General features: G+C 51.9%; 121 protein-coding genes, 1 pseudogene and 1 CRISPR repeat array (2 of these 123 cut by a window edge). Of the genes and pseudogenes, 30 read left to right on the top strand and 92 right to left on the bottom strand.

The features are described 5' to 3' along the window. Positions 1 to 546, bottom strand: the 5' portion of a protein-coding gene (locus M2298_RS11410) for a response regulator transcription factor (protein ID WP_280648534.1). Its footprint begins 177 nt before the window's first position; only the first 546 of its 723 coding nucleotides appear in the window; its start codon is at positions 544 to 546; the stop codon falls past the left edge of the window. Between the two features lie 195 nt (positions 547 to 741). On the opposite strand from M2298_RS11410, the gene M2298_RS11415 reads away from it, so the two are divergent. Beyond that, complete coding sequence (locus M2298_RS11415) at positions 742 to 1740, top strand: M23 family metallopeptidase (RefSeq protein WP_280648535.1); 999 nt, start codon at positions 742 to 744, stop codon at positions 1738 to 1740. Between the two features lie 135 nt (positions 1741 to 1875). Continuing rightward, positions 1876 to 2583, top strand: a complete 708-nt coding sequence (locus M2298_RS11420) for an ArsR/SmtB family transcription factor (RefSeq protein ID WP_122964629.1) — start codon at positions 1876 to 1878, stop codon at positions 2581 to 2583. On the opposite strand, the gene M2298_RS11425 is transcribed toward M2298_RS11420, so the two are convergent. The 11 genes from M2298_RS11425 to M2298_RS11475 all read right to left on the bottom strand — a co-directional run bounded on the left by M2298_RS11425 (position 2580) and on the right by M2298_RS11475 (position 13921). Next, entirely contained in the window at positions 2580 to 3464 is an 885-nt protein-coding gene (locus M2298_RS11425) for a DMT family transporter (RefSeq protein WP_274874280.1), read from the bottom strand. The two genes, M2298_RS11420 and M2298_RS11425, sit on opposite strands and share 4 nt — an antisense overlap. Positions 3465 to 3555: 91 nt before the next feature. Then, the gene (locus M2298_RS11430; RefSeq protein WP_280648536.1) at positions 3556 to 4716 is read right to left on the bottom strand and encodes a GNAT family N-acetyltransferase; all 1161 of its coding nucleotides are present in this window, start codon (positions 4714 to 4716) and stop codon (positions 3556 to 3558) included. Continuing rightward, a complete protein-coding gene (locus M2298_RS11435) occupies positions 4694 to 6040 on the bottom strand; it encodes a F390 synthetase-related protein (protein ID WP_280648537.1) in 1347 nt (448 codons plus the stop codon). Before M2298_RS11435 ends, M2298_RS11430 begins: the two co-directional genes overlap by 23 nt. Continuing rightward, positions 6028 to 6888, bottom strand: a complete 861-nt coding sequence (locus M2298_RS11440) for an MBL fold metallo-hydrolase (protein WP_280648538.1) — start codon at positions 6886 to 6888, stop codon at positions 6028 to 6030. The genes M2298_RS11435 and M2298_RS11440 overlap by 13 nt, the downstream gene beginning before the upstream one ends. Beyond that, on the bottom strand, positions 6878 to 7879 hold the full coding sequence (locus tag M2298_RS11445) for an NAD-dependent epimerase/dehydratase family protein (RefSeq protein WP_280648539.1): 1002 nt from the start codon (positions 7877 to 7879) through the stop codon (positions 6878 to 6880). Before M2298_RS11445 ends, M2298_RS11440 begins: the two co-directional genes overlap by 11 nt. A 33-nt stretch (positions 7880 to 7912) precedes the next feature. Continuing rightward, positions 7913 to 9085 (bottom strand): ATP-grasp domain-containing protein, encoded by a 1173-nt coding sequence (locus M2298_RS11450; RefSeq protein ID WP_280648540.1) that lies wholly within the window; start codon positions 9083 to 9085, stop codon positions 7913 to 7915. Further along, positions 9075 to 10193, bottom strand: a complete 1119-nt coding sequence (locus M2298_RS11455; protein WP_254456896.1) for a beta-ketoacyl-ACP synthase III — start codon at positions 10191 to 10193, stop codon at positions 9075 to 9077. Before M2298_RS11455 ends, M2298_RS11450 begins: the two co-directional genes overlap by 11 nt. A gap of 30 nt (positions 10194 to 10223) precedes the next feature. Further along, positions 10224 to 10724 (bottom strand): hypothetical protein, encoded by a 501-nt coding sequence (locus M2298_RS11460; RefSeq protein ID WP_173597547.1) that lies wholly within the window; start codon positions 10722 to 10724, stop codon positions 10224 to 10226. A gap of 51 nt (positions 10725 to 10775) precedes the next feature. Continuing rightward, complete coding sequence (locus M2298_RS11465; RefSeq protein ID WP_122964622.1) at positions 10776 to 11477, bottom strand: response regulator transcription factor; 702 nt, start codon at positions 11475 to 11477, stop codon at positions 10776 to 10778. Further along, the gene (locus tag M2298_RS11470; protein ID WP_173597546.1) at positions 11455 to 12945 is read right to left on the bottom strand and encodes a sensor histidine kinase; all 1491 of its coding nucleotides are present in this window, start codon (positions 12943 to 12945) and stop codon (positions 11455 to 11457) included. The genes M2298_RS11465 and M2298_RS11470 overlap by 23 nt, the downstream gene beginning before the upstream one ends. Positions 12946 to 13018: 73 nt before the next feature. Beyond that, a complete protein-coding gene (locus M2298_RS11475) occupies positions 13019 to 13921 on the bottom strand; it encodes a hypothetical protein (protein ID WP_173597545.1) in 903 nt (300 codons plus the stop codon). Positions 13922 to 14137: 216 nt separating this feature from the next. Between M2298_RS11475 and M2298_RS11480 the strand changes: the two genes are divergently transcribed. Next, positions 14138 to 15016, top strand: a complete 879-nt coding sequence (locus M2298_RS11480; protein ID WP_122964619.1) for a proline iminopeptidase-family hydrolase — start codon at positions 14138 to 14140, stop codon at positions 15014 to 15016. A gap of 77 nt (positions 15017 to 15093) precedes the next feature. Here the strand turns inward: M2298_RS11480 and M2298_RS11485 are convergent. The 16 genes and pseudogenes from M2298_RS11485 to cuyA all read right to left on the bottom strand — a co-directional run. Beyond that, positions 15094 to 15363, bottom strand: a pseudogene (locus M2298_RS11485) (iron chelate uptake ABC transporter family permease subunit); the annotation flags it as partial. Then, positions 15249 to 15905 carry a hypothetical protein gene (locus M2298_RS11490; RefSeq protein ID WP_173597544.1) on the bottom strand — a complete coding sequence of 219 codons (657 nt, stop codon included), beginning with the start codon at positions 15903 to 15905 and terminating at the stop codon, positions 15249 to 15251. The pseudogene M2298_RS11485 and the gene M2298_RS11490, both read right to left, overlap by 115 nt. A gap of 526 nt (positions 15906 to 16431) precedes the next feature. Further along, positions 16432 to 16929: a hypothetical protein gene (locus M2298_RS11495; protein WP_122964617.1), complete on the bottom strand. Its 498-nt coding sequence runs from the start codon at positions 16927 to 16929 to the stop codon at positions 16432 to 16434. Positions 16930 to 17137: 208 nt separating this feature from the next. Then, complete coding sequence (locus M2298_RS11500; protein WP_280648541.1) at positions 17138 to 17551, bottom strand: hypothetical protein; 414 nt, start codon at positions 17549 to 17551, stop codon at positions 17138 to 17140. A 452-nt stretch (positions 17552 to 18003) separates the two neighbouring features. Beyond that, positions 18004 to 18408: a CRISPR direct-repeat array (repeat unit 37 nt; unit sequence GTTTCAGTCCCCTAACTTCTCGGGTCTCCAATGTAAC). A gap of 455 nt (positions 18409 to 18863) precedes the next feature. Then, entirely contained in the window at positions 18864 to 19049 is a 186-nt protein-coding gene (locus M2298_RS11505) for a hypothetical protein (protein WP_280648542.1), read from the bottom strand. A 125-nt stretch (positions 19050 to 19174) separates the two neighbouring features. After that, entirely contained in the window at positions 19175 to 21235 is a 2061-nt protein-coding gene (locus M2298_RS11510; RefSeq protein ID WP_280648543.1) for a penicillin-binding transpeptidase domain-containing protein, read from the bottom strand. A 168-nt stretch (positions 21236 to 21403) separates the two neighbouring features. Beyond that, positions 21404 to 22096 (bottom strand): FHA domain-containing protein, encoded by a 693-nt coding sequence (locus M2298_RS11515; RefSeq protein ID WP_122964613.1) that lies wholly within the window; start codon positions 22094 to 22096, stop codon positions 21404 to 21406. A 184-nt stretch (positions 22097 to 22280) separates the two neighbouring features. Then, a complete protein-coding gene (locus M2298_RS11520; protein WP_280648618.1) occupies positions 22281 to 23390 on the bottom strand; it encodes an amidase domain-containing protein in 1110 nt (369 codons plus the stop codon). Positions 23391 to 23439: 49 nt separating this feature from the next. Then, entirely contained in the window at positions 23440 to 23781 is a 342-nt protein-coding gene (locus M2298_RS11525; RefSeq protein ID WP_280648544.1) for a hypothetical protein, read from the bottom strand. 435 nt (positions 23782 to 24216) lie between these two features. After that, positions 24217 to 24546, bottom strand: coding sequence for a cupin domain-containing protein (locus tag M2298_RS11530; RefSeq protein ID WP_122964612.1), 330 nt, complete (start codon positions 24544 to 24546; stop codon positions 24217 to 24219). Positions 24547 to 24662: 116 nt separating this feature from the next. Beyond that, positions 24663 to 24962: a DUF2277 domain-containing protein gene (locus M2298_RS11535; protein WP_122964750.1), complete on the bottom strand. Its 300-nt coding sequence runs from the start codon at positions 24960 to 24962 to the stop codon at positions 24663 to 24665. A gap of 128 nt (positions 24963 to 25090) precedes the next feature. Beyond that, the gene (locus M2298_RS11540; RefSeq protein ID WP_173597540.1) at positions 25091 to 26077 is read right to left on the bottom strand and encodes an ABC transporter substrate-binding protein; all 987 of its coding nucleotides are present in this window, start codon (positions 26075 to 26077) and stop codon (positions 25091 to 25093) included. A gap of 154 nt (positions 26078 to 26231) precedes the next feature. Then, a complete protein-coding gene (locus M2298_RS11545; protein ID WP_173599254.1) occupies positions 26232 to 27221 on the bottom strand; it encodes a helix-turn-helix transcriptional regulator in 990 nt (329 codons plus the stop codon). A gap of 115 nt (positions 27222 to 27336) precedes the next feature. Beyond that, positions 27337 to 28230, bottom strand: coding sequence for an AEC family transporter (locus tag M2298_RS11550; protein ID WP_122964609.1), 894 nt, complete (start codon positions 28228 to 28230; stop codon positions 27337 to 27339). A gap of 112 nt (positions 28231 to 28342) precedes the next feature. Next, complete coding sequence (locus tag M2298_RS11555) at positions 28343 to 29308, bottom strand: carbohydrate kinase family protein (RefSeq protein ID WP_217022267.1); 966 nt, start codon at positions 29306 to 29308, stop codon at positions 28343 to 28345. Positions 29309 to 29359: 51 nt separating this feature from the next. Continuing rightward, complete coding sequence (gene cuyA, locus M2298_RS11560) at positions 29360 to 30367, bottom strand: D-cysteate sulfo-lyase (RefSeq protein ID WP_173599257.1); 1008 nt, start codon at positions 30365 to 30367, stop codon at positions 29360 to 29362. 171 nt (positions 30368 to 30538) lie between these two features. Between cuyA and M2298_RS28250 the strand changes: the two genes are divergently transcribed. From M2298_RS28250 to M2298_RS11575, 4 genes are all read left to right on the top strand, one after another. After that, positions 30539 to 30631 (top strand): DUF2569 family protein, encoded by a 93-nt coding sequence (locus M2298_RS28250; RefSeq protein WP_481752853.1) that lies wholly within the window; start codon positions 30539 to 30541, stop codon positions 30629 to 30631. Positions 30632 to 30666: 35 nt separating this feature from the next. Then, the gene (locus tag M2298_RS11565; protein WP_173597536.1) at positions 30667 to 30894 is read left to right on the top strand and encodes a hypothetical protein; all 228 of its coding nucleotides are present in this window, start codon (positions 30667 to 30669) and stop codon (positions 30892 to 30894) included. Between the two features lie 96 nt (positions 30895 to 30990). Then, on the top strand, positions 30991 to 31356 hold the full coding sequence (locus M2298_RS11570) for an HsmA family protein (RefSeq protein WP_122964604.1): 366 nt from the start codon (positions 30991 to 30993) through the stop codon (positions 31354 to 31356). Positions 31357 to 31539: 183 nt separating this feature from the next. Continuing rightward, positions 31540 to 33114 (top strand): sensor domain-containing diguanylate cyclase, encoded by a 1575-nt coding sequence (locus M2298_RS11575; RefSeq protein ID WP_217022265.1) that lies wholly within the window; start codon positions 31540 to 31542, stop codon positions 33112 to 33114. 107 nt (positions 33115 to 33221) lie between these two features. On the opposite strand, the gene M2298_RS11580 is transcribed toward M2298_RS11575, so the two are convergent. The 8 genes from M2298_RS11580 to M2298_RS11615 all read right to left on the bottom strand — a co-directional run bounded on the left by M2298_RS11580 (position 33222) and on the right by M2298_RS11615 (position 41898). Further along, positions 33222 to 34001, bottom strand: coding sequence for an IclR family transcriptional regulator (locus tag M2298_RS11580; protein ID WP_242774531.1), 780 nt, complete (start codon positions 33999 to 34001; stop codon positions 33222 to 33224). A gap of 38 nt (positions 34002 to 34039) precedes the next feature. Continuing rightward, positions 34040 to 35308 (bottom strand): M20 family metallopeptidase, encoded by a 1269-nt coding sequence (locus M2298_RS11585; RefSeq protein ID WP_280648545.1) that lies wholly within the window; start codon positions 35306 to 35308, stop codon positions 34040 to 34042. Then, positions 35305 to 36252, bottom strand: coding sequence for a DUF1177 domain-containing protein (locus M2298_RS11590; protein ID WP_122964599.1), 948 nt, complete (start codon positions 36250 to 36252; stop codon positions 35305 to 35307). Before M2298_RS11590 ends, M2298_RS11585 begins: the two co-directional genes overlap by 4 nt. A gap of 19 nt (positions 36253 to 36271) precedes the next feature. Beyond that, a complete protein-coding gene (locus tag M2298_RS11595; protein ID WP_122964598.1) occupies positions 36272 to 37252 on the bottom strand; it encodes an ABC transporter ATP-binding protein in 981 nt (326 codons plus the stop codon). After that, the gene (locus M2298_RS11600; protein ID WP_167470306.1) at positions 37249 to 38256 is read right to left on the bottom strand and encodes an ABC transporter ATP-binding protein; all 1008 of its coding nucleotides are present in this window, start codon (positions 38254 to 38256) and stop codon (positions 37249 to 37251) included. The genes M2298_RS11595 and M2298_RS11600 overlap by 4 nt, the downstream gene beginning before the upstream one ends. A 37-nt stretch (positions 38257 to 38293) precedes the next feature. After that, a complete protein-coding gene (locus tag M2298_RS11605) occupies positions 38294 to 39202 on the bottom strand; it encodes an ABC transporter permease (RefSeq protein WP_173597533.1) in 909 nt (302 codons plus the stop codon). A gap of 6 nt (positions 39203 to 39208) precedes the next feature. Continuing rightward, the gene (locus tag M2298_RS11610) at positions 39209 to 40168 is read right to left on the bottom strand and encodes an ABC transporter permease (RefSeq protein ID WP_122964595.1); all 960 of its coding nucleotides are present in this window, start codon (positions 40166 to 40168) and stop codon (positions 39209 to 39211) included. A 113-nt stretch (positions 40169 to 40281) separates the two neighbouring features. Then, positions 40282 to 41898, bottom strand: a complete 1617-nt coding sequence (locus M2298_RS11615) for an ABC transporter substrate-binding protein (RefSeq protein WP_173597532.1) — start codon at positions 41896 to 41898, stop codon at positions 40282 to 40284. Positions 41899 to 42097: 199 nt separating this feature from the next. Between M2298_RS11615 and M2298_RS11620 the strand changes: the two genes are divergently transcribed. Continuing rightward, complete coding sequence (locus M2298_RS11620; protein WP_217022261.1) at positions 42098 to 43051, top strand: aminopeptidase; 954 nt, start codon at positions 42098 to 42100, stop codon at positions 43049 to 43051. 151 nt (positions 43052 to 43202) lie between these two features. Here M2298_RS11620 and M2298_RS11625 read toward each other — a convergent pair whose 3' ends face one another. The 9 genes from M2298_RS11625 to M2298_RS11665 form a co-directional block, all read right to left on the bottom strand. Then, on the bottom strand, positions 43203 to 43802 hold the full coding sequence (locus tag M2298_RS11625; protein ID WP_122964592.1) for a hypothetical protein: 600 nt from the start codon (positions 43800 to 43802) through the stop codon (positions 43203 to 43205). Between the two features lie 153 nt (positions 43803 to 43955). Beyond that, entirely contained in the window at positions 43956 to 44210 is a 255-nt protein-coding gene (locus tag M2298_RS11630) for a DUF1450 domain-containing protein (protein WP_242774519.1), read from the bottom strand. Between the two features lie 229 nt (positions 44211 to 44439). Further along, the gene (locus M2298_RS11635) at positions 44440 to 45375 is read right to left on the bottom strand and encodes a cation diffusion facilitator family transporter (RefSeq protein ID WP_122964591.1); all 936 of its coding nucleotides are present in this window, start codon (positions 45373 to 45375) and stop codon (positions 44440 to 44442) included. Between the two features lie 230 nt (positions 45376 to 45605). Then, positions 45606 to 46517 (bottom strand): N-acetylmuramic acid 6-phosphate etherase, encoded by a 912-nt coding sequence (gene murQ, locus M2298_RS11640; protein WP_122964590.1) that lies wholly within the window; start codon positions 46515 to 46517, stop codon positions 45606 to 45608. Positions 46518 to 46581: 64 nt separating this feature from the next. Beyond that, positions 46582 to 48165, bottom strand: coding sequence for a glycoside hydrolase family 3 protein (locus M2298_RS11645; RefSeq protein ID WP_173597529.1), 1584 nt, complete (start codon positions 48163 to 48165; stop codon positions 46582 to 46584). A gap of 14 nt (positions 48166 to 48179) precedes the next feature. Then, positions 48180 to 49142, bottom strand: coding sequence for a GNAT family N-acetyltransferase (locus M2298_RS11650; protein ID WP_280648546.1), 963 nt, complete (start codon positions 49140 to 49142; stop codon positions 48180 to 48182). A 28-nt stretch (positions 49143 to 49170) separates the two neighbouring features. Further along, positions 49171 to 49998 carry a carbohydrate ABC transporter permease gene (locus tag M2298_RS11655; RefSeq protein WP_122964587.1) on the bottom strand — a complete coding sequence of 276 codons (828 nt, stop codon included), beginning with the start codon at positions 49996 to 49998 and terminating at the stop codon, positions 49171 to 49173. A gap of 35 nt (positions 49999 to 50033) precedes the next feature. Continuing rightward, on the bottom strand, positions 50034 to 50984 hold the full coding sequence (locus M2298_RS11660) for a carbohydrate ABC transporter permease (protein ID WP_122964586.1): 951 nt from the start codon (positions 50982 to 50984) through the stop codon (positions 50034 to 50036). 31 nt (positions 50985 to 51015) lie between these two features. Next, the gene (locus M2298_RS11665) at positions 51016 to 52344 is read right to left on the bottom strand and encodes an ABC transporter substrate-binding protein (RefSeq protein ID WP_122964585.1); all 1329 of its coding nucleotides are present in this window, start codon (positions 52342 to 52344) and stop codon (positions 51016 to 51018) included. A 395-nt stretch (positions 52345 to 52739) separates the two neighbouring features. On the opposite strand from M2298_RS11665, the gene M2298_RS11670 reads away from it, so the two are divergent. Continuing rightward, positions 52740 to 53339 (top strand): undecaprenyl-diphosphatase, encoded by a 600-nt coding sequence (locus tag M2298_RS11670; protein ID WP_122964584.1) that lies wholly within the window; start codon positions 52740 to 52742, stop codon positions 53337 to 53339. A gap of 71 nt (positions 53340 to 53410) precedes the next feature. On the opposite strand, the gene M2298_RS11675 is transcribed toward M2298_RS11670, so the two are convergent. Continuing rightward, a complete protein-coding gene (locus M2298_RS11675; RefSeq protein WP_122964583.1) occupies positions 53411 to 53917 on the bottom strand; it encodes a DUF1648 domain-containing protein in 507 nt (168 codons plus the stop codon). A gap of 130 nt (positions 53918 to 54047) precedes the next feature. Here M2298_RS11675 and M2298_RS11680 point away from each other — a divergent pair, with 130 nt between their 5' ends. Further along, on the top strand, positions 54048 to 55382 hold the full coding sequence (locus M2298_RS11680; RefSeq protein ID WP_280648547.1) for an MFS transporter: 1335 nt from the start codon (positions 54048 to 54050) through the stop codon (positions 55380 to 55382). 289 nt (positions 55383 to 55671) lie between these two features. Here M2298_RS11680 and M2298_RS11685 read toward each other — a convergent pair whose 3' ends face one another. Next, positions 55672 to 56133, bottom strand: coding sequence for an OsmC family protein (locus M2298_RS11685; protein WP_280648548.1), 462 nt, complete (start codon positions 56131 to 56133; stop codon positions 55672 to 55674). A 307-nt stretch (positions 56134 to 56440) separates the two neighbouring features. On the opposite strand from M2298_RS11685, the gene M2298_RS11690 reads away from it, so the two are divergent. Beyond that, positions 56441 to 57577, top strand: coding sequence for a TolB family protein (locus tag M2298_RS11690; protein ID WP_280648549.1), 1137 nt, complete (start codon positions 56441 to 56443; stop codon positions 57575 to 57577). Positions 57578 to 57598: 21 nt separating this feature from the next. Then, positions 57599 to 57742, top strand: a complete 144-nt coding sequence (locus M2298_RS11695) for a hypothetical protein (RefSeq protein WP_280648550.1) — start codon at positions 57599 to 57601, stop codon at positions 57740 to 57742. 196 nt (positions 57743 to 57938) lie between these two features. Here the strand turns inward: M2298_RS11695 and M2298_RS11700 are convergent, their stop codons facing one another. Then, complete coding sequence (locus tag M2298_RS11700) at positions 57939 to 58364, bottom strand: hypothetical protein (RefSeq protein WP_280648551.1); 426 nt, start codon at positions 58362 to 58364, stop codon at positions 57939 to 57941. A 281-nt stretch (positions 58365 to 58645) separates the two neighbouring features. On the opposite strand from M2298_RS11700, the gene M2298_RS11705 reads away from it, so the two are divergent. From M2298_RS11705 to M2298_RS11715, 3 genes are all read left to right on the top strand, one after another. Beyond that, complete coding sequence (locus M2298_RS11705) at positions 58646 to 58903, top strand: hypothetical protein (RefSeq protein WP_063227427.1); 258 nt, start codon at positions 58646 to 58648, stop codon at positions 58901 to 58903. Between the two features lie 187 nt (positions 58904 to 59090). Further along, entirely contained in the window at positions 59091 to 59474 is a 384-nt protein-coding gene (locus M2298_RS11710) for a MerR family transcriptional regulator (protein WP_280648552.1), read from the top strand. A gap of 42 nt (positions 59475 to 59516) precedes the next feature. Further along, on the top strand, positions 59517 to 60683 hold the full coding sequence (locus M2298_RS11715) for an MFS transporter (protein ID WP_280648553.1): 1167 nt from the start codon (positions 59517 to 59519) through the stop codon (positions 60681 to 60683). Positions 60684 to 60846: 163 nt separating this feature from the next. Here M2298_RS11715 and M2298_RS11720 read toward each other — a convergent pair whose 3' ends face one another. The 6 genes from M2298_RS11720 to M2298_RS11745 form a co-directional block, all read right to left on the bottom strand. Then, positions 60847 to 61017, bottom strand: a complete 171-nt coding sequence (locus M2298_RS11720) for a hypothetical protein (RefSeq protein ID WP_173600144.1) — start codon at positions 61015 to 61017, stop codon at positions 60847 to 60849. A 23-nt stretch (positions 61018 to 61040) separates the two neighbouring features. Further along, the gene (locus tag M2298_RS11725) at positions 61041 to 61736 is read right to left on the bottom strand and encodes an ABC transporter permease (protein WP_229049742.1); all 696 of its coding nucleotides are present in this window, start codon (positions 61734 to 61736) and stop codon (positions 61041 to 61043) included. Next, complete coding sequence (locus M2298_RS11730; protein ID WP_242774500.1) at positions 61729 to 62652, bottom strand: ATP-binding cassette domain-containing protein; 924 nt, start codon at positions 62650 to 62652, stop codon at positions 61729 to 61731. The genes M2298_RS11725 and M2298_RS11730 overlap by 8 nt, the downstream gene beginning before the upstream one ends. A gap of 83 nt (positions 62653 to 62735) precedes the next feature. Beyond that, entirely contained in the window at positions 62736 to 63677 is a 942-nt protein-coding gene (locus tag M2298_RS11735) for a sensor histidine kinase (RefSeq protein WP_122964564.1), read from the bottom strand. 1 nt (position 63678) lies between these two features. Then, complete coding sequence (locus M2298_RS11740; RefSeq protein ID WP_122964563.1) at positions 63679 to 64404, bottom strand: response regulator transcription factor; 726 nt, start codon at positions 64402 to 64404, stop codon at positions 63679 to 63681. A gap of 273 nt (positions 64405 to 64677) precedes the next feature. Further along, entirely contained in the window at positions 64678 to 64950 is a 273-nt protein-coding gene (locus M2298_RS11745; RefSeq protein WP_141254198.1) for a hypothetical protein, read from the bottom strand. 1585 nt (positions 64951 to 66535) lie between these two features. Between M2298_RS11745 and M2298_RS11750 the strand changes: the two genes are divergently transcribed. Continuing rightward, positions 66536 to 67000, top strand: a complete 465-nt coding sequence (locus M2298_RS11750) for a GNAT family N-acetyltransferase (protein WP_274874309.1) — start codon at positions 66536 to 66538, stop codon at positions 66998 to 67000. 480 nt (positions 67001 to 67480) lie between these two features. Here M2298_RS11750 and M2298_RS11755 read toward each other — a convergent pair whose 3' ends face one another. From M2298_RS11755 to M2298_RS11770, 4 genes are all read right to left on the bottom strand, one after another. Next, entirely contained in the window at positions 67481 to 68077 is a 597-nt protein-coding gene (locus tag M2298_RS11755) for a sulfite oxidase-like oxidoreductase (RefSeq protein ID WP_280648554.1), read from the bottom strand. 356 nt (positions 68078 to 68433) lie between these two features. Then, positions 68434 to 68865, bottom strand: coding sequence for a CoA-binding protein (locus M2298_RS11760; protein WP_173597515.1), 432 nt, complete (start codon positions 68863 to 68865; stop codon positions 68434 to 68436). 22 nt (positions 68866 to 68887) lie between these two features. Further along, the gene (locus M2298_RS11765) at positions 68888 to 70387 is read right to left on the bottom strand and encodes a leucyl aminopeptidase (protein WP_122964543.1); all 1500 of its coding nucleotides are present in this window, start codon (positions 70385 to 70387) and stop codon (positions 68888 to 68890) included. 53 nt (positions 70388 to 70440) lie between these two features. After that, on the bottom strand, positions 70441 to 70815 hold the full coding sequence (locus M2298_RS11770) for a DUF309 domain-containing protein (RefSeq protein WP_122964542.1): 375 nt from the start codon (positions 70813 to 70815) through the stop codon (positions 70441 to 70443). 214 nt (positions 70816 to 71029) lie between these two features. Here M2298_RS11770 and M2298_RS11775 point away from each other — a divergent pair, with 214 nt between their 5' ends. Both M2298_RS11775 and M2298_RS11780 read left to right on the top strand, forming a co-directional pair. After that, positions 71030 to 71506 (top strand): divergent PAP2 family protein, encoded by a 477-nt coding sequence (locus M2298_RS11775; protein WP_063227419.1) that lies wholly within the window; start codon positions 71030 to 71032, stop codon positions 71504 to 71506. A gap of 24 nt (positions 71507 to 71530) precedes the next feature. Continuing rightward, complete coding sequence (locus M2298_RS11780) at positions 71531 to 72298, top strand: cobalamin-binding protein (RefSeq protein WP_122964541.1); 768 nt, start codon at positions 71531 to 71533, stop codon at positions 72296 to 72298. A 75-nt stretch (positions 72299 to 72373) separates the two neighbouring features. Here the strand turns inward: M2298_RS11780 and M2298_RS11785 are convergent, their stop codons facing one another. From M2298_RS11785 to M2298_RS11810, 6 genes are all read right to left on the bottom strand, one after another. Continuing rightward, positions 72374 to 72991 carry a 3D domain-containing protein gene (locus tag M2298_RS11785; RefSeq protein ID WP_122964540.1) on the bottom strand — a complete coding sequence of 206 codons (618 nt, stop codon included), beginning with the start codon at positions 72989 to 72991 and terminating at the stop codon, positions 72374 to 72376. A gap of 158 nt (positions 72992 to 73149) precedes the next feature. Further along, complete coding sequence (locus tag M2298_RS11790; protein WP_063227416.1) at positions 73150 to 73410, bottom strand: YuiB family protein; 261 nt, start codon at positions 73408 to 73410, stop codon at positions 73150 to 73152. A gap of 196 nt (positions 73411 to 73606) precedes the next feature. Next, positions 73607 to 73768: a YuiA family protein gene (locus M2298_RS11795; protein ID WP_167470299.1), complete on the bottom strand. Its 162-nt coding sequence runs from the start codon at positions 73766 to 73768 to the stop codon at positions 73607 to 73609. 153 nt (positions 73769 to 73921) lie between these two features. Next, positions 73922 to 74404, bottom strand: a complete 483-nt coding sequence (locus tag M2298_RS11800) for an NUDIX domain-containing protein (protein WP_173597514.1) — start codon at positions 74402 to 74404, stop codon at positions 73922 to 73924. A 79-nt stretch (positions 74405 to 74483) separates the two neighbouring features. After that, positions 74484 to 74735 carry a hypothetical protein gene (locus M2298_RS11805; protein ID WP_122964538.1) on the bottom strand — a complete coding sequence of 84 codons (252 nt, stop codon included), beginning with the start codon at positions 74733 to 74735 and terminating at the stop codon, positions 74484 to 74486. Positions 74736 to 74738: 3 nt separating this feature from the next. After that, positions 74739 to 75929 carry an NAD(P)/FAD-dependent oxidoreductase gene (locus M2298_RS11810; RefSeq protein WP_122964537.1) on the bottom strand — a complete coding sequence of 397 codons (1191 nt, stop codon included), beginning with the start codon at positions 75927 to 75929 and terminating at the stop codon, positions 74739 to 74741. A 339-nt stretch (positions 75930 to 76268) separates the two neighbouring features. On the opposite strand from M2298_RS11810, the gene M2298_RS11815 reads away from it, so the two are divergent. The 4 genes from M2298_RS11815 to M2298_RS11830 all read left to right on the top strand — a co-directional run bounded on the left by M2298_RS11815 (position 76269) and on the right by M2298_RS11830 (position 79480). Next, on the top strand, positions 76269 to 77279 hold the full coding sequence (locus tag M2298_RS11815; RefSeq protein WP_122964535.1) for an NAD(P)/FAD-dependent oxidoreductase: 1011 nt from the start codon (positions 76269 to 76271) through the stop codon (positions 77277 to 77279). 161 nt (positions 77280 to 77440) lie between these two features. Continuing rightward, positions 77441 to 77701, top strand: coding sequence for a hypothetical protein (locus M2298_RS11820; RefSeq protein WP_167470298.1), 261 nt, complete (start codon positions 77441 to 77443; stop codon positions 77699 to 77701). A 173-nt stretch (positions 77702 to 77874) separates the two neighbouring features. Then, positions 77875 to 78834 carry an AAA family ATPase gene (locus M2298_RS11825; protein WP_122964534.1) on the top strand — a complete coding sequence of 320 codons (960 nt, stop codon included), beginning with the start codon at positions 77875 to 77877 and terminating at the stop codon, positions 78832 to 78834. Continuing rightward, on the top strand, positions 78824 to 79480 hold the full coding sequence (locus M2298_RS11830) for an RNA ligase family protein (protein WP_122964533.1): 657 nt from the start codon (positions 78824 to 78826) through the stop codon (positions 79478 to 79480). Before M2298_RS11825 ends, M2298_RS11830 begins: the two co-directional genes overlap by 11 nt. A gap of 145 nt (positions 79481 to 79625) precedes the next feature. Here M2298_RS11830 and M2298_RS11835 read toward each other — a convergent pair whose 3' ends face one another. The 4 genes from M2298_RS11835 to M2298_RS11850 form a co-directional block, all read right to left on the bottom strand. After that, positions 79626 to 80264, bottom strand: coding sequence for a hypothetical protein (locus tag M2298_RS11835; RefSeq protein WP_280648555.1), 639 nt, complete (start codon positions 80262 to 80264; stop codon positions 79626 to 79628). 168 nt (positions 80265 to 80432) lie between these two features. Then, complete coding sequence (locus M2298_RS11840) at positions 80433 to 80813, bottom strand: hypothetical protein (RefSeq protein WP_254223309.1); 381 nt, start codon at positions 80811 to 80813, stop codon at positions 80433 to 80435. Between the two features lie 136 nt (positions 80814 to 80949). After that, entirely contained in the window at positions 80950 to 81336 is a 387-nt protein-coding gene (locus M2298_RS11845; RefSeq protein WP_063227407.1) for a cupredoxin domain-containing protein, read from the bottom strand. Positions 81337 to 81454: 118 nt separating this feature from the next. Next, the gene (locus M2298_RS11850) at positions 81455 to 82783 is read right to left on the bottom strand and encodes a helix-turn-helix domain-containing protein (RefSeq protein ID WP_122964531.1); all 1329 of its coding nucleotides are present in this window, start codon (positions 82781 to 82783) and stop codon (positions 81455 to 81457) included. A gap of 230 nt (positions 82784 to 83013) precedes the next feature. Between M2298_RS11850 and M2298_RS11855 the strand changes: the two genes are divergently transcribed. From M2298_RS11855 to M2298_RS11865, 3 genes are all read left to right on the top strand, one after another. Beyond that, complete coding sequence (locus M2298_RS11855) at positions 83014 to 84255, top strand: MFS transporter (protein ID WP_173597510.1); 1242 nt, start codon at positions 83014 to 83016, stop codon at positions 84253 to 84255. A 65-nt stretch (positions 84256 to 84320) separates the two neighbouring features. Further along, positions 84321 to 85763 (top strand): M20 family metallopeptidase, encoded by a 1443-nt coding sequence (locus M2298_RS11860; RefSeq protein ID WP_280648556.1) that lies wholly within the window; start codon positions 84321 to 84323, stop codon positions 85761 to 85763. Between the two features lie 130 nt (positions 85764 to 85893). Further along, positions 85894 to 86469 carry a hypothetical protein gene (locus M2298_RS11865; protein ID WP_280648557.1) on the top strand — a complete coding sequence of 192 codons (576 nt, stop codon included), beginning with the start codon at positions 85894 to 85896 and terminating at the stop codon, positions 86467 to 86469. 29 nt (positions 86470 to 86498) lie between these two features. Here M2298_RS11865 and M2298_RS11870 read toward each other — a convergent pair whose 3' ends face one another. From M2298_RS11870 to M2298_RS11885, 4 genes are all read right to left on the bottom strand, one after another. After that, the gene (locus M2298_RS11870; protein ID WP_280648558.1) at positions 86499 to 87980 is read right to left on the bottom strand and encodes a DUF4153 domain-containing protein; all 1482 of its coding nucleotides are present in this window, start codon (positions 87978 to 87980) and stop codon (positions 86499 to 86501) included. A gap of 213 nt (positions 87981 to 88193) precedes the next feature. Beyond that, positions 88194 to 88646 carry a VOC family protein gene (locus tag M2298_RS11875; RefSeq protein ID WP_173597507.1) on the bottom strand — a complete coding sequence of 151 codons (453 nt, stop codon included), beginning with the start codon at positions 88644 to 88646 and terminating at the stop codon, positions 88194 to 88196. Positions 88647 to 88930: 284 nt separating this feature from the next. Beyond that, entirely contained in the window at positions 88931 to 89290 is a 360-nt protein-coding gene (gene erpA, locus M2298_RS11880) for an iron-sulfur cluster insertion protein ErpA (protein ID WP_063227403.1), read from the bottom strand. 145 nt (positions 89291 to 89435) lie between these two features. Continuing rightward, entirely contained in the window at positions 89436 to 89654 is a 219-nt protein-coding gene (locus tag M2298_RS11885; RefSeq protein WP_063227402.1) for an aspartyl-phosphate phosphatase Spo0E family protein, read from the bottom strand. Between the two features lie 323 nt (positions 89655 to 89977). Here M2298_RS11885 and mqnE point away from each other — a divergent pair, with 323 nt between their 5' ends. Next, positions 89978 to 91081 (top strand): aminofutalosine synthase MqnE, encoded by a 1104-nt coding sequence (mqnE, locus tag M2298_RS11890; protein ID WP_173596761.1) that lies wholly within the window; start codon positions 89978 to 89980, stop codon positions 91079 to 91081. Between the two features lie 112 nt (positions 91082 to 91193). On the opposite strand, the gene M2298_RS11895 is transcribed toward mqnE, so the two are convergent. Further along, entirely contained in the window at positions 91194 to 91457 is a 264-nt protein-coding gene (locus M2298_RS11895; RefSeq protein ID WP_173596760.1) for a DUF1450 domain-containing protein, read from the bottom strand. Between the two features lie 173 nt (positions 91458 to 91630). On the opposite strand from M2298_RS11895, the gene M2298_RS11900 reads away from it, so the two are divergent. Then, a complete protein-coding gene (locus M2298_RS11900) occupies positions 91631 to 92698 on the top strand; it encodes an NAD(P)/FAD-dependent oxidoreductase (protein WP_122964523.1) in 1068 nt (355 codons plus the stop codon). A gap of 195 nt (positions 92699 to 92893) precedes the next feature. Here M2298_RS11900 and M2298_RS11905 read toward each other — a convergent pair whose 3' ends face one another. Beyond that, complete coding sequence (locus M2298_RS11905) at positions 92894 to 93787, bottom strand: arylamine N-acetyltransferase family protein (RefSeq protein ID WP_274874321.1); 894 nt, start codon at positions 93785 to 93787, stop codon at positions 92894 to 92896. Between the two features lie 141 nt (positions 93788 to 93928). On the opposite strand from M2298_RS11905, the gene pdxR reads away from it, so the two are divergent. Next, positions 93929 to 95359, top strand: coding sequence for a MocR-like pyridoxine biosynthesis transcription factor PdxR (gene pdxR / locus M2298_RS11910; protein ID WP_280648559.1), 1431 nt, complete (start codon positions 93929 to 93931; stop codon positions 95357 to 95359). A gap of 35 nt (positions 95360 to 95394) precedes the next feature. Here pdxR and M2298_RS11915 read toward each other — a convergent pair whose 3' ends face one another. The 14 genes from M2298_RS11915 to cysK all read right to left on the bottom strand — a co-directional run bounded on the left by M2298_RS11915 (position 95395) and on the right by cysK (position 109880). Further along, on the bottom strand, positions 95395 to 96192 hold the full coding sequence (locus M2298_RS11915; protein ID WP_173599622.1) for a M55 family metallopeptidase: 798 nt from the start codon (positions 96190 to 96192) through the stop codon (positions 95395 to 95397). Continuing rightward, positions 96189 to 96926: a gamma-glutamyl-gamma-aminobutyrate hydrolase family protein gene (locus M2298_RS11920; protein ID WP_217022251.1), complete on the bottom strand. Its 738-nt coding sequence runs from the start codon at positions 96924 to 96926 to the stop codon at positions 96189 to 96191. The genes M2298_RS11915 and M2298_RS11920 overlap by 4 nt, the downstream gene beginning before the upstream one ends. Before the next feature lie 61 nt (positions 96927 to 96987). Next, positions 96988 to 98646 (bottom strand): peptide ABC transporter substrate-binding protein, encoded by a 1659-nt coding sequence (locus M2298_RS11925; RefSeq protein WP_173599624.1) that lies wholly within the window; start codon positions 98644 to 98646, stop codon positions 96988 to 96990. A 94-nt stretch (positions 98647 to 98740) separates the two neighbouring features. Further along, on the bottom strand, positions 98741 to 99724 hold the full coding sequence (locus tag M2298_RS11930; RefSeq protein ID WP_063227392.1) for an ABC transporter ATP-binding protein: 984 nt from the start codon (positions 99722 to 99724) through the stop codon (positions 98741 to 98743). Next, positions 99724 to 100722, bottom strand: a complete 999-nt coding sequence (locus M2298_RS11935; RefSeq protein WP_122964517.1) for an ABC transporter ATP-binding protein — start codon at positions 100720 to 100722, stop codon at positions 99724 to 99726. The genes M2298_RS11930 and M2298_RS11935 overlap by 1 nt, the downstream gene beginning before the upstream one ends. A gap of 14 nt (positions 100723 to 100736) precedes the next feature. Continuing rightward, on the bottom strand, positions 100737 to 101606 hold the full coding sequence (locus M2298_RS11940; protein ID WP_122964744.1) for an ABC transporter permease: 870 nt from the start codon (positions 101604 to 101606) through the stop codon (positions 100737 to 100739). 120 nt (positions 101607 to 101726) lie between these two features. Next, positions 101727 to 102653, bottom strand: a complete 927-nt coding sequence (locus tag M2298_RS11945) for an ABC transporter permease (protein ID WP_122964516.1) — start codon at positions 102651 to 102653, stop codon at positions 101727 to 101729. Between the two features lie 13 nt (positions 102654 to 102666). Next, the gene (locus M2298_RS11950) at positions 102667 to 103965 is read right to left on the bottom strand and encodes a hypothetical protein (protein ID WP_141254219.1); all 1299 of its coding nucleotides are present in this window, start codon (positions 103963 to 103965) and stop codon (positions 102667 to 102669) included. 420 nt (positions 103966 to 104385) lie between these two features. Beyond that, a complete protein-coding gene (locus M2298_RS11955) occupies positions 104386 to 104727 on the bottom strand; it encodes a hypothetical protein (protein ID WP_122964514.1) in 342 nt (113 codons plus the stop codon). Between the two features lie 254 nt (positions 104728 to 104981). Beyond that, entirely contained in the window at positions 104982 to 105875 is an 894-nt protein-coding gene (locus M2298_RS11960; protein ID WP_217022248.1) for a hypothetical protein, read from the bottom strand. A 200-nt stretch (positions 105876 to 106075) separates the two neighbouring features. Then, complete coding sequence (locus M2298_RS11965) at positions 106076 to 107290, bottom strand: hypothetical protein (protein ID WP_280648560.1); 1215 nt, start codon at positions 107288 to 107290, stop codon at positions 106076 to 106078. 141 nt (positions 107291 to 107431) lie between these two features. Further along, complete coding sequence (locus M2298_RS11970) at positions 107432 to 107767, bottom strand: YuzD family protein (protein WP_063227385.1); 336 nt, start codon at positions 107765 to 107767, stop codon at positions 107432 to 107434. A gap of 54 nt (positions 107768 to 107821) precedes the next feature. Then, positions 107822 to 108955: a bifunctional cystathionine gamma-lyase/homocysteine desulfhydrase gene (locus tag M2298_RS11975; protein WP_063227384.1), complete on the bottom strand. Its 1134-nt coding sequence runs from the start codon at positions 108953 to 108955 to the stop codon at positions 107822 to 107824. A 1-nt stretch (position 108956) separates the two neighbouring features. Beyond that, complete coding sequence (cysK, locus tag M2298_RS11980; RefSeq protein ID WP_063227383.1) at positions 108957 to 109880, bottom strand: cysteine synthase A; 924 nt, start codon at positions 109878 to 109880, stop codon at positions 108957 to 108959. Between the two features lie 193 nt (positions 109881 to 110073). Between cysK and M2298_RS11985 the strand changes: the two genes are divergently transcribed. After that, positions 110074 to 110295, top strand: a complete 222-nt coding sequence (locus M2298_RS11985; RefSeq protein ID WP_122964743.1) for a NifU family protein — start codon at positions 110074 to 110076, stop codon at positions 110293 to 110295. 52 nt (positions 110296 to 110347) lie between these two features. Here M2298_RS11985 and M2298_RS11990 read toward each other — a convergent pair whose 3' ends face one another. Genes M2298_RS11990 through M2298_RS12000 form a run of 3 tightly spaced genes read right to left on the bottom strand, consistent with a single transcriptional unit; the run spans position 110348 to position 113296 of the window. Then, complete coding sequence (locus M2298_RS11990) at positions 110348 to 111298, bottom strand: alpha/beta hydrolase (protein WP_280648561.1); 951 nt, start codon at positions 111296 to 111298, stop codon at positions 110348 to 110350. Beyond that, on the bottom strand, positions 111295 to 112254 hold the full coding sequence (locus M2298_RS11995) for a 2-hydroxyacid dehydrogenase (protein ID WP_173596754.1): 960 nt from the start codon (positions 112252 to 112254) through the stop codon (positions 111295 to 111297). The genes M2298_RS11990 and M2298_RS11995 overlap by 4 nt, the downstream gene beginning before the upstream one ends. Next, the gene (locus tag M2298_RS12000) at positions 112211 to 113296 is read right to left on the bottom strand and encodes a protein kinase family protein (RefSeq protein ID WP_173596753.1); all 1086 of its coding nucleotides are present in this window, start codon (positions 113294 to 113296) and stop codon (positions 112211 to 112213) included. The genes M2298_RS11995 and M2298_RS12000 overlap by 44 nt, the downstream gene beginning before the upstream one ends. A gap of 120 nt (positions 113297 to 113416) precedes the next feature. Here M2298_RS12000 and M2298_RS12005 point away from each other — a divergent pair, with 120 nt between their 5' ends. Continuing rightward, on the top strand, positions 113417 to 113938 hold the full coding sequence (locus tag M2298_RS12005; RefSeq protein WP_122964508.1) for a phosphatidylglycerophosphatase A family protein: 522 nt from the start codon (positions 113417 to 113419) through the stop codon (positions 113936 to 113938). Here the strand turns inward: M2298_RS12005 and M2298_RS12010 are convergent. Then, on the bottom strand, positions 113921 to 114311 hold the 3' portion of the coding sequence (locus M2298_RS12010; RefSeq protein WP_280648562.1) for a TIGR01457 family HAD-type hydrolase. It continues 389 nt past the right edge of the window; the window shows 391 of its 780 coding nt (coding positions 390–780); its start codon lies off the right edge, out of view — the gene reads right to left on this strand; it ends in the stop codon at positions 113921 to 113923. The genes M2298_RS12005 and M2298_RS12010 overlap by 18 nt on opposite strands.

Raw genomic sequence — 114311 nt, forward strand, 5'->3', positions numbered from 1 at the left:
GCTTTTGGCAAAAATGCGATTCGGATTTTTGCACAGAAACAACAGCAACTGAAACACGAGCGATGGGCACGCGATCAGCTTGCCTTCCACATACAGCTCTCCGGCGATTTCGTGCACCTGGAAGCGTCCGAAATCAAAAACGCCGTTGACCGCGCTGGCATCCACAGGCTGCAATTTGCGCGAACGGCGCAGCAACGCCCGAATGCGGGCGACAATTTCCATCGGATTAAACGGCTTCGTCACATAATCGTCTCCGCCCACGGCAAAGCCCGTCAGCTTGTCGAAGTCCGTATTTCTCGCACTCAAAAACAAGATCGGCGCTTCCGTCAGTCTGCGGATGAACGGACATGCGTCGATTCCGCTCATCTGCGGGAGCGTCACGTCAAGGACGATCAGGTCGTAGGCTTTTTTCTCGCAAGCAGCCAGTGCCTCTTCCGCTGTTTTGGCCTTGTCGATCGTTTCGAATCCTTCTTTGCGCAGCACCGTCTCCAGCAACTGGAGGATCGCCTGCTCGTCGTCCACAAGAAGAATAGCGGCATCCTTCACCTTGCATCTGCTCCTTTTTCTAGCTTCATCCCTCATTTTACCATGTCCCTTGCGCCCGCAGCTTTTCAAGCTACCTTAACGGAATCATAATTTTGCCTGTCCGATTTAAGTCGGGCGTAAGTTTCCGTTTCTTTGTGGATAAGAGTAGCTTTTTATAATGGAGGCAACCAAGACGCGAGAGGATGGAAACAGAACATGAAGAAAGTCTCACTGCTGTTAGGAGCGTACGCCATGCTGTTGGTCGGTTGCGGAACCGCTACGCAATACCTCGGGAAGCCGCCCACTCAAGCTGGAACAGCGCAGGGCGCGGCAGAACAAGCGGCGGCAAAGCCAATCAAAGCTGAACAGCTCGGGCAAGCTCTCCTTGCCGGAAAAGCCGCTGCCGTCTACGATCAGACCAGCGCCGATTTCAAGCAAAGCATCTCCAAAACCGATTTTGAAAACACGTTTCAACAGTTGAACGCGACGATAAAAGAATGGAAGCACCATTCGCAGCTTCGTTTGAACGGCGACAACTTTTACGACACCTGGCTGGATCAGGACGGGAAGTTCGCCCTTACCGCTGTTACGGACTCAAAAGGGACGATTACCACCCTGCTGGTCAAGCCGCTGGAAACTTTCCCGGCTACGGACAACACCTTGACGAAGCTTTCCTATCAGGCGCCGTTCAAGGGCGACTGGTACGTGTTCTGGGGCGGACAGGATGTGCTGTCGAACTACCATTACGCGATACCGAGCCAGCGCTATGCCTACGACATCATCAAAATCAAGGACGGCTACTCCTACTCGGGAGATGCCACGAAAAACGAAAGCTACTACGCCTTCGGGCAAGAAATTCTCGCGCCGCAGGACGGAACAGTCGTGCATGTCGTGAGCGATATTCCCGACAACGTTCCCGTCGGCATCATGAACGACAAGCAGCCTGCCGGAAACGTGGTCGTCATCGATCATGGAAACGGCGAGTTCAGCTATCTCGCCCACCTGAAGCAAGGCTCGGCAAAAGTGAAGGTCGGTGATCGGGTGAAAAAAGGCGATTTGCTCGGCTTGTGCGGCAACTCCGGCAATTCCAGCGAGCCGCATCTGCACTACCAGGTTTCCGACGGCAAAGATTTGTTCTTGAGCAAGTCGATCCGCGTGCGATGGGAGGGCGGGCTGAACCCGCGTCAGGGCGAAACCGTAAAAGCTGGCAACTAGCGCCCCCGAACGAAAGCACCTAATGAAAAAGTCCGCCCTTGGCCTTGTCCCGGCTCAAGTGACGGACTTTTTCTTGTCTTCACACATACATTTCGTTTATGATCGAATTATCAATGTGAAAGCAGGTGGATCGAGATGAGTACCAGTCCGAATATCGCCGAGCTTGCCTCCCTGATCGGCGAACCATCCCGTGTGATGATGCTGGTCAGCCTGCTCGGAGGAAAAGCGCTCCCTGCGAGCGAGCTGGCGCAAAGCGCCAAAGTGACGCCGCAAACAGCCAGCACGCATCTGGGAAAGCTCGTCGAAGGCGGACTTTTGACCAGCGAATCGCATGGCAGACATCGCTACTATCGGTTGGCGAGCCCCGAGGTGGCCCATGCGCTGGAGGCGCTTTTGACCATTTCTGCTCCCCAGCCCGTTCGCTCCTTGCGCGAGTCCGATCAGATGCGGGCGATCCGCTATGCGCGTACGTGCTACGATCACCTCGCCGGAGAAGTCGGCGTCGCCTTGACGCAAAAGCTGATCGCGCTCGGCATGATCGAGGCATCCGGACAAGATTTTGTCCTGAACGAAGCCGGAAAAAGCAAGCTGCGGTCACTCGGCGTCGAGGTCGAGAGCAGCCCGAAAAGCAGACGGCGGTTCGCCCGTCAATGCCTGGACTGGAGCGAGCGTCGCCACCATCTGGCTGGCAGCCTGGGGGCTTCGCTCACCAACCGCTTGTTTGAACTGGGCTGGATCGAACGAATCCCCGGCGGACGTGCCGTACGCGTCACACCAAAAGGCACGAGCGGGTTCATCGCGGAGTTCGGCCTTGACGTCACAGGCGAAAAAGAACGCGTCTAGGCGAGCTTTCCCGACTCTTCGCGCTGCTTCCGGGGCGCAAACGTCCAGTTGACGAGAAAAATTCCGGCAAAAATCAGGCAACCTCCGGCGTATACGTTCCACAACACAACCTCCCCGAGCAACAGCCAGCCGGACAGCACGCCAAAAAACGGGGCGAGAAACAAAAAAGCGCTGGTGCGTCCAGGATCACCGTGGCTGAGCAAGTAAAACCAGGTGGCAAACTGCACGATGGACGCCATGATCGCCAGCCAGAGCACGATGAAGATCGACTCCGGCGCAATGATCAGCTTGGGCGTCTCCAGCGTCACGCCCATGATCAGGAGCAAAATTCCGCCGCACAGCATCTGGTAGGCCGTCAGCACCCAGACATGAAACCGCACGCCCCAGCGCTTGACCAAAATCGTCGCGATCGACCAAGCGAGGGCCGAGCCGATTCCGAACAGCGTTCCCGTCTCCCATTGCAGATGCGAGCCAAGTGTCAAAAACACGCCGGCAAGGCCGATCAGCACCCCGAGCCACTGGGAAAAACGGTAGGCCACTCCCAGAAACAACGTTCCCCAGATGACGACCAGAAGCGGATTCATGAAGGTCAAAATCGACGATTCCCCGGCAGTAATCGTTCGCAAGCTCAAAAAAATACAGCCCATGACCGCCGCCGTCTGCAAAAATCCGATCAGGCCGATCTTCGCCCATTCCTTTCCCGAGCGGGGCAGCGGCTTTTTCCACACCCACAGAGCCATGAGCAGCCCGGCGAGTGTGAAGCGCAAACCGACAAGCAGCAGCGGCGAAAAGTAAGCCAAGCCGATTTTTCCCACCGCAAACGATGAACCCATGAGTGAAGTCGTGACTACGACCAATGTTCCGAACAAGAGCCGATTCATGTAATCCTTCCCCCTTCAAGCAAATGCTTCGCTGCTTTTCAGTGTATAGGGAAGAAGTTACGATCCGCGTCGAAGTGTGTATGAAAAGGCACTACAACTCGTATTTTTCCACCAATTTGATCCCGATTCGCTCAAGCAATACGGCAAGCGTCTGCCAAATCCACCGCCGATAAACAGGCAGGTGCTTGACGTACACAGCCGTGTATTCCGTCTCCCCGACGGCCCCCCTGTCTGCCTTGAACGCCCCGACTCCCGCGCTCTGGTGCAGCAAAAGGCTTCGCCGCTGTGCCTCCTGCACCAAAAGACTCGACAGCATCCGGTACAACCCCGTCTCTTTGGGCAGTCTGGTATCGTAGCCAAACAAAGGAGTCGTCATCACGCCGTTGCGGACGAAATAACCGAGTATGCCGTCCAGCCGCCCGTCCTTTTCCAGTCCGATCAGCGTGAGTGTCCGCTTGCGCATCGCAAGCCTGATAAAGTCCTCCGTAAACTGAGGGTTCAGCCGGGAGTATTTGTCCAGGTACAGAGCGTTGTACAGCTCGACGATCCGCCCTGCCTGCCCTGCTTCCAGCTCATCGTGCCAAAGCACCCGGTAGCCGGACTTCTCCAGCATTTTCCGATCGCGGGACAGCGTATTGCGCACCCGCCACGTCCCTTTGCCTGGCCATTCCGGGTGAAACAAGTACACGTAGCGGCTCGGGACCATCAGGCAGCCTGCATCCTTCAGCCCTTTGTACAGCTCGGGACTCAGCTTCTGGCAAACGGAGCGGAACGCGATGATGTGCCGCGGCAGCTTTTTCGCGCAAAAGTGTGTGATTTCCCGCGCTTCCTGCGCCGTCCAGTCGTGGTACAAATTCGTGGACAACAGCCAGTTGTTCACAATCGCGATCCGGTTGCAACGGCTTGCCTTCATCCATAAGCCAAGCGCGGCCAGCACAGGCGCGAGCAGCCTTTTCCACAGCATGGAATCGAGCATGTTCAGCTCTTCGCGGGCGTAAGTGACAAAATGGGTGTACGGTGAACAAACATACGAATTGGCGTACTCCTGCTCATTCACCGTCGCGGGCACGAGACGCCCTCCTGCGCGCAGTCCCAGCAGCTTTGTTTGCACGTTTTGGATGTGGCGCTCAGGAGAATCTGTCGCGAGTGTCGTCAAATAGTCGCGGGCGTAGTCGCCATCTGCAAGCTGCGTCCAGTCCAGCGCCAAAAGCTCGTCAGGCTCATACAGCCTAATCTCGTCCTTTTTGCTCATCGAAAGCAAACACCCTCTCTACGCGCCGCAATTTTTTAGCGCCCGAATGAGGCTGGTACGGCACAAAATGGATCGCGGGCACGACAGCGCCATAGGAGCGAATGACAGCCGCGAGACTTTGCCGCACCTCTTCCTGCACCTCTTGCTCGGAGTGCTGCCCGTTTACCAACAGCGCGACTTCCACCTGCTCTGCACCAAGCTGGCGAACCGTGTATTCCTCGATCTTCGCGGATGCCACCATCACAGCCCGCCGGATGAAATCCGGGAAGATGGAAATCCAGCGATCCTCGTTTTCATGCCCATGCCGGAACCAAAACAGATCGTCCGAGCGCCCTTCTATCGCTTCCAGTGCCATGAACACGGAGCCGCATGGACACGGCGTGCGCCGCTCCGTCAAAATGTCGTTCAGGCGGTAGCGGATAATCGGCTGCGTCTCGCGGGAAAAGTCGGTCAAAATCGGGAAAAACCGCTCCTTCTGCTCATCGAGATACTCTTTTTCCATCACGACGATATCTTCGTTTACGTGCAAAGTGCCGTGCTCGCATGTGACAGCCAAAAGCCCTTCCGTGCACTGGTACACTTGATGAACGAGCTGAGCGAAGCTGTCCTGGATGTACGCCTGATCGAGCGGGTCGAGCACTTCCGCGACCGAAATGACTTTGATCGGCGATACCCGCAGTGCTCCTTGCTGCTTGGCTGTTGCCAGCATGCGCAGCATCGATGCCGGGGCGACCAGCACAGTCGGCTGATAACGATTCAGCCGCTCGACGTGCTCTGCTAACGAATTTTGCAGATCAAAAAAAGCAAACTGAATGCGCCGCCTGTCTACGGCTGTGTACAAATTGCTGTTCGCCCGCAGGAAAAAGGCGATCCGTTGCTCAGACCAGAGCGGCCCGGGCAGCATTTTGGCCATAATCGTCCCGGCCCATTTGGCCTGCTCTTTTGGCCCGACGAGAAACAGCCCGCGATTGCCGGAGGTGCCGGACGACAAGCCGACCGTGACTCCTTTGAGCTGTGGCGTAAAATCGCGTGTGTTCTCCGCCTGCAGCGCCAGACGGAACGCCTCTTCTTTGGCGATGCGCCGCGTATTCAGCTCGTCAAAATGCTCCATCATCAGCTTTTTGTCAATCGGCGCGAGCTTTCTCCACTCTGCCTTGGACAAAGCGCCCATTCTTTTCAAGTAAAACGGCGAAACAGGCAGTATCCGGTTCAGCAGCGCCTTGACCTGGCGATCTTGCCATTTTTCCAGCTGTTCTCGCGTGGAAAAGCGCCGGGCGAGCCACTTCGTCCGCACATACTGCGCAAGCAGCGTCATGATCTCCATGAAAAATCCCCGCCCTCTTTCGTCGTCTCCCACACTTCGCTGCAATGCGTCGGCATGATCCGCAAGTCGTCTGCTCGATTGCGCGACAGGACATGCAGCTTGCGCAGCTCGTCGCGGTACGCCTTGCGGTCGGACATGATCAGCCTGGCAAGCGGATGCGGCAGCAAAAAGCGGCGGTACGCCTCGCTCGACCAAGCGGCATCCGCGCACAAAAACAGTTCTCCGTGATCGCGGTCACGCACAAACACGCCAAACTGGCCTTGTGCATGCCCGGGCAGATCGACCACCCAAGCGCTCTGGTCGCCAAACAGATCGTATCCTTTTGCATACGGCGCGTACCGCGCTGGCAGCTCAACCGGGGCCAGCCGATCCACAAATGTCACGCGTTCGGCAAAATCGGCAGGCATTAAATCAGGCAAGTACGCCTCGCGCACAGCAGCCAGCCCTGTCTTGTCCTTGATATGCAGATAGGCGCTCTCGTAGCAGTACAGACGCGCTTTGGGAAAATCGCGCAATCCGCCGATGTGATCCGCATGAAAATGGGAGAGCAAAATGCCTTTTACCTCATCTGCCGCGATCCCCCGCTGGTTGAGCTGGGCCAGCACGCTTTGCTCAGGCGCTGTCACGACAGGCGTCAAGCTGGCGTAAAGCGAGTACGGAAACGATTGGGTCGCCTGGAAAAACCGCGGCGAGTAGCCTGTATCAAACAGCCAAATGCCGTGCTGCGGGTGCTCGATCAGCCCGGCAAGCGCGTGAAAGCGAATCATTTTCACCCTGCCGCCTTTGCGCGAGAACAGTTCCAGCTGGCGGCAGTAGCCAGTGTCCAGCCACGTCAATTTAACGTCCATGTTCTGCCCTCCACCATGCCGTAAAAGTTTCAATCCCTTGCGCTATGCTCACGCGCGGCTCGTACCCAAGCTCCTGCCGCGCTTTCGTAATATCGAGCGTCTGCGACTTGGCGAGTACCCCGACGGAATAACGGGTCAGGATCGGCTCGCGGTAGCCGAGCACGGTGCGGGACAACAGCTCCAGCACCCAGGCCGCTCCGTACGCTTGCCAGTACGGCACCTCTTTCGCTCGCAGCGGCATGTCCAGTCGCCAGAACACATCCGTCAGTACGTCGATCAGCGTGACAGCCTCCCCGTTTGTAATGTTGTAGGCTCGGCCGAATGTGCTTGCAGGTGAATCCATGCACAGCACGAGCGCATCCACGACATTGTCCACGTAAGTCAAATCGATGAGCGCTTTTCCGCCCCCAATCAGCGGCACGTATTTTTGTTCGTTGGCGCGAATCAGTCTGGGCAAAATCGCATTGTCGCCCGGCCCGAACAAGGCGCGCGGGCGCAGCGTAATCGTCGGCAGCCCCTGCCGATGCGCCTTGTCCACTTCCAGTTCGGCCAAATGCTTCGTTTGCGCATACACGTTGGCAAAACGTTCTGGCAGCGGCGCATCTTCCCGGATGCCATACGCATCGGCAAACGCAAAGTAAATGCTCGGACTCGACACGTGCACCAGCCGCTCAATCCCGTGCTTGTCGCATCCAGCAATGACATGGACGGTTCCGCTCACGTTCGTCTCGTACATGTCGCGAAACCTTCCCCACGGCGAGGAAAACGCGGCAACGTGATAGACGATCTCCTGACTGCGGCATGCGTCTGCTACCGCCTCCCTGTCTCTAATATCTGTACGGACAAAACGGATGCCCTGCTCTCGCAGCTGCCGCCCGATGCCCTCATCCCGTCCCAGCGCAGTCACCTCGTGGCCTTGCTCATGCAGCCGCTGCACCAGCTTTTGTCCGAGAAAACCCGTTCCGCCTGTGACGAGCACACGTTTTTTCATGTGCCTTCTCCCATCCTTTCCAAAGAAACCCGCTCAGCGCGGCACTTCCCCGTTCCATTCGATATCGCTCGTACTGCATGCGAGCATGCTTGTTTTCGTGCTCACGCTTTGCCAGGCCAGATCGCCGAGCATGGCAAACTGGTCAAAAAACGGGCGCAGATCGTCCAAGCGAAAGAGCACATCCCGCGCGCCGGACAGGTCGCGCGCCCACCTTTTCCAACCCGACCAGCCCTTGACATTTGCCAGTCCGTAGCTCAGCATGGCAAGGCCAAGCATATAGGATCGTCCTGTCTCTGGCACGAGCACCTCTTTTCCGCCTGCAAAAAAGGCATCCGCCACCTGTTGCCCTGCAAACAGATGAATCCCGCTCGTCAGCCGCGGATTGCATTCGAGCACATACAGTTCGCCTGCCTCGCTCTCGATCAGGTCAAAAGCGATCTGCCCGTTGAACTTGTGCCTGCGGACAAACCGCGTGACAAAATCGTATACTCCGCCATGTCCGGCAGAGGCAAAATGAATCGTCGCCCCTTGCCCCGCCGTGTGCACCGTCTCATAGTCCGCATACAGCGCAAGCTCTCCTTCATGGGCGACCGCGTAGCTGCACAACTGGCGTCCTGCGATGAACTGCTGGACGAGCCACGGCTGAGCGGCAGACGGGACAGGAAGCCTGGACAACTCCACCCTGGACGGATCGCGGATGATCTGGACATGGGCGGCGAAGCGGGAGTAAACAGGTTTCAGCACGATCGGGCCACTCGCTTGGCGAATCGCTTCGTCCCGCTCGTGCGCAGATTCCACCCGAATCGTATGCGGAACTTTCGCCCCTGCTGCCTGTGCCCGTTCCTGAAACAGCCATTTGTCATGCAAAGCGCGCAGCACAGGAAGCGGCTCCACCAGCACGGCGCCATATGCCCGCAACCGCTCGCGGCCGTGCGCGACGTAAAAAATTTCCTCGCAAGTCGGAACGAGCAGGTCGACGCGCTCCTTTTGCATGATCTGGCACAGCTCGGCGATATAGGCATCCGTCTTCGTCCGGGGTGGCGGAACGCGATAGGAGCGGGCTACATAGCGCGAATGAGCGCACAGGTGCCGCCCCGCGCTTTCCGCTACAACGACGCGGTGTCCGCCCGCGTGAAACAGCCGGGCCAACTCCAGCGTGGCAGGTGCCCTCCCTCCTGTCAAAAGGACCGTCCGCTCAGTATTCAAGCACAATCCCTCCGAGCGACAACCCGGCGGAAGTACCGAGCAAAAGCAGGCAATCTCCCCTTTCTACCCGCTTCTGGCTGATCGCCTCGTGCAAAGCCATCGGGATCGAAGCGGCAATGACGTTGCCGTGGTCTGCCATGATGTCGACCATTTGCTGCTCCATAAAACCGAGCTTCGTTCTCATGATGCGCAGCGCCATCCCGCTCGCCTGGTGGGGAATGACGGCCTGCAGCTGCTTTTTGCTCACGGACGCTTTCGCGAGCAAGCTGTCCACAAAGCCGGTAATCAACTGCAAGGTCAAGCGAAAAATTTTGCGTCCGTCCATGTCAAAAGCGAAGTCATCCTCGTGTCCGTTCGCATAGTGGCGCGGGTGCACCATCGTTCCGCCGCCGCGAATTTCCGAATAGTGCGCCCCTTCGCTGTAGGTTTGCATCGCTGAGCTGACAATGCGGGACGACTCGCCTTCCGGTGTCTGCCCCACGACGACCGCTGCCGCGCCATCGCCAAACAGCACGCAGCTTTCTTTTTGCTTCCAGTTCAGTCCCATCGAAGCGATCTCCGTCGAGACGATCAGCACGCGCTTGTATACACCAGCAGCCATCGCGCAAGACATGACATCGAGCGCAGTCACGAAGCTCAGGCAAGTCGAATTGATGTCAAAGCAAGGAATCCCTGTGCGGGAAAGCCCCAGCTCTTCCTGGATCAAGGCCGCTGTGCACGGAATTTCTTGCTGCGCCGTTCCGCTCGCACAGACGATGCAGTCAAGCTCCTGCAACGAGACTCCTGCCGCTTCCGCCGCTCGTTTGGCGGCAATCGCCCCCATCTGCGCGGCTGTTTCCGTTGTAACATAATGGCGAATCCGAACCCCGGATTTTTTTTCGGTCCATCCTGTAGCCAGCCCGAGCTGTTCATCCAGCTCTGCCGCTGTCACGACTCGCGCGGGCAAGTATTTTCCCGTGCCCAGCAATTTTACTCTTCTCTCCATGGTCTGGTTCTCCCTCGATTGTCTGTCTCTCACACTGTATGCTGTCACTGACACCCATTTTACGCAAAAGAATGGCAGCTTGTGGAGGGCATACGCAAAAAAGACTACCTTTCGCCTACGCAAAAGATAGTCTACTGTTACAAAGACGTATGTTCAGCTTTTTCGTTTCCCCCACGGCTTGAACACCGACAAAAGAAACAACAGAATCAGCGAAAGCAGCTGCAAGACAATCCCGATCCAGAGCTTTTCGCTGTTGACGATAAAAGCGGGATTGCCCATCGCTTCCAACCCTTGCGCCCAGGCCAGGCTGACCGCTGGCAACGTCCAGACGTACATGGCGACGGGACCGAGCAGGATCGTGACGAGCGTCAGCACTTCTTTGGCGATGAGCCAGTAATAGCGAAACAGCCCCCAATGCGTCCAGACGGAAAGCAGCACGCCTGTGACGATCGTGCCGATGGTCGACGCGCGCACGCTTGTTTTCGCCAAGGTGTGCATCGCGGTGTAACAGGCGGCAAATATCCCGGCATCGTCCGTATTCGCCGCCACGATGCTCAAAACGAGAAACAGGACCGCTCCGCCCAGCATAATCGCTGAAAAGAGCAAATGCAGGAGCAGCAGCCACTTCTTCCCTTTCATGCCCAGCTTGTACATGCTTTCACCTCTTTTGAGCCTCTGTGAGCCGCCGCAGCTACATAGCTACACCTACAGTTGAAAACGGTACCCGACTCCCCAAACCGTTTCGATATACTGCGGCTTCGTCGGGTCGATCTCGATTTTTTCGCGCAGCTTGCTGATGTGCACGGTCACGGTAGCAATATCGCCAAGAGAATCCAGTCCCCAAATTTTCTCGAACAAATCGTTTTTGCTGAACACCCAGTTCGGATGCGTCGCCAAAAACAGCAGCAGCTCATATTCTTTCGACGTAAAGGCAACTTCTTGTCCACGGACGTACACCTTGCGGGCGAGCTTGTCGATCCGCAAGCCACGCATGCGAATTTCGTCCTGCGGCGCTCGCTGGCTCTGGGAACCATCGGAAACGAGGCGGTCGTAGCGGGCCAGGTGCGCTTTTACTCTCGCCACCAGTTCGCCCAGGCTGAACGGTTTGCTAATATGATCATCCGCGCCCAGCCCCAAGCCGCGGATCTTGTCGATGTCCTCTTTTTTGGCGGAGACGAGCAGGATCGGGATGTTTTTCGCTTCACGCACCTCGCGCAAAATGGCAAAGCCGTCTACCACAGGCAGCATCAAGTCGAGAATGATCAGATCGTATGGCTCTGTCAGCGCTTTTTGCAAGCCGACCTCTCCCGAATGGGCGACCTCGACTGTATAGCCGTTTGCTTCCAGGTAGTCTTTTTCCACCTCTGCGATTACCGTGTCGTCCTCAACGATCAATATGTGCTTCATCCGCTCCACCTTCCGTCCCTTTTTGCAGCGGCAAGGAAAAACAGATGTCCGTTCCGCTGCCGACCTCGCTGCGCGCCCAGACGCGTCCTCCGTGCCCTTCTACCAATTGCTTGACGATCGCAAGTCCCAGTCCGCTGCCGCCCGTTGTCGTGTTGCGCGCAGGGTCCGCCCGGTAAAAGCGGTCAAAAATGTGCGGCATCGCTTCCTCCGCAATACCCGCTCCATTGTCGGCAATCGTCACAATAACTTCGTCTGCTGTCCGCTCCACTCGCACGTCGATTTGTTTCAGTGGTTTGTCCATGTATTTCATGCTGTTGTCGATCATGTTCATCAGCACCCGATGCAGCTTTTCCCGATCTGCCATCACGGCAAGCGGGCCGCCCTCTGTCCCCGCGACGTTCAGCCGTACGTCAGACATACCAGGCTCCAGACGCAGCGCCTGCACCCAATCGGTCAGGTAGGCCCGAATATTGACCGGCTCCAGATGAAAAGGCAGACGGTTCAAGTCCAGCCGCGAGTACAAAAGCAGCTCGTCGATGAGCCGATCCATTTGCGCGGATTTGCTGGCGATCATCCGCATGTATTTCTCCCGTTTCGGCTGCGTATCGGCAATTCCGTCCAGCACAGCCTCCACGCACGCCTTGATTCCGGTAATCGGCGTCTTCAAATCGTGCGAGATGCTCGCAATCAGCTCTTTGCGGCTTTCCTCGTATTGTAGCTGCATGCGAATCGAGTCGTACAACCGGACGCGCATCTCCTCAAAAGCCTCGCCCAGCTCGCCCAGCTCATCTTTTCGCCCGAGTTGTACAGGCCGCTCCAGATGGCCCTCCTTGATCTCGTGAGCCGCCTGTTTGAGCGCGTACAGCGGACGGATGATGCTCTTGGACACCAAATACGTCAAAATCCCGTTCGTCAGCCCGATAATGACGAGGAAGCTGACGATCATGAGCGCAAAGAAAGAGATTCCCGACGAAAACAAGGAGCTGTCGTCAGCCAGAAAATAAAGAGTGCCCTGACTCTTGTCGGCGAAGGAAAACGCATACGTCCTGGCGACATGCCTGTCGCTTTCCCATGGCGGCCACTGGCGCGGGCGTTCTTCAACTGCAGCGGACTGCATGTATTTCGGCAAATCGGCCTGAGCCAGGGAAGAAGAAGCGAACAGCACCGCTCCCTCTTTCGCCAATATGAATGCTCCGCCAAACGGGCGTAGTTGCTCATCCGTTTCGGTCAGCAGCTCATTGTCCAGCAACCGCTCCGCATCGTGCTGCGCCAAAAAGACCACTCCTGCAAACAGCTCGTCTCGTCTGTCCATGTTTTGCCGAAACAGCGGTTTCCCTGGTGCTTTTTCGCGCGGGAATGACTCTCCCCAAAAAACCGCCACCAGAGTCGAGGCGACCAGTCCAAAACAGACCACCGGAACGACGATCATGGCGATATAAGACAACCAAAGCCTCGTTTTGATTGACATGGTTCCTCTCCTCCGATGCGCATAATTGCTGTCATTATACTACAGCGCCTGGCAAAAGACGCACGCCCCTGCCTTAGTGCCGCCAGCCGCCTTTTGCCCAGTGGCTGCGCATCTCTTCGCGAGTCACTTTCTCCACTTGTTTCCCCGTCAAATCCACGCGCTCGGGAGTGGTCGCTGCCAAATCCGACAAGCGGACGTCCACAGTCAGTTGCAACGTATGCACGACGCCGGAAGCGTCCGTCCCGACCAGCTCCACCTTGGCTGTTTGCTGCTCGATCTGGTTTTGCTCGTTGATCGTCGCGTTCAGCACGACTTGCTCCAGATGCACGTCTTCCTGCAAAGCGGGCAGCTCCAGCGCGAGTCCTTTTTCGGCTTCACCCGCCCTCGCTTCCTGGCTGCGTTCAACGATTTTCGCGTACATGATCGGGCCTAGCATTTTGGCGAACACAGGCATTTGCTCCTCGTCGAGCTTCAAGGATACTCGTTTCCCGCCATCCGGCAAGTTTTCCATCGTCGTCCATTTCTCCATGCTTCCGAACAATGTTTTGTGTACCTGCTCGATCATGGCGCTGCTCATAGCGTGCTGATCCTGCTCAGGCTGTTGTTGTTGCCAATCCATTGCCTCCATGACGCGATACAGATCGCGATCCCCTTTTTTAAAAACCATTTGAGTCGGCTCGCGAAATGCTTGAAAGCTTCCTTCGCCGTTCGCATCGACATACGTGCCATCCACGCTGCCCAGCTTCTGCTCATGATCGACTTTGGCCACCCCGTCGACTGCAAAAAGCTTCGTCTGGTTGTCTGTCAACTCCAGGTGAGCGTGCGCAGTCAAGCTCCCTGCTTCTTTCGTCTGCTTTAACGCCGATTTGTACGACTCCAGTGCGCCGTTGTCCGCTTGCGCCGAAACGCTCATCCCCCACGTCGCTCCCCCGCCGATTCCGACCGCCAATGCCACCGCCAGCCATGTTTTTCGCACCAGTCATCCCTCCAGTTTCATGTAGAAAGCAGCCTCACTTTCTCTACTAGCGATGATAAAGCGGAAGCCTAAACGCGTTCTAAACGAAATCTAAAAAAAGTGTAAAATCATGCGCTTGGCGCACGCACACAGCTACTCACGCAAAAATCTTCTAAAAATGGTATATTGGTAAAAAGAATTGGATCAACAAGAGTGACAAGTGGAGGATGAAAAACGATGAACAAGCAGGAAGGCTACATCGAAGTTCCTGGCGGAAAAGTATGGTACAACCGCGTCGGCACAGGCAATCACACTCCGCTGATCGTGTTGCACGGCGGGCCTGGCAACACGCACGACCCGCTCCAGTCTGCATTGCACGTGCTTGGCGACGAGCGTCCCGTTATTTTTTACGACCAGCTCGGCTCGGGCAACTCGGACAGACCGACCGACTCCTCGCTGTGGAAAACGGAGCGCTTTGTAGAAGAGCTGGCCTGCATTCGACAGGCGCTTGATTTGACCGAGGTTCATATTCTCGGCCATTCGTGGGGAACGATGCTGGCTGCGGCTTATTTGATTGACGCTAAGCCTGCGGGCGTTGCGAGCGTGATTTTCTCCAGTCCTTGCCTCCGTGCCCAGCTCTGGAAAGAAGACGCTGATCGGCTGATCGCCCAACTGCCGGAAGACGTCCAGCAGACGATTGCCCGGCACGAACAGCAAGGAACGACGGATTCCAAAGAGTATCAGGACGCGATGAAACAATACTACGCGCGCCACGTTTGCCGCATGGAGCCGTTGCCAGAAGTCATGACGCAAAGCCGTGCGAAAGCCAACAAAGACGTGTACATGACGATGTGGGGGCCGTCCGAGTTTTGCCCGACAGGCAATCTCAAGACGTTTGATTACACGCCGAAGCTGCATGAAATCGCGATTCCTGCCCTGTTTGTGTGCGGTCGCTACGACGAGGCGACCCCGGAAGCAACAAGCTACTACCAGTCGCTCGTGCCAAACGCCGGGCTGCATGTGTTGGAGCACAGCTCCCATCTCGGCTATTTGGAAGAAACAGACGAATACGTACAGACCGTCCGCGCGTTTTTGCGCCAAGCGGACAAGCGATAATCCCGGTTGACTCGATATGGAAAACACAAGAAGCCCCGTCTCGCAGCAGTGTGCAAGACAGGGCTTTTTGTGTTTGTTTACCAGCTTCTGCTTTTTTCTTTGCCGATCAAGTAAAGGAAGTACGGCGCACCGATTACAGCCGTCACGATGCCCACCGGAACCTCAAGCGGAGGTAACAGCCATCTGCCCAGTCCGTCCGCTGCAACCAGCAAAATGGCCCCGAGCAGGGCAGCTACAGGAAGTAGCCAAATGCGCTTGCCCCCGACCAGCCTGCCAGCCATGTGCGGAGCAAGCAAGCCGACAAACCCGATCGAACCGACAACCGCGACACAAGCTCCGGCCAGCGCTTTGCGCCACTTCCCGCAAGCGGCTGGCTGGCAGCTCCAGCAGCACCTTTGCCCGGTCGATCCGCAAACCGGTTATGTAGTCGGAAAAGCTCACACCTTTGAGCGTCTTGAACATGCGCGAATGCATCCAGACTTTTGTGCAGTTCCTCCATCAAATGCAAAACCTGCGAATGGCTGCGCACGTGAAACGACTTTTCCAGCGGGAAATCGGCTGTTCCCTGGAGAAAAGTCCGCTCCGTCCCGGACGATGCTGCCTCCGTCCAGAAAGCGAACTCGATCCAAAAGACCTCCAGCTGCTTGCCCGCTTGCGCGCAAATGGAGGTGTCCGTCCACGGCCTGAGAAAAACGACATCGCCCGCCTCCACAGCCTGCTCGATCGCATTGCTTGTCAGCGTACCTTTGTGACTTTTGACAAACCCGATGCGCTGGCAGGAAGAAGCCGGAAGCGAATGCGGCTCTTGGTGAGCACATGTGACAAGCGATACGCTCTGCACGGAAAAAATCATCTGTCGGAACTGTCGATAAACCTCGTCAGCATGCAACGTTGGCCCCTCCTCTCCTGTAGCCCTTTTAGCTATCCACTATTATAGCTCGTCTGCCGTGCCCCCGCGCATCAGGGAACGGGGATGGAAAACAAAGGAGGCCGTAAAAAGCGTAAAGGCTCTCTCGACGGGTCGAAGGGTTAAACTGATTGATTGTCTGCGATTTCCGGATTTTCGGTCGTACTTTTTATTTGCTGTATGGATGGTTTTTTAGGGGTGACATAGTTTGACCTGTTTGTTGCTGTTTCAGGGATGCTTCATGATTCAATGGTATGTCTGTCTTTTCTCTCTATGCAGCCGCACGGATTCTAGCATGAACTTGTCAGGTTAGCTTCTAAAGGCTGGGCTTTTTTTCAACAAAAATACACCCCTTAGGTTGCATCGGATCTACCAGGAGGTTTAATCCAATGTCTATTTTAGGAGGTGCACTTCATTGACCGATAGTTGGTCAGCGCTTTTGGTTTAGCCGCTTTTTTGTATTTATTTTGCAAAAGGACAAGACTGGTATTGCGGGTTTTAATTGCTCTTATTTTACCTCTTCGAAGTCTATGATTTTTCCCTCACTTTTTTCCGTGCTAATTTCATTCCAGCCCTCTTTATCTGTGCCTATATTTTTTGCGCCAACAGTTCGTTGAGTATCAGAGCCTTCATTATTCTTGCTATACTTATGCAAGATATTTGTACCATCCGCTTGTTTTTCCAAAATGTACATCTCATTGTTCTCTTCATCCATATAAATACTTGGCACTACATCACCGTTTGCTTGCTCAAGCATGATATTCATTACTATTTTAGCAATCCCCTTATACTCTTCACTTTTTAAAACCTCTTTGTGATCCAGCTTTTTCAAGTCGTCCAGATTAATGTCAAAGCTGCTTGCAATGTCATTGTCAACCTTTTCTTTAAACTCTGCAATTCTTTGTTTTACAATCACCATGTCATCTTGCTTGCTTGCATTTGCATAACCGATAACGGAAAACGCTAAAGCTAATGCAATTCCACTAAATAAAACCGATTTTTTCATGGTAATATCTCCTTTTCACTATATTAAGGCATCCAAATCGCATCATCGTATGAGTGATTTTCTTCTGTCAATTTATCTTCCTTTTTTGCATACTCTTCATGAAAGCTGCTTATTTCCCAATACCCTTTCTTCGTAGGATTAACTACTTTCCTTTCTCCTGTTTGTTTGACCTTATATGAATTATAATTGGTTGCTCTTTCTGTCTCACCTAGCTTCTTTGCATTGAAATAGATAGTAGACTGCACCGTAATTTTTGCACATCCCCGCTGGCGGCTACCTCCCATATCGCTTTTCCATATTCCTCCTGATTACTAATCTTTGCTTTCAAAGATTTAACATAGGAATCTTCTGTTGTTTTTGAGGAAACTTTCTTCCCGTTTCTAGTAATAATAGCAAAGGAAATGATTTGCTTAGTATCACTAGATTTTACTCTAGAGGAGATATCACGCGTAATACCATACGAAGATATTACATAATGTTTTTCTCCCCCTGCCGTAGACAGATTTCCACTGATTGACGCTTCTGATTGTGCTATCCCCATCGGAGTAGCTGCGAATGCAGTAGTGATTGTCGCCAGAACAACGCAAGAAGTAATAAAACTTGCTACAAGCTTTCTATTCAACAATACCCCTCGCTAAAAATATTTTGAAATTTTTTGCATATTAATCTTTAATTTTTCTATTTTCAACATTTTTTTCCATTTATGTTTAAGGCTTCATTAGTAAGACGATGTAGCTTGTATTTTGTTACAATCCCCACAAAAAAACTGCACACAACCGTCCATATTGAAAACGGTTTATGTGCAGCAAGTCTCTCGTGCAGCTTTTTTCGCGTCTTTTATAAGTTTTTCCATCTTTTCCATCAAATCTACTTTCTCTAGCATCTTTTGTTGTCGGAGCATCGCGAGCAGGCAAGGCCAGCTTAGTTACAGTCTTCTGTTTTTTCGGATTTGTAATATAACGAGATAACCAAATACGAACAAAAATGCAAGAGCCTTAGTTTCAATTCCGCTTGCTTTTCGGGTCTTCGATGTAACGTCGCGCCGCTGAATTTTGTCGGCGGGTGGAAGGCATGGTTTCAGTCCCCTAGCTTCTCGGGTCTCCAATGTAACGTAACTCCCCATTTGACCGTCAACAATCACCACGTAGTTTCAGTCCCCTAACTTCTCGGGTCTCCAATGTAACAAAAAGTCAGTCATACCAATGCTTAATCCTAATTTTAGTTTCAGTCCCCTAACTTCTCGGGTCTCCAATGTAACTGCTTGCGAAGCTCCTTGCACCGGAGGTGGAGCTACAGTTTCAGTCCCCTAACTTCTCGGGTCTCCAATGTAACGCGTAGTCAACGGACGGCGGCGCTTCCATGATGCCAGTTTCAGTCCCCTAACTTCTCGGGTCTCCAATGTAACTCAATCCTGAACAGTGCAATCAGTCATGTAGCTGACTGTTTCAGTCCCCTAACTTCTCGGGTCTCCAATGTAACCGACTTTGACTACCATGCTTAACCTCAATAACGCCAAGGCTTTCCCCATACTCACTGCCAACAAGAACCCGCTCTTTTTTCGAGGATTCACTTCTCGTCAAAAATCACGCCCTATCCTCGAAAATAGGCTGTACGTGTACGCATCTTGTTCATTTCTTTTTCCTCGCTACAGGGTAACCATTCGCCCTCATACTTATAATAAAACATTATCCCCCATCTCATCTATCCATTTCTTTACACGATCCAGCACCCAAACAACTTTTCATCCACAAACGCAAATATCTTTCAACCGCCACTTCCTTCATCCAACTCCCCAAACAAATCACTCTCCTTTAATACGGCAAGTCCGCTCCCGTACAAATCCCCCCTGCGTGAACAGACCACTTCATTTCATTCCATTCCGCTACAATCCCACAAAAAAACTGCACACAACCGTCCATACTGATGAAAACGGCTCATGTGCAGCAAGTCCCTCGCACAGTTGCACTCGCGTCCCCTACGAGTTTCTCCAGCTTTTCCACCAGCTCCACGCTTGCGGCTTTCTCCAACGCCTTTTGCTGTCGGAACACCGCGAGCGCGGCAAACAAAAACCCGCTTTCTGCACGGACGGCTCCGTGACGATTCCCCAAGCAGCCGTACATGCCGCCAATCTCATCTGCTTTTCACCCTCTACTCGCCTGCTCATTGCTCCCACCGCTCCTCTGTCCTTTTCTCTCTGCTTCTATCCTAGCGAAACTAGCGAAACGAAACGCTTGCTCTATGCTGCTTACGCCCCCACGCCCTGCAACAGCTTGGAAAAAATCCGCTTGATTCGCGCATCGAGCACATGGCTGCCGCCGCGGCCTCTGACGTCCTCGACCATCATCGTGACCAGCAGGCGCGGATCATCCACATTGAACACCGCGTACCAACCGTTTTCCTGTCCTTGCTCGCCCTTTTTTTGCTTTAATTCTGCGGTGCCGGTCTTGCCCGCCATGCGGATGCCCGGCACGCGCGCTCCCCGGCCTGTGCCGCGGGGGTCTTCCATCACCTGCACAAGATCGTCCCTGACGATGGCTGCCACTTGGGGCGGAATCGCTTCACGCTTCCAATACCGCTCTTTTTGCTCGCCCTGAAGCAGCGACGGGTACACGATGTTTCCCTCGTTGACAAAAGCGCTGTACACGAGCGCCAAGTGAAGCGGCGTCATTGTCACCTCGCCCTGCCCATAGCCCGAGTCTGCCAACTGGATCTCGTTTCTCATGCCGTTGTTGGCAAGCCGGGACGGATCGAGCGGATACGGGATCGGCACCGCCTCGTCAAAGCCAAGCTGCTTTCCCTGTGCCACGAACGGCTCCTCCCCGATGGACAGCGCCGCCTTGGCAAAATAAATATTGTCCGAGTAGACGAGTGCTTTTTTCAGGTCGACGGGCGCTCCGTAGTCACTCACCCGCGTCACTTCGTATGCGCCCCAGGAGGCGTCCTTTTGCCAATGCAGTCCTTTGACCGAAACAGTATCGGCTGGCGTAATCGCTCCGGTCGCAAGTCCCATTGCCGCGGTAAGCGGCTTGAAGGTAGACCCTGGCGCAAAGCCGCGGGCAAAGCGATTCAGCAAAGGCTTGCCCGGATCGTCATTGAGCTTTTTCCACTCTTCTGTCGACATGCCGAGCACAAATGCGTTTGGATCATACGATGGCGAGCTGACCAGCGCCAAAACTTCTCCCGTCGCGGGCGAAATCGCTGCGGCTGTCCCAGCATCCTGCTTGAACTCGCTGTAAATCGTTTGCTGGACAGTAGCATCGATCGTCAGGGCGAGTGGCTGCCCGTTTTTGGCGGGTTGCTCCGCCACGATTTTTTTCACCGTCCCGTCTGCACCGACAATCGCGATCCGGCCGCCTGATTCCCCGCGCAATTGCTGTTCAAAAAGCTGTTCCAGCCCCGCCTTGCCGACGATATCCGAGGTGCGGTAGCCCATGTCTTTGCGCTTTTCGTACTCCTCCTGGCTAATCGCACCCGTGTAGCCGACCAAATGAGCCGCCGCAGCCTGATACGGGTAGTACCTGACCTGCTTTTTCTGCAAAACGATGCTCGCGGTTTGTTGCAAAGTTTGCAAGCGTGCATCATCCTCCGGCAAAGTTGCGATGCGGACAAACGAGCCAGACTTCCCCGCATTGGCACTCACCACACTCATCAGGTTTGCCAGCGGTATTTGCAACAGCTTGCTGACTTGTGTCCTCCCGGCTGGAGGCGTTTTGCTCCATTCATCTGGACGAATCCCGACATCGACCACGATCCGGCTCGTAGCCAGCCTGCGTCCGGCCCGGTCCAATATTTCTCCCCGCTTCGGATACAGCGTGTTGGCGCGCACCTTATCCCCCTCCTGCATGCCGGGAAATAAAAAGGAAGGATTCCAATGGATGTACCAATCTTTTTTGTCGTTTTGCGTCTCTTTGATCAAGGTTGCTTTTCCTGTAAACGAAATCGGTTCGACGAATGTGTCCAGCTTGATCCGGTAATGGAAGTTGATTTTCCCATCCTCAGTCGGGACGACATCTCCGTTGTAAAGCGGCTCGACGAGGATCGGTTTGGCCTCGATCCCGCCGTAAATGTTCTCGTATCGCGAAACGAACTCGTCTTTTGTCACCTTTGCCTTTGTATCCAGTGAAAGCTGTTCGTACATATGTGCAAACTGCTGATTTTTCCAATTCGTCGTATAAGCGGTAAACGCCGCCTTCGCCATTTCCCCGTCCGTTTTCGGCCCTTCCTTCCAATAGTCCCAAAAAAGGAAGACAAATCCCGAAAGAATTACGAGAAAGACACTCCAAAACCATATCCAAGCCTTTTTCACCAGTTCCTCACCTTCCCTTTCCCACGATAAACCAGCCGGATTAGAGAATAAATGGAAGAAAACTGATGAAATCATCAGATCACACTCACAAACAAATGATAAGTGTCAGACAATTCAACAGGAAAAAGCGCATGGAAAAAAGGAAGACCACTGGCTCGTCTCCCTTGTTCAATCTTCCCACATATAGCCGAAGCGAGGAATCGTGGTGACCTTTTCCCCGTACTTGCCCAGCCGTTTGCGCAAACGGTACACGAGCGCATTGATTTCGGCGCGTCCCACATCCGGCACGCTATTGTCTGTGTAAATCATTCTTTCCGGCCAGATCGACACCATGATTTCCTCATAGCTGACTGCCTGATTGGCCCGTTGATACAAAAGCATCAGCAAATCCATATCTTTTCCTGTCAAATGAATCCTCGCACCATCCAGGCGAATCTCGCGCCGCTCCAGGTTGATGACCAACCCTGTCGTGGAAACAGTCGAAACCATCGATTGCACCAGCGGAAAAGAAAATTCCCTGGTCACGTCCAACTCACTGCCCTCCGCAAAAAAGACCAGCTCGACGACTCCTTTGGCAAGGCTGATCAGATCGCCGTGAAATAACGGCTGCGGCGCTTGGCGGACGCTCTGCCCGTTGACTTCTGTTCCATGCTTGCTGTCCAGATCGGAAATCGTATAGCGATTGCCGATCTTGCGGATCACGGCATGCCGTCTCGACACGTATGGGCTGGAAAAAGCGATGTCAGGCGCAAGTTGGCTCCCTCTCCGTCCAATGGTGTACTCATCCTGACGAAGAAACTGGCGTTTTTGCACAAGCTCCGGATCGCCTTTTTTGATCAGGACATAGACGCCGTCTTCCAACGTTCATCACCTCAAAAAAGAGTTGCAGCTATCCGTATTAATTACATACCAAAATACCGGAAAGTCAACCCTTTTTTCGCCTATAGTAAAAGCCGCAGGGCATGAATAGTATCAACCACTCGCAAACCCGTCTCTTAATCATAGGAGACGGGTTTTTCTATCCAGTTAAAACTAACTCAACCTCTTACTCATGGATATCAATTAATCTGTAATCACACTCATCGTACTTTGAAACAAAATAATCCCAAGCGACATTTTTTCTATTGGAAGAATGATAAGAGACAAGGGGAATATCGTATCGACCATTATTTGTGAGTTTAGTTACGATGGCAGTGTGGTTCCAGTCTCCATCGCTATCGATGTCGTATTGAACTACATCTCCTAGACTAAGCTCACTTGCGTAATCCAAATCTGACCCGAAGATCGTATACGAGTTTGTAGCTACTTCGTAGAAATCATCGACATTAATCCAACTGTTAGAGACGTCCCATCTATCACGATAATACCATTTTTTATAGTTACCTGATGTAGTACCTCTTTCGGGAATCCCACCATAATTCAGTGCTTGAGAAACAAAGTTTGTGCAATCGTTGTTCCAGGTGTAGTAATTAGGATTTGGATTTAAAGCATAATCCAAGGCATAATCAGCAGCTTCCGATCCATCGTAAGAATATGAAGCTAGGGCAGCACCTTCTGGAGCTTCAATCGATAGTTGTTTTTTTGTATTTTGTTTTTTCATTTTAGCCTTAAAATCTTTCCCCTTCTTGATTACACCCTCACTATTTAAATCCGTTTCAAGGGTGTCAGAAGACATTTTTACAATTTCAAAATCATTTGACGTTTCATTTGAGTCATTGACAAGGCTATTCTTATTCAATGATGCAGCAGGCTTATTAAGCACCACCTTCACATCATCTGCAAAACCAGACTCAATCGAGTTATTTACAACAAATTCTTGGATCAGGTAAATATGTACCTCATAGTTATCCTTGTTTTCAGTTATACCTTTCATATCATAAGACGTTTCGTAATTTGTTATTGTAAAATTTTGAACATCGTTAATATATCGAAAATAAATGGCTGTTTCTTCTATTTTATCAAACGGTAGACTGCTAAAATCTCCATTATTAATTGCTTCTTCTCTTTTTTTGAGGAAGTTATCAATCGCTTCTCGAAGTCCTGGTGTAATCTGTTTTTCGTTAACTTCTGCTTTTGCAGCGAAAGCTTGAGGTGGAGCAACACTGAATCCTAAACTTAAGGACAATGCGGCAAATACTGCAAATTTTGCTTTCATCACAAAAAACCACTCCTATTTTTCCATATATTTAAATTAATTAAATCGACTATTTATTTGTATAAGTAAATCTCTCTTTGATTACTTTCCATTCCAGATCTTCGTATACAAGAACATATTCATAGTGATTTACGCGATTTTTACCTTCACTTGTAATAACATTTTTATTCACATCGATATAATACTTACCTTCAGCAAATTGGACATTGGTATGATTTTCAGCACCTTCATCTGCCAGTTCATTTAATTGTTTGTTGTGCTTATTGATTAATTCTTTAACTGTAAGAAGCGCGCCCATATTTCCAGGTAAGTCTTTGATTTGAAAAAAAATCGTTAAAGCAATTGAAACGAGAGCAACAGCAATAATCCATTTCCTAGTTTTATTCAACATTCTTCATTCACCTCATTTTCAAGTCCTAATGTATGGGTTTGATCACATCCAAATACCATAATATAATACTTTTTCAATAAATTGGAAGTTGCGTACAGACACATATTTCTCAGTAAACATTCTTTTGTAAAATTTTTTTCTATAAAGAGTGAGGGCGGGCGACATTTTGTCTAGGATCGTTTGTTTCATTCAAAAAAAGAATAAAAACTAAAAATTATGAACATGAATGCCAAAAGGGCACCCTGTATAAAGACTACAGCGCACCATAAAGGCTCATATTTAAAAACCAGTTAATATTCGGACTAAAACTATTTTTGCTCCTACTTTCAATGACTACTCAACTCGTATAATCGTAGTTTTTTCGCCGCCGCTTGGTCCCGACAATGACAGCTATCTCGTTCACGCCATCTATCTTTCATGCTTGCTTGCAATCTATCACGAACAACGCTTGAGCGCCGCCAGCTGTTTCGGCTCGATCACCAACAGATGGCAAACTCCGTTGGGCACGAACCATTTGTACGCCGTTCCTTTTGGTATGACGAGCAATTCGCCAGCCTCGATCCAAATATTGCGCTCATGGGACATCAATAGCAATCTTCCGTTTACGACGAGAATCATTTCGTCCTTGTGGTCGTGCTGCTGCCAGGGATATTCTCCCGAAAGCTGCTCCAGCTTGATCGCCGAATCGTTCAGCTCCCCTACGACCGTTGAACGTAAAGACTGTTGTATCCACGAAAATTGTTCTGTCAGATTTATCTTCTCCATGATGGATCTCTCCCCTTTGTCCCCAAGATAATACAAAAGACGAGGAGGGAAAATAGAAACGATCTGATAGAGTTATGATAAACAAAATCACAAAACGATGATAAGCGGCAAAAAATTCAATCAACAGAGTCAGCCGATTGGGATTGGGGCGTGCCGAATCGTTTGGCATTTCTTGCGCGGGCGCGTTCGATTTCCGTCTCGCGGTTGCGCGGCTCGGCGTTTGTCACCAATGAATCGAGCAAAGTCTGGGCGACTGCTGTTACCTCTTTGACCGCCCGCTGAAACGCCTCTTCGTTTGCTTTGGAGGGCGTGTTGAAGCCCGAGAGCTTTCTCACAAACTGCAGCGCGGCTGCCTGAACCTCATCTTCGGTAGCGGGAGGGGAGAAATTGAACAAGGTTTTAATATTTCGGCACATGGCGATCTCCTTTGGCAGAATGTCTTTTTCGCTCATCATACAACATACACAGTGAAGTCGGTCAAGCGCCGCCTATGAAAAAAACGGACGCCTGAAAAGCATCCGTTTTTTGCTCGTGCCCGCTTTTGCTATTTTTGGTTCTTTTGCAAAATATCTGCCGCTACCTGCTCGATCATCGCCTTTTTCCCGAGGGCAAAAAACGCTTCGTTGTAGCTCTGTTTTGTAGTGACGCGGTACACCTTGCCGTTTTTCTTCGCCTTCATATTGTTCCAGATCGCGGTATCTTCCAGCACATTGTGCTCGGAATCGGCGAGCAGCACGATATGGTCGGGATTGAGCGTCGACAGTCCCTCCAGGTCCGTCTCCTTGCCTCCCCACGGATCTGGCTCCGGTATTCCCGCCGCTTTCGGCAGCTTCAAGTCGGAGAAAATCATGTCAGCCAGCCCGGTTTTCGCGTAGAGGCGAATCCCTTTTTGCGTCGCTTCGATCACTGCGAACGATTCCTCTTTGGTAGTTGCCACAATCTGATCGTGCAGCTGCTTCGCATGGTCATCGTACGCTTTCAGCCATTCGTCCATCTGCTGTTTTTTCCCGAGCGTATTCGCCACAAAGTCGAACCGCTCGCGAAACGCGTTGAAACCGTAAGGCACGCGCACGGTCGGGGCAATTTTGTTCAACTGCTCGTAAATTTTTTCCTGGGCCGGACCCACGAGAATCAGATCGGGATTGGTTGCGGCGATCGCCTCGACACTTACCTCATTTTGAAACCAGCCCGCCACGGTCACGTCTTTTCCCAGCTCTTTTTGCAAAATCGGCGTCAAATCCATCGGGCTTTCATACTGGCTGTTCGCGGTCAGCACGGGACGAATGCCAAGCGCCAACAGCTCCTCAGTCGATCCAGATACGTCCGCGATTCTTTGCGGATTGGCCGGGATGGTTACTTCGCCTGCTGCATCCTTGACTGTCCGCGTTTCTGCTGTTTGCGCAGCCGGCTTATCTGCTGGCGCTTGTCCGCCTTGTCCTCCTGCACTGTTGTCAGCAGCTTGGCTGCATCCCCCTACAAGTAACGCCAAACCGAGCAATCCCGCGATCCAGCCGTGCTTTCTTTTTGCCATACCTTCCGTCAGCCTCCATCATCTGTGATAATAATTCTCAACAACTACGCTTGATCGTACCTTTGCCAGCTGTTTGCAACTACCGGACGAGGGCGAAAACTACGGTTGGCGGGATAATAGAAAAAAGCGAGAGACATCGCTCCCGCTTTTTTCGCTACAAAATATACCTGCCCCGCTTCACATCGGACGGATTCATTCCGTACTGTTTGCGGAACGCTTCGGAAAAGTGACTGAAGTTGGAAAAGCCGACCGACAACGCTACCTGGCTGACATTCATCTCGCCCAAGCGCAGCAGTTCCAGCGCTTTTTCCAGGCGCTTTTCCCGCAAGTACGCGAAGACGCTCGTGCCAAACTCCTCTTTGAAGCCGATTTTCAGCTTGTATTCGTTCAACTGCGCCATGCGTGCCAGCTCGATCAAGGAAGGCGGCGCCTCCATATTCGCCAGCAAAATTTCTCTGGCGCTATGAATTTTTTCCCGATCGCTGCGGGACAAAAAGGGTCGGGTGACTTCCGCCTCTCGCTCAAACAGCAGCATGTCGAAGGCGTGCGCAGCGATTTCCAGCGTTTTGCCTTCCGCATGAAGCCGCCGCAATCTGGGCTGAGACGCAGGCGGCGCGATCAGCTGCTGGAGCCGCATCATCAAATCTGGCCGAAGCGGCATGCGGAACATGCGAAAAGGACGGTTGCCCAACAAGCTTTCAAACGTATACGGCGTCCCTTCGTCGATTTGCGCAAGCCATTCGTTGAACAGCTCGACGGAAATCCCGATCGCTACCGAACGAAACGGCGCTTGGGCCATATAGCAAAAGTCGGCTTGAAAATCCCGCATCAATTGCAGCGAGCAGCTGTCCGGAACGAGATCGTGCTGGGAACCGCCCGAAACCGCTACCTCCCCCGTTCCTTGCAAGCAAAAGCTCAGCTCCACCATGGCGGCTTCCGAGCGAAAACGCATGGCGTGATCATCCTGAAAACGATGGAAGGAATCGACAATCTCCAGTCCAGGACGAGGCATCATTCTGTTGATGTATCCGTTCCAACCGGACAAGTCATCCCCCGCCATCTCCGTCCCGATGTCATCAAGCCGAATGTTCGGCAGCGCGTCAATATAACTGTCGTAGATGGAATGAATGGATGTGGCATGCATGGCAATCTCCCGGTTTTGATTTTGTTGAAAACGATTCTTGTTCTCATCATATAGAAAAAAGCAATGCCTTGGCAACCTTTTCGGTGTAGCGCGATTGCCTCGGCAGTTGAATCGGCTAGTGCAGCAGATTCAGCAAGATCGTCAGCGTCCCTACACTGAACACGGTCGTGACCAGGACACTGCTGGAAACAAATTGCGGACGCATGTTGAACTGGATCGCGTAAATCGCTGTCGTCGCAGCAGACGGCATCGCTGCGAGTATGACCAGCACTTTTTGCAGCAAAGGGTCAATCGGGAAAAACAGACAGATCACGTAAGCGAGCACAGGCGAAGCGATCAGCCGAATGACACTGGCGGCACTCAGTCCTTGCCACTCCAAGGCTTTGGACGATACGTTGGCAAGCTGCATCCCGAGAATCAGCATGACGACCGGAATCGCTGCCTGCGCCACGAGATCAATCGCCTGATAGTAGCCAGCTGGAATCACGACATTGCCTTGTTGCAGCAAAATCGCCAGCACAACCGCGTAGTTGGAAGGCTGCTTGAAAATCGCCCGAATCGCCGTGCCCGCGCCACCCCCGCCCCGCGAAGCGAAGTAGACGCCGAATACCCCCATGATGATCGAATGAAAAACCATGATTTGGACCGCATACGTAAACCCGGCCTCCCCGTAAGCAAACAAAATGATCGGAGTCCCGTAGTTCCCGCTGTTCATGAAGGCGGTGGAAAGCATCAGGGCGCTCTCCTGCGATTTGTCGTAGCGAAACAGGCGAGCCGTAAGCTGGGTGAGCACGATCAGCGCTCCGAGCAGCAACAGCGAGATGACGACGATGTAAAACAATTGCAGATCAAGCTCGGTCTTGTAAAACGTGCGAAAGACAAGCGCCGTGGTCAACACGTAGATCGCCAGCGACGAAATCGGCTTCAAATCCATTCGGAACTTGCGCTGAAGAATGTAGCCCGACAAAAAGATCAGCAAGACAGGCAAGATCACTTCGAGAAAAATCATGGTTCATACCCACTTCTTCCATAGAAATGCGAAATTACGAATAGTATATCAAATCGCTCGCCAAAAAAGCCGATTCCCCGTTATTTTCTGACAGAGAATCGGCTGAACCGTGCTATATGCGATTTTCTGCCACAAAGCGCTCGACATCAGCCAGCGCTGGCAGCGCCGGAATCGCGCCCGTCCGCGTGGTGGTGAGCGCTCCTGCCGCATTGGCGAAGCGAACCATACGTGTCAGCGTGTCATTGTCCATGGAGCGAAGCGGCTGCTTGGCTTCCAGCACCTGATAAAGCAAGCCCCCCAAAAACGCGTCTCCTGCCCCGGTCGTATCGACAGCATCGACCGCGTAGCCTGGAACCATCCCCTGCTCTTTTTCCGTTCGGAAGTAACAGCCCGCTTTGCCGCGAGTGACGAAGATCGCCTGATTGCGGCAAGTTTCCATCAGCCATTCTGTCCCCTCCGCCAAGCCGCTTGCCGGAGCGAGCAGCTCCAGCTCCTCTTCCGACAGCTTGACGATGTCCGCTTGTCTGATCCCGTGCAGCGCCATTGCCTTCGCCTGTTCCATGTCCGGCCACAAGCTTTCGCGAATGTTTGGATCAAACGATACGAGCAGCTTGTGTCTTTTCGCTATATCTACAGCCTTCCAGGTTGCGCTGCGCGCTGGTTCATGGGTCAAAGACAAGGAGCCGAAATGAAACAGCCTTGCTTGCGCGATCATTTCCTCATCTATGTCCGCCTCGCGAAGCTGCGTATCTGCTCCGGGGTTGCGGGCAAACGAAAACGAGCGCTCGCCACTCGCGTCGATGTGTACAAAGGCGAGCGTGGTCAAGGCAGCATCCGTCAGGACAAGCCCGTCAGTCCCGATCTCCAGGTCCATCAGCGTCTGCTTCAGAAAGCGGCCGAACGCATCGTTTCCGACTGCGCCGAGAAAAGCTGTCTTTTTATGAAACCGCGACAAAGCCGCAAGCACATTTGCCACTGCTCCGCCCGGATTTTGTTCATACGCCATTTTCCCCGGTTCGGGATGGGGCATCGGCGTGAAATCAATCAAAAGCTCGCCGCAGGCAACAACATCAAGCATTTGTCTGTCTCCTTTTCGTCTCTCGTCTCGCAAGCAACTTCAAGTACACCGTCATCCCTGCTTGGGCAAAAACAGCTCGGACGCCGTGTAAAGCGCCGGAGCGCCACCCGTGTGCAGAAAAAGCACATGGTCATCCTGCGAAAAGCGCCCCTCGCGAATCAGCCCGATCAACCCCGCCATCGCTTTGCCCGTGTAAACCGGGTCGAGCAAAATTCCTTCTGTGCGGGCGACGAGCTGCACGGCTTCGACCATTTCCTCTGTCGGAATCGCATAGCCTGGCCCGACAAAGCGATCTTCGCACTGCACCACATCTGCCTGGATCGTCGCTTGCAGACCGACCTCGGCGGCGGTGCGCGCAAGCAGCTCCTGTACTTTCGCTTCCTGGGCGGCGCGGTCGCGGCTGACATTGACGCCAATCACTTTGGCAGACGATTGTCTCGCCAAAAACCCGGCGATCAGACCCGCTTGCGTCCCGCCACTGCCTGTTGCCGTCACCACGTAATCAAACGGAGTGCAGCTCTCCCACGCTTGCTGCTCGATTTCCTCTGCGCACGCCATGTAGCCAAGCGAGCCGATCTCGTTGGAGCCGCCAACCGGAATCAGGTACGGCTTCCTGCCTGCTTCTCGCAGACTGTCCGCCAGCTTTTCCATCGCCGCAAGCATATCGCCGTCTGCGGGAATGACCTCGATCTGTTTGGCGCCAAGCAAATGAAACAACAGATGGTTCCCGCCCGCCTGCGGATTGTAGTCGCCTGTCTCGGGCGCCGACAAAACGAGCTGGCAACGCAGCCCTTCGCGAACCGCCGCAGCCAGTGTCAGACGGCAATGATTCGATTGGACAGCGCCGCACGTAATCAGTGTATCTGCGCCTTGCCGGATCGCGTCGGCAACCAAATACTCCAGCTTTCGCGTCTTGTTGCCACCAGCCGTCAAGCCGAGCAAGTCGTCGCGCTTGATGGAAATGTGCGGGCCGCCCAGCACCTGCGACAGCCTCTCCAGACGCTCGATCGGCGTCGGGCCTTGCGTATATTTTCTGCGTTCATAGCGAATCGGCTTCATTTTATTGCCTCCTTCAAGCCTGTTTGCGTATGAATACGATCTGGCTACCGCCGATTCCTCCCTTGCCTGGCGAGTTTCCCGATTCCCGGTTGCTTTTTCCATTGACGAAGAAGGCGCGATCCATTACCATGATCTAGTCATTTTTATGAAATTCATCCAATTTTAGCGAAGGTGTTTTTCGATGCACGCAACGGCATTTTTGCCATGATCTGGATACCGCACTTCCGCCTGTCCAAACGGGTGAAAAACACGTTTGTTCGCTAGACGCAATCGAACAAACCGGAAAGGAGGGCTTCCTTTTGCCAAAATGGCTGTTTCTGCTTTTTGCCAGCTACCTGTTTTACAGTCTGCCTGCCATGCTCGGCTTCGGCGTAGCCATCCAATTCGCGCCGGGAGCCACTCCGCTTGAAATGGCATCAGCCTACGTCTACGACGGAATTGTCGCTGACTTTTGGCCAAAGCTGTGGAAGGCGGCTCTTACCACCCTGATTATATGGCTGCTCCTGCGAAAAAAGCGCCAGGCGTAAATCGGCATAATCCCCTCGTTGTTCATCTTCCGTTCATCTTCTTTTCCTACACTCAACCGTGTAGACAATCAAGAAGCGAATGGGAGATGATTTTTTATGCTAGTATGGGCTGTCATTTTCATCAATTTGGCGCTCGCCTCGTATACAATCGGAGTCTGGTCGGAGCACCGTGCCAAGGAGCTTGCCTGGAAGCACTTCGTCTTTTTTGGCCTGGGGCTTGTCTTCGATACAGTCGGAACGGCTTTCATGAAGCTGCTCGCCGACGGCAATTCGCTGAATTTGCACGGGATTACCGGGCTGGTCGCGCTGATCCTGATGTTTTTGCACACCGCCTGGGCCGGCTTCGTCCTCTGGAAAAAGCAAGACCGCCAACGCAAGCAGTTCCACAAATTCAGTCTGTTTGTATGGGTGCTCTGGCTGGTCCCTTATTCCATCGGTGTCGCTTTAAGCTTTACACGCTAACCAATCAAATACTTGCCAAACAGGTTGTCTTCGGATAACCTGTTTTTGTTTTCCGAAAATCTCTCCCCCATCGCCACACGCTCCCTACAGGCTGCCTTTTTGCCGTCCGAGAGATTAGACTTCGCGAATTGCGGGTAAAGATTTACAGCAAGAGCTTTCAGAAACAGAAAAAAGGAGTTTGGCATGGGGAAAAGAAGAACCTATACGCTTCGCTTTATTATGGAAATGCTCGTTGTGTTTTCTGTCCTCGCGACAATTTTGATTGAGGTCATTTCTTCTCTTCATGTCAATCGCACCTCGCTCTCCACCAACTACCTGGAAAACAACTACCAGTACGCGAAGAAGCTGGCGAGAAACACAGCAGACATATTGACCGTCCTGCAAAACAACGTCGACACGATTGCCAGACAAGCTGGCGAGAAGCCGCTCGTAGAGAAAGACTTGGACGACTGGTATGCGGCCAACAGACAAAATTTTCATTCCTTGTTCATCACAGACGCTGAAGGTCACATCCAGAAAGTCAGCCCGCTGAAATCCGGCGTTGCCCTCGGAACGTTGCTGACCTCGCATGCTGTGAGACTGGCGTTGATCCAAAAGAAACCGCTGATCTCCGAGCCTTACCGTGCGGTGTCGGGCCGGCTGATTTTGATGATTTCTTCGCCGATTTTTGACAAACAGGGAGTGTACCAAGGCTTTGCGGGCGGAACGATTTATTTGGAAGAATCGAATGTGCTCAACCGGACCTTGAAGGAACACTTTTATGGGGACGGTTCCTACGTATATGTGGTCGATCAGCAAGGGAGGCTCATTTTCCACCCCGAAACAAAGCGCCTCGGAGAAACCGTGCTATTGAATCCCGCCATCCAGCAAGCTCTCGCGGGCAAAAGCGGCTACCAGCAAATCGTCAACAGCAAGGGCAAATCGTATTTTGCCGGATATACGACCGAAAGCGTCAGCGGCTGGATTATCGTCTCCCAGACGCCGACCTCTGTCATTGACGAGTCGAATCACAAGCTGCTCCACAATCTGTTGATGACTTCCTTGCCTTTTTTGCTGCTCACGCTTGGCATCGTCTGGTTGATTGCCAAAAACATCAATACCGCGCTGTCCAAATTAACCCACATTTCCGATGAGTCTGGCGGAATGGACTGTCCTGCCGAGCTTACGACCACCTCCAAAATTTACGAGGTGCAAAAGCTGTACCAAAGCACGCGGCTGGCACTTCGCCAGATGAACCGCAAGCTGCGGCAGCTGCAATCCGAAGTGGAGAAGGACGGATTGACCGGACTTGCCAATCGCAAAACGTTCGATGCCTGCTTGCAAGATGCTTTGCGCAGCGAAATTCCGTTTTCCCTCATTCTGCTCGACGTCGATCGGTTCAAAAGGATTAATGATGCTTTCGGCCATGTCACAGGTGACGAGGTTTTGAAACAAGTCGCCCAAACGATGCTGGATACGACGCGCGAAGACGACTTCTGCTTCCGCTACGGAGGGGAAGAGTTCGGCATTTTGCTGCAAGGAGATCGGCATCTGTTCGCCTATCAAATCGCCGAGCGGCTGCGGCAAATGATTGAAGCGCTCGACAATCCGACGGGACATCCGGTGACGATCTCGCTAGGAATTGCCAGCTATCCGCTGCACGGTACGGAAGCGCTCGACATCATCACCTGCGCGGATCAGGCGCTGTATCAATCCAAAGCGGCCGGGCGAAATCGGACGACGAGCTTTCGGCTCGGCATCGAATCGCTTCAACCGTAGACGCGAACGAGCAGCACGGTCACATCCCATTTCATGAAAAACGTACGTCTCGACGTTTTTCACAGCAAAAAAGCTGCCGACAGATTTTGCTCTGCGGCAGCTTTTTTCTAGCCAAACAAGTAATAGCGGGATAAATCCACGCGGTAGTTTTGAATAATCTCATCGACTTCCCGTTTGCCCCGCATCAGGATTTCCAGGCATTGTGCCTTCTTTTCCTCACTCATCCGGTAAATCGGGCCGGATATGGTCAACGAGCCCATCACATGTCCGTCGTAATGGAACAGCGGGCACGCGATCGCCAGAACATCCGGCGTATACTCGCCCGTGCTCATCGCCCATCCGGCTTCGCGAATATGCACAAGCTCCTCGCGCAATTTGTCCGGATCGGCAATCGTATTTTTCGTGTACTGCCGCAAGCCTTGCAAAATGATGTGCTCGATTTTCTCTTGCGGCAAGTAGGCCATGATCGAACGGTACGATGCGCCTACAAACAAAGGGGCACGACTGCCTACCGACACGGAGTATTTCACCACATTGTCCGGCTCCAGCGCATCGAGCGTAAGCGCTTCGTCTTCGTCCAGGCAGGTCAGGAAGATCGACTCGCCCGACTCCTCCATCATCCGCTGCAACACAGGCCGAATCAGTCGTGATACATGGAACGACTCTCTCATTGTCAATCCAAGCTCCCACAGGCGAATGCCCAATGAGTATTTTTTCGTCTTGGGATCTTTCTCCAGAAAGCGATTGGCTTCAAACGTAGACAATACGCGGAATACATTTGCGTGATTCAAACCGACTTCCTTGGCGAGTTCCCTTGCTCCCCATTCCGGTTTCTCCTTCGTGAACAGCTGTAACAATTTGAGTGATTGATCCAACGTTTTTAGCACGACGACTCCCCTTATTCACGATTACTTTTCAAACCCGTTTATTGCTCGTACAAAAAGTCAATGGCTGCCGCCACGTACACCTTCGCGCAGCGGATGACGTCTTCGACCAGCACTTTTTCATTGAAATTGTGGATGCTCGGCAAGTACGCAGGCCCGTATTGCAAGACCGGAATGTCGTACGCGCGGAAATGTCTGGCATCGCTGCTTGCCCACTGCTGAACGCCAAAAGCGTGCTCGCCTGTCACGTACGTGATGTTGTCGACGATCGCCCGGCAGACCGGATCATCCGGCGACGTGTAGTTCGCATGGCTTTGCGTTCCCATCGGCACAATTTCGTAATCAATATCCAGCTCGTCCAACTGGCTGGTGATGTAGCCCATGACTTCTGCTCTCGTCACGCCAAACGGCAGGCGGCAATCCACTTCCACGGTGCAAGTGTCAGGGACCACATTTGCTTTCGTTCCGCCCTCAATCGTACCGATGTTGCAAGAGACGCGCTCCAGCACATCCTGGTACGGTTCCCGCTCGGTGCCGAGCATGTATGCTTTGGATACCTTCACGAGTTCCTTGACTTCATCCGGAATCACGACCGGATAATCCCATACGGTGCGAATCCGCTCGATAGCGCGAATCGCATCCATGATCGCATTTTTGCCGGCGATCGGCCCGAGGCTGCCGTGAGCTGGCTTGCCTTTGACCGTGAGCTGGAACCAGCAGGAACCTTTTTGCCCCAAAGTCGGATTATGCGGCGAGGACGGCTCGGCGATCAGACATCCGTCTCCCTCGACCAGCTTGCGCTCCAAAATCCACGGAACGCCCATCGCTCCGCCTGTTTCCTCGTCCGGCACGATCGCCAGAATCAATTGTCCCGGCAGTTCGACTCCCAAGCGCTGCAAAATCGTCGCGGCAAAAATCAGTCCAGCCAAGCCGCCCTTCATGTCAGAAGCGCCGCGGCCCAAAATCCAGCCGTCTTTTACTTCGCCGCTGAACGGAGCAAATTCCCACTTGGACAAGTCCCCGGCAGGCACGACATCCGTATGGCCGCAATAAATCAACTTTTTGCCCGATTGCAGATTGCCGATCTGGGACACGAGGTTGTACATGTTTGGCCCTGCTTCATGCCAGTCTGTAGCGATGTCAAAACGCTCCAGATATTCCGTAATAAAGCGACTGATCGGCCCGGAATCGCCCGGCGGATTTTCGCTCGGGAACTGGATCAGCTTGCAGCACAGCTCGATCAATTCGTCCTTGTTTTGTTCGACGGCGGCGATGACCTGGTCTTTTAACGCTTTCAGTTGATCGCTCATGACACGCTCACCTTGCCGTCCAGTGTGAGCAGATGCTTCATGGAGCCGTACAGCGATGTCATCCGCGCAAACTCTTCCTCGTCGTAGAACGCGCACTTGCCTGTTCCAAACAGCTTGGCTACCTCGATCACGAAGCGCACGACTTGTTCGACGTGCACGAGATGAGTCGCACCTGTGGCGCAGCCTGCTACTGGCACCTGGGTCGTCAAGGCAATCCCGACAACCGGGCTGTCTGTTACGACACACGGCTGCATGATGCTGTTGATGTGGTGCAAATTGTTGCCGTACGGCGTGATGTCTTGTACCGTAATCGGCAATGTCACTGGCATGTTGCCGGACGTTTGCTTCACCAGTTCAAGCAAATCGTTGCTGATGCGCAAGATGTACCCTTCCTTGACCGTCGGGGTGATCGCATAGCCTGTATGATTGAGAATCATGTTTCCTTTTGTGGTGTCGATGGACAAAATCGCGTCCATCTCGGACGATACTTCATTGGCATTCATGATCTGCATGTCCACCGGAGAGTTCATGAACGGCACGGGATCATGCGGAAGAGTCGGCGCATCCGGGCAAATGTGCGTAGTCAGGAGGATGTCTCCTTCCAACGTGTCGCCGCGCTGCTGCATGTCGGCAAGCTTCGCTGCTGCTGCCATGCACGCCAGAGCGCCGTCGCCATCAGATACGAAGCCGACTTGCTCGGGACGGGCGCCAATCCCGCCCAAACGGCCAATGACGCCAAGTGTCGGCGCCGTTCCGCCGCTGCTTTTTCCGTTCTTTCCTTTTATTAATACTTTGACGAAATCGGTCTTTCCTTTTTGTCCAGTAACGGTAGATACTTCTACATCGCGAAAGCCGCTTTGTTCAAAATATCGTTTCAGGTCATCCCCTGTAACGTAAGCGCTGTCCATAAGATCGTACATTTCGATTACATGCTTGAAAGACATAAAAAAGTCTCCTTTTCCATTATGATAGATTTCCTAAAAGATGACAAGAAACCTTGTGCTGCCCTTCATACAACGTGAGCGCAGGCGCTTCTGTCTTGCAACGGTCGGTCGCATACGGGCACCGCTTGTGGAAATGGCAGCCGGATGGCGGATTCATCGGACTCGGCACATCACCCGTCAGGATGACCCGCTCCTTTTTGATCAGCGGACTTTCCTTCGGCACTGCCGACAGCAGCGCTCGCGTATACGGGTGCTGCGCATTGTGGTAAATCTCCTCGTACGTTCCCATCTCCACGACACGGCCCAAATACATGACGGCAATCCGGTCGCTGATGTAGCGCACGACGTTCAAATCGTGGGAAATGAAAATGTAGGTCAGGTTGAAGCTCGCCTGCAAATCCTTCAGCAAGTTGATCACTTGCGCCTGAATCGACACGTCCAAAGCCGAAACGGACTCGTCGCAAATTACAACTTCCGGATTGAGCGCAAGCGCCCTGGCGATGTTGATTCGCTGCCGCTGTCCGCCGGAAAACTCATGCGGGTAACGGGTGGCGTGATAATCGGAAAGCCCGACGACTTCCAAAAGCTCCTTCACCCTTTTTACCCGCTCCTGGTGAGTTCCGACCTGGTGAATGACCAGCGGCTCCACGATCAGCTGCTCGACTGTTTTGCGCGGATCGAGCGACGCATACGGATTTTGGAAAATCATCTGGATCGATTTGCGCGCCCGCTTCATTTCCTTGTCGGACAGCTTGGCCAAATCCTGGCCCCCCATGATGACGGAGCCTTCCGTCGGACGAATCAGCTGCATGATCAGGCGAGCCAATGTCGACTTGCCGCACCCGGACTCGCCCACGATCCCGAGTGTCTCCCCTCTTTTCACCTCAAAGCTGACGTCATCGACTGCCTTGACGACTTTCGAGGATTTGCCGAACAAAGACTGATCCTTTACGGGAAAATGCTTTTTCAGCTGATTGATTTGGATGATCGACTCACTCATGCCTGGCTTCCCCCTTTCCGTTCAAGACGGTGGTCGCTCGTCTGGAAGTGGCAGGCTACCAGATGGTTGGGAGCCACTTCGACGAGCGGCGGTTTTTCGCTGAAGCACTTGTCTTTGGCATATGGACAGCGGGGAGCGAAGTAGCAGCCCGCAATATCTTCGCGCAGGTCAGGAGGATTGCCCGGGATCGACGGCAGCTTGCCCGTTGTGTCTGATTTGATCTGGGAATCAAGCAATCCCCACGTATAAGGATGAAGCGGCTTTTCGTACAGCTCTTCTACCGTTGCGTATTCCACCGTGTTTCCGGCATACATGACGAGAACTTTTTGACAGCTCTCCCAAACGACACCCAGGTCATGAGTAATCATGATGATCGATGTTTGCAAATCGTCTTGCAGTTTTTTCATCAAGTCCAAAATTTGCGCTTGTACCGTTACGTCCAAAGCAGTTGTCGGCTCGTCCGCAATCAGCAGCTTCGGATTGCAAGCGAGGGCAATCGCGATCATGACGCGTTGGCGCATCCCGCCGGAAAATTCGTGCGGATATTGCTCCAGCCGTTTTTCCGGCTCCGGAATCCCGACCAGCTTCAACATCTCAATCGCCCGCTGGCGAGCCGCTTTTTTGTCCAGCTGCTGGTGCAGGCGGATTACTTCGATAATTTGATTCCCCACGGTAAAAACCGGATTGAGGGAGGTCATCGGGTCTTGAAAAATCATCGAGATTTCGTTTCCCCGAATCTTGCGCATCTGTGCCTGGGAAAGCTTCGTCAAATCTTTTCCTTCAAACAAAATGCTGCCTCGCTCGATTTTTCCAGGGGGAGACGGAATCAGCCCGAGAATGGCGGTGGAGGTCACGCTTTTGCCCGAGCCTGATTCTCCGACAATCCCGATCGTCTCCCCCTGCTTCAGATCAAAGCTCACGCCGTTTACCGCCTTCACGACTCCGGACGAATAAAAATAAACGGCCAAATCTTGCACGCTGAGTAGTACATCTGACTTTGCCAATTCCCCTTCACCCCAATCTATGTCTCACTTTTGTCGCTTACACTTTCATTTTCGGATCGAGTGCATCGCGCAAGCCGTCACCGAACAGGTTGAAGCCGAGTACCGAGAGCAAAATCGCCAGCCCGGAGAACGTTGCCATGTGCGGCGACAAGACGAGGAAGTCTTTTCCGTCCTTCAGGATGCTGCCCCATGAAGCGGTCGGCGGCTGCACGCCCAGACCGAGGAAGCTCAGCGCCGCTTCGGAAATGATCGCTCCGGCTACGTGCATCGTTGCGTAAACAATAATCGGCGCCATACAGTTTGGCAGGATATGGTGAAAAATAATGCGGGAATCGTTGGCCCCAAGCGATCGCGTCACCTCGATATACTCTTCCTCCTTGACCGCCAGCACCTGGCCGCGGACAATTCGGGCGAAGCCGGGAATATTGGCAATCCCGATGGCGAGAATGACGTTGAACAATCCGGCTCCAAGCACGGTCATCAGCGAGATGGACAACAGGATGAACGGGAATGCAAACAATCCGTCCATGAGGCGCATGATGATCGCATCCCATTTGCCTCCGTAGTAGCCTGCCAAAAGACCGAGCAGCGTGCCGATCATGCCGCCGAGTCCGATCGCAAAAATACCGACGATCAAGGAAATGCGCGTGCCGTAGACGATCCGGCTGAACAAATCGCGTCCGTAGTTGTCAGTTCCGAGCAAATGACCGTCGATGCCAGGCTCGGACAGCGAATTGGCCAAGTCCATGTCATTCGGCCCGTGCGTCGCAATCAATGGCGCGAACAGGGCGAAAATGACCATGAGCGCGATGATGACCATGCCGACCATCGCCAGCTTGTTTTTCAAAAGCCGGCTCCATACACTGTTTTCCTTGCTTTTTTTCTTGGGTGCGTTAGGTGCGAGCGTCGCGGGAGCTGGCGATAATGGTTGCGCGTGGTTGCTCATATCGGATCAGCCCTCCCCTTTATTCGTTAGTTTCACGCGCGGATTGACCACGGTGTACAAAATGTCGACGAGCAAATTGATCAACACGAAAATAACGGCGATGAACAGGACGGTTCCTTGCACGACGACAAAGTCCCGATTTTCAATCGCGTCCACCACGAGACGCCCCATCCCCGGCCAGCTGAAGATCGTCTCCGTCAGGACAGCCCCGCCGAGCATGGAGGAAATTTGCATCCCCATGACCGTAAGCAATGGAGTCATCGCATTTTTCAAGGCGTGCTTCCAGACGACGAAAAATTCGCGCAGCCCTTTCGCCCGAGCCGTCTTGATGTAGTCCTGGCGGATTACTTCAAGCATGCTGGAGCGCGTAATCCGGGCAAAAGTAGCCATCGGAATCGTGGACAAGGCGATGCTCGGCAAAATCAGGTGCGTGACTACGCTGCCGAAGCCTTCGGACAACGAGCCCATCCCGGTAGCCGGAAGCCAGCCAAGATGTACGCTGAAGTAAAGAACGAGCATGACCCCGAGCCAAAAGATCGGCATCGATACGCCAACGAGCGAGAGAATCATGACGGTGTAATCCCAGAACGAATACTGTTTGGTTGCAGAAATGATGCCTGCCGGAATCCCGATGAGCAGCGAGAGAGCGAGCGCACAGGCGGACAGCAAAAGCGTGTTCGGGAAGCGCTCCATGATCAAAGACATGACCGGCTGATTGTAGCCGAGCGAGGTTCCCAAATCTCCCTGCAGCAAGCTGCCGAGGAAGTCGACGTATTGGAGGTACAACGGCTGATTCAGCCCGAGTGTTTCCCGCATTTTGGCGATTTCATCAGGGGAAGCTTGCGGCCCAAGCAGCACTGCCGCCGGGTCGCCGGGAATCAACCGCGTGATGATGAAAACGGTCGTGGCAACGACAAACAGCGTAGGGATTAAATCGAATAACCGTTTGAAAATCAGTTTGAGCAAGCCACTCTCCTCCTTCCCACTATTCGTTTAAAGCTTGGCCTGGTAAGAAATGCCCGAAGAGAGGACTTTGTCGCGGCCTCTCTTCGAAGCGTGGAAGCTTTTAGGCGTGTGTATTACTTGTTCAGCCAAACGTTCGTCTCGCTGTTGACCAGGAAGATCGAGCTGTCCGCACGCACTTGGTAATCTTGCACGTATTTCTTCATTCCGGTCGCAACATCGAGCAGGCCCAGTTCGACGTGAACGACGTCATCGTTGATTTGTTTCATCGCCTGGCTGTACAGCTCTTTGCGCTTCGCTTCGTCCGTCGTCTCTGCCGTTGCGCGTTCCAGAAGCTTGTCTACTTCCGGATTGCTGTAGGCGTAGCCGTTGCCGAGCGAACCGATTTGCTTGCTGTGGAACATTTGATAGAGGAAGAAGTCAGGGTCCGGGTACCAGGACCAGCCCATGATGTAGAGCGGAGCTTTTCCTTTGGCTACGATGTCGCTGAACGTTCCCCACTCAACGGTTTTGATCTCTGCGTCGATGTTCAGGTTGTCTTTCAGCTGTTGCGCTGCGATGGTCGCTTGCGGCACGCGGGAAGCGATTACATAAAGCTCGGTTTTGAATCCGTCCGGATAGCCTGCTTCAGCCAGAAGCTGTTTGGCTTTTTGCGGGTCAAAAGCAGGAACGGCTGCTTCGAGAGACGAGTCATAGCCCCACGATGCTTTTGGCAGCGGCAGGAACGATTTTTCCGCTCCGCCCCATTTGAATACCCCTTTGACCAAACCTTCCACGTCTACAGCGAGACGGATTGCTTCACGCACTTTTTTGTCCTTCGTCGGGCCTTCGATCTGGTTCAAACCCATGTACTCAATGGACAGACCTGGCTTCGTTTGCAAGTTCAAGTTTTGATCCTTCTCGATGATCGCACGGTTTTGCCCTTTGACATCGGTCACCATGTCGATGTCGCCGGAGCGCAGGGCGTTGGTCATCATGTTCGCATCGGTGATGAATTTGAACTCTACGCCATCCAGGTGAGGCTTCGGACCCCAGTATTTATCAGAACGCTTCAAATTTACAGAATCGTCTTGGTTGAATTTATCGATCATGAACGGCCCTGTTCCCACGAGGTGAGTGCCGAACTGATCTTTCCAGCCTTCTACCTCTTCGCGCGGAACGATGATGTTGCCGCCGTCTGTCAGCATGGCAAGCAAAGCGGCGTTTGGCGCGTCCAGGTGAATCGCTACTTCGTTTTCGCTGATGACTTCTACTTTTTCCACGCCGCGCAGACGCTTGAGTGCGGATTGCTTCGCAGAACGTTCCAGACTGTACTTCACGTCCTCGGCTGTCATTTTCCGTCCATCCTGGTATTTGCCAGGCTGGAAGTACACATTGTCCTGGAGCTTGAACGTATACACCTTCATGTCATCCGACACTTTCCACTCTGTTGCGAGGCTCGGTTCAATTTTGGACAAGTCATTCGTGTAACGAACGAGCGTGTCGCCAATACTGCGGATGATGTTGGATTCATAAGCACCCGTGTAAGCAATTGGGTCCAGTGTTTTTGCCGTAGAAGACAAGCCGATTTTCAGCACGCCGCCATCTTTTGGCTGGCCAGCTGCCTGCTGCTGGTCGCCGCCCTTTGCATCTTGAGCAGGAGCGCTTCCTTGTCCACCACATGCAGCGAGTGCCAGCATGGATACGACCATGACAGAAGAAAACAACGCTTTGGCTTTCAACATTTTCCTCACTACGATTCCCCCAGACATTTTTATGTGTATCAAATAATGAAACACATGTTCAATATGTGTTACGTTTTGGATTATAGCAAATGCTTTTTTTAGTGTAAATAGTCAAAAAACAAAAAAATTAAGACTTGATTAACCGCTTTTTCTTTCAGTACAATCTCTTCAAGATTTACATTTACTAAAAATCAGGAGTGAGCGACCGATGAGCCAACTCGTGGAAATCAGCCGCAATTTGCTGGCGACTTGTTTAGGCGTAAAGGAAAAGGAAGAATTGGTCATTGTTACCGATGAAGATAAGCGTCCTTTGGCAGAAGCTCTCTATGAAGCTGGAAAGCTGCTCGGTGCGGAAACCGTGCTGTTAGTCATGCAGGAGCGCGAAAAATCCGGCCAGGAGCCGCCGCAGGCGATTGCCAAAGCGATGGAGCAAGCGGACGTAGCCGTGTGCATCACGAAACATTCGCTTACGCACACACAAGCGCGAAAAGTGGCCGCTGCCAACGAAACGCGCGTCGCCACCATGCCGGGTATTACCCGCGACATGTTTACCGCTGGAGCGATTTCTGCCGATTATCAGGAGGTCAAACGGCTGACCGAAGAGGTGACAGACATCCTGACCCGCGGCAAACAAGTACGAATTGAAAAAGCCGGCTACGCGCTGGAATTTTCCATTGAAACACGCAACGGCGTTCCCAGCACTGGCATGTATCTGGAAAAAGGACAATCGGGCAATCTCCCGTCTGGCGAGGCGTACATCGCCCCCATCGAAGGCTCGGCCAACGGACAAATTTTGGTCGACGGCTCCATCGGCGGAATCGGCATGATTGACGAGCCTTTGCTGCTTACGCTCAAGGATGGTCGGCTGATTAGCGCAGAGGGGCCGACGGGTTCGCGACTGCTTGCCACGCTCGGGGATAGCGATGGCCGCATGCTGGCGGAATTTGGGATTGGAACCAATCACAAGGCGAGAATTATCGGGGTTGTGCTGGAAGACGAGAAAGCATTCGGAACGATCCACGTTGCGTTCGGCAGCAACGCGACCTTTGGGGGAACCATCCAGGCTGGTGTGCACATTGATTTAATCGTAAACGAACCGGATGTGTTCATTGATGGGCAGCAAATCCAGGAAAAAGGGCGCTTTCTGTTTGGGGACGAGTAGCTTGAAAAAGAAAAAGCAGAGGCGGATTAAGTCGCCTCTGCTTTTTGCTTTTCGATCCGCATGCGCGGGAAGGGAATTATCTTTCTCTCGTAGGTTTGATGTATTCGTGGGTCGTTGCTTCGAATACATCGTCGGAATAACCAATCGACATTTATACATTCTCTTGCAGGAACTCATCTACTTGAGTGATGAAATCTGCTAAATCACTCGCTCCCTTATCGTATGTAGAATCAGAAAGCAGAACGCAGCTTACATTATATCCATATTTTTCAAGGCTATATTGATAGGCATTTATGGATGGATACACATTTGCGTAATAGGCTTTGAAATCATTGTCCGGCGAATTGTATCTGGCGTTGCTATAATAAATGCTGTTTTGCCATTGTTCTTGCTCGGCGCCAACTCTTTTGCTTATGCTCATGAGAATTACGGTTCCGTTTGTTTGGTTTTTAAATATGTAGTTTTTCTGCCTGCCAAAGATTGACGTTTGCAATTCTTGTTGCTGTGGCCCCAAAATCATATCCGGGGTTGTTAACATGTTTACATCCCCTTGCAATAACTCTTCATAGCCTTCTGGTTTGAACTTTTCATCGATTTTTTTGGTGACATGTACAAACTTATCCCGATCGCTTTCAGACAAATACCCACTTTGCTTGTCTTCGGGCTGAAAAATGACATGATAGGCATATCCGCCGAGCACAAAGACAACGAAATAGCTCACCACCAAAAACATCTGCTTCGCTTTTCTCACCCATATCCCCCTTCTATGTTACGGATAGAAACGATTCAATTATTTTCCAACATCAAAAATATACTATATTTTACATAAATTATAAATTTCAGTGTTTGCGAATTGTTCGTGTCAATGTTTTCTTCGTATACACCCACAAAAAAACGCAGAAGGTCACGCCCCTTCTGCGTCCTGGTATACCGCGGTTGTCGCCGCCCATTTTTCTTTCAGTCGCTCCAGCAGTTCTTGCCCGTCGTTGCCCACCACGTTTTTGCCGTTGAACAGGGCAAACGCTTTTTCCAGGCATTGACCGCAATAGTTGACACAGCGCTCATCGATTACTTGCACGTCGGGAAGCTGCCTGACCTCGTCCCTCACCCATTTCAGACTGCCTTCCAGATTGCACGGACAAAACTTGATTGTTTGCACCAGCGTATCCTCCACTCGAATTTTGGCATGCGATTATACCGGAATTTTACAGTCTATTCAGAATACACAGCAAGAGCATGCGTAAAACCACAAACGCTTTAAAGCAGTAAGGAAAAAACAAAGCCGGGCTGGTTGCCAGAACCTGTACAGCAAAACCTGCACATGATCTGGAACCGCCCGGCCTTTGTTCATTCAGCTTGAATGGGCCGCACACGCCACAGCATTCCGCTTACGTCTGCGGCAGCAAAAATTGTTTCCCGTACTCCCCGTGATCGAGGATCATCGGGTGCTCGATCTGAATCGTCGAATGCTCGATGCCGTACTTTGTTTTCAACAGATGATTGATGCCGAGAATCACGCAATACGGTTGAATATCTTCCCTCACGAACACATGCGCCGTCAGCGAATAGTGCTCCGTCGATACCGCCCACAGATGCAGCTCATGCACATCGTAGACTCCTTCCACGCTGGCGAGGTCTGCCCGGATTTGATCCAGGTCAAACTGCTCCGGCACAGACTCCATCAACACAGCGAGAGATTCGCGGATGATTTTAAAGCCGCCCATAAAAATGATGGCCCCGATCACCATACTGATCAACGGGTCGAACAAGTAGTAGCCTGTGAAGTAAATGAGAATAGCCGAAGCGATTACCCCGACAGAGCTGAGCAAATCGCCGATGAAGTGCCACAGCGCGCTTTTTACGTTCAGATTGTTTTCTTCCTTCGTGCTTCTGGAGAGAACGACGGTCAGGACGATATTCACAATCAGCCCGATCGAGGCGATCGTCAACATCAGTCCCAAGTCGACGTCTTGCGGATGAATCATCCGGTTGATCCCTTCGATCGCAATCCCGATGGCAATGACGGCAAGAGCCAGACCGTTCAGAAACGAGGCAATGATTTCAAAGCGCAGAAAGCCAAACGTATACTTTTTGTTCGGCTTGCGCGTCGCCATGTAAATCGCGGTCATGCTCAGGCCGAGGGCGATCACGTCCGAGATCATATGCGCCGAGTCGGACAGGAGCGCGAGCGAGTTGGACAGCAAGCCGCCCACAATTTCGACAATCGTAAAAAACAAAGTCAAGATCAGTGTAATCCACAGCGTTTTCTTCGACTTTTGCTGTTCCTTCACGTGATCGAGATGATGATAGTCAGCATGATTCATAAGAAGCACCCCCATAATCAATATAGAACAATTACAATATAATAATTAATTTAATTATAGAGTGTTCCAGTGATTTCATCAAATGAACATTTTATGGATCATACTACTGATTTTCATTCCCATCCCGGCCATTCTCAATGCTTTGCGCCCCCAAAAGGCAAAAAGGCTTCGCCAGTCGTCGTCGCCTGGCAAAGCCTTCGTTACACCGTCTGAATCAGCTATGTCCTCCTCTACCTGGACACATGCCCTTCCATGATCGGTCGAATATTCCCTTTGTATTGTTCCAGCAAGCGCACAGACTCTTCCCGCGCCAACGCTGTTTTTTTCATGACAATCGCCAGCTTGGCGTCTCCATTCGCTTGCGCCAAAAGCTGCTCCGCTTCTTCCGGCGGCACTTGCGCGGCCTCTGCTACGATCTGCTTGGCTCGCTCCTTCAGCTTTTCATTTGTGATTTGCACGTTCACCATCAAGTTTTTGTACACCTTGCCCAAGCGCACCATGCATGTCGTCGTAATCATGTTCAATACCATTTTTTGCGCAGTCGCCGCCTTCAGCCGCGTAGAGCCTGTTACGACCTCCGGGCCGACCACCACGTTGATCGAGGCGTCCACACCCTCATTGATTTCGGCAGCAGGATTGCACGACAAGGAAATGATTTTCGCCTTCAATCGCCCCGCTTCCTCCAGCGCCCCTTTTACATAGGGAGTCCGTCCGCTCGCGGCAATGCCCACTACCGCATCGCCTTCGCGCACGCCATGCGCCACAACATCTTCCTGCCCCAAATGGGCGAGATCCTCTGCGCCCTCGATTGCTTTCACGACCGCTTCCACTCCGCCAGCGATCACGCCTTGCACCAATGCAGGGTCTGTGCCAAAAGTCGGCGGGCACTCCGCGGCATCCAGTAGTCCAAGACGTCCGCTGGTGCCTGCGCCAAAATAAAACAGCCTTCCGCCGTTTTGCAGGCATTCCGCGATCATATCGATTGCCCGAGCAATGGCAGGCAGTTCTTTTTCCACGCAATAAGCGACTTTTTTATCCTCTTCGTTCATGAGTCTGACGATATCGAATGTCGAGAGCAAATCCAAATCTTCGGATTGCTTGTTCTTTGTTTCCGTGGTCAAGCCGCTCAGTTGATTTCTCATGCGCTACCTCCCCGTCAGTTTTGTTTTGTCACTTGTTTTTGCGTCCAAAGTTTCCATGCTGCTCCTACATCCTGACAGGTAATCGACCAGTTGGTTTTTGCTTGCCAAACAATACATCCGCTACGGCTTCGATCGCCAGCTTGCGATGATCGTACACCGCGAGACAAGCATCGACTTCGGGAAATGCGCCCAGGTCGTACGGGTTTCGCAGCGCTACCGCGATCACTTTTTTGCCTTGACCGGACAGTTGCTTGACCAACTGCGCCTGCCCTTCGTAAAGATGGGCGTTGTACGTAAAGACAATGACCGTTTCAAAAGGCGCCATCGCGGCAAAAGCTTGCTCTACTTCTTCCCGCGTCGGTTGCAACGAACGCAGAAAATGGCATTGTACCGGGCTATACGCTTGCAAAGACGCTGCCAAAAGTTCCGCTTCCGCCTGCTGGTCCTCATCCTCGGCCAACGTCACTCGCCCGACTCGCGGCATGATCACGCCAAGCGTCGCAGCCTGCTTCGGAATGGGGACGATCCCGCGCTCATTTTTCAGCACCGTGACAGCCTGCGCCAGCACTTCCTTCGCCAAATGCTCGTGCCCGGCCCGGTCAAAAGCAGGAGGCGTCGTCGCAGCATACGTCTCCCAGGAAAGAAAACGCCGCTTCAAAGCCAAAACCCGATTGACTGCTTCGTCTACGCGGGCTGGGGAAATCTCGCCGTTTTCAATCGCCTCGACCAGTCGGTCATACGTCTGCTGCTGAACCTCATGCGTATGGGAGACCAGCACCATATCCACGCCAGCGTTGAGCGAGAGCACCGCCGCTTCCGGCACGCCAGTGGAGTTGGCAATCGCCGCCATTTCCAGGCAGTCGGTAATCGCGACTCCGGAAAACCCAAGTTCCCTTCGCAAAATGTCCGTCACGAGCTGCTGCGAGATCGAAGCAGGCAGTCCGCTGGCATCGATGGTCGGTAAGCTGACATGACCAATCATGACCACCGGAGTGCCTGCCTCGATGCAGTGCCGAAACGGAGCCAGCTCGACCTGTGTGAGCCTTTGCCAATCGTGCGGCAAAACCGGAATCGCTTCATGCGAGTCTGTGTGCGTGTCTCCATGTCCGGGGAAATGCTTTACTGCCGGAATGACGCCGCTCGCCAGCAAACCGTGCATGGCTGCTTCGCCAAATTGCCCGACTGCCGCTGGGTCAGCCCCAAATGAACGAACGCCGATCACCGGATTTTGCGGGTTGTTGTTCACGTCGATGACAGGAGCAAAATTGACGCCAATCCCGGCCGCTCGCAGCTCCGCGCCTGTCGCTGCGTATATTTGCCGCGCCAAGTCTGGATTTCCCGTCGCTCCGAGCGCCATCGCCCCGGGGAATGCTGTCGCTTCTTGCAGTCTCGACACCACCCCGTTTTCCTGATCCGTCCCGATCAATAGCGGGCAGCAGTGCCCGGCCTCCTTTGCCCAGCCTTGCATCGTGCCCACGCGCTCAAATGTTTCCGCGTGCGAACCGATGTTGCGGCTGAACAAAATGACGTTGCCAATCTGCCGCTCCTTGATCCATTTTTCCATCTCTTGTGGCAGATCGAGCGTCTGGTACCCGATCATCAGCAACTGCCCAACTTTTTGCTCCACACTCATCTGCTCTGCGCGCATGGAGATCCCCCTTCTCACAGCTCCTTGCTGTATTTGGCGTACTGCTTCCAGCTTGAATAGCCGAGCTTGGCGTAAAAGTTCATGAGCGCAGTCCAGTCGATGACAATTTGCCGCACGCCGCGCTTGCGCAGCATGGCAATCCCTGCCTGGACAATCGCCAGTCCCAAACCGCTTCCCCGATGCGCCGGGTCGATGCCAAGCGGCCCGATCCCGCCCAATTCCTGCTCAAACAGCGGCGACCAGTACACGTTTTGGGCAATGAACGGCGAGTTGGCATCGTTAATCCGGCAAAAGCCGACGATTTCTTTTTGCCGCTCCAAAACAACGAACTCGCGCCCGGTTCCCCCGCGCTGAAAATAGTGGATCGCCTCGTACTCCCAGCGCCCCGGAAAGCAGCGGTGCAAAAAGGCCAGAAAAGCTTCCTTGTCTGCTTGCGTCAACAACCGGAAGCAACCGTCGGAAACTTGCGGCAGCGGCGATGCTTCCTCCTCTGCGGCATAGCGGCAGAGCAGATCGTTTTCCAGCGGCTCCAGCAGACTGTATCCTCGCGCGGCAAACCAGTCTTTGACCGCCGTCGATTCATCAGGGATGCCAGGAAAGTAATGATACGGATCGCGCCCCAGCCAAATTTTTTGCACCCCTCGCTGCTGCAAAGCCCGCTCCGCCCGCGTCAGCAGCTCCCCGCCGATTCCTTGCCCGCGAAACTCGTGATCCACCAGCAACACTTGAATCCAGCCGACACCTTTTCCCAGCTGGACATCGAGTTTTTCCTGCCAGCATTTCGCCACAGCGAACCCTGCCGGACGGCGCGTGGCAGAATCGATGGCAATCCAGGAGCCGGCTTGCAGCACGTTTTTGTCTGCGAAGCTGTTTTGCTGAAAAAGCTCGGGCCGCATCGGGAAGCGCTCGCCAAGCTCCTGGTTCCACAGCTCGCACAAAGCATCCAGATACAGCTCGTCTAATGGTACATAAAACATGCGTTTCATCCGCCTCCTATTGCCTCGCCTACTTTAGCCCGGAAGTTTTGGAGCCTTCCACGAAATATTTTTCCGCAAACAAAAAGACGATCAAAATCGGAATCAAACTGATCAACGCCCCGGCGACCAGCAGCTGGTCATCGGTCTTGTACTGTCCGCGCAGCGACAAAATTCCGATCGGCAGCGTAAAATGCTCTTCGGATAGCAAATAAATCACAGGCGCGAGAATCTCGTTCCATTTGCCCATGAACGTAAATACGGCCAGTGTCGCCAGCGCCGGCTTGCACATCGGCAAAAATACCCGCCAGTAAATCTGGAACGGATTGCAGCCATCCAGCTTGGCCGCTTCCTCGTAGTCTTTTGGAATGCTCAAAAATGCTTGCCTCATCAGAAAAATCGCGAACGGCTGTCCCAACCACTCCAAAATCCACAGCGGCGTGAGCGAGTCGAGCATGCCCAAATTTTTGAAGATGATGAACTGCGGGATGATCGTCACAATCCCCGGAATCATCATCGTACCGAGCACGATCATGAACAGCGTGTCGCGAAACGGAAACTTCAAGCGAGCGAAAGCAAACGCGATCATCGAGCTGGACAACAGCGTACCGACTACGGAAAGAACGGCGACAATCACACTGTTCACCGTATAGCTGCTGAAGTTCGCCTGCTCCCACACCTGCGAGTAGTTACTCCACTTCACAGGGTCAGGCAGCCACTCCGGCGGAAATTGCATGTATTGTTTGTACGTTTTCAACGAGTTGAAGACAGTCGTCAAAAACGGCACAACCATGATCAAAGTGCTGGCGAGAACAAACAGGTATCCGAATAGTTTATTGAGCGGAAAACGCTTTTGCATGGCTACCCCCTTTTCCTCTGCACATCCAGTCAAGTTTAGTCATAGTGAACCCATTTCTTTTGCAATTTGAATTGCACCAAAGTAATCGCCAGCAGGATGAGGAACAACACCCAGGCAATCGCGGAGGCGTAGCCCATCTTGTAAAAGCTGAAGCCTTGTCTGAACATGAGCAGCATCAGGACGAGGCTCGCATTGTTGGCGCCGCCCGTCGATCCTGCTTCGGTTGACCCGCCCGTCATGACAAAGATTTGTTCGAAATTTTGAAAAGAGTAGATCGTGTTCAAAATAATGACGAGAAACGTCGTACCGGAAATCATCGGCACGGTCACCCGCCAAAACTTTTGCCAGGCGTTGGCGCCATCAATCGAAGCCGCCTCGTACATGTCATTGGAAATCCCTTGAAGTCCCGCCAAAAAAATAATCATCATGTAGCCGACCGACTTCCAGATCGCGATGAGCACGAGCACCGGAATGACCCACACTTCGTCGATCAGCCAGCTTTGCGGCGCAATCCCGAAGTGGGCGAGAATGGCATTGGCAAAACCGATCCGCTGGTTGAACACCGCATCCGCCACATAGGCAATTACCGTCCAGGAAGAGATCACTGGCAAAAAGTGCGCCATGCGGAACAGCTTTAGCCCTTTCAGCTTTTGGTTCAGCGCGACTGCCAGCAAAAGGGCCAAAAACGTCTTGGCCGGAACGTACAAAAGCGTGAAGTAGACCGTGTTCCACAGCGCCTGGTAAAACAGCGGGTCCGCGAACAGCTTTTCATAGTTGTCCAGGCCAGTCCACTTGGGCGGATTCAAAATATCGTAGTCGGAAAAGCTGAAATACAGGGAAGCAAGGGAAGTTCCTACGACAAACACGAGAAAATGGATCAGGTAGGGGGAGACGAGAAGCAATCCCCATCTCCCCTCGCTGTCCAGCCATTTCCGCTTCTTTTTCACATCAGGCTGTGCCTGTAGCTTGTTCGGTATCTCCAGCATCGCTCGCTACACTTCCTCCCCTGATGGTTTGCTATTGCTTCTTGAAGAAGTCATCCAAAACTTTTTGTACCCCTTGATCGGTTTTCGAGATGTAATCGTCCACACTCATCTTGTCCATGAACAGCTCGGCCAAATTGTCTGTGACGACTTTCAGCCATTCGGCAAAGACGGCATTCGTATCGATCGTTCCGGCGAAGTCCAGGCTATCCAGGAACACTTTTTTGTTGTCGGGCTTGATGCTCGGATTCAGGAACATCTCGGAGTTGGCGACCGATTTTTTCACCGGGATCGCTTCGCCCACCTCTGCCCATTCTTTTTGCGCCTCGTCCGATGTCGTCCAATACGTGATCCATTCCTGGGCTGCTTTGACTTTTTGCTCCTCGGCTTTTTTGTTGATGACCCACGAGTTGGCGATGACAGGCGCAAAACGTTTGCCGTCCGGGCCTTTAGGCATCGGCGCGACATCGTAGTTCAAGCCTGCTCCGTTCATCGAGGTCGTCGCCGCGTAAATGTCGATCTGCATCGCCGTGGCCCCGCTCAAAAACACCTTGAAATTGCTTTGGAACGCTTTCAGCTCTGCCGGGTTGGGGAACAGCTTGCGCTTCATGCCGTCCGCCATCCACTCCACCGCTTTTTTGTTTTCCGGCGAGTCGATGATCGATTGCGTCATCGTCGGATCGAGAACGCCGCCGCCGTACGCTTTCATAATGTTGAACGCACCGCGCGAGCTTCCGAAGAACGTAAATCCGTACTGCTTCACCGCGTTTTTGTCAAAAGCAGGGTCGTCCGCATTTTTCCCGCTCGCATCAAGCGTCAGCTTGGCGGCAGCCGCCTTCAAATCATCCCAGGTCCAGTCAGCCGTCGGATAAGCGACTCCAGCCTTGTCGAACAAATCTTTGTTGTAGAAAAGCGCCCCGACCTGGATGCCCTGCGGCACGCCCCAATATTTGCCGGAAGCGTCTTTGTTGAACTCCACGCCAAGCACTTCGTCTTTGTTGACTTCCTTCGTGACGTAATCGGTAATATCGCGAATCGCTCCGCGCTGGGCAAAGCCGAATACTTTCGTCCCGTCGCTTTGCCAGATGTCAGGCGCATTTCCTGCGGCGATTTGCGTCGTCAGCTTCTGGTAAAAGTCTTCGTAGGGCGCTGTCACTGTCTTGATTTTGATATGCGGGTGAGACTGTTCGAATTTTGCAATAATTTCTTCCATCTTTTTCTTCGTCGGCGGGTCAGAAGTATACCCCATGTACAGCTCCACCTTGTCTCCCTGCTGCGTCGACGATTGGCTACATCCTCCCACGAGCAATGCCGCTGCCAGACTGGCGATCCCTACTACGGATAAAAACTTGCTTTTTTTCATGGAAAGCCTCCCCTTTTCAAAAAATGTCCTTCTCTCTAGCAAAAGAAAAATGATTGCTTTGCCAGCCGTTCGATTCGTCCCGCTGTACCGTGGCTAATGAGCGTCAACCAAAAACTCCCCCTTCGCCTTCTGCTTGCAGCGCCTCTATTGCGAGAATTTACTGGCAATTTGTTACATACCTGTATTATAGACTCTTGAAACAAAATATCAAGATATCTTCTTAATCATAAAATAAAATTTCAAAATTTCTTTTTCGACACCCGCTGTTCGCTTTTCTCGTTCCGTGTCGAGAGCCAACCTTACACCATTGTAATTTTATGTAATCTAAATCGATTTCTTCTCTGCTGCCCGTTGGTTAGTATTTTCCTATTGTCAAAGAAAGGGGCTGGCTATTTTTGAATTTGATGGAACTCAATGTGCAGTGCTTCCGGGCGATCAACGACCTGGGAAAGCAGTATCCAGAACTGAATCCGGCGTTTTACGCCATCGCGGAATATACGGTCTACGCGCTGGCTCTGTGCGCCCTGCTCTACTGGTTCACGCGAGACTCGCAAAATCGCATGATGGTAATCTGTGCGACAGCCACGTTTGTCATGGCGGAGGTGCTCGGAAAACTGGCTGGGACTCTGCATACTAACAACCAGCCATTCGCCGAGCTTGCCAATGTGAATCAGCTGGTGCAAAAAGCCGTAGACAATTCGTTTCCGAGCGACCATACGATCTTGTTTTTCTCTTTCTGTGTCAGCTTTTGGCTGTTCCAAAGAAAAACGGGCATTCTCTGGATGCTGCTCGCTGTGTGCGTAGGTTTGTCCCGCATTTGGGTAGGCGTACACTATCCGGCCGACGTCCTCGTAGGCGCTCTGATCAGCATCGGCTCGGCATTGACCGTCTTCCTGCTGTTGCCGCGCTTCGCTTTTGTACATAGCTTGCTTTCCTTCTATGAAAAAATGGAAAGCGCTATTTTGCCCGTCAAGCCACGCTCCAAAGGATTGTAAAGCAGCACAAAAAAGCCCGAAGCGCGCTCCTTTTGCTCAAAGGAGTGGATGCTTTGGGCTTTTTTGCGATCTCAGCGAATTTTGTTCAAGTTGCTGAAGCCGTAAACGAGTTGAATGACGATCCCGGCTGCCACGACAGGCAAAAACCATTTGCCGAATCCGCCTCCCCACCCCATGGCGATCGAAACCGATTCCAGCAAAATCGCAGAAAACACGATCAGACACATATTTTTTAACTGATTCACTATTTTTCGACTCTGCAAATAAAATTGCTCCGCGTTGGACTCATTGAATCGCTTCGGGTAGTTGTACACTTCCGGATGCTTTTCCAAAAGCTGCATCAAGCCAAAGATGAATGCCCCGATCCCGGGCAAGATGAGCAGCTCCCACTTGGACCCCCAGCGATCCACTTCTCCCACCGCGTCAAAATGGGCTGGAACCTTGTCCGGCAGTTCCCCCCAAACGAACAGCAAAAAGACGATTCCACCGATATAAAAGAAGGCCCCAAGAATGTCCCATATCCATTCGCTTTTCGACTTGGCGATTTCGATTTTTGGGCGTCCCCACCAATCGGACATAGAGATACTCCCTTCTGTTTGTCAAACTGGTTTGACTTTTCTAGAAATTGGAGATAAGATTCATCCAGTTCCGTTTCCCATGAAACCATTTTGCTACATACAAACAGCTACAATAGAAGGAGAGAAAGCCATGGTGCGTCATTCTAATCATAATTTGCAGCCTTTGCAAAATCAACAGGCCCATTTTCGATGTTTTATCGATTCATCCCATGAGCGACAACGGCTTTACAAGCGGACACTCGTGATCGTCGTCATCTCGCAAATTTTTGGCGGCGCCGGACTCGCCGCTGGCGTCACGGTCGGTGCTCTGCTCGCCCAAGACATGCTGGGAACCGAAAGTCTCGCTGGCATTCCCGCTGCCTTGCTTACGCTTGGCTCCGCGCTGGCCGCTCTGTTGGTCGGCAAAATTTCGCAACGCCATGGTCGCCGCTTCGGTCTGGCAGCCGGCTTCCTCGCGGGCGGAATCGGCGCCATCGGGGTGATCCTCGCTGCCACGACGCAAAATATCGTCCTGCTGTTTGCCTCGCTGCTCGTTTACGGCGCCGGGACAGCCACCAACCTGCAAGCCCGCTATGCCGGAACCGATCTGGCCCAGCCGCAGCAGCGCGCGACCGCTGTCAGTACCGCACTCGTTTCTACCACCTTTGGCGCAGTGGCTGGCCCGAATCTGGTGGAAACGATGGGCCGTTTTGCCACTTCCATCGGCGTGCCGCCGCTGGCTGGTCCCTTTATTTTAGGGGCTGCGGCTTTTCTTTGCGCCGGACTGGTCTTTTTGTTCCTGCTTCGCCCAGACCCGCTGCTGGTTGCCCAAGCGATTGCCGATGCCCAGGCCCGCGAAGAGAAACATCCCGAACATCTGGCGGATAGCCAGTCTGTCGCCAACAGCCGCGGCATCATCGTCGGTGCAACGATCATGATTTTGACCCAAATCGTCATGGTTGCGATCATGACGATGACTCCCATCCATATGAAACATCACGGCCATGGCTTGAGCGAAGTCGGTCTCGTCATCAGCGTGCATATTGGCGCCATGTACTTGCCTTCGCTTATGACTGGCATACTTGTGGACAAAATCGGACGCTCTGCCATGGCGCTTGCTGCTGGCATTACGCTGCTCGCGGCAGGAGTGCTCGCTGCTTTGGCCCCTGCTGATTCCATGCTGCTGCTCGTCCTCGCTCTGGCTCTGCTCGGACTCGGCTGGAATTTTGGCCTGATCAGCGGTACGGCCCTGATCGTCGACGCGACTCCGCTCGCTACACGAGCGAAAACCCAAGGGACGGTCGACGTCTTGATCGCCCTTGCCGGAGCATCTGGCGGAGCTTTGTCCGGCATGGTCGTCTCCGGTGCCAGCTACGCCACGCTGTCGCTCGCTGGCGGCTTCCTTTCCCTGTTGCTGATCCCTGTTTTGATCTGGTCGAAAAAGAAGCAAGCGGCAACGCATTCTGAAAACGCACCGCTGGGGTAAGGCAGGCAGCGTTGGACGATTCCCGCAGAAAGAGGCGAAGCTTTTCGCCTCTTTTTGTCATTTTTGCTGCGCTCTCGCCGCTATGCGCGCAGTTCTCCACGCACACATCATGTCGTTTTGTAGAGTTGAAAACTGAATTTTTCGGGCGGCCTTCGTGTTGCCCTACTTCTCTCAGCTCCCTCTCATCAAACCGTACGTGATGTTTTCCCTCGTACGGCTTTCCGGGCACGCTTCACACAGAAAAAGAGGCAGAATCTCCCGCCTCTTTTCTTTTGCTCATCAGCAAAAATTAGCCCAGCTTGCTTGCAGCATTCCCGATGACAATTCCGTTTAGCTTGAGCGTGACCGGATTGGCAATCGTGTCGCCGACAGGGCATGTCTTCTCCAAAAACTGAATGAATGTTTCCACTTGCTCTCGGGATGCGTCCGTCTTGATATGAAAGGTATAGCGAATCTCGGAGTAACCGCGACGCACATCGGATTTGTTCATGAAGCCATCTGTATCGAGGTCGCCTTCTACCTCCACCCAAAAGTCGTCGAGCTGCACACCAAACTTTTTCGCATACGCACGCGCTACAATCGATTGGCACGCGCCAAGGGCAGACAGCACCAATTCGACAGGATTCATCGCTGTATCCGTTCCGCCAAGGCTTCTCGGCTCGTCGACCGTTACCTCGAAGTTTCTGGAATGCGCCTTGACGACCATTCCCTCCTGAAGATGCGCGGTTGCTTTGAATGTTTCAACTGGCATGATCCCACTCCCTTTCCTATCTTTCACATCCTATTGCAAATCTTAACACATTTATCCGACTGTTTTAATATGAATTATTGCAAAATCTTGAAAAGATAAAAAAGATAGCAAGTCGAGATGTTTTGTCGCGAAAACTTTTTATCCATTTGGATTTCCTGTGACCCGATGTACTCTTCTTACGGCTAAGCCAATGGCGGAAACTGCCCTTCATTTCGCACCTCTTCCCGCATGCTGGCATACCATTTCTTTCTTTTTTTGTAACTTTTCAACCTTTCGGGCGTCTTCTTATTGCAGAAAGGATGATTCGATGAAAATAACCCGTATGATTGCTCTAACAACATTGTTTCTTGCTGTCTCACTGTTCCCGTCCCTGGCATTGCCGACAGCAAGCGCAGCAACTGCATCGGCAACAGCCACTCCAACAGACCCGCCAAGCAAAATATATCGGATCGGTCTGGATGGCAAAAAGCAGACGCTCGTCGCTCAATTGCCTGCCGTACACCGCGCGAGCATGTCGCCGAGCGGACGTTTTGTGTACGCCGAAAAGCAAGGATTCACAAACAACGCACCGACCATTCCTTATTTGTACGACACCAAAACCAAGCAGTTCAGCCAGTTGAACGGCTTCGCCAAATGGGCTTCTGGCAAAGATGAGCTGTTAATGGTCGAGCAAGCCAGCTTGTACCGCTACAACCCGCTCACCAAGCAAAAAACGTTGCTTGCCAACGGCACGGCCGACACGCCAATTCTCGATTATGCGATGGCACCAGACGGCCATTACCTCGTCTTTGTGCAAGCCAATCTCAAAGAGCCGGATGCCACCAAACGCTACAAACTGTACTTGCAAGACATGAACTCACTGAAAATGAAGGTAAATGACCAATTTTCGCTCAGTGACGACCAACTCAAAAGCTACATGGTGCCAGACTTGTTTTATTGGGTGCCGACATCCAAAAAAGTGCTGTACAAGGCAAACAGAGCGATAAAAGAACTCGATTTGCCAACCGGACTCAAGTACACGTATTCTTTTAAAAACTTCCCCTCGTATTCCAACGATATGAAGCTGCGGTTTGAAGACAAGCAAGGACACGGTTTCATCACCGACCTGCAAACCGGAAAGAGTGTATCGACCCAAGATAATTACACTGCGGACCCAAACGATTTGGAGCGTCAATTGACGAGAATCTACTGGTCGCCGACTGGCCATAACTATGTCGCGGACAAATATTGGCACCCCTCGAACGGTCAAGATTTCTATGCCCAGCTTGTGATCAAAACAACAACCAAATCGTTTGTGTATCCATTCGATAACAGCTTTTACATGAACTCAAGCGACAATATCCAGTTTTTAGGGTGGGCAACTGACGGCAAGTCATTTTTTGTCGGCGATTTGGACTCCGTACACATGAGCCGTTTTGACAAGTGGGAGTATCGGGAGAGGTAAGACAGATTGGGGAGATGGTGAATGATCGAGATAAAATATGCAGTAAAAAGCTGCGCACTTCAAGAAGGCGTCGGACAGCTTGAAGTATTTTGGGAAGTTAACAACGTTGATTTACAAATCACATACTTCCTCTTCTACGATTGTGATGGAATGCAGCACCAGTAAAAGGAGCCGAATTGGTCATTAAAAAGCTATCTTAAACGCTATTCCATCAACGTCCCTCGGGTTACCGAGGGGTGTTTTCGTTTTGCCTGGTAGTATCCGAAATTAACACTTTGTTCATGCCCAATTGTTCGCACTTGAAAAAAAGAAAGAGGAGCCACTTTCGCAGCTCCTCAAAATTTTGAAAAAGGAAGTCTTATTACGGTTTGATAAACGTAAACGGAGAGCCTATTGCTTGTCCATCAACGGTTTTGACTTGAACGGACAGACCATCACCAGAGTCGAAATCCGCTCCTGATGTTACGATCTCGATAGCAAATGTTGTTTGCCCCTGAGCATTTGTTGCATCAAGTTGGACATCGCTTATGGTGGTAGTTCTAGCTACACCTTTTACCGAGTAGGTTTCATCATGCGCAGGATCATTATTCGTAATCGTAATGTCGATCTTGAACTGGTATCCCACTATTGGAGTAGAGTAGTTATCTCTTGCAGTGACAGTTACCGTTCTTATAACCGAATCATCTCCAATCGGATTATCGATTATCGCAGTTGAGGTTAATGGATGCACAATTCCTGGCATCGGAGGAGTTATTGGTGGGATCACTGGCGGTATAACTGGTGGCACGCTATTCTCGTCTTTTCCCTCTCTATCTGCGGGAGTATAACGAGCCTACACCGTGCGGGCGACTTTCATCGCACACGGCGTGTCATCACCGGATAGGAAATAGTCATTTCGATCTATTTTTACAACGGACAAGTGTATTATATCACGTTAAAATAAGAAAATAGTAGTATTTTTCAGAAGAAAAGTATCAAATTAAACAGAGTATTCCGTAGACTTCCAGGACAGGAAAATATACTATTATCTTGTATTGATCTATTTTTATTTTAAAGTGAGGGATTTCTGTGATTATTGCGCTTCTGGTCCTTATTGCCGCCGTGTTACTATTCGGCGCAAAAAGTGTGCGGGATTTTATTTCTTCAGCAATCACAGTCGCATTTGCTCTACTAATCCTATTATTCGGAATCGGTTTGATCATGGACAATAGTTGGGGATGGGGAATAGTATGCACCGTATTAGGAGGAGGAATGCTACTCTTAATGCTCTTGATGTTGATCGGGAATACGGTAATGAAAATCATGAAAGTATTTTCTTCTAAATAAAGAAGGCTGAACGGTATCAGGAGCTAACTATGGCATAGCATATAACATAACAAAAGGCTTATTCCTCTTTATGTTCAAGTGGGAATAAGCCTTTTGAATGTTTATCAAACTTATCTTATGCCAAAACAGGACCAGCTTAAAAAAAACGGCTTGCTTTCGAGTGAACTCGAAAGAATATACTTTGTATATGGAAAAGCTGCTAACTATTCGTCAAGTTGCAAATGCCACTGGTCTTAGTGTACACACGCTTCGCTATTACGAAAACATCGGTCTTCTAAGTTCCATCCACCGTAATAAAAATGGCTACCGTTGCTACACAACAGACGACATTGCTTGGATTGATTTTTTGACTCGACTGAAAGCTACTGGCATGCCGATCAGCGCAATGCTCGAAATTGCCGAGCTAAAGCGCCAAGGGGATTCGACACTAACGAAAAGGAGAATCATTTTGGAGGAGCACTATGCAGCTGTGGAGCAGCATATCATGGAGCTGCAAAATCATTTACAATTGCTCGCAAAAAAGATCGTAATTTACAAGGAGATGGAAAAAAACCATGAGTCAACGCGGTAACTTGCTTCACATTTATTTATACAGGGAAAGGAGGTCGCTTGTATGAACAAGCCGTACCTTGCTTTCTTAATTGCTTTCGGAATATTCGGAATCATAAACACCGAGCTTGGCGTAGTCGGTATTTTACCGCAAATTTCCGAGCACTATCAAATCAGCGCTTCGCAAGCAGGACTGCTCGTAAGCTCTTTCGCCTTAATCATCGCCATCTTTGGCCCGGTCATGACGTTATTCTTTTCTGGATTAGACCGTAAAAACATCATGGCTATGGTTCTCGTCGTTTTTGCCATTTCCAATCTGATATGTGCCTTTGCCCCGAATTATGTGGCGTTATTGCTGTTCCGGATCGCGCCTGCCTTTCTCCATCCTGTTTACTTCTCTGTAGCATTTGCGGCGGCTGCCAGTTCAGTGCCAAAAGAGCAGAGCGCCCAAGCTGTAGCCAAAGTGTTTGCGGGAGTAAGCGCAGGAATGGTATTAGGTATTCCCGTCATCTCATTTATTGCTGAACAGTTTTCTCTTGAAGTCTCTTTTCTGTTTTCCGCCAGTCTAAATGCCCTGGCTGCCGGATGTATTTTTTGTTGGGTTCCATCCATGCCCGCAACGGAAAAATTATCGTTCCGCGCCCAACTGGGAGTGCTGCGAAAACCTCCGTTATGGTTTAATATTGCGACTGCTTGTTTCATCCTTGCCGCTTTGTTTGCCGTATACAGCTACTTCGCCGAATATCTTGCCCAAGTGACAACCATGGATCGCAAAGTGATCAGCGCCATGCTGATCGTGTTTGGTATTAGCGCAGTCCTAGGCAATCTGCAAGCTGGCAAGCTTTTAAGCAAGAGTGTTACGAAAACAACATTTTTTTATCCCATCATACTAGCGATGATTTATTTGCTACTATTTTTTGCGGGAACGTACACGATTCCAACCATTATGTTGATCATTTTGTGGGGAGCGGTTTTTGCCAGCGGACTGATTATAAGTCAAACCTGGCTTACTTCTGAGGCAACGAAAGCTCCCGAGTTTAGCAATAGCTTGTTTGTATCTTTCGGCAACCTGGGTGTCGCGATAGGCAGCGCGTCAGGCGGCTGGTTCCTATCTGAGCTGGGCACACATCATATTGTCTGGAGTGGGGTGCTTTTTCTCACCCTCGCGTTCCTTTGCATTGTATTGAAGATAAAAATTTTTGATCGACATAATTTATTTGCAAAAGCGTAGTTCATTTCTTGCATCGCAATGCGCTCGCCGACGGCACCCGTTTGCAAACCTGTGCGCTGCCTGCCTTCACTCTTACTAAAAGCAAAGGCTGTCCCGGGGTTCAAGTGCCCCCTATCAGACAGCCTTCGCTTCATTTTTATCCCGATACCGATGCTTCTAGCTCTTACCCCTTATTCCTCAAAAACAATAACCCGAACGCGGACAAGATGCCTAATCCGGCAGCGCCATACGTGTTGATGAGCACTTTCCGTTCCCCCGTTCCCCAGTACAGCAGCCCGTGCAAGGTCAACGAAACGACACAAAGCAAAAATGTCCATTTTACTACTTGCTTCATCGTCGATCTGCTCCTCCCGTCCGCTACTGTAGCACATCGACACGCTCGATATTGCGAATCGACATAAACGCGACCGCCGCTCCGAGTAATGCAAGGCCAATCGGCACCGCTATGATGGAGTATAAAGTGAAGCCGTTGACGTTCTGGCAAACGAGCGTCACCACGAAAATCGATGACACGATGGTGGCCGCGCCTGATTTCTTGCGCATGCCGAAGTAAAGCGGAATCAGGCTTAAAAAGCTGGTCGCCAGCGCACTCATGACGACCGTCAGCAGTCCTTTGGCTGCGACAGGCAACGTGAGCGGCTCTGAAACAACGGGCATAAACAAATTAAATACATAAAATCCAGCGCCAACAAACAGGTTCGTCGCAATATCCGCAATCAGCGTAAACAGCACGACGACAAGCAGCTTGGCGGCGATAAGCTTTTTGCGATTGATCGGGTACATGAATAGCACCATGATCGATTTGTTGCGGAACTCGTCAATGACAAGCCGTGAAATGAGCACTGCCGCGAAAACGATAAACGTTCCTCGAATAAACGTATCTATGACGGAAAACGCCATGTCATAACTTTTAAAAGACATATCTTGTTTCATTTCCGCGTCAAGACTGATCAAGCAAATAAAACCCAGAATCACGACGTTGGCAATGATCGCCCCCCGTATATAAGACCATAGGCGAAGTTTGCGCATTTCGAGCTTCATCAGTTTAAGCAACTACCCCACCCCCACCCAGGATAGAGAGGAAATAGTCCTCAAGTGACCCTTTTTTCTTATGAACCGCTTCGATCGCGACATCGTGCAGCACCAGAGCCTTCAACAGCTCACTTTGTGGAATGCGGCTATCGTAAATGCGGACTTGGCCTTCGTCGGTGATGCGCACGTTGGAAATATGCAAATGGTTCTCAAGTATGTAAGCCGCCTTACTGCTTTCGTTCGTTGTAATTTCAACATATTCTGCCGTTTGCCTGGCGATTTGTTCCATCGAAACCTCCTGCAGCAGCTTTCCCTCGTTCATGACTGCAATCGTGTCGGCGATCAGCTCGATTTCACCAAGAATATGGCTTGAAATGACAAGCGTCATCCCGTACTGCTTGCACAGCATTTTGAACAGATCGCGAATCTCCTTGATGCCTAACGGATCGAGGCCGTTAATCGGCTCATCGAGGATAAGCAGCTCCGGTTTCGTCATGATCGCCCGCGCGATGCCAAGTCGTTGCTTCATCCCAAGCGAAAATTCCTTGACCGCTTTCTTGTCAATCCCGTTCAAATTCACCAGATCAAGCGCCTCGTCGATCGACTTTTTGTTATGGTAGCCCATGTATTCACCATGCAGCTCCAAGTTTTCGTGAGCCGTCAGTTTTTCGTAAAAAATCGGGTTTTCAATGATCGTACCCATCCGTCCCAACAAATGGTACGAATGATCGGTCAGCCTTTCGCCGAAAAGTTCGATTTCGCCCGCCGACGGCTTCACCAGGTTGGTGATCATTTTCATGACGGTTGTTTTGCCTGCTCCATTTGGGCCGAGCATGCCGTATATTTCGCCTTGCTTGATGTTCAAATTGACGTTGGAAACAACTTCCTTGCCCTTATAAGCCCGGGTCAACTGCTTCGTCCTTGCGATATGCGTCATCGTTCGATGCCTCCCTCGTTCTTTACAGGCTTTATTGTAAGCATCGAAATTTGCTTATTCCTTACCTGATTCTTACAAATTCCTTAATCAGTGAATGCGATTCGTTTCAGCTTGACGGTAAACATCGTTTTTTCATAAGGCTTGCTCTGGATGCGAATCGTTCCTCCCTGCGCTTCGACAAGCCGTTTCGTAATCGTCAGCCCGAGACCGCTGCCTTGATACGCTTTGTTGCGGGAGTCTTCCAGCGTGTACATGCGCTCGAACACCCGATCTTGATGCATCTCATCGATCCCTTTGCCCTGGTCCCATACGTCCACGTACACGAACTCGTCGTCGCCCCGCAATGTTAGTCCGACGGCCCTTCCCTCCCCGCCATGCTGAATCGCATTGGCAATCAAATTGTTCAGGACACGATCCAGCGCTTCCTCGTTCCCCCATGCAAGCAGCGGCTTGTCCGGAATGTCGATAACGACTTCGAAGCCTTTGACCGTCAGGGTGTCGTAAAAAGCCAGCATGTTTTTTCCGCAAACGTCGTTCATGTGAATCCCGGAAAGGGAAATCGGCTTGTCTCCCGACTCCAGCCTGGCCAAATCAAAAAACTGGCGGATCAGCTCCAGCACCTCATTTGCCTTGGCGTGCACCTTGGTCAACAAAACTTTTCTTTCTTCGGCGTCCATATCCGGGTCCAAATTGATCGTTTCGATGTAACCAAGCACAACGGTAAGCGGCGTCTTCAAATCGTGCGAAATGTTCGAGAGCATTTTTCGCATCGACTGCTCCATCTTCAAGAAATTCGCCGTCCTGTGCTGGTTGTGCTCCAACAAATGATTGATTGCGATCAAGACTGGTATCAAGGCGCGATCGTCCGTAAAAACGAGCAACTTCTCGCTTGTGTCTCCCGCGATAATTTCGTTTAATTTGTTATGCATTTTCTCCAGGTTGGAGCTTCTTGCTCGATAAGCACGGTATTGAATGGCAATCACTACAGTCAAAATCACAACGAGTACAGCCAGCGCGATCACCATGTCAGTTGCCTTCCCACTTGTAGCCGATGCCCCACAGCGTCTTGATATACTTGGGTTCGGACGGGTTGTCTTCGATTTTTTCCCGCAACCTTCGGATGTGGACGTTAATGACGTTTTCGTCGCCGTAATATTCGTCATTCCAAATAAAACCGTACAGCTGCGCTTTCGTGAACACGCGATTCGGATTTGTGGTGAACAGCTTCAAGATTTCAAATTCTTTGGCCGTCAGTTTCAGGTCAACATCGTTTTTCGCCACTGAAAAATTGTCCAGATCAATGCGCAGCACGTCAAATGTCAGCACTCTGGCCGCTCCAGACGCCTGTTCTGTTGCTTCGGTGGCGATTTGTCCGGCAGTCGAATACGTCGTGGCACGACGAATCGCCGCTTTGATTCGGGCTGTCACTTCAATGAGCGAAAACGGCTTCGCGATATAATCGTCAGCCCCGAATCCAAGCCCGATCGCCTTGTCGACATCGCTGTCCTTCGCCGACATGATGAGAATCGGCACCGAACTTTTTTCGCGGATCAGCTTAATTACCTCGATGCCGTCCAGTTTCGGCATCATCACATCGACAATGACGATATCGAAAGCCTTTTGCCGAAACAGAGAAATCCCCTCCAAACCATTAAACGCCTCCGAGACGTCGTAGCCTTCTTTGACCAAATAATTACGCAACATTTCCACGATCTGGGTATCGTCTTCTATTAACAATATGCTGTGCGGCATGATGCTCCCTCCTAAAATTTCCATCGTGAAAATTATAGCCCGGTGCAAAGAGGATGCATAGAATTTGCGTAAAAATGGAGTGGACCTCTCACACAGGCAATACAACCGTCGAAAAAGCAAAAAAACAGCCAGCACAGAGCGGCTCTGCAATGGCTGTTGACAACGAATGCTGGGTGATTAGCGGTTCATGAGGCGTTTATCAGAAAGAGCTTACTCTATTCATGCATCCGCAATCCGCAAAAAAAGAACCCCACCTTTTGGATGGGGCTTAACTTAAACTGGATTGATTACTTCCAACTCAAACGATACCGATCCGCTTCCCCCTTTCCCATCATTTGCGGTAAGCGTTATGACTGCAACACCAGGCGTCTTTGCTGTAACCAGAATCCTTGTACTTGTATTCGGTTGGCCATTAATATCAGTAAAACTCTCCTGACCGATTGCTACGTCCACAATAGTGGAATTACTAGAAGAAACTGTGTAAGTCAAGCTGTCCCCATCATCATCAATAAGCCAGCTTTTTTCCGGCTTTTCGTTAATTCCCACCACCATATACATCCCGGGAATGTTTGCAGGAAAGTATTCACGCTGGCCAATAAAAGCATTTGTGTTCACTCTTGGCGCATGATTGCTAGTCTCGTCTTGAACCTTCTCTATCTCTCGGTTGTATAACGAGCCTACACCGTACAGGCGTCTTTCAACGCATACGGCGTGCCATCAGCGGATGCGACATGTACTTTTTACAACGGGCGTTGATAGAGTAACAAAAAGGATCAAGATTTTCGCCTAACTAAGGTTAGGGATTTGGGTGTTAAACATTAGAACCACAATATGTTCGATTGTCATGCTTACTCGTCCCTCCCCAATCTGTTCAAAATCTGTCTACCGATCTCCTTATTTTTACAATCAGTTCTCACACGTAATACTTGATTTAACTTGGTTCATTTCTAGAAGCGCTACCAAATGGGTTAACTTTCGTTAGCAGACACCATTGAAGGCGTGGCGTATGTTAAAGTTGCCCGTTGTAAAATTTCTCTTTTATCTGTTGATGGAACGCCGTGTGCGATGAAAGTCGCCCGCACGGTGTAGGCTCGCTCAAATGCCTTCGATTAGAGAAGGAAATAAGGCGAGAATAGCGATATAAAACCAATTGATGATGTTGTCATTTCTGGGTCTGGTTGGCATGTTTCTCATGGTAGATTTGTCGATTTTTATTACACCGTCCCACAGGACGCCGCATCTGAAAAAGTCTTACAGTCTACGGACAATGGAGAAACCTGGGAGGATGCTTACCTGCCATTAGGAATTAAATCCGCCTCGGTTAATGGGATTCCCAAGCATACTGTACGTGCTGCTCAGCTAGAGGCTGGAAAAACTTATCTATTTAAAGTTGTCATTACAGGTGGCAAGAACGAAGGCGAATCAAATGTTATTACTCAAACAGTCATGTAATCCATCAACAGCCCCCGGGGATAATCCAGGGGTTATTTTTATCGCTTGGACTACGTTTGTACCAGTCGTGTGAAGTGCTAGAATGCCTCTTTCAGAAGCATTTCTGTCACTAACCATTTGTGTGCTTCTCTTTGCTGCTTGTGATATGAAAAGAAATTTATTAGAAAACGATGAAACCATAAGTAAGATCGGGGTAGCGCCAACAAACCGCACCGAAGAACTCCTGATCACTATATGCAAGCGGTATCAGCGAGCCTAACGTTCTGATTTTTCGCAAAATTCCCTATCTATACTTCTGCATGCTTCTTACCTCCCGAAAAACTTAATCGTTTTCTTCTACCGCCCTCCGCAATTTATAGGGAGGTGATTACTATGATTAAATCTATCAAAAATTTGTTCGAACGCTTTAATTGGGTTTTGAGAGTGCTATATTTCACTGTTCGGGTAGTTGAACAAATCATGAAGTTCTTTAGCTAATGTTTTCAACCAGGCTGGGAGAAAAGAAGCTGTGCCTCCCAGCCTTCTCACAAGTAGTATCACAACTACAAAAGTACATTTTGGCTTAACCCTCGTCTGACCTGGTATAGAAACGGTTTTCTGCAACCTGTTTAAGTGAAAGATTCGTGATAATATGCTGATTAAATCTTTAATAGTGACCACGAGGAGGTTTGATTTTCAAATGGCTGAAAACATGAACAAAAGTCTCATGCTTGACATCACTCCGCTAAGAGCAGAGGATCGAAAGCGTTGGGACGTATTGGCTCGAAGCTACAAAGCCTTTTACGAGACAGAGCTCCCAGATTCCGCATACGATGCGATCTGGAACCGACTGCTCATTGGCGATAGAATATTCGGTTTCGGTGCGCATCTTCATGGCAACTTGATCGGTATCACCCACTACGTTTTTCAGCCTACGGTCTGGAAAGAAGATGTGTGCTACCTGCAAGACCTCTTCGTTGACGAAACCGCTCGCGGACATGGTGTGGCCCGTGCCCTTATAGAACGGGTCGCTCAAGCTGCACGAGAACAAAAAGCTTCTGGGCTGTACTGGCAAACCCGCCAGGATAATTTCACTGCTCGTGCTCTTTATGACAAAATTGCCTATCATAAAGGCTTCATTCGCTACGACTATACACTTGAATAGAAGTGGAGGCCTACTTCTCTTTGCTGTTCGTTATATGAAAAGAAACTTATTACAAAACGATGAAATCATAAGTAAGATCGAGCGTCTTGTTGTGATCCAAGAACAAAAACAGTCAACTCATTTTTCCACCAAGGAAAGCGATGAATAAGTTATGAATGTAGAAGAAACAATTGACCTGGTTGCTTCAAGTGTAGGAGTTGTCCACGATGTAATCTTTGTTTATTTCCTGGTCCAACTATTTCTTTTTTGGCGAAAACGTATATTTCAGAAGAAGAAAAAAGCAGAACTTCTCAATAGACTGATCTAAAAACTCGGGTTTCAACTGATGAGCAAGCAAAAGAAGGCCACTCCATCGATGCTCAGCAGGACCGCCTTCTTATGGCGCTGCAATTGGTGGCAACAATCGGCATGCAGCATACAAAAGAAAAATCTTCCCCAACAAAAAAAGAGGCGAAATTCTCGCCTCCCTCTTTTTCGCAATCAATCCCAAGCAAATCTTTGCTCTTTCCAAGGATCTCCATACATGTTGTATCCATTCTTCTCCCAAAATCCCTGCCTGTCCTTCTCCATAAACTCGATGCCGCGCACCCACTTCGCGCTTTTCCAGAAGTAGAGGTGCGGGATGACGAAGCGCAGCGGCCAGCCGTGTTCGGGGGTCAGGTTCTCGCCGTTGTGTTTGTTGGCGAACAGGTTGCCTGCTTTCGTGAAGTCGGCCAAAGGCATGTTCACTGTCCAGCCGTGCTCGGCGTGCAGCATGACGTACTTGGCTTCCGGCTTTATTTTCACGAGCTTCAGCACTTCTTCTACCGGGATGCCCTGCCACTCGTTGTCCAGCTTGCTCCAGCCTGTGACGCAGTGAATGTCGTTCGTCACTTCGCCTGTCGGCAGCGCCATCATTTGTTCGTACGTCAGTGTGACTTCTTCCTCGACCAAGCCGAACAGGCGGAAGTTCCACTCGGTGGACAGGTCCGTGTACTCTGGAACATCTCCGTAGTGAAGTACGGGAAAACCCGTCGTCTGCTTCTGGTTCGGGGGGATACGGTCGCGCTTGGTGTCTGTCGATGGATGGATAAACATAGGCCCACTCCTTGCTGTCTTTGTCCGCTTGTCCTGCTTTTTCTTATCATATCCAGCGAAAGCGATAACGTGCAAGAAAAAATGACGGCAAAAGTGCAGCGCCTGCAAAGCGTGGGCCAGCGCCGTACCACATACCAAGTAAGCCTCCAGCGCGTTTCCCCCGAAAACCAGCCCGAACCGAACCTGCTCATGCTGCAAAAAGACCCCCGCCATGTGAGAGCGGAGGCCCTTTGCCTTTTCGCAAGGTAGCATCCCGTTGTACCAACCGTTGCAACACGAGTGTTAGCTCAGGTCATAGGGCGCATGACGATTTGACGTCATCCCCGCCTTCCAAAGAGAAGCAAAAAGAAAAAATCTTACTTGCCAACGCGCAGCAGCGCATGGTCTACCTTGATGCACATATCTTGCACGACTTCGATGCCTTCGGCGCGAACTTGGTTCGCCGCCTCTTCATTGGCAATCCCTTGCTGCATCCAGAACACTTTCGGCTTCTGTTGCATTTTCAGGGCGTCTTCTGCGACAGGCAAAATGTCTTCGCTTTTGCGGAAAACGTTGACGATGTCCACAGGCTGATCGATTTCTGCCAGGCTGGAAACGACTTTTTCGCCCAGTACCGTTTCCCCGGCAATAACCGGGTTGACCGGAATGATGCGGTAGCCGACATTTTGCATGGCCTGTGCGACCATGTAACTGGTGCGATCCGGTTTGTTGGACAGTCCTACTACAGCGATCGTCTTCGCATCCTCCAACATTTGGCGGCGAACTTCGTTGCTAGGATTTTGGCTCATGTCAATGCACTCCTTTTCGTGTTTAGGATTGGCTGCGGCTTGCTACAAATTCGGCAATCGTGCGCGTCATGACGCCTGTACCGCCAGCTGGCTGCATGTCGCCCGTTGTGGCCGTGTACGCTGTGCCAGCGATGTCCAGGTGTACCCATGGTGTCTCGCCGACGAACTCCTGGAGGAAAACGCCGCCGATGATGCCGTGGCCGTAACGTCCGCCCGAGTTTTTCAGGTCGGCAAAGCGGCTCTTGTTCAGGCTGCGGTACTCCTCGAAGGTCGGGAGCTGCCACAGGCGTTCGCCAGCAACATCCGCTGCTTGCAAAAGCTCATCCATGAGCGCCTTGTCGTTCGTCATTGCCCCGGAGCAGTAATGTCCGAGCGCAACGACGATTCCGCCTGTCAGCGTGGCGGCGTCTACGATGCACGACACTCCTTGCTCTTTTGCATAAGTAATGCAATCGGCCAAAACGAGGCGGCCTTCCGCATCTGTCGTGATGATCTCGACCGTTTTTCCGCTCATGGTCGTGATCACGTCGCCAGGACGGAATGCTGTGCCCGACGGCATGTTTTCCACTGTTCCAATGACCGCGAGCACGTTTACTTCCGGCTTCATTTGGCCCAGCGATTCCAGCGCGCCGATCATGGCAGCCGCGCCGCCCATATCCGACTTCATGTCTTCCATGCCCGCTACCGGCTTGATGGAAATACCGCCCGTGTCAAAAGTAACGCCCTTTCCAACCAGGCCGATAACGTTATCCCACGTTTTTCTTCCCTGATATTTGACGGCTACGACGTACGGTTCCAGCTCGCTGCCTTTTGCGACACTGAGAACTCCGCCCATGCCCAGCTCTTCCAGCTTGGCTTTTTCCAGAACTTCCACGGTCATGCCGTAACGCTCTGCCACAGCGACAGCGGCGTCCTTCAGAGCGCGCGGCGTCAAGTAGTTGGCTGGCTCATTGACGAGCGTACGCGCCAGATTCGTACCGGAAACGAGCGCATTCCCCCGCAGCACGCCAGCCTGTACAGCGCTTACAGCATCGTCCGCTGCCAAGATTCGCACAGTGGCGATTGGCGCAAATTCCCGCTTCGCTTTTTGACGATAGCCTTCATAATTGTATTCTGCCAGACCGAACGCCTCTGTCACTGCCTGGGACAGACGCTCGGCACTCAAATGCCCGGTTGTCGGCAAATCGATTGCGACGTTTTTCGCGTTTCCTTTGGACACGACTGATTTGGCTGCCCGGCCCCATGCGTTGCGTGCAGCGACAAAGTCAAATTTGGCCGGATCGCCCATGCCGACGATGAGCAGCTTTTTCGCGGCAATCCGGTTCAAGCCATGAATGACTGTCAGCTCTTTCGCCTCGCCCGTGATTTCGCCTTCCTGCTGCAAGCCGCTGAGGCTGCCTGCGAAAGCTTCTTCCAGTTCCGGGTACACCTCGGAAAGCTGTTCCCCTTTCCAGAGCGGCACGATCAGCTCATCACATACGTAGCTCACAAGCTGTGAGCGTTTTTCTACGGTTACTTCCATATACTCTTCCCTCTTTCGCTGTGATAGGATACAATTATGGGCACATTTGTGTTTTAACACGATGTGTCTACATGCAAGCGCAAGGATGGAAACGTCATGGCTTTCGCCTCTGCATACGGAATCGCATCGCGATCCGGCAACACAGCCTCGCAGTCCTCTATGTAACGAAGCACTTCCTCTACGTCTAGCCCCCAATGCACGGGTCCGTAGCGGGACAAATACTTCCGCGCATTGCCAAACATCCAGCGAGCGCCTTTCAAGTTGCCGTATTCAAGATGGTACAACCCGACTGACAATTGCAGCATGCCTTGCAAAAATTTGTCGGTCTTGTCCTCCATCCAGATGTCTTCCAGCAGATCGTGGCATTCGTAGAACTCCCCTTCATTGAATTTTTCAATGAACTGCAAATACTGCACGGGATAGCCCATGGATGCACACCTCCGTTTTCCACCTGCTTGATGGCAAAAGCTACCTAGATAAGAAGTGCCTGCGGCTTGCAGGCTGACCCTCTAGCAGGAGCTTTCCTTATGGTACCACAGATTGGCAGCGCTTAAAATCCAAATGAAAACTTCACGGATTAAGACAACGCCCTTCTGTTACAATAATCTAGAGAAGCGCACAGTAGAAAGGAATGGATTTTCCGTGGCGGATATTTTTGAAAACTTCCCCTTATGGGCTGCACTGCTTGCCATAGGAATCGCCCAATTTATCAAAATTCCCCTCCATTTTTTCGCAACGAAAACATGGCAGTGGTCCCTGTTGCTCAGCACAGGCGGCATGCCCAGCTCCCACTCTTCTGCCGTGACAGCTCTGTCGACCGCAGTGGGACTGCGTGAAGGTTTTTCCAGCAACATGTTTGCTATCTCCGCCATTCTTGGCGTGATCGTCATGTTCGACGCTGCGGGCGTTCGCCGGCATGCCGGCATGCAAGCCGTCGTCCTCAACAAGCTGGTGGACGAATTTAACCACCTGTTGGAAGGGATGAAATCGTTAAAAGTTCGCCCGAACCAGGAAAAGGCGAAAAAGCTGAAAGAACTGCTCGGACACCAGCCGATTGAAGTGCTGATTGGCGGATGGCTGGGCATCATGATTGCATTGCTGGTGCAGCCGTTTTTTTAGGATGTTTCCACAGGGGGGAATCACATGCGCATCGTGTCCATCTGTCCGAGCAATACGGAAATCCTCTATTATTTAGGTCTGCATGAGCACGTGGTGGGGCTGGACGATCACTCCGACTGGCCTTTGGAGTGGCAGCACCTGCCGCGCGTCGGTCCCGATCTGACCATTGACATGGAACGGGTGGCTGCACTCCAGCCTGATCTGGTCGTCGCCTCGCTAAGCGTTCCCGGAATGGAAAAAAATGTGGAGGCATTGCAAGCCTTGGGGCTTTCGCATATCGTGCTGAACCCGCAAAGGATTGGCGAAATCGCCGCTGACATCCGACTGGTCGGCGAGGCGACAGGCTTTCACAAGCAAGCGGAACAGCTTGCCGCCCATTTTGACGAAAGAATAGAAAGCATCCGACAACAGACGGCTTCCTGTACGCAGCGTCCCAAGCTGTATTGGGAATGGTGGCCGAACCCGATCTATACGCCCGGACAAACGAACTGGCTGACCGATGTCAGCGAGATAGCCGGTGCTGTCAACGTATTCTCCGACTTCCCTGTCGCCAATGTAAAAGCGACCAGAGAGATGGTGCAAGAGCGCGATCCTGATCATATTTGCGTCGTCTGGTGCGGCATCGAACTGAAGCGCATCAAGCGGGAAACGATCACGAGCCGTCCAGAGTGGAGCCAGATGACAGCTATTCAAAAAGACCAGGTTCACCTGCTGGAGGAAGGGCTTTATTGCCGCCCGTCTCCGCGCATACTCGATGGCCTGGAACAGCTCGTGAAGCTGATTCATACATAAATCACGGCATGAAAAAACGTTCAAAGCACATCGCCTTGAACGTTTTTTTGTCTTCCATTGTCTCGCAGCAAACCTCTAGTTTGCCACTTCAGCCATTGCCGCGATGCCCTTCTGGTTCAGATTGTTGAGAAAGGCTTCTGTCAGCTTCCCTTCCCCGCGTCTTACGATATATACATCGAGTGATTTTTTGCCCCATTGGGTGAACACATCCTGCTTGGTCTCGAAGTACAGGTCGATCTTGTGACCACGAATGGCACCGCCCTTGTCCGCTACAACCCCGTATCCGTAGCCCGGTATGTACAGGACCGTTCCCAGCGGAAAAATGCGCAGATCGGCTGCAATCGTCGAGTAATCGTCCCGGCGAACCTTTACGCCCGAATACGTAATCCCGTAGGACGGATCAGACGGGTTCTTTCCGGTCGATTCAAACCCGGCATAGTATCCGGTTGCGACGACGCGAACTTTCGGATATTGGTCGAGGAATACATCCGCTTTATCAATGACTTGAGTGAGTGAGCTGGCCGAAACTGTCCGTTTTTTTACGACCCGTTGCCCCTCTTTGGTTTCCTTGATTCCGAATGTGGATGAAAGATTATGGTCTCCTACCACGTTGTAGCCGTATCCGTCGCTTGCAAATGCCGTCAAAACGAGGACGAACAATGCGAGGATACTTACAAACTGCTTCCCATTCATTTCTTGGTAAACCTCCTCTCGGTTCTAGTCATGTCCCGAAGAGGAGGAAACTATACACAAATTTTGGATGATTTCAGAAACATTCTGTATGTTCCCGCTTTGGCAAACGATGAAAAAAAGAAAAACAGGCCCCTGAATCAAGACCTGTTTTCCGCCTGTTAAAACATCCGGTATCCTTTTTTGCGCAGGGTGGCAATCGTCCAGCCGCTGCCCACTGTGCCTGCCATTCCACAGCCGAGAATGATCGCGTCCCAGACACCCGGAACGATTTTTTGATAAACGAGGGCGCCAACGACCACGCCGACCGCGATCACAACCGGAAGCCACGTCGTTTTCAAAATCATGTTTAAAATAAACCCAATGCCAAAACCGAGCACGGTGAACAAAACGATGGAAACCATAAATTGCAATAAGCTCATCGACCGCCAAACCTCCTGCCATCGCCTCCGGCTTTTGCCAAGGCTGGTTGGCAAATCAAGGGAGGACGGGCTATTTTCGCTATTTAGTGTAGCAAAAATGGCAGATACAGGTCAATACGTGCAGCCTTGCGAAGCGCAGACGAAAAGAGCCGCCAGCTCTCTGACGGCTCTTGCTCTATGCAACGGCAAGTATCGGCTATTTGTTTGCGGATGCGGACTCCTGATGAGCGTCTTTTCCTACGCCCTCACAGTTCGGGCAATTTTCCGTGCCACCCAGGAGCAGCTGGAAATACCCTTGACCATTGCAGTACGGGCATTGTTCTTGGTTATGTCTCATGATGAGCTCCCCTTTCTCCATACATGCTCCTTCGTTAATTGCATGTATTTTCAGATTATTTTGATGTATCTAACTATATCAGATCACTGCCTTTTTTCACAACACAGTTTTTCTCCGATATAACAGAAAAAACCGCGATGTAAGCGGAAACATCGCGGCTTAGCTATTTCATTCTCAGCTTTGCTTGAAGATTTTATAGGAAGTGTACTGAAAGACAGGATCAATCTCATAGGATTGCCCTTCCATCCCTTTTTCCCGTTTGGTGTAGTCTGGCAGGATGATTTTCAAGTATGTAGAAGACAGCGGATCTTCCATCAGCTCAGGAATCGGCAAAAATCGGGCTTCGACGATTTCCCCCTCCTGCGGGCGCGGTTCGCCGCTTACATAGTCCATCCAGAACACAACCATGTTGTCGCTGATCGACCCGCGAATGACCCCGGAACGAATACCCGCTACTTGCCGCACGACTGCTTCAATCCCGGTTTCCTCCAAAACCTCGCGCACGGCTGCCTCGTCTACCGTCTCGCCCTGCTGTACGAATCCGGCCGGAAACGACCACTGCCCTTTCAACCCGCTGTACGCCTTTTTGACGACCAGCGCCTCCTCGCCGCGGATGACGATTCCGCAGGCGCCAAGCCACACTTTCCCTTCCCGCATTCGCTCGCTTCCTTTCGCTTTGTCCTTCCTGACCGTATGTACACGAAACCCCCGGCGTTTCGCTCACCGGGGGTAGCTATTACTCATCATCGTCGTCCAAAAGTCCGTTGTCAATCATGTAGCGCAGATTTTCCCGATCCCTCTCGCGGCCTTTTTCCTTCAGCCGATCGATGGCAGGCAGGATGAGAATATCGATTTCACGCTGGACATGCCAAGCCAGGTCGTGCCGCCCTTGCTCTTCCAAAAAGGCGCCCACTTCCATCATGGCATTGTACCGCTCCATTTCGTCGCGGGTCATAAGCCCTCTGACCTGAATACTCGCGTGGCGCATCGCTTACAGCTTTACCTTTTTCAAGGCGAGGCCGACCCCGCCGATTTTGTACAGATAGCGCAGATCGCTTGCCTTTTTCATCATCGCCGCTGTGCTGCCAAACAGCTTTTTCGAACCGACCTGGCCGATTCCCTCGCCTTTTCCGAGAGAAGCCAGCGTTCCTTGCAGATGAGGGACAAACTTCTGTGGTAGCTCGCCACGAATCAGCGCGGCGAGGTTTTCTCCGAGCGTCTCGCCTTCCTGAACCGCGATTTGCGCTGTCGGAGGGTACGGACGGCCTTCTGCGTTGAAAATCAGGGCGCAATCTCCGACAACGAACACATTTTCATAGCCCGGCGCGCGCAAATATTCATCTACCTTGACGCGGCCGCGCATGACTTCGAAGCCAGCTTTTTCGACGATGCTGTTGCCGCGCACACCTGCTGCCCAGACAACCGTTTTCGACTTGATTTCTTCCCCGGTTGCCAAAAGGACGCCGTCCGGTGTGCACTGCTTGATCGGCGTGCCGATTTTGAACTCGATGCCTTTGCGCTCCAGCACATCCATGGCGTACTGCACCAGCTCGGGATCAAAGCCCGGCAAAGCAGATGGAGCCGCTTCGATGCAATATACTTTGACCAGCTCCGGGTCCACGTCAAACTCCTGGCACAGCTCCGGCAGACGGTCGCCCAGCTCCCCGCAAAACTCGATTCCCGTAAAGCCCGCTCCCCCGACAACGAAAGTCAGGTAGTCCGTACGATGCGGCTCGTTTTTGTATTTGGAAAACATGTACTCGATATGTTCGCGAATATGGCGGACAGCGTTGATGCTGCGAATGCTGAACGCATGCTCTTTCAATCCCTCGATGCCGAACGTCTCCGGTTCGCTGCCCAATCCGATCACGAGATAATCGTAGGTCAGCACTTCGCCGCTATCGAGTGTGACATGTTGCTCCTGCGGATCGATCGCCTGAACCGTTCCTTTGATGAACTGGACTTTGTCCTGGTTCAAGATTCCTTCCAGACTCACCCGCGCATGGTCGGCAGAAGCCGTGCCAGCAGCAGGCTCATGCAGCCAGGTCGTGATGTAGTGATAGTTGTGCTTGTTCACCAGCGTGATTTCCGCTTCGTTGTAGTTCAGCTTTTTTTGCAGCTGCAACGTGGTCAGCAAGCCGCCGTATCCCGCTCCAAGAATGAGGATTTTGGGTGTACTCATCGGTATCCCTTCCATTCATTGTTAATGGTAACCAGAGGAAGATTGTGCGAAATTTCACGTAGGCTGTTACCAAGTAAGATGCCCAAGTGAATAAAAAATGACGTATCGGAATAATTGCCTGTTATGTCATATGTTCCAACCTGTGAAAAAAAGCACAAACTTAGAAACAAACAAATGTGACAATTTCTTTACAGTCACCCTCATCTTATCGATTGCCACCATGATTTGCAAGGGTTTTTTGCCTATCGAGGCGTTTTTTTCCCTGCTTTTTTTTCTTTCCTTTGTTGGGTTATAATGGGTGAGGAGTTCGGTTTTTCGAATATTCGGAGGTGCTTTCGATTGAATTTTCTGCAAAAGGACGAGCAAATCTACGACATTACGATCATTGGCGGAGGCCCTGCCGGACTGTTCACTGCATTTTACGGTGGCATGAGGCAGGCAAGTGTGAAAATTATTGAGAGCATGCCCCAGCTTGGCGGGCAACTGTCAGCTCTCTATCCGGAAAAATACATTTACGATGTAGCCGGGTTCCCAAAGATATTGGCTCAAGATTTGATCAATAACCTGAAGGAGCAGCTTTCACGTTTTCAGCAAACCGTTTGTCTGGAAGAAAAAGTGGAAAACGTAGAGAAAAAAGCGGACGACGTTTTTGAAATCACTACGGACAAAGGCGTACACTACGCAAAATCTGTCATCATCACGGCAGGCGTAGGTGCGTTCGAACCCCGCAGACTGGAACACCCAGATGCCGTCAAATACGAAAAATCCAATCTGCACTATTTCGTCACCGACCTGAACTCCTTCAAAGGGCAGCGCGTCGCCGTCATTGGCGGCGGAGATTCCGCACTGGACTGGTCTTTGATGCTCGAACCGATCGCCAAAGAAGTCCATCTCATCCACCGCAGAGACAAGTTCCGTGCGCATGAGCACAGCGTAGAGATGCTCATGTCGTCCAAGGTAAACGTCACGACACCTTATGAAATATCCGCTCTTCACGGAGAAGAAAAAATTGAACGCCTGACTCTGACGAATTGCACCACGAAAGAAGAACTCAACCTGGAAGTCGATGCCGTCATCGTCAACTTCGGCTTCATCTCCTCGCTCGGTCCGATCAAAAACTGGGGATTGGAGCTGGAAAAAGGTTCGATTGTCGTAAACACGCGCATGGAATCGAACATTCCCGGCATTTTTGCGGCGGGAGACATCGCGACTTATCCGGGCAAAGTCAAGCTGATTGCTGTCGGCTTCGGGGAAGCGCCAACGGCCGTCAACAATGCGGTAGGCTACTTCAACCCGGATGCCAAATTGCAGCCAGGGCATTCCTCCAGCATGGACAACTTCAAAGCTTGATTCAACAATCAGCAAGCATTCAATCCTTGTGCCGCTTTTCTTTTGCGGTGCAAGGATTTTTTCGTGACGGCGAAGCTTTCGGGCAGGATGCATAGCGGCTTTCCTTCTGACGCAGAGTAGAGAAAACGACAACCAGCGTTTACGTTTTTGGAGGGAAAACCATGGATTATCTTTGTCCGGTTTGCAATGGGCTCGCTTCTCTCTCGCAAGCTTGCCCACAATGCTACACGCCACTTGCGGATGCAGGCCGTCTGTACGACTTTTACGGCGACTACAGCCCTTACCGGGAGATCGATGACGCCAAATGGGACAACGGCTACCCCGATCGCGAGAAGCACCTGTGCTTGCATACCGGCTGGTGCAGCACTTGCCAGCTGGCACAAACGGTAGCCATTCAAGAATGGACACCCGACATGCTGTAAGCAATCCCGCTATCGCCCACGGCAGAGGCGGGATTTTTTTCTTCCCTTTTTGCAAAAACACGCTATACTATAAGGAATTATTTGTTAAAGGACGGAAAAATCATGTAATCGGTTAAATTGTCGACCCCCTGCACTCGTCTATTGGAACCACTTTTTGAGGGGAGCGTCATTTTATGAATAAATTCATCATGATGGTGGGCATTCCCGGAAGCGGCAAAACCCGCGCAGCCGGGCTGATCGCCAAAAAAGAACGGGCGACACTCGTGTCCACGGATGCCGTTCGGTTAGAGCTGTTCGGGGATGAAGCCAAGCGCCGGAAAAATCCGCTCGTTTTCCACGAGGTTTACACCCGTATCGAGCAAGCGTTGGCTGCAGGAAGCGACGTTGTCTTCGACGCCACCAATGTCGATCGGGACAAGCGGATGAGCGTACTGAAGCGATTCCCGCACGCGACGGCGGAATGCTACTACGTGAGCACTCCGTTTGAAATTTGCCTGCAACGAAATCAGGCGAGAAAACGCAAGCTGGATGAGCTGGTTCTCGCCAAATACCATAAAAACTTGCATATTCCTTTGCACCAGGAAGGCTTTGCCGCCATCCACCTGCTGCATGAGCCTGTGCCGTACCCGATGACTAAAGAGGCGTTTATCGCCCTTTTACAAAGCGAACCCGGCTACGACGAGCTGTTTGCCGCCTTGTCCGGAATCGCTTATTTTCAGCAAATGAAAGATTTTCAGCAAGACAACCCGCACCATCAGCACACGCTGTGCAAGCATACGTACCACGTCCTCGATTACGTCAATACTTTTTACGAAGAGGACGACAAGCTGCTGATGCAAATTGTCGCGCTGTTTCACGACGTGGGAAAATTGTATACAAAAGTTTTCAAGCAAGCCAAAGGCCACAGCAGCTACTACGGGCACGAATACGTGTCGAGCCAGATTGCCGTTCATTTCCTGAAAGAGCTGGGATTTGCCGACGAGCTTGTCTTCCGGGCCGCCGCTCTGATCGAAATGCACATGAAAATTGCCTACGGCGGCGATGAAGGCGCGTCGGAGATTTACCATCTGGTCGGGGCAGACATGCTGACGAAGCTATACTTTTTCAAAGAGGCGGATCACTATGGAAAATAAGTCGACGAGCCACTATCAAAAGTATCCGCGCACCTTTCACCTGCCCTGGTCCCGGAGCAAAACCGACGACGATCGGATTTTGCGAGATACCCGGCATTTTGTTGGAAAAGAAATTGTCGTGACAGAAAAGCTGGACGGAGAAAACACCAGCTTGTACCGCGACTACTTGCACGCCCGTTCGATCGACAGCCGCGACCATCCGTCCCGCCACTGGATCAAAATGCTGCACGGCTCGATTGCCCACCACCTTCCACCCGGCTATCGCATTTGCGGGGAGAACGTGTTTGCCAAGCATTCGATTTTTTATGAGGAGTTGTCGAGCTACTTCTACCTGTTTTCCGTCTGGGATGACCGCAACGTCTGCCTCAGTTGGGACGATACATTGGAATGGGCAGAGCTTCTTGGTTTGCAGACTCCGCCTGTGCTCTATCGCGGCCCATGGGACGAGGAAAAGGTGCGGGCCTGCTATACGCGGCAATCCGTGTTTGGCGGCGAGCAGGAAGGCTATGTCGTCCGGCTCACCGCTTCCTTCGCCTACGCTGACTTCAAATACAGCGCAGCGAAGTTCGTCCGCAAAAATCACGTCCAAACCGATCAGCACTGGATGGCGAAGGCTGTTGAGCCGAATCAGTTAAAAGCGGAGTAACACAGAATAGGCTGACTTGACCGTTCTTGCTCTCGTTTGCTATAAGCAGTCAGTAGCCTGTCATTGTCCTCGCTAAAATGTCTCGCAGCAAAAAGGCGTGTTCGAACCATTGTCCTGGTTCACACGCCTTTGCTCGTTCATCCGCTTATTTCTTCTTCTGCTCCAGCCGCTGGGCCATCGCCGTATTTTTTGCCTTCATCTGCTCCAGCATTTGCGGCAGCACTTGCTTGATTTTCGCCGCATCCCCCGATTCAATCGCGGCTTCAAACGCTTCGTGCGTCGCTTTCATCTTTTCCATCCGGGCTTTTCTGGCTTCGCGATCTTCCTTCATGCCCGGCATGCCCATGTTTTTCTCTCTCCAGTCTTTCAACTGCTGCTCCATTTGCTCACTGGTAATCTCGCCTTTTTTCACCTGCTCATTCAGCTTGCTGACAAGCTGCCTGCGCTCCTCGCGCTTCGCCTTCCATTTCGGGTCTTCCCCCAGAGTCGCAAATTCGTTCATCAGGCGTTCCCGTTCCTTGAACACTCCTTGCCACTCGGCCACACTATCTGGCGTATATTTTTCCGCCAAAAGCAGCATGTACATTTTTTGGTGGGCGCTGCCGTGCATCCCGTGCCGAACCTTAATGTCCACCCGCTCATGATCGCCGTGGCTGTGTGCTGTTCGACTGGCTGTCGTCATCCCTGTCGTTGCGAGAGTTGTTTCCTCTGCCAGTGCAAGACCAGGCAATACCAGTCCCGCTGCGATTGCGGCTACTACCACGCTGTTTGTCCACTTTTTCATGCTGTTCTCTCCTTTTCGCTCGTTTTGCGCCTTCGCCTTGCTTGGCTCATGGCGCTCGCCTCAAGGCATCACTCGTTTTTTGGCCTTGTTCGTCGTCATTGTTCCCAGCGGTTGTGGCAAGCTTGTCGGATAAATATGTAAAAATGTGTAATTTCTCAAGCAGGCTGATTACAGCGGCCGGATTCCCGCTCTCTCGAAACCGAACAGCTTCACAAGCCCCATTTGCTCCAAATCTTGCTTCGTTTTTGCCGTACCGTGCTGGTAGATCAACCGATAAATTTCCCGCAAGTTGTCATCGTACTCGTCATTGTCCCGATCCGGCATGTCCGACCAGAGTGTATGCCCGTGCATCCACATCATGAAGTCGCCGTGAATACAGTTGTTGAACAGATCGCGCATCATGCCGACCTCCACGTCTGTTGCCTCGATCTCAAAATCGTAGGTGGAGGAGCCTTTTTCATCGCGAATTTCCGCAACCGTCGTTCCCGCTTGCATGGTGACGTAGTACGTCTTTCTTTCCAAAGCTGTCATCTCCATTCGTGAAAGCACGCTTGAAAACTTTTCCTCCTTAATCTGTGCCAAAAGGCGGGAAAACATGTGTCATCGCCCTGTAAAGCACAGTGGATCGGCAAAATAAAAAACACCCCGACCCGCTAATGCGAGCCAGAGTGTTTGGGTTTGGCATTTATTTGACTACCAGTTTCGCGATCATGTTGCCGTGCTCCGGTCCGCAGATCACGTTGCAGAAAATTTTGTACTCGCCAGCTTTATCCACTTTCAGTGTTTTGCTGCCGTCTTTTTGAATATCGACGTCCAAGCCCTCAATTCCGATTCCATGGAAGCCTTCCGTGGACTTGAAATTGATCGTAAACTCTTCGCCTGCTTTTACTTCATAAACATCTTGGTTGAACTTCCAGTTGCTAGCTTCGATGTTGATTCCATTGCCATCCGTCGCTGCCGCCGGAGCCTCTGTAGAATTGGTGTTTGCCGCTTGCTCCTTGCCGCCGCATGCTGTCATCAGCATCGCCGAAAAAGCAACTGCCGAAACCAACAGAGTCCACTTCTTGTTCACAATGACCCCTTCTTTCTACTTGATTCTACACTTCCATCTTACTGGAAAGTAGCCGTCCAAAATCTGGGAATCTGTGACTGAATCGTGACGAAATTGCTACCAATTATTGAACGGTCTATTATTTCGGACCGTCCTCTTCCGCCGGCAACTCGATTTGGTACACCTTTGTCGGGCGCCCCCGCAGCTTTTCTTGCTTTTTGTACAAAATTTTGGCGACCCCTTTTTCCTCCAGGCGATTCAGGATGCGATTGGCGCTGCGCACCGTAAGTCCGAGGTGATACGCCAGCTCGTCCGCCGTCAGCTCGTTGCTTTCCGTCTTCGCGAGTACCGCCAATATTTTTTGCAACTGCAAGGTAGACAAGTCTGTCTCTTCGCTCAACCGCTGAATGTAGTCGTTGATCTGGTTGCGGTATTGCAAGCATGTTTCCTCGCCCAACGGCCCGATGACCTGGTCGCTGTCTGTTACGACGTACGTGCCAGATGTTTTGCCTGCTGTAGACATGCTGTTCGCTGATTGGGCGTTCATCCTTGCTTTGTACATGCTGTTGCCCACCCCCCAGCCGACGTGGACGGGAAACGGCAACGTCTTTTCCAAATAGGCGAGTAACAGACAGTGCGTGAGGTTGTCCGTCAGCATTTTCAAATCTTTAAATGAACTGATGATCTCAAAGCTGGCAGCCGATTTCTGGATGATGAACGGCACTTTTTTCTCGGCACTGAACTCCAAAAGTGACTTGTGCAGGAGCATTTGCCGCAGCTCCCATTCATTGAGATTCTCCTTTTGCCCCTCGACATCCCCGATCGTGATATGCCCGATCGCAATCCGGCTCTCCGCCAGCTTGATCGCCGCCAGTTCGGCAGCCATCTGTTCAAACTGCGCTGCGGCCGATTCCGGCGAAGGAAACACATACTGATGCGGCACTCCGTGGTCCGTCAAATCTTGCACGATGTTGCTCATCCGCGTCATGGAAAAGTCGATTTTGCCTGCTTTCCACAAGCGGAGATGCTCATCCAGCACCGCCTCGTAAATCTGGTCGTTCACTTCCACCGGAGACAACGTGTACGGCATGGCGTCTGCCCCGACTACTTCTTTCAATCCGAGGTACTGATTCGCCTCAAAAATAAAGTCGATGTACACTCTGGAAAAATCGAGATCGCGTTTGCGCAGGCTGAGCTGAAACAGCTTTTTGTAAAACTCTTGCTCGCTGATCGAAAGCGTATATGTCGGAATCGGGAAGCTTCCCCATTCTTGCAGCAAATAGGCATACGCAAGCTCTGTCAGGACAAAACCGTCTACTTTTTGCTGATTTTGCCTGTAGATTGTCGGTGTTTCATGCAGACGATGATAGGGCAGCATGACCAGCTCGCAGCTGTCCTGAACCCGCATGGGGACAGATGCCAGTTCTTTTTGCGAGTGCTGGGCAAGGATAGCACCCAAACGGATCATAAAGATTCCCCCTTTACTCTTTTGTCATTATAGGAGATTTGCGCCTCTTTGAAAATATTTTGAAAAGACTTGCAATGTTCAAAACAATGCCGTAAAGTTGTTTTTAGAAATCGTCTTTATGGTGTCCAAAAATAGTTTTTAAAGGAGTGTGCTGCCTTCCGACTTGCTCGCCGATGTTTTTTTGCACCATTCGCATCCAACCATGAAAACGCTAACAAGGAGGCCTTACGATGAACACAAGCGCAGTAGCGAACAGCAAGAACAAGTACCTGGTCCTCGGACTTCTCTGTCTCGGCTGGATTATCAACTATTTTGACAAGGTTGCCATCAACGTTGCCGTGATCCCGATTTCCCAGGAATTTGGCCTGACCGAAACCCAGGTCGGACTGATTTTGAGCAGCTTTTTTCTGAGCTATGCGATCATGCAGCCGATCGGGGGCAGTCTCGCCGACAAATTCGGCTCGCGAAAAGTCATTCTCGTTTCCGTCGTCGTCTGGTCTCTTTTTACGATCCTCACAGGTACTGCCTGGTCGTTCCTCTCGCTCATCGTCATCCGCTTTCTGTTCGGAATCGGCGAGGGAAGCTATCCTTCCGCCAGCTCTGTTGCGGTAGCGGAAAGCTTTTCGCAGCATGAACGGGCCCGGGCCAAGTCCATCTTGACCTCTGCCACCACCATCGGGTCTGTACTCGCCACGCTTGTAGCCGCCAGCTTGTCCCAACACTTCGGCTGGCAAATCATGTTCGTCATCCTCGGTGTTCTCGGCTTGTTTTTAGCGCTTTTGTACGCCAAATTTTTACACCCAACCAAAGCAGCAGAAAGTATGGCAACAACGAAAAAGGATAAGCTGCCCCTCCGCTCGCTCTTGAAAATCTCCATGCTCTGGAAGCTGATGGCCATATACTTCGGCATCTCCATGGTAACGTGGGGCATGATGTCCTGGATGCCTTCCTACATGGTCAAGGTTCGCCATCTCGATATGGTATCCATGGGGGCATTGGCTGCGATTCCAGCCGTTCTGTCTTTTGTGACGGTTCTCATCACTGGCTGGCTGTTGGACAAACGAATGGTAGGCCGCGAAAAATTATTGATTGTCATCGGTTCTTTCATCGGCATCATAGCGCTTTATCTCTTGTCGAAAGCTCCTACCGTCGCTCTGGTTGTCTTTTATCAGGCCATTGCCAATATCGGTCTCGCCGCAGCGGTTACCACTACGTTGACGATGCCGCTCAAATACATAGACGCGTCTTCTGTCGGTGCCGCTTCCGGCTTGATCTATCTCGGCGGACAGCTCGCAGGAGTGATCGCGCCGACAGCCATGGGCTTCATGATCCAGCAGTTCAACGGCTCCTATGATGCAGCATTTTGGCTTTTGATCATCGCTGTCGCCATTCCGTTTTTTATCGGGATGACGATTCGCACAGTACCGCCAGCCACAAGCGAACCTGCCAGCTCGGTTCCTGTCGGCAACTAGCGTTCAGACTGTACGCGCGGCGCAAGCCAGCATGCAAAAAAAGAATGGAACAATGAGGTGTTATTATGTCCTATCATCAACGCATTTCTGAAATCATCGAGCAAAAAAAGGAATGGTTCACGCATGTGAGCGACCGGATCTGGGAGTTTGCCGAAACACGCTTTGAAGAATTTCGCTCCGCAGAGCTTTTATGCGAGGCATTGGAAAACGAAGGCTTCACAGTAGAAAAAGGCGTGGCGGGAATCGAGACGGCTTTTGTCGGAAGCTATGGGAGTGGTGCTCCGGTGATCGCTATTTTGGGCGAGTACGACGCTCTCTCCGGGCTAAGTCAGGAACGCGGAACAGCCGCCCACACTCCGATCCAGCCAGGCGGAAACGGTCACGGCTGCGGCCACAATCTGCTCGGAACAGGATCGTTGGCTGCCGCAGTCGCCATTCGCCATTATATGGAAGAAAACCAACTGGCAGGGACCGTGCGCTACTACGGTTGTCCGGCAGAAGAGGGCGGTTCCGGCAAAGCGTACATGGCTCGCGAAGGCTTGTTCGACGATGCGGACTACGCGATTTGCTGGCATCCGCAAACGTTTAACACGCTCATGTCGATCAGCAGCCTCGCCAACTATCAGGTGTACTTCAAGTTCAAAGGCAAGGCTGCTCACGCCGCGGCTGCACCGCACCTTGGCCGCAGCGCCCTCGATGCCGCCGAGCTGATGAATATCGGGGTCAACTACTTGCGCGAGCACATCATCCCGGAAGCCCGCGTGCACTATGCGATTACCAATTCGGGAGGCTTTTCGCCAAATGTCGTGCAGGCGGAAGCGGACGTGCTCTATTTGATTCGCGCTCCCCAAACGAAGCAGGTCGAAGAAATTTATCAACGGATCAGGAAGATTGCCCAGGGAGCGGCCATGATGACGGAGACGGCCGTGGACATCATTTTTGACAAAGCATGCTCCAACCTGATTCCGAACCAGACGCTGGAGCGCGTCATGTACGACAATTTCAAACAGTTGGGCACCCCTGCTTTTACCGAGGAAGAGCAGAACTTCGCCCGCCAAATTCGCGAGACGATTCCCGAGTCGGACAAAAGCAGCGATCTGAACATGATTGCCAAAGTCATGGGGGCATCCGGTAAAAAGCTGACAGAGCAGTTGGGCAGCGAGGAGCTTTCCACTGTACTCCTGCCCCTGCTTCCGCAAGCAAGACTCATGTCGGGCTCGACTGATGTGGGCGATGTCAGCTGGATCGTTCCGACTGTCCAATGCTCAACGACGTGCTTTGCGATGGGCACCCAGTTGCATTCGTGGCAAGCCGTAGCCCAAGGCGGCATGTCGATCGGCCACAAAGGAATGCTGCACGCGGGCAAAGTCATGGCCGCAACCGCCATCGACGTCCTGCTTCACCCGGAAAAAATCGCGGAGGCCAAAGCCGAGCTGCGAGAAAAGCTGGACGGCACCTCCTACGTCTGCCCAATCCCGGCCGACATCAAGCCAGCCGCTCGGCGCTAATAGGATAAACCTGCTGTATCGTATAAAAGCCCTTGCTTCGCTCTTTTTTTCAGAGCGGCAAGGGCTTTTTGGGCACAACTGGAACACTCTCCCTCTTCCCTCGTCAAATAAATACCGGGGGTGATTTTCCATGATGTTTCGCGCCATACCATACTGGCTATTCGCTGTCGCCGTCATCGTTACCTCTTTGCTCAGCCCAAGTCCGGCAGCGGCTTGCAGTTGTGCTCCTGCTCCCGATCCGGTGACAGCGCTGGGGCAATCTGCTGCCGTCTTCAGCGGAAAAGTGCTTCGCGTCGAGGAGCCTGTGAGAATGCCTTTTTTGTCTACCCCGGCAAGAATCGGCTTCGATGTTACGTTTGAAGTGCAGACTGTCTGGAAAGGGGCCTTGCAATCACAGGTGCTCGTCGTCACGAGTGGCTTGGGCGGCGGATGCGGCATTCCTTTTCAGCCGGGAGACGAATACCTTGTCTACGCCTCGTACTGGGAGCACAGCGATCTGGAGACAAACATTTGCACCCGCACCACCCTGCTCGCCGATGCGACAGAAGACTTGCAAGCCTTGGGAACCGGAAGCGCTCCGCTCCCTCCGCCCCCTTCGTCTGCAAGCGACTGGACGCTTCCCGCTTTCGCTGGCGCAGTTGCGGTCGTCTTTTGTGTCATCGCCTTGTTCTTTTTTTATCGCCAAAAAAGCAAGCGGAGACGATAGCTGCCCCTCGTCTCCGCTTTGCTTTTTGGTTAGGGAAGGTACTGCTTCGCCCTGTACTTCGACCAGTTGAACGACTGCCAGCTCGACTCTCCGCGCAGTTCCGCCCATTTGTTTTCCAGCTCATACGTCACAGCTGCTTTCAACGATTCGTCCGCTTTCAATTCCTGCAAATACGGCACCACATCGTACGAAAGCCTGCCCAAATACTCGACGTCAATATTTCCCGTTGCCCGATAGCGCTCTAGGTTATTTTGGGCGATGATGACGTCCATGTTGATGTAGTTGATAAGCACGTAGCTCGCGAGCGTCACAAGCGCGTAATATTTGAGCAACGAAAAGCTGTCTCGCCAAATTTTCCACAAGGCGATCGCAAACAGGATCAGCAGAAAAATCATGAACAGATGCGCGAGCAAACGGGTATGCGTGTAGCCATAAGCTGCTTCGTACAGCGACAGCCGATAGTACGCCGAAAAGAGCATAAAGCTGGTACAGACCGTAAGCAGCGTGAGCAACACTTGTACACAGCGATACAACAGCCGATTTTTGCGCGATACGAGATACAGCGTGGCAAGCAAGATGATGAAATTGATGACCGTCACTGTCAGCAGCTCGTTGAAGCCGTTTTTGGCATACTCGGCGTACGTCAGTCCTTCCGGGAGAGCTGCTTTCGCTCCGCTGAACAAATACGAAATCTGGATGTATGTAAAAGCAGCGTACACGGCATCAATAATCGTCAGGATCGTCACCAAAATAATCCCGTCCCAGACGATCTTTTCCTGCTCTTGCGGCTGCGGAAGCTCCACCGTGTCTGCCCGTTTGCCAAACAGGGAGTACATGTAGCCAAACACCACTAGCGTAACAAGTCCGATCACAAACAGGCGAAACATGCCTTCGACTGAATCTACATCAATCAGCATATCGGGAATTTCATTCAGAAAATGGCCAAACACGCGGTCCGCTTGTGACAACAAGGTCAGCACGACGAGCAAAATCGGCAAGGAGATCAAGAGCCCGGTCATGATTTTTTTCAACACGCCGTAGTTTCGCTGGTTCATCCGGCCTTTGACCGATCCTTTGATCATGATGAACGGCAGCCGTGTATGCTTCGGCGTATAGTAAACCAATATCTCCAACAGCTCTCCCACAAACATAATCTCATGCCACTTCGCTTTATGGCGCCCGGTGAAAAGCATCGTTTGCAGCACAAACAGCATCGGCACCAGCACGAAGTTGAACAAGTGAAAGTAGCCATTGGAAAAGAGCGCAAACGTAAGCGACAACATGCCGATCGGCACACACAGAAGCCAGATGTATTTGTTTTCCCGTGAAAAGCTCAGTCTCTGATGCAGCTTGGCTTGCCATACGAACAACGCATACATTCCTATAAAAAACAGCGGGTACGATACGCCATAATTTTTGCCGTAAAACAGCAAATCGCCAAAACAGCCGATTCCGAAAGCCCCCAGCAGCAACCACTGGTAAGCTTTTTGTTCCTGTGACCGTTCCGCCACGTCCTTCACTCCTTGTGATTTTCCTCTTCTGAAAGGAACAGAGATCGCAGCTATGCGGCAACTGCTTGTAGTTAGTACGCGCGGGCTTGGTCATTTGTTACAAATGCTGGAAGCAATAAATATTTTACGATAAGAAAACCGCCCCATGGAAGAGGCGGCTTATTGGGCTATCGTACCCGTTAGTAAAGTTCATGCATCACGACTAAACGTCCCTTATTTATTGCCGAGCTGTTCCGCCAAACCGATTAGCAGTCCTTCAACTCCACGAATGTAGCAGAGCCGGTACGAGTCCTTGTACTGAACCACTTCGCCAACGAGCTGAGCACCATGCTTAGTGAGTCTGGATACCATTTCGTCAATGTCTTCAACCGCGAACATGACGCGTAGATAACCGAGGGAATTTACAGGAGCAGTTCGGTGGTCTGATATAGTGGGTGGGGTGAGAAAGCGCGAAAGTTCAAGTCGGCTGTGGCCATCCGGGGTAACCATCATAGCAATCTCTACACACTGCGAACCCAGTCCGGTTACGCGACCAGCCCATTCGCCTTCGACAGTAGCTCGCCCTTCGAGCCTCAAGCCAATCTCCTCGAAGAAAGCGATTGCGTCATCAAGGGATTCTACAACGATGCCAACATTGTCCATTCTTAGCAATTTGTTTTTGTCCATAGTTTTATCTCCTTATGTGTACAGATAAATCACAGTATAGTAAACTACGAAAAATTCTAATATTTTTGTAATTTAACAATTCGGAGTTACGCCATTATCTCCTGCATATTATTTTTAATCATTAAACGAAACTGCCCTTTTCGGAGAACAAGAAATACGTTTCGTCCATTTCCACGGTTCCTTGTACGGCGTTTTAACATAGCCACAAATAAAAAACCCCCTTTGGTTCGTGCATTCGATCCACACGAACCAAAGAGGTTTTCTCCATACAGTCTAGCCCTAATTTAATCGTCACATTTTTCCTCTTTGCCTTTTGCCAGCGCGGTCTTGAAGGACGACCCACAGCCGCAAGAAGCGATGGCATTCGGATTTTCGATGGAAAAGCCGCCGCCCATCATCGATTCCTTGTAATCAATCTCGGTACCTTTAATGTATAGATAGCTGTCCTTGTCGACAACAATCTTCACGCCGTGTTGTTCGAAGGTTTCGTCGCCTTCCTTCATTTCCTGATCCCAGCCCATCCCATACGTAAAGCCGCTGCAACCGCCAGGTCGAACACCTACCCGCAAAAACATCCCGGGCTTGTTTTCTGCTGCCAACATCTCTTTTACTTTCAAGCTGGCTTTTTCTGTCAATGTAATCATGCTTGACTCCCTCCTTTGCAGGCTAACTTTACCCTTTCTATATGTTCAGTATACAAAAGATGCAACCCTTCTCACAAGGTTCCCCTGCACTTCGGGCGCTCATACTGCTGGAAAAAGGCAAACAAAAAAGAAGGGCTCCCCCTCCTTATGCAAAAAAAGCATTGTTCTCGGTTAAATAAAAACGATACGTCTTCTTTCGGCCTACCTTAGACAGATTATGATCTATCTGGTTCAGTTCGTTGTGTAGTTGATCAATTTGCATACTGTATTCTAGGACTTCTGGATGATCCAACCCAACCTCTAACCCCATAATTACCATACGCTGTCGAAGGAGTTCGATTTTTTCGAGCAAAACGTCCCGCATTATGAAGCTCCTCCTAATAGTAGATCAGGCTTTCTTACTATATTTTACAAGAACGGCCATCATTTCGCAAACAAAATTTCCCACATTCCCCCAAAAATGCAACAAAAATATGGCGATAAATGTTAGAATTTTACAGCAAACAGTTGGAGAACTTATCTTATTGTTCGTACATACTAACAGGTTTATAATATAGATGCCTTGTTGCCCGAGATTTTCCCTTTTTATTGAGCTTTCTCCACCCCCAAGGAACGTTTCTGATTGGGCATGGCCTGGACGAACAGCTCTTATCCCTTACCACTCGATCTAGAAAGGAAGTGTTTGGAATGGCGCTTGAAACCATTGCCATCCAAGACAAATCGCTCGCCGGAATCGCGGAAAAAGTCATGCACGGCGAACGCCTCACTTTGGAAGACGGCGTTACTCTCTTTAACTCCAACGATCTTTTGACGATCGGACAATTGGCAAATGTCGTCAATTACCGCAAAAACGAAGATAAAGTCTACTTTTTGCAAAACATGTACATCAATCCGACAAACGTTTGCGAAGCTCACTGTAGATTTTGCGGATTCCGTCGTGATGAAGGCGACGAGGGCGCATACACAATGAGCAAAGAAGAATTGCTTCATTATGTTGAAACCCGCTTTCATCCAGGGATTCGTGAATTTCACATCGTGGGCGGCCACAATCAGCACAAGCCGTTTGAATACTATCTCGACAACGTGCGCATCCTGAAGCAAGCTTACCCGGATGTCACCATGAAAGCCTACACAGGTGCAGAGATTGAGTTTTTCTCCCGCATCTCCGGTCTGTCCATTCGCGAAGTTTTGCTCGAACTGAAAAAAGCAGGTCTGGAAACGCTGACTGGCGGCGGCGCCGAAATTTTGACAGAGCGCTACCGGATGAAAATGAGCCCGGAAAAAGCGAGCACAGACATGTACCTGCAAGTTCACCGCACCGCTCATGAGCTTGGCTTCCGGACACATACAACCATGCTGTACGGCTCCATCGAAACTTTGGAAGAGCGCGTCATTCACATGCTGCGCCTCCGCGAGCTGCAAGACGATACAAACGGCTTCATGGTATTCATCCCGCTCGCTGTTCAGCCGATCAAGGCAACTGCCGGCATCAAACGCCGCAACTCTGCCATCGACGACCTGAAAACAATGGCAATCAGCCGCCTCATGCTGGACAATTTCCAGCACATCAAAGCTTACTTCATTAATATCGGTACACAGCTGACGCAACTGTCGCTGACTATGGGGATTTCCGATGCGCACGGCACTTTGATTGAAGAGCGCATCAGCCACTCGGCCGGAGCACTCACCCAGCAAGCCTTGACGGTTGACGAGCTTGTCTGGCTGATCAAAGGCGCTGGCAAACGCGCCCTGGAACGCGATACGTTCTACAACGTCATCAAAGAACACTAAAAACGGCAAGAAGCTGATGCCCGACCGTCGCGTCGTGGGACATCAGCTTCTTTTTTATTTCCGTACACACGCGTTTTTTCGCGGGCTTCAATGAACATCCTAAGAAAACAGCTTATAGAGGAAAGTCTGCATTCAGCAGCTCTTCTTCCTCCCGCAAGTAGTTCTTGATTTTTACAAGCAATTCATCGGCCGACGGAGCTTGCAAAAGCGTTCCGTTTACCAGGGCAAACGGCTCCATGTAGCACTCTCCGCAATAGCCGAGACAGCCGTATTCAAGAACATCGACGTCCAGCTCGGGGTCGTTTTCCAGAGCGTCCACGACAGGCTGTGTGTAGGAAGATACGTTGCTCGCGCAAAATTCTACCAAAGGTTTCATCTATCTTCACCTACCGATTATTCCAACATCGTCACGTACTTTATTGTACCGCGACTTTTGCAAAAATCCAGCGGAGAAAACGGGAAAAAGATTCTGCTTGCATTTTTACGGAAAGAGACTAAAAATAGAATGGGTGCTGTAAAAAACGGACAGAAGAAAGGACTAGACCTTCTATGAAACGACTTGTGATCCTTGGTGGAGGATACGGGGGTCTTCGTATTATCGAGCGAGTCCTGTCCCCTGATTTACCAGACGACGTGTTTATTACCCTCGTAGACCGTATGCCGTTTCACGGCTTGAAAACGGAGTACTACGCTCTGGCAGCAGGTACTACGCCAGAATCTCACTTGCGAGTTAATTTTCCAAACGATCCGCGCCTGACTGTCAAATACGGCGAAGTCAGCGAAGTGGATTTGGACGAGCAGGTCGTCAATTTTGCAAACGGGGACGCCCTCTCGTACGATTGGCTCGTCATCGGATTGGGCTGTGAGGATCGCTACCATGACATACCTGGTGCAGAGCAGTTTACTTGCTCGATCCAATCCATGGGAGCTACCCGCAACACATACATGGCAATCAATAATGTGAATCCATATGGTACGGTTACCGTTGTGGGTGGTGGACTTTCCGGTGTGGAAATGGCAGCAGAACTGCGCGAAAGCCGTCCCGACCTGAACGTGCGCATCATCGACCGCGGCCCAAGCATTTTGAGCCCATTCCCGAAAAAATTGCAGGAATACGCTTCCCAATGGTTTATCGAGCATGAGGTTCAGCTTGTCTCCATGGCTTGTGTAACAGGAATCGAACCGGGAGTGGTGTACAACCACAACCAGCCGGTTCAAAGCGATGTCATCGTGTGGACAGCCGGTATTCAGGCCAATCGCATCATTCGCTCCCTGCCGATTGAGACAGACAACATCGGACGCGCCAAGTTGAATCAGTATCACCAGATTCCTACCCATACAAACGTTTACGTCGTAGGCGACTGTGCGAGCACGATCATTGCGCCGAGCGCCCAGACAGCCGAGATTCAAGGTGACCAAATCGCCATGATGCTGAAAAAAGACATCAAGGGCGAAGAATACCCTGCCTCGCTGCCAGCGCTCAAGCACAAGGGCTTCCTCGGCTCCCTCGGCAAAAAAGAGGGCTTTGCCAGCATGGGGAAAATGTCTCTGGTCGGCCAGATGGCACGCGTCATCAAAAGCGGTCAGCTCTGGATGTACAAAAAACATATGGGATAACATGCAAGCCTGTTGGCCAGTTGGTCAAACAGGTTTTCTTTTTGTGTCATGCATGCTGAAAAGGCGTGAATGTTCAAATGAATGAACGTATCCAAACGATGTGCCGCCTGATTGGTCAAGAAACATTGATTACGATGGGGTGTGGGGCTATGATCGAGGATAGGCAGGGGATTTCGGATGCCGTATTCGTGTTGCTTACATAGTCGTCTCCGTCCGCCCAGCCTCTCGCTCCTGCGCCCTTTTCCACTCTTCATGCTTCGCGCACACTTTTTGCCAAATCGCGTCCCGTTCCAGACTGTTGTAACGAACGAGATGCTCGCCAAACATGTCTCCCAGCAATTCGAGCCACATGGCTTTCGATTCGATCTCCATCTTGCGGATGCCGTCTTTGTCATGCTTTCGCCAGATGCACCCCCGCAGCTCGTTGGACGCCTGCTCGCTCCGGTTTCGGATGAGAAACAGATTGATCCACGGAGAATCAGCGGAATGACAGTAATGCTCGTGATTGGGCTGGAATACACGAATGTCCTCGACAACTTCGGGAGCAAAGTCTACTCCGGCAAAATTGGCCTCGGGGTCGTGATCCAGACGCCATCCCCCAGCCGCAACACTCGACGGCAGGAGCTTGTGGGTGTACGGACTTTGCTCATAGACGCCAAAGCGCATCGGCAACGGTTCTACAGGCATATCTCCGAGGCCGACATCGACCAGCCAGTTTTCCTCTTCTCCCGCATCATTTGTGAGTTGGACAGTCAAACCGAGGTGGAACGAGTTGACCCGCGGCGCTTCTCCCAGCGGCTGAACACCTGCCCGATGCATGGAAACTTTATATCCCAACGAACGAAGCAACGCAGCAAACGCCCCGTTTAGATGAAAGCAATAACCGCTCCGGCCTGCTATCACCATCTGGACGGTTTCACGCGGCTCGATAGTGGTTGGCTTTCCCGCAAAAATATCGAGCGTCTGCCAGGGCAGCTTGTGTACATGCGCTTTTTGCAGTTCAAACAAGTACGATTTGGTCGGAGCTGAAATATCCGCTATGCCCAGACGTTTTACATACGCTCTTTGTTCTTCTCTCGTCAATATCATCGGTCAACCTCCGCTCCAGCTTTCTTCCTCCCTTTTTTGTTGAAGGGAATCCTCCCTCAATTTATACTAGAACTGCCCCTGCAAAAAGAGACAGTTTCGAAGTATTTTTTAAAGACAGATGCGAAAGGAGCTTGTCGTCAGATGCTTTCTCTTTCCATCAACAGTCACGCTCCCGAGCCACAGTACATACAGGTGTACACGCAAATACGCGACCAGATTAAAAACGGCGATTTGCCGTACGGCTCCCGCTTGCCTTCGATCCGATCGCTTCAGCAGCATATGCACATCAGTAAAACGACGGTCGAAACCGCCTACCAGATGCTGGTGACAGAAGGCTATGTGATCAGCAAGCCCCGCTCCGGTCTGTATGTAGCCAGTCCGTTCCAGTTAGAGCCGCCCCAGACACAAACGAGACAGATGGTTGACCAAAAAGACCTGTCATCGCTGCCTTTCGCGCCCGGAGTTGCTTCCGCCCTGATCGATTTTCGCCCTTCAGCCATTCATGAACAGACCTTCCCTTTTCGCCTTTGGCGAAAGATGCTGCACCATGCGCTGGATCATGCCCAACACAAAATTTGCAGTTATGGCGATCCACAGGGCGAGCTTTCGTTTCGTACCGTTCTCGCGTCCTATTTGCGCCATTCAAGAGGGGTTCGCTGCGTCCCGGAACAAATTGTCGTAAGCTCCGGGATTCAATACAGCATCGCCATTTTGATCAAGCTCCTGCAAGGTGTGAATCATATCGCGTTTGAGGAGCCTGGCTATGCCCCTGTTCGCGACCATTTTTTGCAAAGCGGCTATCGGGTCACACCGATCGGCGTCGATGAAAAAGGGATCTCTCTGGACGAAGTCGCTCGTTCCCAGGCACAAGTCGTCTATATTACCCCTTCTCATCAATTTCCCACGGGGAGCATCATCCCGTACCCGGAGCGGGAACGTTTGCTGCAATGGGCGCGCACCAGCGAAGCCTTCATCATCGAGGATGACTACGACGGCGAATTTCGCTATGTCGGTAAGCCTATCCCTTCCCTGCAAGGGCTGGATCACGCCGGAAGGGTCGTCTATCTGGGCACTTTTTCCAAAGCATTCTCTCCTGCGCTTCGCATGAGCTACATGGTGCTGCCCGCTGAGCTTGCCCGCAAACTTCCAAGCATTCAATATTTGTATCAGGGGCCTTCAAGGATCGATCAATGGGCCATGCAAGCTTTCATGGAACAAGGCCACTGGTACCGTCATATTCGCCGGATCAGGCGTACATATGCAAAAGCGCATCATCGGTTCATCGAGCTGCTTCACGCTCATTTGGGCGAGCTCGTCACCATTTCCGGCCACAATGCAGGTCTGCATGTCCAGTTGACGGTGAAAACGCGCGAGCCAGCTTCGTCTCTTGTAAAACGGGCAGCGGAAAACGGTGTGCAGGTGTACGATGTCAGCGAGCTGTGGATGACTCCGCCTGCGTCAGAGTATCCGCGTATTTATATGGGGTTTGCCGGGATGGATGAGAGCAAAATGGAGGAGGGCATCAAACGGTTGAGCCAGGCGTGGAAAGGAATCAGCGAGCTGTCCCGCTAGGCGCAAAGCCTCCGGAACAGCTCGTTTTCAACGTTTTACAAAACAAAAAACAAAAAGCGCAACACTTCCATGTAGTCGTCCGCCGCAAATTCGACGGTCTTGGCGCCCGTCTGCTTGGCTCCTGGATAGAAAGAGCCGCGATAAGCCAAATAATGCTCGCGGAAAGCGATCTCGACATGAAACGTTTCCGGCAGTTGCACCTTGTATTTGGACAAGTCATCGGCAACTACAGCTTGAACCTGTTCCTTGATTTGTCGCAGAGCGACATTCGGATGAATCGAGATAGCCGCGTTGCCGATGCCTTCATTGACGGGAACCGTCTTGATGTGCGGGTTGATCGTCTGCGCTTCTTCGCAAATCATTTTGTCTCCGGTGACCAGCAACGCAGGCACACCCATGGAAGCGGCGATGTAGACGTTGATCAGCAGCTCGCTGGCGATTTCTCCGTTGATTTTGACATACTCGTTTTGCATGTTCATGGTATGCGCCAGCGGGTTGCCGTTCGCCCCCGCCGCCGCGTGGTAGCCGATAAACAAAACGCCATCATAGCTCTCATCTAGCCCTGCCATCATCGAATACGGATCGCGCGTCCAGCCCCGCAAAATTTTCACCTGCTCAGGCAGTTTGGACGGATCGAGGTTGCGCGCCGTGCTGTGCGCGTCTTTTACGAGAATGTCCGTTGCCCCCGCCGCAATCGCCGCTTCACAGGCTGCATTCACTTCTTTCGTCATCTGTTCGGTAAAGTATTTGGAAAACGAGCTTTCGATGTCGGCTTCCGTCCAGTTGACGATGCCTGCTACTCCTTCCAAATCCGCGCTGATAAACAGTTTCATGCCGATACCTCCTTTTGTTTGTGGACAAGCGATGCTTGAATAAACGCAGAAAACAGCTTCAGAAACATCGGATGTCGTTTGGTCATGCATTCCGGGTGCCATTGAACCCCCAGCAAAAACCGCTCCTCCGTGCTTTCGAGCGCCTCCACGATCCCATCCTCGGAAAATGCCGTCGCGACCAGATTTTTTCCCAGTTGTTTGACCGATTGATGATGGAAAGAATTGGTGAAAATTCGCTCTTCTCCAAAGATATCATACAGTTGCGTATGTTTGCTGATTTGAATGGAATGGTACAGTTCATCCGAGGCTGTTTGCGTCGGCGAGTGCCCCAAAGCGCCGGGAATTTGGCTGTAGATGTCCTGATAGAGACTGCCTCCCAGCGCGACATTGATCAGTTGGATGCCCCGGCATATCCCGAAAATCGGCACGTTTTTCTCATACGCCTTGCGAAAAAGCGAGAGTTCGTATTCGTCGCGGATCGAGGACATCGAGTGCAGCTCTTTCAGCGGATTTTCGCCAAAATAGTACGGCGCGATATCGTTGCCGCCCGTGAACAAAATGCCGTCTACCAAGTCTATGTACTCGCTGTAATCTGTCTTGTCCTCTACGATCGGAATCGTGATCGGCACGCCTCCCGCAGCGTAAATCGAGTCGACGTAGTTTCGGCTTACCGTACTGTACTTCGACTGTTCGGACAAAAATGTGGTCAAACCGATAATCGGCTTCATCTTCATGGCTCCCTCTTGAGGCAGGGCCGACAAGCTTCCACTTACCGGCCCTTTCCCCGTTGAAATGTTATTCTACATGCGCATATTCAAAAATGGTGTGGCCGATGTAGTTTTTCAGCACGCCTTTGACATTCGGCTTCGCCAGGAACTGATCTTCAAAGAAGCGAATCGGCATCAGCGGCATTTCGTCGGCCAAGATTTTTTCCGCCTTCGCGAAGTTTTCCATCCGCTTTGCCTGATCGGAGATTTTGCGGTTTTCTTCCAGCAAACGGTCGTATTCGGCGCTGTTCCATCTCAGGTCGTCGGCTGTATTCACGCCTTCAAAGATGTCGAGGTTCGTCATCGGGTCCGGGTAGTCTCCTGTCCAACCGTCAGAAGCGATGTGGAAATTGCCGTTTTCAATCTCGTCCCAATACACTTTCGATTCAAACGTCTGGATGTTGACATCTACTCCCAAATTTTGCTTCCACATGCTTTGCAGCGCTTGGGCGATGTCTTTGTCCGACTGGCTCGCCATGACGATCATCGTAATTTCCGGGATGCCTTGCCCGTTCGGATACCCTGCTTCGGCGAGCAGTTTTTTCGCCTCGTCGACGTTTTCGCTGAACACGTTGCCGACGACATCGCGGTATTCCTTGTCTTTTTGCACCCCATCCGGGATTCCGTACGGCACCATGCCAAAAGCAGGCTTCTCTACAGACTGCACAATATTTTTGATGATCTGGTCGCGATTGATCGAGATGCTGAATGCTTTGCGGACTTTCGCGTCATCAAACGGCTTTTTGGATGCGTTGAAATCAAAATATTGCATGCCGATCCGGGGAACAGAGAAAAAATCAGGCGTGCTTTGATACTGCTTCATGCCTTCCGGGCTGATGTTGTCGGACACATGAATCTCGCCGTTCGTATAGGCGGCAAGCTCTGCTTCGGTGGACTCGATGAACACGATTTCCAGCGTATCCAGCTTCACTTTATCCGCTTCGAGGTAGTTCGGATTTTTCTTCAGGACGTATTTTTCTTTCGGGCGAAGCTCTGTCAGCATGAACGGTCCTGTCGTCAAATACGTCTCGGGCGATTTGGTCCAGCCTTCTTTTTCCACTACGTCCTGACGCACCGGGTAGTAGGCGGTAACGCACAACAGCTCCAGGAAGTACGGAGTCGGATTTTCCAGCGTTACTTCCAGCGTGCTTTCATCGACTGCCTTGACGCCGACATCTTCTGCTTTCGCTTGCTTTTCGTTGTACGCCTTGCCGTTTTTGATGTAGTACAAGTAAAAAGCCGCGCCGGAAGCGACGTCCGGATTGAGCACACGCTTCCAGGAATACTCGAAGTCTTGGGCGGTTACGGGCTTTCCGTCAGACCATTTGGCATTTTTGTCGATTTTAAAAGTGTACTTGGTGCCTGTCGCATCCAGCTCATACCCTTCGGCAAGTGACGGCACGGGCTTTTTTCCGGATTCATCGATTTTATAAAGACCGCGGAACAAGTTTTGCAACACGATGGACGAGCGCGCGTACACGTTCAGCGTCGGGTCCATCTCCTCCGGTTCTTTGCTCAAGGCATAAATGATTTTTTGCTCGGCAGCAGGCTTCTCGCCCTCCGCTTTCGGCGCGGTCTGCTGTCCTTGATTCTCTCCCTGCGGTGCCGTGCCTGAGCTGCTACATCCGGCTGTGACTGATGTGATCGCAAGTAGCGCCGCCAAAACGATGCCCAACCTCTTTTTCATACTCGTCCCCCCATTTTTTGCATTTATATGAGCCGTCCGAAAACACGGCATTCATATCTCGCTGGTGAAAAGCGAAAAGATGGCGAAAAGACTGTCAATCGAGCAAATGGCAAGCAACGAGGTGGCCGTTGCCGCTGTCTTTTAAAGCAGGCTTCTCTTCTGCGCAGCGGTGCAGCGCATGTGGACAACGTGTCCGAAACGCACAGCCGCTCGGTGGATTCAGCGGGCTGGGCACATCACCCTGGAGGTGGATGCGCTCGCTCCCTTCTGCCGTGTCCGGGTCGGCAATCGGTACCGCAGACAACAACGCCCGCGTGTACGGATGCTGCATGTTCGTGTACAAATCGTGCACGCTCGCGTATTCGACCAGGCTCCCCAGGTACATGACGCCGACTTTGTGGGAAATGTGCCGAACCATCGACAAGTCGTGGGAGACGAACAAGTACGTCAGCCCGAATCGTTCCTGCAACTCTTCCAGCATGTTGACGACCTGCGCCTGAATCGAGACGTCCAGGGCAGAGATTGGCTCGTCGCAAATAATGAACTCCGGCTCGACAGCCAGGGCGCGAGCGATCCCGATCCGCTGACGCTGGCCCCCGGAAAATTCATGCGGATACCGATTGAGGTGATCCGCTTTCAATCCGACCAGCTCGATCAGCTCCTTGACCCGATCCACTCGGTCCTTTCCGCGATAAATGTTATGTACCGCCAGCGGATCTCCGATAATCTGCGCGATCGTCATGCGCGGGTCGAGCGAAGCGTACGGGTCTTGGAAAATCATTTGCATTTTTTTGCGGTAGGGCAACATTTCTTTGTGCGTGAGCCGGGTGATTGGTTGGCCGTCGAAAATGATCTCGCCAGCAGTTGGCTCGTACAGCTTCAACAGTGTTCTGCCGATCGTCGATTTGCCGCACCCGGATTCTCCGACCAGTCCGAATGTCTCCCCTCTGAAAATCGTAAAGCTGACGTCGTCTACTGCCTTGAGCAGCGTAGAGCTGCGGCCGAGGAAGCTCTTTTGCACCTCGAAATGCTTTTTCAAATTCCGCACTTCTACCAGCGCCGAAGCGGGCTTTGCCATTAGCCGATCACCTCCCGCATATGGTTGGCCGCTTTTGGATGCATCAGCCAACAGGCGGCCTGGTGGGTTTCAGACAGCGCGACGGACTGCGGCGGCTGCTTTTCGCAAACCTTCATCGCGTACGGACAGCGCGACGTGAAGGCACATCCGGCAGGCGGGCGGAGCAAATCGGGCGGGCTGCCCGGGATGGAGATGAGCTTTTTCTTTTCCCCTTCCGTAAACTGCGGGATGGAACGCAACAGCCCCCACGTATACGGATGGCGCGGTTTGTAAAAAATTTCGCGAGTCGTTCCTTGCTCAACAATCGTGCCGCCGTACATGACGATGATCCGGTTGCACATGTTGGCAATTACACCGAGATCGTGCGTAATCATCACAATCGAGACGTTCAGCTTGTCTTTCAAGTCGCGCATCAGATCGAGGATTTGCGCCTGAATCGTCACATCGAGCGCGGTCGTCGGCTCGTCGGCAATCAGCAGCTTGGGCGAACAGGACAGGGCGATGGCAATCATGACGCGCTGCCGCATGCCGCCGGAAAATTCGTGCGGATACTGCTTCAATCGCTTTTCGGGACTGGGGATTTCCACCATGCGCAAAATCTCGATCGCTCTTTGCCGCGCTGCTTCCTTCGACAGCTTTTGGTGAATGCGCAGCGGCTCGATGATTTGCTCGCCGACGGTAAACAGCGGATTCAGCGACGTCATCGGGTCTTGAAAAATCATGCCAATGTCGCGCCCGAGCATTTTGCGCATCGCTTTTTGACTCGTATTGACCATCTGCGCGCCGTCAAACAAGATGTTGTCCGCTGTCAATGTGGCGTTGTCCGGCAGCAGCTTCAAAAGGGAGAGCATCGACACGCTTTTGCCCGAACCGGATTCTCCCACGATGCCGATGGACTCGCCTTTTTCGACGTGAAAGGAAATCCCGCGGACGGCTTGCACCTGTCCTGCGTCGATGTGAAATGTCGTTTTCAAGTTCTCTACCTGGAGCAATTTCACGTTATCACCCGCCTTTATTTCTTTAGCCTTGGGTCCAGCGCATCGCGCAAGCCGTCGCCGATGAAGTTCAGCGCGAACATCGTAATGCTGATCGCGAGTGCCGGGAACAGCATCTGATACGGCTGGGTAAACAAAGTCGGAATCGCATCGTTGACGAGCGTGCCCCAGCTTGCCATCGGCACTTGAATCCCGATCCCCAAAAAGCTGAGAAACGCTTCCGTGAAGATCGCCGACGGCACGAGAAACGTAACGGTCACGATAATCGGGCCCATGCTGTTCGGAATCAGATGCTTGAACAAAATGCGCATGTTGGACGAGCCGGTAGCCCGCGCCGCCAGCACAAACTCTTGATGCTTGAGCGTGATAACCTGGGAGCGAACCATCCGCGCCGTCCCGATCCAGTACGTCAGCGACATCGCAATCAGGATGCTCTCGATCGTATTGCCGAGGAACATCATCAGCAAAATAATGTACAGCAGCTCGGGCACGCCGATCATGATGTCGACAATCCGCATCATCACCATGTCGACCTTGCCGCCGAGATAGCCGGAGATTCCGCCGTAAATAACGCCGATTACGAGATTGATCGCCGCAGCCGCTACCCCGATCGTCAGGCTGATTTGCGCACCGTACAGGGCACGCACGAAAATGTCCCGCCCGAATTTGTCCGTTCCGAACCAATGCTCCGCAGACGGCCCCTGATTTTGATTGGCAATATCCTGTCCATCGTACGTGTACGCGGAAAACAGCGGGCCGACGATCGCCGCAACGGCAATGACCACAATCGTGCACAAACCGATCATCGCCAGCGGGTCTTTCCGAAAACGGCTCCACGCGTCTTGCCAGTACGATTTGCTCGGACGCGAGATCGTCTCGCTTTGCATCGTGCCAGCGTCCAGTCTGGCGAAATCCTCATCGGGAATATCCGCCCACTCCTGCTCCCTGTCTCCGCGCAGATTGGCCCCCTCGCTCCCCTTCCAGGCGTAATTCATGTTCGTCATCACCTACTCCTCGATTTTTACCCGCCGGTCGATAATCGCGTACAAAACGTCCACGATAAAGTTTGCCACGATGATGAAAAGCCCGAGAAAGACGGTCAGCCCCAAAATAACCGAGTAATCCCGGTCGCTGATGCCCGTCACGAAGTCCCTGCCGATGCCCGGGATGGAAAACACGCGCTCCACGATGAAGCTCCCCGTTAACAAGGCGGCGACCAGCGGCCCCAAATACGTGACGATCGGGATAATCGCGTTTTTCAGTGCGTGCTTGAAAATGACGCGGTATTCCGGGACGCCTTTGGCCCGCGCTGTCAAAATGTAGTCCTGGCGCATCACTTCCAGCATGCTGGAACGCATCAACCTGGCGATATAAGCGATCGGGCCAAAGGCAAGACCGATGACAGGCAAAATGTAATGCTTCCAGCTCGATAATCCGTAAGTAGGCAAAAGCTTCAGGACAACGGCGAACAGAAACAGCATCAGCACGGTAATGACGAAATTCGGAATGGAGATGCCGACTGTGGCAAAGATCATCGATGCCCAATCCGCCCATTTTCCGCGCTTGATCGCTGACGTAATGCCAAGCAGCATCCCGACGATGAGCGCTACGACGATCGCCACCAGCCCGACTTTTGCCGAGACAGGGAAGCCGCGTGAGATCAATTCATTCACCGTCACATCGGACTGCTTGAAGGAAAAGCCGAGATCGCCCTGGGCAATGCTTTTCAAGTAATTCACGTACTGGACGCTCAGTGGTTCATTCAAGCCGAATTTTTCCTCCATCTTTTCCATGACGCTTTTGGGCACTTTCCGTTCCTCCGCCGGGCTGAAAGGCCCTCCCGGCACGGCGTGCATCAGAAAAAACGTGATCGTGATGAGGACAAACATCGTCAATATGCTCGCAAAAAACCGCTTCACGATATAGCCAGCCATCTCAAACCTCCTTTTAAACGTCTTTCGGGTCGTGCCGCACTTTTACTTCCAGAGACAGCTTGTGCAAATCAATACGATAAATCGGCCTCGGCCTGCCCCGCTGACTCATCGATTCCGTGCCGATGACTTCGGCTATGCCTTTTTCCTTCATCTTCTGCACCATCCTCGCTGCATTGCGCTCCCCCGTGTTCATCCCGACGCTAATTTCCCGTGTCGTCACCTCGTTTTTCTGGATGAGCTGGAGCCAGGAAAACAGCTTGCGAATCGACGTCGAGACAAAATCGCCCCGTTCTTCGCCGATGAGGGAATAATCGAGCGTGTTGCGCGTGCCGAGCGGACCGAGCACCTTCATCTGGTCGTCGATGAGATAGGCGCTGTTGCCCGGGTTGCGAAAAGCAAATTCGACGGCGCGATTGGCATTGTACAAAGCCCGCTCGACTGTCTCGCCCATGCCGATGCCCAAGTTCATCGTTCCCAGCTCTCCGCTGCTGTTTTTCAGGACGGGAAAGCTGGAAAAGTCTTTGGTCACTTTTTCCACGATCCCCCGCGTGGTATACAGCGTGTACTGCCCCGGATCGGCGCTCGTCATCGACGCAAACAGCCGTTTGCTGAACTCCGTCACTTTCTTTTGATATTTGTCGAGCGCATCGCCAAGCTGTTCGCCCTCGGCAGGCTCGATCCGAAATTGCAGCACCGTAATTTGCGCCAGCTGCTTTTTCTGATCCCGCGCCAGCCACAGTGCCTTATTGATCGTGTCGCGAATGAGCTGCTTCGTGCTTTTGATGAAAAAGACCGGGACATGCTCGCCCTTCAACCGCTCGTAGACGGAGTGAATGCTGGTGGCAACGACTTGCGCCTTGCCCTCTTGCCATAGCGTCAGATGATGCTCGTACAGCTCCTCCGAATTTTGGAAGCCGTCCATGTTTTTCGAGAACCAATGCACTCCTTTCGCTTCAATCTCGTCAAAAAACTCTTGCAAGTGCTTGGCTGGAATACCGTCAAAGCTGATGGTCGGGAAAAAGTGATAGTGGCGATAAATCTGGAAGATCGCTCTGTACAGATCAGTTCCTTCGAAGGGGATGAAAATCGAGCACGAATGGGGCGGGATCAGGTCTTGGGAGAGAAGGAACGGCACATCGCCGCTGAAAAAGTAGACATCGTAAACTTCCATGCATTCCTGGAGCAGCTCCCGCACACTCTTTTCCGAATCGTAAATGAGCCTGATCGGTTCGATATGCGGAAACTCCGCGAGCACGGTGCAAATATCTTCGACTAGCAACCTGGGACCAATGACAGCGAATGTTAGGTTCAATTAATCACCTTCTACTTGTTCTTTAATTAGTCTGCTATTCGTAAAGAGAAAAGGATTTGGCAATAAAACCCAATTTAACGAGCGGTCAAACAGTGACTTTTCGACATTTTTCGTTCTGTAATATGTCTGTAATTCGATTTAAATTAATATTATTTACAAAAATCAGAATTGTCAATCTATATTGGGTATCATTTTTTTGTTGGGAGGAGGGGGATGGGTATAAGGAATTGCTATAGAAGAAAGTCGAGGGAGCACCCCTGCCTAGGGCGTCGCTCGCCTATTTGCCCACACAAAAAAAGCTTATTCTCACACGCTCATTGCGCTGGAATAAGCTCTTATCCGCTTTGCTGTTCCTTTTATGGTGCGCTTTTTAAATTACACTGTTTTTACCGTTCGCTGTTGCCTAACGGAAATTCCCCCTCACAACTTCTGCACCCGCAGCACAGGCACCTTTTTCTGCTCATATGTGCCTTCCAGTATCTTCTCGTGAATCACATTCAGCTTGAGCAGGCTGGCGATTTTCCCGGTGTCCGCCCGCGACATGAGCCGCCAAAGAGACGGGTCGGGCAAAGAGTTGTACAGGCGATCGTCGCTGTAGTCTCGCCGCTCCTGGTAGCTGATCACCAGCTTGAAGTCACCTTCCTCGGCGCTTCCGGCTTCCGCGTAAGCGTCGAGCAGCTTGCTTCGCAGCGCGCCAAGCTCATCCTCTACCTGCTTCTGGATTTCTTTCAATTCATAAAAGCGGGCGATTAGCTGTTCCATCGGCTCGTCCTCCTTGATTTGGGCTCTTCCAAAGAAGGATATGTGCGACCGCTGGACGATAGAACACCAACACCTCTTGGCCGGGAAAAAGCAGCGAGGGGCCGCCCCAAAAAGACGAACAAAAAAGCCCAAAACCCGAACCACAGTTTCCCTACGTTTTGTCAGTTTTGTCACACGAAAAAAGGAGCGTCTCCTGGTCGGAAAATCGACTTTGGAGACACCCCCTCTGTTGTGGCATAGGCAAGGCAAGTATGTTATTTGCCGATCATTGTGTTGATCGCTTCGCCTGGATGCTTGATCAGGAAGGTAGAGTATTCCACTTCCCAAGGATTCCATTTGCCCTCGCCCTGATAGCCCCACACGGAGTTGATGTTGGACACGGTATCTGTGTTGTTCATGCCCACGATTCGCTGTTCTCCTACAAGTTCAAACGTTCCGTTTCCATCCATGTCGATTGGCGTAAGCGAGCCGAACGGATACGAATAGACGTTTACATCGTCGCCATTTGCTTGCACTTTGCCTGCTTTGTCGTACAGCTTCGCTGCGACATATACGTCCTGATTGGCGCTCACGTCAATGGTCAGCGGCTTGTCCAGCTTGGAGCCTTTGCCTTCTACTTTAAAGCCATCCACGAACTTGCCTTCATAGCGGATACCCTCGTTTTCCTTTTCGCCAAAAATGACAGCGGGCTTGTTGTTTGCGAAAGTGGCAATAACGTGGCTGTAAATGCCGCCGCTGCCGCCTGTTGCGGTTTTCACAAACGCATCTGCTACGTGATCTCCGGTAAAGTCGACGAGAGTCAGTTCGCCTTCGTAGCCGCCCAGCTCCTTGATGTCTGTTGTGCTGTACGCTTTAGATTTGCCATCTTGTACGACGATGTTCATGTTGGAAGCGTAGATGTCGTCTGCCTTTTCTTTTTGTCCAACCAGAAATACTTTATCTTCAACCTTGTCGCCGTTCACATCGGCGGACTTTACATCGATGACGTACGTGTTTTTGTCGAGCTTCAAGTCTGCTGCCGCTGCGAACAGCTTGCCTTTTTCCGAATCAGCGTGAGCCACTTTTGTTCCTGCCATATTCAATCCTGCTACTCCTACTACTCCTGCCAATACGAGGAATGCAGCGGGCTTCATCCATTTTTTGTTCATTGTTTTTTCCTCCCAAGTTGTTCTTGTCTTCATGTACAACTATAGGACGAAGCCCATTCCATTTCGTTACAAACGGTTTACGAATCAAAAACAAAGAGGTAAAAACTTTCTGTGCAGGGGCGGGCAACCAGTTGCAGAAAGTGCGCCGCTTTCTCGCGCTGTTCCCTTCCCCGCAGGCAAAAAAGCGCCTGTGCCACGGCTTACTTGACGTTGTCGAGCACGCTTTTCACATTCGCAGCCGAGTCTTGGCGAATGCTCAGGTTGTAATGCGTTCGCACCGCCTGATACACAGCGTTCAAGTTTTGGCTGCTCTTGTTTTTGCGGTAGGCGGCGACCTGCTTGGCGAATATCGGATGGTGGATCACGTCCCGGCTCCAATCCCATACGCGCGGCTTCAGCGCATCTTTGCGCGCTTGCTCAAGCACCTGCGGGAAGCGCTGAATGAAATGCTGGGCGATTTTTCTGCTGGCATTTTGGTATTCGTTCGTCTGTTCAATCGAGTAGTTCTCTGCTCCCTCTGCAAAAGGCTTGCCGTTGACCGAGATGATCTCTCGCGGCTGCACAGGCGCCATTCCGGGCAGCAGCTTCACTTGATAGTACGCCCAGCCGCTTGCTGTCTTTTTCCCTGGCAAAATCAGCTGAACAAACTGAAAGACACGGTCATAGGCATACGTCTCCGGGAAATTTTTCTCTCCTGGTTCCAGATCGAGCGGTGACTGCGGGAACACAAATCCTTTGCTGTCCACCGGAAAACCTGGCAGCCCACTCTCCACCGCCCAGCGCACGGCTTCATTCTCCGAGTCTTTCAGGTCAATGCCTCCGTGGTAAGGACGCACATCTTTGAATGCACGATAAAACACCATCGCTACAAATTCCCTTGTCGCAATCCCGTCATCGATTTCCTCCGGTTTGACATACCCGGCATGGATGAGTGGCTGTATTCGGGCGTTCAGCTCCAGCTCGGCACGCGCCTTCCTCGCCTGTAGCCCTTCAGGGGAATAGCCATCCAAAGTATCGATTTGCCGATCCAGTTCAGCAAGTTTCCCGCTCGCTGGATACGCAGGCGGAAAAATCCCGATCATTTGATAAAAGTTCCACAGGAAGCCTTTTTTGGATGTGACAAACTTTCGGTTGTCGTCAAACTCCAATTTGTAATGGTCGAGATTCCCCGTCGAGTCAACCAAATACTGTTTGATCGGATACTCCCGCACTGTCGCAGGCGTCTGCGGGTTCGCGAGCGAAACCATCTGCACATTCAAAAACAAATACTTCTCTGGATTAGCCGGGAGCTTGTATGTGATTTTATAACCAGGAGCAGCCGCTGCGGCTATGTCCAGAGCGGGTGACACAACTGGCACAGCCGAGAGACAAAGCGTACACGTCAGCAGGCTAAAAACAAGCTGTTTTCCTTGCATAGTCAAAATCATCCTTTTTTCATGTCATACCAATATGGACGCGGAAGGAAATGGAAAGTAACATATCAACATAAAAAAAACCGACCAGATGCTTCACATCTGATCGGCTTGTATCCAACTGGTCGAGCTTTTGGCGATAGCTTATTCGCTCTCAGTCTGGACAGCTACCGGGGCAACCCCCATGCTTTCCAGCTTTTCGTAAATATCTTTCAGCTTAGGATTTCCCTCGCCGACAATTTCCCCGGAAATTACGACAAGCGGATACCATAAATCTTCCTCAATGATGCGTGTCGCCCAGCTTTTGTCATCGTCTGTCTGCGGCTGTTGAAAGTCGCTGTACACGATGCGGATGCTGTCGCTTCCGTATTTGCGAGAAAGGGCAGCCTGCAACCATTCTGCTGTCTCTTTGGCAGATGGCAAATTGACGCAGCTTGCGCAAAGCTGTTCGGTTCCGAATACCTTGATTTCCACACTCATCTCATCCGCCTCCTCGCGAGTCCGTCCGTAGCTGAGTTGCATTCGTTATGCGATTTAGGACAGAGCCTGATCCAGATCTTCAATCAGGTCTTGCACATCTTCGATTCCCACGGAAATGCGAACCAGTCCATCTGTGATGCCCAACTCGGCGCGGCGTTCTGCCGGGATGGAAGCATGCGTCATACGAGCAGGCACGCTGATCAGGCTTTCTACTGCCCCGAGCGATTCTGCCAATGTGTAATACTTCACTTTCGCCAAAACTTCATCGGCACGCTCTGCGCTGCCAACGTCGAAGGAGATCATGCCGCCAAAGCCGCGAGCCTGTTTTTGGATCAGCTCATGACCGGAGTGATTGGACAAGCCAGGGTAGATGACACGCTTGATGTCGCTGCGCTCAGACAGCCATTTTGCTATCGTGCGGGCGTTGTGCTCATGCTCTTCCATGCGGATTCCGAGCGTTTTCATCCCGCGCAGAAGCAGCCAGGAATCTTGTGGGCCGAGGACGCCGCCAATCGCATTTTGCACGAAATGCAGGTCTTCGCCAAGCTGCGCATCTTTTGCAACGACCAGACCAGCGACCACATCGCTATGTCCGCCCAAATACTTCGTTGCGCTGTGGAACACGATGTCTGCGCCCAGATCGAGCGGATTTTGCCAGTATGGAGTCATGAACGTGTTGTCGACTACGAGCAGCACGCCTTTTGCTTTGGCGATGTCTGCCAGCGCACGGATGTCGCTTACTTTGAGCAATGGGTTGGTCGGCGTTTCCATGATGATCGCCTTTGTTTCCGGGCGAATGGCTGCCTCTACCGCTTCCAGGTTGCTCGTGTCGACGTAGCTTGCTTCCAGACCCATACGGGAAAATACGCGGGTTACGACGCGATATGTACCGCCGTACACATCGTCACCCACTACAAGATGATCGCCTTTGCTGAACAAAGACAAAATCGTGGACAAAGCCGCCATCCCGGAGCCAAAAGCAAAGCCGCGTGCTCCGCCTTCGATCTCGGCAATGTACGTTTCCAGCGCGTGACGCGTCGGGTTGCCCGTACGGGAGTATTCGAAGCCTTTGTGCACGCCAATCGCTTCCTGTTTGTACGTGCTCACTTGGTAAATCGGAACGGAAACCGCTCCTGTATGTGGATCTCCATCGATACCGCCGTGGATCAGACGAGTTTTAATGCGCATCTTAGATTCCCCCCTGGTAGATTTTTTTGCTCAGATAGCGTTCGCTGCCATCGGCAAACAGCGTGACGATGTTGGTACCCGGCGCTGCTTCTTTCGCTTCGCGCAAAGCTGCTGCCATCGCTGCTCCGGCAGAGCTTCCGACGAGCAAGCCTTCTTTGGCTGCGAGCTGCTTGACCAGATCAAATGCTTCCACATCGAGAATCGTGTGAATCGCATTGAAATAGCTGGTGTCCATGAATGGCGGCAAAAACTCCATGCCGATCCCTTCCGTTTTGTGCGGACCGGATTCTCCCCCGTTCAAAATCGAACCTTCTGGCTCCACGATGACGGTTTTGACGTTCGGGTTTTGCTCCTTCAGGTAGCGGGCAGCCCCCATGAACGTACCACCAGACCCGGCGCCTGCAACGAACACGTCTACTTGTCCGTCCATCTGGCTCCAGATTTCAGGGCCTGTCGTCTTGTAGTGGGCGTCAGGGTTTGCCGGGTTAGCGAACTGCTGCGGCACGAATGAGCCAGGAATCGATGCTGCCAGCTCTTGTGCTTTGGCAATCGCTCCCTTGATCCCCAGTTCAGTCGGGGTATTTACAACCTCGGCTCCCAGTGCGCGCATCAACTCTTGCTTTTCCTCGGAAAATTTGGCTGGTACGCAAAAAATGACTTTATAGCCGGTTCCTACAGCGGCCAGTGCTACGCCAATCCCTGTATTCCCTGCTGTCGGTTCGATAATGGTGCCGCCTGGCTTCAGCTGGCCGCTCTCTTCAGCGGCGCGAATCAATTCCATGCCCAGTCTGTCTTTTACGCTGCCACCTGGGTTAAAGTATTCCAGTTTGGCGAACAAGCGCACTCCTTCTGGAAGCTCAAACTGTGTAATTTCGACGATTGGTGTATTGCCAATCAGTTCCTTCACATTGCGAAATACGTTCACGAAGATCTGACTCCTTATGTTGAAGTACTTGCTTTTTCATTATAACATGCTGCTATTGCAAAAAGTCCATGCCAGCCCACTTTGATTATACTTCTCCCAGGAAAGTGTCGACAGGGCATGTAAGCCATGGATTTATCACCGGCGTACGATTATAATAAAGGAGAGGTTGGAAAGGAGTGAATCGACCATGGATATGATGGATCAAGTACAAGAAGTTCTCGATAAACTGCGCCCTTACCTGCAACGTGACGGTGGCGACGTACAACTCGTTGACGTAGAAGAAGGCATCGTAAAGCTGCGCCTGATGGGTGCATGCGGCAGCTGCCCTTCGTCCACCATTACCCTGAAAGCAGGGATTGAACGTGCACTGGTGGAAGAAATCCCAGGCATCAAGGAAGTTCAACAAGTATTCTAATCCAGGCGCACAGCCATGAAAGCAGCTACCCGCTTACGCGTAGCTGCTTTTTTCATTTTCCCAAGATCGATGCCTTGCCACTTTGCCCCGTTTTCGCCATGCCTCTTTCCAAAAAGGCGATGACCCGCTCTGCGTACTCGTCGGGAATCAAAGCAAAGCTGCGTACGTGCCCGGCGTGCGGCACCAGCCAAATTTGCGAATCCTCGTCTTCTGCCAGAGCGTGCAGCCGCTTGCTGTTTTCCGCAGGCACCGTATGATCTCCCGTGCCATGAATGAACAGGATCGGCTTTTTCGCTTGGCGAACGATCTCAAAAGGCTTGACATGACGCGGATTCGCCCTGAGAAAAACCGGACTCAGCGTCAAGATCAGCCAGTTGAAAGGAAAGCGCGGGAGGCCCGTCCATTGCGGCAAATTTTCTTCCAAATACTCGCTGAGCGAATAAAAGGGAGAGTCCGCCACCACAGCCGCAATCCGCGCATCTCTTCCCCCGACGAGCAAAGAAGTCGCCGCCCCCATGGAGAAACCGACGAGTCCAATGGTTTGTTCGGGATGCTTCGCCGCCACAAAATCAATCGCGCCGAGCAAGTCATGCTGCTCGCGCAAACCGATTGTAGTCAAAGCCGGAGTCGACTCCCCGCTGTTGCGAAAATCGAACATCAACACATCGTAGCCCGCCTGAACGAGTTTGCTTGCGAGCGCCAGAGCGGGAAGGTGCGGCTCTTGCCTGTTTTGGCTGTAGCCATGGGCAAAAATCAGCGTCCGGCCATTCGGCGTGCGCCCGTTTCGGGCAGCGGAATGATACCAGCCCGAGAGCGAAATATTCGTCTCCCGACTGGGAAAAACAACCGCTTCCGCCGCCACCAGTCCGAAGTCCTCCGGGTTCATGTCAATCGGTTTGCGCACCGGATGCGTCAAGCGCCACGTCACATGCAAAACGACGGCGGAAGCGGCCAGAATCCCCAGCAGCAAAAGGCTCGCCACGATGATCAACACGGTACTCATAAAGCGGTCAACGGCTCCTTTCCACTCAGTACAGCGACAATATTGGCGGCGGCCAGCGACGCCATCTCATTGCGCGTCTGGATCGTGGCACTGCCAATGTGCGGGAGCGCCACCACATTTTTCAGCGCCAAAAGCGGATGATCGAGCGGAACTGGCTCCTGGACAAATACGTCCAGCCCCGCCGCCCAAATCTGTCCAGTGGTCAAAGCATGATACAAAGCGGCTTCATCGACGGTTCCGCCACGGGAAACGTTCACGAAGACCGCCGATTTTTTCATCAGGGAAAATTCATGCGCTCCCATCAGGTGCTTCGTTTCCGCTGTCAGCGGCGTCAGTAGCACGACGTAATCCGCTTCCTGAAGCAATTCCTCCAGCCCAACCAGCCGCGCTCCCGTCTTGGCCTCCGCCTCTTCCTTGCGATTGCGGTTATGGTACAAAATGCGCATGTTGAACCCGGCTGCTCGCTGTGCGACCGCTTCCCCGATTCTCCCCATGCCGATAATGCCAAGCGTAGCTCCGTACACGCTTTGTCCCGCCATCAAGTACGGGCTCCATGACGTCCACTCGCCTGCGAGCAAAAAGCGGTTGGCTTCCGTCACTCTCCGGCCAGTCGCAAGCAGCAGGGCGAATGCCAGGTCTGCGGTCGCTTCCGTCAAAACATCTGGCGTATTGGTCACCGCGATCCCGCGTCTTTTGCAGGCAGGCACATCGATATTGTCATAGCCCACAGCCATATTCGCGACGATCCGCAGCTTTTTGGCACGAGCCAAAAGCTCCTCGTCCACCCGTTCCGTCAGCATGGTCAGCACCGCATCGGCGTGCTCGATCTCTTCGAGCAGCTTTTCGCGCGACACAGGAGTGTCCTCCTCCCATTGCTTCACATCGGCTACCGTCTCCAGCATGGCTATGACTTCATTGGTCAGTTTCCTCGTGACGAATACTTGTGGCTTGCTCATTGTTTTGCCTCCACAGCCAATCGATTTGTGGAATGGTGACGCCATAATGATCTGCGACCAGACGGGGATAGCGCCGGAGTCCTTCTTCCATTTTCGCAAGCTCGTCTTCCAGTTGGGATTGCCAGCCTTCCGCGTTTACTTCCTGCCGCTCCTCCAGCGGAAGCTCCTTGTACGACTCCACGAGCTTCAAAAAACGGCCAGGGTAGAGCATGAGGGCGTAAATGACGGCGTACTCTCCTGTCAGCAACGGCGCAACACTGTTGTAGCCGTCCAAAAAGTGAATCACGGCTTCGTCGTTCCAACCGTTGCGCTTCGTTTCGGCTTTCAGCCATTGCCCAAGATCGCGAGCCCGCATGTCGAGAACCCAGTTCCATTCTCCCGCCATCAGGCGTACATCCTTCTCATTCCATAGCATATACCCTTGATCAAAATTTTGGTAGGCTACTTTTCCAAGTCCTGCCGTTTCTTTCACGACTTTGTCGTAGCCCGCTTCCAGCAAGTATTGCACAGATATTTCCCCAAGCTGATGCACGTACGTGTAGCAAGTCAAAAGCAGCTCATCCATCGGCGTCAACTCGGCATCGGACTCATCCAGTTCATCGCGGTACTCGTTGTAATGCCGCAATTTCCGTCTCCACGTACTCGGCCAGTTTCCAAGCGAGCTGTACGGGATGAACAGTTTTTCGCCGGAAAAATTTTTCGTCGCCTGGTGGAACTGCGCCAACGACTGTCCGCTGGCGTAAAACGAATTTTCCGGAACCGACTCGCGCACTCCCCGATACAAGTAGTATAGCTGTTCATCCTCGACAAAATGGGGCTGCCCGCCCGTCGTCTTGACCAGCTTGAGCATCCGAATGTCTTTTTGCTGCTCCAGATGCTTGCGCACTTTCTCGATGAATTTGCTTTTGTATCGATACCCCGCCGGCGCTTCAAACATGTAATACAAGCCCTGGTCGGTTTCGAGCACTTTGCTGGCGCCCGTCACCCGATAATTTTGCAGTTGGAATCCATACTGCTCCTGAAGCAGTTCTTTTTCCTCCATACAGGTCAGCCTCCTTGCACACCTTCTCTAGGCGCATTGTATGTCGCCAAGCCGGGATAGGTGCCTATCTGGCTGCAGATACTAGGAGCACCCATGTTTGCCAGAAAAGGAGGAATACCGATGGTCGAACACCCGCTGAACAGCGAAAGCTGCCTGGAGGCGGTCATTGAGCTTTTGACGAAACGCGGCGTTTCCCTCGACGACATCGCCGAGATTGTCTTTTTCCTGCAAGAACAATACGTCCCCGATCTGACGATGCAGCTGTGTCTGGAGAGCGTGCAGGCCGTTCTGAACAAGCGCGAGGTGCAAAATGCCTTGCTGACTGGCATTCAGCTGGACATGCTCGCCGAACAAAAACAGCTGCTGCCCCCGCTCCAGTCGATTATTGAAGCGGACGAGCCTTTGTATGGCGTAGATGAAGTGTTGGCGCTCGCCATCGTGAATTTGTACGGCAGCATCGGCTTCACCAACTTCGGCTATGTCGACAAGCTTAAACACGGCAAGCTCGCCCAGCTCAACGACAAAAGCTTCGGCGTCCACACGTTTTTGGACGACCTCGTAGGAGCGGTAGCCGCAGCAGCTTCGAGCCGGATTGCCCATCGCCAAAAGCAGCAGGAAGAGTGTCTAGAGCGAGATTCGTAGCTGCCATTCCGGCAAATCGCTGGCGACATACGTCGGCTTTGCCGTATGGCTGGCGGCTTCCTCACGCGTAGAGTAGCCAGTCAAAACGAGCAGGCTGTCCAACCCGCTGTTTGCTCCGGCTTCAATATCGGTAAACAGGTTATCGCCGACAATTAACGTCTCGGAAGCTTTTGTCCCGAGCACTTCCAGCGCATAGCGCACGATGATGGACTCCGGTTTGCCAATCACAATCGGTTTGGTGGCGGATGCAACGGAAACAGCCGCTACCAACGAGCCGTTCCCCGGGAATAGCCCCGCGTCAGTAGGCAAAGCAGCGTCGGCATTGGTTGCGATAAAAGTGGCTCCTGAACGGATCGCGCGCGCAGCCACTGCG

Origin of the sequence: Brevibacillus sp. 1238 (assembly GCF_029892995.1) — a bacterium.
Lineage (GTDB): Bacteria > Bacillota > Bacilli > Brevibacillales > Brevibacillaceae > Brevibacillus > Brevibacillus parabrevis.

Coding starts and splice junctions, on each gene's coding strand:
- M2298_RS11460 (WP_173597547.1), bottom strand. CDS start 10,724: ATGTACAAGCTGGGCATGAAAGGGAAGAAGTGGCTGCTGCTCCTGCAT.
- M2298_RS11865 (WP_280648557.1), top strand. CDS start 85,894: ATGATGTTTCGCGCCATACCATACTGGCTATTCGCTGTCGCCGTCATC.
- M2298_RS11415 (WP_280648535.1), top strand. CDS start 742: ATGAAGAAAGTCTCACTGCTGTTAGGAGCGTACGCCATGCTGTTGGTC.
- M2298_RS11680 (WP_280648547.1), top strand. CDS start 54,048: ATGGTGCGTCATTCTAATCATAATTTGCAGCCTTTGCAAAATCAACAG.
- M2298_RS11770 (WP_122964542.1), bottom strand. CDS start 70,815: ATGGGCTATCCCGTGCAGTATTTGCAGTTCATTGAAAAATTCAATGAA.
- M2298_RS11795 (WP_167470299.1), bottom strand. CDS start 73,768: ATGGAGAAAGGGGAGCTCATCATGAGACATAACCAAGAACAATGCCCG.
- M2298_RS11695 (WP_280648550.1), top strand. CDS start 57,599: ATGATCGAGATAAAATATGCAGTAAAAAGCTGCGCACTTCAAGAAGGC.
- M2298_RS11925 (WP_173599624.1), bottom strand. CDS start 98,646: ATGAAAAAGAGGTTGGGCATCGTTTTGGCGGCGCTACTTGCGATCACA.
- M2298_RS11540 (WP_173597540.1), bottom strand. CDS start 26,077: ATGGCAAAAAGAAAGCACGGCTGGATCGCGGGATTGCTCGGTTTGGCG.
- M2298_RS11585 (WP_280648545.1), bottom strand. CDS start 35,308: ATGAGCGATCAACTGAAAGCGTTAAAAGACCAGGTCATCGCCGCCGTC.
- M2298_RS11905 (WP_274874321.1), bottom strand. CDS start 93,787: ATGATATTGACGAGAGAAGAACAAAGAGCGTATGTAAAACGTCTGGGC.
- M2298_RS11660 (WP_122964586.1), bottom strand. CDS start 50,984: ATGCTGGAGATACCGAACAAGCTACAGGCACAGCCTGATGTGAAAAAG.
- M2298_RS11505 (WP_280648542.1), bottom strand. CDS start 19,049: ATGTACGGCTGCTTGGGGAATCGTCACGGAGCCGTCCGTGCAGAAAGC.
- M2298_RS11760 (WP_173597515.1), bottom strand. CDS start 68,865: ATGAGCCAAAATCCTAGCAACGAAGTTCGCCGCCAAATGTTGGAGGAT.
- M2298_RS11620 (WP_217022261.1), top strand. CDS start 42,098: ATGAGCCAACTCGTGGAAATCAGCCGCAATTTGCTGGCGACTTGTTTA.
- M2298_RS11990 (WP_280648561.1), bottom strand. CDS start 111,298: ATGAGTACCGTGTTGATCATCGTGGCGAGCCTTTTGCTGCTGGGGATT.
- M2298_RS11955 (WP_122964514.1), bottom strand. CDS start 104,727: ATGGAACAGCTAATCGCCCGCTTTTATGAATTGAAAGAAATCCAGAAG.
- M2298_RS11930 (WP_063227392.1), bottom strand. CDS start 99,724: ATGGCAAAGCCCGCTTCGGCGCTGGTAGAAGTGCGGAATTTGAAAAAG.
- M2298_RS11820 (WP_167470298.1), top strand. CDS start 77,441: ATGGATTATCTTTGTCCGGTTTGCAATGGGCTCGCTTCTCTCTCGCAA.
- M2298_RS11750 (WP_274874309.1), top strand. CDS start 66,536: ATGGCTGAAAACATGAACAAAAGTCTCATGCTTGACATCACTCCGCTA.
- M2298_RS11740 (WP_122964563.1), bottom strand. CDS start 64,404: ATGCCGCACAGCATATTGTTAATAGAAGACGATACCCAGATCGTGGAA.
- M2298_RS11470 (WP_173597546.1), bottom strand. CDS start 12,945: ATGTCAATCAAAACGAGGCTTTGGTTGTCTTATATCGCCATGATCGTC.
- M2298_RS11675 (WP_122964583.1), bottom strand. CDS start 53,917: ATGTCCGATTGGTGGGGACGCCCAAAAATCGAAATCGCCAAGTCGAAA.
- M2298_RS11975 (WP_063227384.1), bottom strand. CDS start 108,955: ATGCGCATTAAAACTCGTCTGATCCACGGCGGTATCGATGGAGATCCA.
- M2298_RS11940 (WP_122964744.1), bottom strand. CDS start 101,606: ATGCAAAGCGAGACGATCTCGCGTCCGAGCAAATCGTACTGGCAAGAC.
- murQ (WP_122964590.1), bottom strand. CDS start 46,517: ATGAGAAATCAACTGAGCGGCTTGACCACGGAAACAAAGAACAAGCAA.
- erpA (WP_063227403.1), bottom strand. CDS start 89,290: ATGATTACATTGACAGAAAAAGCCAGCTTGAAAGTAAAAGAGATGTTG.
- M2298_RS11645 (WP_173597529.1), bottom strand. CDS start 48,165: ATGCGCGCAGAGCAGATGAGTGTGGAGCAAAAAGTTGGGCAGTTGCTG.
- M2298_RS11715 (WP_280648553.1), top strand. CDS start 59,517: ATGAACAAGCCGTACCTTGCTTTCTTAATTGCTTTCGGAATATTCGGA.
- M2298_RS11985 (WP_122964743.1), top strand. CDS start 110,074: ATGATGGATCAAGTACAAGAAGTTCTCGATAAACTGCGCCCTTACCTG.
- M2298_RS11800 (WP_173597514.1), bottom strand. CDS start 74,404: ATGCGGGAAGGGAAAGTGTGGCTTGGCGCCTGCGGAATCGTCATCCGC.
- M2298_RS11440 (WP_280648538.1), bottom strand. CDS start 6,888: ATGGACGTTAAATTGACGTGGCTGGACACTGGCTACTGCCGCCAGCTG.
- M2298_RS11635 (WP_122964591.1), bottom strand. CDS start 45,375: ATGAATCATGCTGACTATCATCATCTCGATCACGTGAAGGAACAGCAA.
- M2298_RS11425 (WP_274874280.1), bottom strand. CDS start 3,464: ATGAATCGGCTCTTGTTCGGAACATTGGTCGTAGTCACGACTTCACTC.
- M2298_RS11590 (WP_122964599.1), bottom strand. CDS start 36,252: ATGTCTTTCAAGCATGTAATCGAAATGTACGATCTTATGGACAGCGCT.
- M2298_RS11445 (WP_280648539.1), bottom strand. CDS start 7,879: ATGAAAAAACGTGTGCTCGTCACAGGCGGAACGGGTTTTCTCGGACAA.
- M2298_RS11855 (WP_173597510.1), top strand. CDS start 83,014: ATGAACACAAGCGCAGTAGCGAACAGCAAGAACAAGTACCTGGTCCTC.
- M2298_RS11790 (WP_063227416.1), bottom strand. CDS start 73,410: ATGAGCTTATTGCAATTTATGGTTTCCATCGTTTTGTTCACCGTGCTC.
- M2298_RS11575 (WP_217022265.1), top strand. CDS start 31,540: ATGGGGAAAAGAAGAACCTATACGCTTCGCTTTATTATGGAAATGCTC.
- M2298_RS11595 (WP_122964598.1), bottom strand. CDS start 37,252: ATGAGTGAGTCGATCATCCAAATCAATCAGCTGAAAAAGCATTTTCCC.
- M2298_RS11720 (WP_173600144.1), bottom strand. CDS start 61,017: ATGAAGCAAGTAGTAAAATGGACATTTTTGCTTTGTGTCGTTTCGTTG.
- cuyA (WP_173599257.1), bottom strand. CDS start 30,367: ATGAAGCCGATTCGCTATGAACGCAGAAAATATACGCAAGGCCCGACG.
- pdxR (WP_280648559.1), top strand. CDS start 93,929: ATGCTTTCTCTTTCCATCAACAGTCACGCTCCCGAGCCACAGTACATA.
- M2298_RS11785 (WP_122964540.1), bottom strand. CDS start 72,991: ATGAATGGGAAGCAGTTTGTAAGTATCCTCGCATTGTTCGTCCTCGTT.
- M2298_RS11535 (WP_122964750.1), bottom strand. CDS start 24,962: ATGTGCCGAAATATTAAAACCTTGTTCAATTTCTCCCCTCCCGCTACC.
- M2298_RS11780 (WP_122964541.1), top strand. CDS start 71,531: ATGCGCATCGTGTCCATCTGTCCGAGCAATACGGAAATCCTCTATTAT.
- M2298_RS11710 (WP_280648552.1), top strand. CDS start 59,091: ATGGAAAAGCTGCTAACTATTCGTCAAGTTGCAAATGCCACTGGTCTT.
- M2298_RS11530 (WP_122964612.1), bottom strand. CDS start 24,546: ATGGAGAAGATAAATCTGACAGAACAATTTTCGTGGATACAACAGTCT.
- M2298_RS11810 (WP_122964537.1), bottom strand. CDS start 75,929: ATGAGTACACCCAAAATCCTCATTCTTGGAGCGGGATACGGCGGCTTG.
- M2298_RS12005 (WP_122964508.1), top strand. CDS start 113,417: ATGGTCGAACACCCGCTGAACAGCGAAAGCTGCCTGGAGGCGGTCATT.
- M2298_RS11920 (WP_217022251.1), bottom strand. CDS start 96,926: ATGAAGATGAAGCCGATTATCGGTTTGACCACATTTTTGTCCGAACAG.
- M2298_RS11550 (WP_122964609.1), bottom strand. CDS start 28,230: ATGATTTTTCTCGAAGTGATCTTGCCTGTCTTGCTGATCTTTTTGTCG.
- M2298_RS11915 (WP_173599622.1), bottom strand. CDS start 96,192: ATGAAACTGTTTATCAGCGCGGATTTGGAAGGAGTAGCAGGCATCGTC.
- M2298_RS11755 (WP_280648554.1), bottom strand. CDS start 68,077: ATGTTTATCCATCCATCGACAGACACCAAGCGCGACCGTATCCCCCCG.
- M2298_RS11825 (WP_122964534.1), top strand. CDS start 77,875: ATGAATAAATTCATCATGATGGTGGGCATTCCCGGAAGCGGCAAAACC.
- M2298_RS11525 (WP_280648544.1), bottom strand. CDS start 23,781: ATGTTGAATAAAACTAGGAAATGGATTATTGCTGTTGCTCTCGTTTCA.
- M2298_RS11875 (WP_173597507.1), bottom strand. CDS start 88,646: ATGGACAAAAACAAATTGCTAAGAATGGACAATGTTGGCATCGTTGTA.
- M2298_RS11685 (WP_280648548.1), bottom strand. CDS start 56,133: ATGCCAGTTGAAACATTCAAAGCAACCGCGCATCTTCAGGAGGGAATG.
- M2298_RS11835 (WP_280648555.1), bottom strand. CDS start 80,264: ATGAAAAAGTGGACAAACAGCGTGGTAGTAGCCGCAATCGCAGCGGGA.
- M2298_RS12000 (WP_173596753.1), bottom strand. CDS start 113,296: ATGGAGGAAAAAGAACTGCTTCAGGAGCAGTATGGATTCCAACTGCAA.
- M2298_RS11655 (WP_122964587.1), bottom strand. CDS start 49,998: ATGCAAAAGCGTTTTCCGCTCAATAAACTATTCGGATACCTGTTTGTT.
- M2298_RS11650 (WP_280648546.1), bottom strand. CDS start 49,142: ATGTTTTATGTACCATTAGACGAGCTGTATCTGGATGCTTTGTGCGAG.
- M2298_RS11900 (WP_122964523.1), top strand. CDS start 91,631: ATGAAACGACTTGTGATCCTTGGTGGAGGATACGGGGGTCTTCGTATT.
- M2298_RS11730 (WP_242774500.1), bottom strand. CDS start 62,652: ATGACGCATATCGCAAGGACGAAGCAGTTGACCCGGGCTTATAAGGGC.
- M2298_RS11995 (WP_173596754.1), bottom strand. CDS start 112,254: ATGAGCAAGCCACAAGTATTCGTCACGAGGAAACTGACCAATGAAGTC.
- M2298_RS11545 (WP_173599254.1), bottom strand. CDS start 27,221: ATGCATGCCACATCCATTCATTCCATCTACGACAGTTATATTGACGCG.
- M2298_RS11690 (WP_280648549.1), top strand. CDS start 56,441: ATGAAAATAACCCGTATGATTGCTCTAACAACATTGTTTCTTGCTGTC.
- M2298_RS11520 (WP_280648618.1), bottom strand. CDS start 23,390: ATGAAAGCAAAATTTGCAGTATTTGCCGCATTGTCCTTAAGTTTAGGA.
- M2298_RS11435 (WP_280648537.1), bottom strand. CDS start 6,040: ATGGAGATCATGACGCTGCTTGCGCAGTATGTGCGGACGAAGTGGCTC.
- M2298_RS11830 (WP_122964533.1), top strand. CDS start 78,824: ATGGAAAATAAGTCGACGAGCCACTATCAAAAGTATCCGCGCACCTTT.
- M2298_RS11860 (WP_280648556.1), top strand. CDS start 84,321: ATGTCCTATCATCAACGCATTTCTGAAATCATCGAGCAAAAAAAGGAA.
- M2298_RS11765 (WP_122964543.1), bottom strand. CDS start 70,387: ATGGAAGTAACCGTAGAAAAACGCTCACAGCTTGTGAGCTACGTATGT.
- M2298_RS11895 (WP_173596760.1), bottom strand. CDS start 91,457: ATGAAACCTTTGGTAGAATTTTGCGCGAGCAACGTATCTTCCTACACA.
- M2298_RS11665 (WP_122964585.1), bottom strand. CDS start 52,344: ATGAAAAAAAGCAAGTTTTTATCCGTAGTAGGGATCGCCAGTCTGGCA.
- M2298_RS11480 (WP_122964619.1), top strand. CDS start 14,138: ATGAACAAGCAGGAAGGCTACATCGAAGTTCCTGGCGGAAAAGTATGG.
- M2298_RS11970 (WP_063227385.1), bottom strand. CDS start 107,767: ATGAGTGTGGAAATCAAGGTATTCGGAACCGAACAGCTTTGCGCAAGC.
- M2298_RS11555 (WP_217022267.1), bottom strand. CDS start 29,308: ATGCTTGATGTTGTTGCCTGCGGCGAGCTTTTGATTGATTTCACGCCG.
- M2298_RS11945 (WP_122964516.1), bottom strand. CDS start 102,653: ATGGCTGGCTATATCGTGAAGCGGTTTTTTGCGAGCATATTGACGATG.
- M2298_RS11850 (WP_122964531.1), bottom strand. CDS start 82,783: ATGATCCGTTTGGGTGCTATCCTTGCCCAGCACTCGCAAAAAGAACTG.
- M2298_RS11805 (WP_122964538.1), bottom strand. CDS start 74,735: ATGCGCCACGCGAGTATTCAGGTCAGAGGGCTTATGACCCGCGACGAA.
- M2298_RS11465 (WP_122964622.1), bottom strand. CDS start 11,477: ATGAAGCACATATTGATCGTTGAGGACGACACGGTAATCGCAGAGGTG.
- M2298_RS11965 (WP_280648560.1), bottom strand. CDS start 107,290: ATGCAAGGAAAACAGCTTGTTTTTAGCCTGCTGACGTGTACGCTTTGT.
- M2298_RS11570 (WP_122964604.1), top strand. CDS start 30,991: ATGCTAGTATGGGCTGTCATTTTCATCAATTTGGCGCTCGCCTCGTAT.
- mqnE (WP_173596761.1), top strand. CDS start 89,978: ATGGCGCTTGAAACCATTGCCATCCAAGACAAATCGCTCGCCGGAATC.
- M2298_RS11605 (WP_173597533.1), bottom strand. CDS start 39,202: ATGAGCAACCACGCGCAACCATTATCGCCAGCTCCCGCGACGCTCGCA.
- M2298_RS11430 (WP_280648536.1), bottom strand. CDS start 4,716: ATGAGCAAAAAGGACGAGATTAGGCTGTATGAGCCTGACGAGCTTTTG.
- M2298_RS11495 (WP_122964617.1), bottom strand. CDS start 16,929: ATGAAAAAATCGGTTTTATTTAGTGGAATTGCATTAGCTTTAGCGTTT.
- M2298_RS11420 (WP_122964629.1), top strand. CDS start 1,876: ATGAGTACCAGTCCGAATATCGCCGAGCTTGCCTCCCTGATCGGCGAA.
- M2298_RS11735 (WP_122964564.1), bottom strand. CDS start 63,677: ATGGTGATCGCGCTGGCTGTACTCGTTGTGATTTTGACTGTAGTGATT.
- M2298_RS11960 (WP_217022248.1), bottom strand. CDS start 105,875: ATGAACAAAAAATGGATGAAGCCCGCTGCATTCCTCGTATTGGCAGGA.
- M2298_RS11885 (WP_063227402.1), bottom strand. CDS start 89,654: ATGCGGGACGTTTTGCTCGAAAAAATCGAACTCCTTCGACAGCGTATG.